Below are 112,260 nucleotides of genomic sequence, written 5' to 3' on the forward strand. Positions count from 1 at the left end.
CTGCGCGGCCGCGAAGACGTCGCCGCCGAGCTTGATCATGTCCGGCGCGAACACGACCGCGATCGTGATGCCGATCGACAGTCCGGTGATCACGACGCCCATGCCGAGGCTGCGCTTCTCCGGCGGCGTCTTCTCGGCGATCAGCGAGCGGTCGTTGGAGTAGAACGCGCCCTCACCAAGGCCGGTGATCACGCGCACCGCGATGAACGCCACGATGCCGGACACGACGCCGGAGAGCATGGTCGCGATGCCCGCCCACACGAGGCTGACGACGATCAATGTCCTGTGGCCGTACTTGTCGCCCAGATACCCGCCGGGGAACTGGGTGAGCATGTAGCCGGCGAAGAACAGGCCGCCGATGAGGCCGCCGAGGGCGTAGGGCTTGTCCGCGTCCGCGAGGAACGCGACGTTGTTGTCGATCATCCAGGTGACGACCGGGCCGGTGAGGGCGCGGTCGGCGGCGCTGACGGTCCATCCGAGCAGGAGGAACACCCACAGCGTCCGGTAGGCGGGCCAGGTGCGCATGCGGACCGGGCTACCCACAATGACCTGACAATTAGCGGAGTTCTACGCTGCACTGATGTCCGCCGCCGCTCCCACCCTTCCTGCCTTCGATCCACGCGATCCACTCTCGCTCGACGGCCTGCTCGACGACGAGGAACGCCTGATCCGCGACACCGTGCGCCAGTACGTGCGCGAGAAGTTCCTTCCGCACGTCGCGGGGTACTTCGAGAACGGCTCGCTGCCGGAGAGCACGGGGAAGGAGCTCGGCGACCTCGGCCTGCTCGGCATGCACCTGCAGGGCTACGGCTGCGCGGGTGCGTCGGGGACCGCCTACGGCCTGACGTGCCTGGAGCTCGAGGCGGGTGACTCCGGGCTGCGCTCCTACTGCTCCGTGCAGGGGTCGCTGGCGATGTTCGCGATCTACCGCTGGGGCTCGGAGGAGCAGAAGCAGCGGTGGCTGCCCGGGATGGCGGCGGGGACGACGATCGGCTGCTTCGGGCTGACCGAGCCCGACGCGGGCTCCAACCCCGCGGGCATGCGCACACGCGCGAAGAAGGTCGGGGACAAGTGGGTGCTCAACGGCACCAAGATGTGGATCACCAACGGCTCGCTGGCGGACGTGGCCGTGGTGTGGGCGCGCAACGAGGAGGGCAAGGTCAACGGCTTCCTCGTCGAGAAGGGCATGCCGGGCTTCACCGCGCCGGTCATGCACGGCAAGCTCTCGCTGCGGGCGAGCGTGACGTCCGAGCTCGTGCTCGACGGCGTCGAGGTGCCGGAGGCCAACCGGCTGCCGGAGGCGACCTCGCTGCGCGCGCCGCTCTCGTGCCTGAACGAGGCGCGCTACGGGATCGTCTGGGGCGCCGCCGGTGCCGCGCGCGCGTGCTACGAGGCCGCGCTGGACTACGCCAAGACCCGCGTGCAGTTCGACAAGCCGATCGCCGGCTTCCAGCTCACGCAGGCCAAGCTCGTCGACATGGCGGTCAAGGTCAACCAGTCGATCATGCTCGCGATGCACCTCGGCCGCCTGAAGGACGCGGGCACGCTGAAGACCGAGCAGGTGTCGTTCGGCAAGTACCACAACGTGCACACGGCGCTCGACGTCGCCCACACCGCCCGCTCAGTGCTCGGCGCCAACGGGATCACGCTCGAGTACCCGGTGCTGCGCCACGCCAACAACCTGGAGAGCGTGTACACGTACGAAGGCACGCACGAGATGCACACGCTGATCCTGGGTCAGGCGATCACGGGGCTTCCCGCTTTCACGTGATCGCGTTGTGGCCCGTGATCTCGCGGGCCACGATCAGCGACTGGATGGAGTCGGTGCCCTCGAAGGTGAAGATCGCCTCCATGTCGGCGTGCTGGCGGGCGACGTGGTTCTCCAGGAGGATCCCGTTCCCGCCGAGGATGTCGCGCGCCATGCCGACGATCTCGCGCGCCTTGGCGGCGTGGTTCATCTTCGCCAGCGACGCCATCCCGGCCGTGAGGCGGCCGTCGTCGGCGAGTTCGCTCAGCCTCAGACAGAGCAGCTGCATCGCGGTGATCTCGGCCAGCATGCGGCTGAGCTTGTCCTGAACGAGCTGGTAGCTCGCGATCGGCTTGCCGAACTGCTCGCGCCGCTGCGCGTAGCTCAACGCCGACTCGTAGGCGCCGATCGCCATCCCGAGCGCGCGCCAGGCGACGGTGTAGCGGGTCCTGGACAACACGCCGGCGACGTCGCGGAAGTTCCGGCACCCGGGGAGCTTGTTCGCGGCCGGCACGCGGACGTCGTCGAGCTCGATGTCGGCCTGCCACACGGCCCGCAGCGCGGTCTTGCCGGTCATGACCGTCGCGTTGTAGCCGGGGGTGCCCTTCTCGACGAGGTAGCCGCCGACGTGGCCGTCCTCGTCGCGCGCCCACACGATCACGACATCGGCGATCGTGCCGTTGCCGATCCACCGCTTGCGCCCGCGCAGGACCCATTCGTCGCCGTCGCGCCGCGCGCTGGACTCCAGCCGTACCGCGTCGGAGCCGTGGTCGGGCTCGGTCAGCGCGAACGCGCCGATCGCGTCCAGGTCCGCCATCGGCGGCAACCACCGCGCCTTCTGCTCCTCCGAGCCGAGTAGAGCGATCGACTGCATCGCGAGGTTGCTGTGCACGCCGAAGAACGTCCCGACGCTCCCGTCCGCGCGCGCCCACTCCATCGAGATCAGACCGGCCGCGGTCGCGCTCATCCCCGGGCAGCCGTAGCCCTCGACCGTCCCGCCCGCCATGTGCAGCGCGGCGATCTTCGGCACGAGCTCGAACGGGAACTCGGCCAGCTCCCAATAGCCGTTGATGATCGGCGTGACCTCCGCCGTACAGAACTCGCGCAGGCGATCCCGGATCGTCCGCTCTTCGTCGGTGAGCTTCTCGTCGAGCAGGTAGAAGTCGGTCACCGCCCGGAGTGTGCCACCGTTGACCCATGGACCTGCGCAGTGCCGTCGAGGCGGGGTGGGACCACCAGCTGGAGCTGCTGACCGCCCTGGTGCGGTCACCGAGCACGCTGGGGCGCGAGCGCGACGCGCAGGAGCTCGTCGCCGCCGAGCTCGCCGACATCGGGCTCTCGCCGCAGATGTGGGACGTGGCCGAGATCGGCCCGGCCGGGTCGCCGCCGCTGATCGACTACACCCGCCGGCCGAACGTGACCGCGCTGCGCCGCGGGACGGGTGGCGGCCGCTCGCTCACGTTCAACGGTCACATCGACGTCGTCCCGGTCGGCGTGGAGCGCAACTGGTCGTATGACCCGTGGGGCGCGACGGTCGACGGCGACCGCATGTACGGCCGCGGCGCGGCGGACATGAAGGCCGGCGTCGTCGCGATGCTGGGCGCGCTGCGGGCCCTGCGCGACGTCGAGCTGCGCGGCCGGATCTGCGTCGAGAGCGTGATCGAGGAGGAGTGCACGGGCAACGGGGCGGCCGCGTGCCGGGCGCGCGGCCCGCGCACCGACGCCGCGGTGATCCCCGAGCCGTTCAACCACCTCGCGCTGCGTGAGCAGGTCGGCGTGCTGTGGGCGACCGTCACGGTCACGGGCAAGGCCGCCCACGCCGAACGGGCGCACGAGGCGTCGAACGCGGTCGTGAACGCGCTGCCGGTGATCGAGCGCATCCGCGAGTTGGAGCGCATCGTCAACGTCAACGCCCCGCTGCGCCTCAACTACAACGTCGGCGTCGTCCGGGCGGGCGACTGGGCCTCCTCGGTGCCGGAGGAGTGCGTGCTCGAGGTGCGCCTCGCCGCCTCGCCCGGCGAGGACCTCGCGGCGGTGCGCGAACGGTTCGAGGCGGCGGTCGGCGCGCCGGTCCAGTGGCGCGGCTTCCAGGCCCGCGGCTTCTCCCTCGCCGGCACCGAGCCGATCTTCGACGTCCTCGGCCGCGCGCACACCGCCGTCCACGGCGAGCCGCTCGAGCTCCTGGCCTTCACCGGCACGACGGACGCCCGCGCGTTCGTCGTCCACGACGAGACGCCCGCGACGTGTTACGGCCCGATCGGCGGCAACCTCCACGCCCCCGACGAGTGGGTGGATCTCGAGAGCGTCAAAGCCACCACGCTCGTGCTGGCGCAGTTCGCCGCCGAATGGTGCGGCTGAGTATTGTCGCCGCCTTGGATCCGCTGAGCCTTCCGCCGGACGAGCTGCGCCGCCTCGGCCATCACGTGTGGGACCGGCTGGTCGACCGCTGGGAGCAGCTCGACGCGGAACCGCCGATCGCCAGGATCGATCCCGGTTTCGACGACCGCAGCATCGCGCCGTGCAACGACGGGCCGGGCGACCCGCGGGCGACGATCGACGAGCTCTTCGACGACATCCTCACGCGCGGGATGCGCGCCGAGCACCCGCGGATGTTCGCCCGCGTCTCCAGTCCCAGCAATCCGGTGTCGGTGCTCGGCGACCTGATCGGCACCGGCCACAACACGTTCGCGGGCAGCTGGACGGGCGGTGGCGGCGCGTCGGCGGTCGAGCTCGCCACGCTCGACTGGCTGCGCTCCTGGATGGGGATGCCCGAGAGCACCGAGGGCGTCCTGGTGTCCGGCGGCAGCGTCGGCACGCTCACCGCGCTCGCCGCGGCCGCGCATGACCGCGTCGACGACCGCGACCAGGCGACCGCCTACGTGCAGGAGCACACCCACGCCGCGATCACGAAGGCGTGGCGCATCCTCGGCTTCAACCCCGCCAACCTGCGCGTCCTGAAGGCCGATCCGGACCACCGGCTGCAGCCGGCGGCGATCGACGCCGCGGTCCGCCTCGATCGCGAAGCCGGCCTCGCGCCCTTCGCGCTCGTCGGAACGGCCGGCACCACGAGCACCGGCTCGGTCGACCCGCTCAACGACCTCGCCGACGTCGCCCAGCGCGAGGGACTGTGGTTCCACGTCGACGGCGCGTACGGCGCGCCCGCCCGGCTGACGCCGCAGGGCGAGGACCTGCTGGCGGGCATCGAGCGCGCCGACAGCCTCGTCATCGACCCGCACAAGTGGCTCTTCCAGCCGTACGAGATCGGCGCGGTGCTCGTCCGTCACACGGACCTCCTGCGCCACACGTTCACGCTCGACGGCGCCTACCTGCGCGACACCAAGACCGACTTCGTCGAGTTCCGCGAGCGCGGGCCGCAGCTCACCCGGGGCGCCCGGGCGCTGAAGCTCTACCTGTCGCTGCGGACCTTCGGCCTCGACGCGTTCCGCGACGCGATCGCCCGCTGCATCGCGCTGGCCGAGCACGCCGAGGCGACCTTGAGGGCCGATCCGGCGTGGGAGGTCGTCTCACCCGCCAGACTCGCGATCGTCTGCTTCCGTCGCACGGGCGCGACGGACGACCAGACCGACGAGATGGTCCGCCGCACGGTTGACGACGGCTACACGGCGCCGAGCACGACGCTGCTCGACGGGCGCAGCGTCGCTCGCCTGTGCACGATCAACCCGCGCACGACGAACGACGACATCGAGCGCACGCTCGTGCGCATGGCGACGTTCGCCTGAGGGGTCCGGGAGGGCCGGCGCACCGCCGGCCCTCCCTGCTCCAGGTGCCGCTCCTATCAGCCGAAGCTGGTCTGGTCAGGACAGAGCGGGAGGTCGGCAGGGGTCGCTCTTCGGGGGGTCCGTGAGGGATGCCGACCGCTTGGGCATCCCCATCGTAAACCGGTTGCAACCCGATGTGCAAGGTCCGTCGGACGGCATTTAAGAGCAACCCGCAAGCCTCACGTCAAAGTTCATAAGCGCTACCTCAGTTGGCGCGTTGACGCTCTTCTGTGAGGATGTCACGGCGCTGACGGGTACGCTTGGCTCCGACCATGCCCACCAGTTCATCAACCCCATCCGGTAATAGCCGGACCAGACCTCCAGGGGAGACCTCGGAGGCCCGGATCGCGAAAGCCCTCGCTCATCCGCTGCGGGCACGCATCCTGCAGCGGCTCGGCGAGCGTGTCGCGAGCCCGGGCGACCTCGCCGTGGAGCTGGGCGCTCCACTCGGCGTCGTCTCCTACCACGTACGCATGTTGCGCGATTACGACTGCGTCGAGCTCGTCCGCACCGAACCACGCCGCGGCGCGCTGCAGCACTTCTACAAAGCCACGGCCCGTCCGAACCTGGACGAGGACCAGTGGCGCACGCTGCCGTCAGGGCTGCGTCGCGAGCTGACCGGCGAGACGATCCAGGAGCTCGTCACCGATCTCGGGCAGGCGGCCGACGCCGGCACGCTCGAGGACCCGGACGTGGTGCTCTCGCGCACCCCGCTCGAACTCGACGCGCGCGGCTTCAAGAAGCTCAACAAGCTCCTCGCCAAGACGCACGAGCAGGCGCTGGCGATCGCCGCCGAGAGCGCCGAGCGCGGCTCCGAGACGGTCCTCGCGACCGAGCTCGGGCTTCTGCACTTCAAGCGCGGCTGAGAAGAGGGGCCCCGGACAACCCGGGGCCCCTCACTCAGATCAGCTGACCTTGACGGTCAGCTGCTTCGTCGTCTTGCCGCTCTTGAGCTTGAGCACGACCTTGGCGCCCTTCTTCAGGGCCTTGGTCGAGCGCAGCGTGAGCGTGACCTTCTTCTTGCCGGTCTTCGCCGCCGAGGCCGTCTTGTGGCCCTGGAGGCGGATCGTCCCGCTGATCTTCGCGGTCGTGTTTGAGGACACGGCGCAGGTGATCGACTTGCGGTTGGACGCCAGCTTGCACGCCGCCGCGAACGCGACGCCGGCCTTCGTGACGATGACCGGTGCGGCCGAGGTCGTGGTCGTCGTGGTCGTCGTCGTGGTCGTCGTCGCCGGAGTGCTGATGATCAGCGCGGCCGAGGTCGCGTCACCACTGCCGGCGTCGTTGGTCGCCGTGATCCGGCACGCGACGCCCTGGCCGATGTCGGCCGTGACGGGCGTGTACGTCGGCGACGTCGCGCCGGCGATGACGACGCCGTTGCGCAGCCACGCGTACTCGAGCTTCTTCGGCGAGTTCAGGAAGCCGCCGTTGATGCAGCTCAGCTGCGAGCCGACCGTCGGCGTGCCCACCAGCGACGGCGGGTTGACCGGGACCGGCGTCTGCGGACGGGCGTCGCCGTCGAGCACGTTGAGCAGCAGCGTGCGGGTCGACTTGTTGCCCGCCTTGTCCACGGCCTCCGCGGTCAGCGTCACCACGCTGCCGACGGCCGAAGCCGGCGGCGTGTAGCGGAACTGGAACGGATAGACCTCGGTGCGCTGGATCAGCGTGTCGCCGACCTTGAGGTCGACGTAGTCCATGTCGCCGCGCTCGTCGTACGCGGTCACCTCGACCTCGACCGGGTCCTGCGGGGTCGCGGTCGAGAGGGCGGCCGGGTACTTGAAGCCGACGATCGTCGGCGCCGTGGTGTCGGCGGTCGCGGGCAGCAGGTAGGCCATCGCCCGCTTGACCAGCTCGTTGCGCGACGTCTGGTCGGCCTGCTCGAGACCGAAGCCGAACGTCACCGCGTCACGCGTCGAGATGATCGCGCCACCGGACGTGGTGTAGGTCACCGGCGTCTGGAAGTCGGCCTGGACCGTCTCCGCGCGCAGCGGCTCGTTGGTCGGGCCCCAGTTGCGCAGACGCAGCGGGATGCGCGGCTGCGGGAACGCGGTGCCGTCGGCGTTCTGGTTCGGGTCGTTGGTCGAGCCCTCGTCCAGCGTGACCGGGGCCATGCCGGCGAAGAGCCCGCCGGCCGCGGCCGCGACCGGGTAGTTCTGGATGTTCGGGTTGTTCGAGTTGGCCGTCGTCTGCAGCGTGACGCCGACGCCGGACTGGCGGCCGATGACGCCCAGGTAGTTCTGCCAGGTGTCGTTGGAGATGCCGCGCGAACGCTGCCAGGCCGTGCCCGGCGTGTCGTCGTCGCCGGAGTTGTTCTCCGGGTAGTAGAAGCCGTACAGCTTGTCCGGCGTCCAGTTGTACGGGCCCGTCGCCGACAGGCTCGCGCTGTTGGAGGTGAAGATCTGGTGGACGTTGCGGCCGTCGACCAGGAGCTTGCCGCCGTTGTTGGCGTACTCGCGCAGCTCCAGCATCACCTTGTGCGCCCACGGGGCCATCTCCATCGAGCCCGTCTGGGTCGTGGCGGTGGCGATCCGGCGCGGGTTGGTGTCCGTCGCCTCCTGCGGGATGAAGTCGTCGCCGGTGTAGTAGTTGACGGCGTCGAAGTGCGACAGCACGCCCAGGTTCGTCGGGTACTTGAACCGCGTGTCGCTGGCGTAGACCTGGCCGCCCCACAGCGGCGGCGCGTCGACGTTGAACGTCTCGACCTCGTAGCCGGCGGCCTCGAGGGCGGCGACGTGCTGCGCCAGGTAGCGCGGCGCGGTGGCGTAGCCGGGCGTCACGTTCGGCGAGACGCCGGTGTAGTCCTCGGCGGCGACGACGAGCACGCGCTTCTTGGCGGTGCCGCCGGCGGGCACGGCGTCGGGCAGCGCCTCGACGCGGTAGCGGAACTCCTTCTGCAGGCCGCCCGCCTTGACGACCACGTCGACGATGTCGCCGGCCGCGATGTTGCGGGTGCCGATGACGCCGGGGAACGTCGCCTGACGGCGCTCGAAGTAGTAGCCCTTGACCTCGTTGTAGCGCTCGCCCGCGGGCGCGGCGGTCATCGGGATGGTCACGTTGCCGTTCTGGCCGACGACGCTGACGGTGATGTCGGCGTCACCGAGCTCCTTGCGGATCGTGGCCTCGATGACCTGCTTGCCGCCATAGGAGACGTCGAAGCGGTTGAGCTGGATGTCCTGGGTCGGCTTGACCTGGTAGTGGCTCGGGTCGTTGTCGAAGCTCTTCGGGCGACCCAGGTTCTTGATCGAGCCCGCCACGTTGAGAGCGAACGCGAGGTTCTTCTGGAAGACGGCCGCGATCTTGGACTCGTTGTCCGGCGAGGCGAACTGGTTGCAGCCCGACGGCTCGCCGAGCGTGGCGCACGTGTCCATCTCCGGCGTCCAGCCGATGATGCCGTAGTTCATGTACGCGTTGTCGATCGTGTCGCCGTTGGACTCGTAGAGGTCCGACGAGTGCTGCGAGCGGTACGGGAACACGGCCTCGTCGCCGTCGGTGCCGGTGATGGCGTCGAACAGCGTCGAGTCGGGCGGGTAGTAGTCGGTCGTGTAGGAGACCGGCGTCAGCAGCAGCTGGCCCGCGGAGTGGTAGTTGATGTTGGCCTCGAAGCCGATCCGGCGCTGGAGGCGGTCGATGCCGAGGTTCTCGGGCTCGGACAGCGCGTACGGGCCGCGGTAGGTCTCCGAGCTGAACGAGTTGGAGGCGCCCTCCTCGTCGATGCCGCGCTTGGCCGGGTAGTTGCGGTTCGGGTCGACGCCGTCCTGGCTGTTGCCGTAGATGCCGTTGGCGTCGTTGTCGCGCAGCGTCTTGCGCCAGAAGCGGTTGTCGTCGGCGGTGCGCACGCGGTAGTCGCACGGGACCTGCGCGGCGCCGAGGCCGCAGGTGAAGGTGAAGTCGTAGCCGTCCGGGTTCTGGATCGGGACGAACCACAGCTCACGATCGGAGATCAGGCGCTGGATCTCCGGGTCGTTCTTGTGCTCGGCGAACCAGATCGGCAGGCGGCGGCCCATCTCGGCCGCGATCCACTCACGAGCGTGGTTGACCGCGGAGAACAGGATCGCGGGACGCGAGCCGTCGGCGACGTTGCGCGCGTTCGCGGTCATCTTGATCGTGTAGAGCGGCTTGCCGAGCGTCGACGTGCCGTACTGCTCGAGCTTCATCACGTCGGGGTTGGCCGCCGCGAGCGCCTTCATCTCGTCGGCGATGCCGCCCGGCTCCATGTAGGAGCGATAGACGTTGAAGAACGGGTTCGGGCTGTCCCCGAGCGCGGCGCTCTTGGCGACCGGCTTGTCCACCGGGAGCGCGGCGAGGTCGATGCCGTCGGCCTCGAGCGCCTTCTTCTGGCTGTCGGAAGCGATCAGCTCGACGTCCTGGAGCCCCGCGTCGCCGTTGGCCCCCGCCTCCTGCACGTCGTAGCCCTGCGTCTTCATGTCCGCGACCTGGGCCGCGGATACCGTCGCCTTGTACGGCGACAGCGTGTCGGCAGCATGAGCAGCCGAAGGCGCCAGTGCCAGCGCGACCAGCGGCGCGAGCATCAGCGCGGATGCGCGTGAGCGCATTCACAACCCCCCTGTTGGATTAAATCCTCCCCGAGTCCCAGTAATGGGACCTTGCTCCCATTAATCACTCAGAGAGTTGCCAGGGGCAACACATGGACCGTGGAGGTCCCTAAACGACCGACTAGGTCTTTCGGCAGGCTTCGCAGCTGCCGTGCAGCGTGACGTCGTGGTCTGAGACGTCGAACGCGACGCGGTCGGCGAGCCCGCGGATCGCGCGTTCCAGCGCGTCGTCCTGGAAGGGCTCGAGGCGGCCGCAGCCGTCACACACCAGGTGGTGGTGGTGCTCGTTCTCGTGGTGCGGGCGCTGCGGCTCGTAGCGCGCGACGCCGTCCCCGACCTCGACGCGCGACAGCAATCCGAGCGTGACCAGCTCGTCGAGCACGCGGTAGATCGAGGCGCGTCCGACGCGCCGTCCCTCGCGCTCGCGCAGGCGGTCCTCGATGTCCAGCGCCGAGAGCGCGCACGGCTGCTCGTCCAGCAGCTCGATCACGACCTGGCGCGCGCCGCCGCGCCGGTAGCCGGCGTCGCTGAGCCGCTCGAGCGCGTGCTCGGACCACGCTTGCCGGGTGTGAGCCATCACCGCTGATTGTAGGCGCGTGCGAGGTCCGCCTCGATGCGCTGGGCGGTCTCGAGCAGCGGCGGCAGCAGCGTCTCCTGCACGTCCTGCGCGCTGACCCGGCTCGCGTGCGCGGAGACGTTGACGGCGGCGATCGTGCGACCGCTCGCGTCGTGCACCGGGGCCGCGATCGAGCGCAGGCCCTCCTCGAGCTCCTGGTCCACGAGCGCCCAGCCCTGCTCGCGCACCCTGTCGAGCTCGGTCGCGAGCGCGTCGGCGTTGTCGATCGCCCGCGGCGTCAACGGCACGATCTCCGCGCGGTCCAGGTAGGCCGCCAGGTCGGGCTCGGGGAGGCCCGCGAGCAGTACGCGGCCCATCGAGGTCGCGTAGGCGGGGAAGCGGGTGCCGACGTTGATCGCCACGCGCATGATCCGGCTCGTGGGCACGCGGCCGACGTAGACGATCTCGTCGCCGTCGAGCACCGAGATCGAGCTCGACTCGCGCAGCTCGGCCGCGAGGCGCTCGAGGTGCGGCTCGGCGACCTCGGGCAGCGTCAGGCTCGACAGGAACGCGTAGCCGAGGTCGAGCACGCGCGGCGTGAGCGCGAACTGCTTGCCGTCGGTGCGGACGTAGCCGAGGTCGACCAGCGTGAGCAGGAACCGGCGCGCCGCGGCGCGGGTCAGCCCGGTGCTGCGGGCGACGTCGGAGAGCGTGAGCTCGGGGTCGTCGGCGCCGAACGCGCGGATGACCGCGAGGCCGCGTTCGAGCGACTGGACGAAGTGCTCGGCGCGTTCACTCATCCAAGGTCTTCTGCGCGATCGCCATCGCGCTGTTGGCCGCGGGCACGCCCGCGTACACGGCGGTGTGCATGATCACCTCGCGGATCTCCTCCGGCGTCAGCCCGTTGGTGATCGCGGCGCGGACGTGCATCGGGAGCTCGTTCTCGGCGCGCAGGGCGGTCAGGATGGCGAGCGTGATGCAGGAGCGCGTCCTACGGTCCAGCCCGTCGCGCGTCCAGACCTCGCCCCAGGCGCTGCGGGTGATCATCTCCTGGAACGGGCGGCTGAAGTCGGTGGCGCTCGCGGTCGCGCGGTCGACGTGCGCGTCCCCGAGCACCTCGCGGCGCACCTTCATGCCGGCCTCGTAGCGGGGGTCCATCACGCCTCCAGGTGCTCGAGCATGAGCCGGGTCACCTCGTCCGGCCGCTCGATGTTGATCAGGTGGGCGCCGTCGAGGACCTCCAGGCGTGCGCCGACGATCGCGTTCGCGATCACGGCGGCGTGCTCGGCGGGCGGCGTCGCCGGGTCGTGCGCGCCCGCGATGACGAGCGTGGGCGCGCGGATCTGCCCGAGGTTGGTGGTCAGGTCCATCTGCTCGATGATCGAGCAGGCGCTGGCGTACCCGTCGTCGTCGATGTCGACGAACATGTCGCGGATCCACTCCACGTCGTGTTGCGCGCGGTAGTCCTCGGTCAGCCAGCGGCCGAGCGTGGCGTCGACGATCGCCTGCGTGCCCTCCGCGCGCACGGTCTTCGCCCGGTCGACCCACATCTGTCTCGGGCCCATCTTCGGCGACGTGCACATCAGGATCAGCCGGTCCACCCGCACCGGCGCGGCGATGCCGAGCCACATCCCGGTCATCCCGCCCAGGCTCAGCCCGGCGAAGTGCGTCTTCTCGATGCCGAGATGGTTGAGCAGGTCGATCACGTCGCCGCCGGCGTCGTCGATCGAGAACGGGCCGCGCGGCGTGTCCGAGCCGCCGTGGCCGCGGGTGTCGTAGCGGATCACGCGGAAGCGCTCGGACAGCGCGTCGATCTGCGGGTCCCACATCCGGTGGGTGGTGCCGAGCGAGTTCGAGAGGACGAGCGGCGGCGCGTCCTCGGATCCGGTGATGACGTGGTGGGGAATCAACGGTGCTCCAATGCCTTGTCGACGAGCTGTGCGGCGGCGCCGACGTCGAGGTCGTCGCCGAGGTTCGCGCGCATCCGGGCGGCGTCCACCTCGAGGCCGGCCAGCGACTCGCGCAGCCACGCGGCGCCGCTGCCGACGGCGCGCAGGAGGTCGACCAGCGGCCGCCACTCGCTGTGCCAGGCACCGGCCGCGCGCTCGTGCTCCTGCACCATCGCGGCCAGCAGCGTGGCGACGTACCCCGGCGCCTGCTGGACGCAGCCGAGGGCGCTGATCGCCGCGATCGGGTTGTGCTTGTGAGGCATGCTGCTCGAGCCGCCTCCGCGGGCCTCGCGGACTTCACCGACCTCGGTCTGGGCGAGCAGCGTGATGTCCCGCGCGGGCTTGCCGATCGCGCCTGCCCCGACCCCGAGCGCGCCTGCCAGCTCGCCGATATGGCCGCGGCGGGTGTGCCACGGGATGGTCGGCGCGTCGAGTCCGAGCTCGCGCGCCAGGCGCGCGGTGAGCGCGGGGTCGCCGGTCCCCACGGGTCCCCCGAGCTGCACGTTGAGTGGGACGCGGCCGATGTCGTCGGCGGCCTCGTCGAGGCCGAGCATCCAGCCGGCGGCCTTGAGGCCGAAGGTCGTGGCGCGCGCGGCCTGCAGGAGCGTGCGGCCCATGATCGGCGTGTCGCGGTGCTGCTCGGCCAGGTTGGCGGCGGCGTCGGCGGCGGCGTGCAGGTCGTGCCGCAACGGGCCGAGCGCGCGCTTGGTCACGAGCATCGCCGCGGTGTCGACCGCGTCCTGGCTCGTCGCGCCGAGGTGCACGGGGGCGTCGGTGAGCTCTTTGAGTCGCTTGACCACGGCGCCCGCCGGGTTGCCGATGTCCGCCGCTCCCGCCCCGATCGCCCCGATGTCGAAGCGGTCGAGTTGGCAGACGGTCTGGATCTCGTTCGCCGCCTCGGCCGTGATCACGCCCATGTGCGCCTGCGCGCGGGCGAGCGCGGCCTCGAACTCGAGCAGCGCGAGCAGCCAGGCGCGGCCGTCGACGAGCGGCGCGACGCCGCCTTTGGAGAGGACGCCGGAGAAGACGTCGTCAGAGCTTGAAGAAGACGGTCTCACCCTCGCCTTGGACGTGGACGTCGAAGCGGTAGCCGTCGGTGGTCGGGCGCGCGATCAGCGTGTCGCGGCGCTCCTCGGGGACGCTCTCGAGGACGGGATCGCCCGTGTTGTCCTCGTCGGCGAAGTAGATGCGGGTGACGCAGCGGTTGAGCATGCCGCGGGCGAACACGCTCACGTCGATGTGCCGCGCCTGGCCGTCGCCGAGCAGGCCCGGCTTGAGCGTGAAGATCTCGTAGGCGCCGTCGTCGTCGGTCGGGCAGCGGCCGAAGCCGCGGAAACCCGGGTCGCCGAACTCGCCCTGGGCGTTCGCCTGCCAGGTCTCGATCAGCGCGTCGGGGATCGGGACGCCGTCGCCGTCATTGACGGTGCCGAAGATGCGGATGCGGCCTTCGGTGCCGTCGGGCACCACGTGCGGGCCGTCCGGCCACGGCAGACCGATCGCGAGGTACGGGCCGACGGTCTGCGACGGCGTCGTCACGCGTGCGGCTCCTCCGTGGGCGTGGCCTGTTCCCCGCGCAGGACGATGTCCCAGCGGAAGGCGATCGCCCACTGCTCCTCGGTCGATTCGTAGTCGAACGCGCTGATCATCCGCTTGGCCGCCTCCGGATCGCGGTCGGCGACGGAGTTGTACATGGGATCCTGGAAGAACAGCGGGTCGTCGGGGAAGTACATCTGCGTGACGAGCCGCTGGGTGAACGCCCGCCCGAACAGGCTGAAGTGGATGTGGGCGGGTCGCCAGGCGTTCGCGTGGTTGCCCCACGGGTAGGCGCCGGGGCGGATCGTGACGAAGCGGAAATAGCCCTTGTCGTCCGTCAGGCAACGGCCGGCGCCCGTGAAGTTCGGGTCGATCGGAGACGGCCAGTTGTCCCAGCGGTGCCGGTAGCGGCCGCCGGCGTTGGCCTGCCAGATCTCCACCAGCGTGTTCGGGACGGCGCGTCCGTCGTCCTCCTTGACGTGACCGTGGACGATGATCCGCTGGCCGATCGGCTCGCCCTCGTGCTGGCGGGTGAGGTCGTGGTCGAGTTCGCCCAGACGATCCTCGCCGAGCACTGGCGCGGTCAGCTCCGTCATGCGCTCGGGCAGGATGATCAGCGGCTGCTTCGGGTGGCGCAGGCGCGTGGACTTGTAGGGCGGGTAGTCGAGCGGCGGAACGGTCACACGGCCTCCAGGACGATCGCGAGACCCTGACCGACGCCGATGCAGATGGCCGCGACCCCGTACTTCCAGTTGTTCGCTTGCAGCGTGTAAGCCAGCGTGCCCAGGATGCGGCCGCCGGATGCGCCGAGTGGGTGGCCGATGGCGATCGCGCCGCCGTTGACGTTCACGCGGTCGGGGTCGATCGGCCAGCTGTTCACGCACGCGAGCGACTGCGCGGCGAAGGCCTCGTTGAGCTCGACGGCGTCGACGTCGTCCCAGGTGATCCCGGCTCTCGCGATGGCCTTGTTCGCCGCCTCGACGGGGCCGATGCCGAAGATGTCCGGGTCGACGGCGAAGGTGCCGCGGCCGGCGATGCGGGCGATCGGATCCTTCTTCGCTTTGGCGGCACCGGCCTCGCTCGCGACCAGGAGCGCGGACGCGCCGTCGTTGAGCGGGGAGGCGTTGCCCGCCGTGACGGTCCCGTCCTTGACGAACGCGGGCTTGAGCTTGGCGAGCTTCTCGAGGCTCGTGTCGGCGCGGATGCCCTCGTCGCGGAACAGCTCCGTCTCCGCCACCGCGATCACGTGCTCGTCGTAGAAGCCGGCCTTCCAGGCGGCGTCGGCGCGCAGGTGGCTCTTGAGCGCGAACTCGTCCTGCGCCTCGCGGGAGACGTTGTGGATGCCGGCGAGCTTCTCGGTGCTCTCGCCGAGCGAGATCGTCCACTGCGGCGGCATGTCCGGGTTGACCATCCGCCAGCCGAGGGTGGTGCTGAACAGCTCGCTGTTGCCCGCGGGGAAGGCGCGCTCCGGCTTCTGCAGCACCCACGGGGCGCGGCTCATCGACTCGACGCCGCCGACGAGGACGACGTCGGCGTCCCCGGTTTCGATCTGCCGGGAGGCGAGCATCGCCGCGTCGAGGCTCGAGCCGCAGAGGCGGTTGACCGTGTTGGCGGGGATGCTGGTCGGCAGGCCGGCGAGCAGGACGGCCATCCGGCCGACGTTGCGGTTGTCCTCGCCCGCGCCGTTGGCGTTGCCGAAGGCGACGTCGTCGATCTGCTGCGGGTCGAGGTCGGGCGCTCGGGAGAGCAACGCCTCGATGACGTGTGCGCCGAGGTCGTCCGGACGGACCTTGGCCAGGCCGCCGCCGAAGCGGCCGAAGGGGGTGCGGACGGCATCAAGGATGTAGGCGCTCATGCGTTGACCAGCTCTCGAAGGGCGTGCAGTTCGTCTTGGGTGGGCGGCTCGGTCGTCTTCAGGTCCGCGGCGATCTTGAGGTCCCAGCCCGTGGCGTCCTGCGCTTGTTGGGCGGTGATGCCGCTGTGCAGGTGGGTGAGCGTCAATTCTCGCGTCTCGGGGTCGGGCTCGAGGATGCCGAGGTCGGTGATGACCTTGGTCGGCCCCTTGCCTCTGAGCCCGAGGCGCTCGCGCGCGCCGGGGCCGTCGCCGTAGCCGACGCTCGTGATGAAGTCGACCTTCTCGACGAAGGCTCGCTTGGATTGCCGGACGATGACGATCACCTCGCCGCACGATGCGGCGATCTCGGGCGCGCCGCCCGCGCCGGGGAGCCGGACCTTCGGGTTCTCGTAGGCGCCGATCGCGGTCGTGTTGATGTTCGCGAACCGGTCGATCTGCGCCGCCCCGAGGAAGCCGACGTCGATCCGGCCGGGTTGGACCCAGTAGTTGAAGATCTCGGGGACGCCGACGACGGCGTCGGCGGTCTCGCCCAGCATGCCGTCGCCGATCGAGAGCGGGAGGCGGGGCGGCTTGGCGCCGATCGCGCCCGCCTCATAGACGAGCACGAGGTCGGGGTTGCTCGTCCGTCGCGCGAGGTTCGCGCCGGTGCTCGGCAGACCGATCCCGACGAAGCACGCGTTGACGCCGTCGAGTGCGCGGGCCGCGGCGATGGACATCATCTCGTCGGCTTCGTACGTCATAGCTGCTCCAGCCAGGTGTCGAACTGCTGCCTGTCCCGCGAGATGGCGTCCCAGGCCTTGTAGGCCTCGTTGTCGCGGTCGTAGTAGTCCTGCGCGTAGGACGGTCTGGCGCCGCCGGGGACGTGGGCGACCCGCGTGACGACCCAGCGCGGGAGGACGACGCCGTTCGGCCTCGGTTGGAGCTCGTCGACGATCTCCTCCACCGTGACGAGCGAGCGCTTGGCGCCGAGCACGGTCTCCTTCTGCACGCCCACCTGGCCCCAGAGCTGGACGTTGCCCTGCTTGTCCGCCTGCTGCGCGTGGATGATGCCGACGTCGAGGTCGAGCGCGGGGACCGCGGTGAGCTGCTCGCCGGTGAAGGGGCAGGTGATCGGCTTGATCGTGTCCGTGTGCTCGGGGAGCGACGTGCCGTTGTAGCCGCGCATCACGGCGAACGGGAGGTTGCTGGCCGCCGCCACGTACCGGTTCGCCATCCCCGCGTGGCTGTGCTCCTCGATCTCGAGCTCGTGCGTTTGGACCGCCTCCCTGAAGCGGTGCAGCGAGCCCACGCCCGGGTTCCCGCCCCAGGAGAAGATCAGCTTGCGTGCGCACCCGGCGCCGATCAGCTGGTCGTAGACGATGTCCGGCGTCATGCGCACCAGCGTCAGCTCGCGCTTGCGCTGGCGGATGATCTCCTGCCCGGCGGCGACCGGGATCAGGTGGGTGAAGCCCTCCAGCGCCACGGTGTCCCCGTCGTTGACCAGGTCTCGGACGGCGTCGGCGAGGGACGTGATCTCAGCTTGTGTTCGCATAGTGAACGGAGGTTCGTAAAGCGAACGGTATCAGGTATTGTTCGGTTCGATGCGTACCCAGGTGGCGATCGTGGGAGGCGGCCCGGCCGGCCTGATGCTCGGCCGGCTGCTCGAGCTGCGCGGGATCGAGAGCGTCGTGATCGAGCGGCGCGACCGCGCGTACGTGGAGCAGCGGGTGCGGGCGGGCGTGCTCGAGCAGGCGACGATGGATCTGATGGACGAGGTCGGCCTCGGCGCGCGCATGCACGCTGAGGGGCTCGTCCACGAGGGCGTCGAGCTGCGCTTCGACGGCGTGGGGCACCGGATCGCGTTGAGCGAGTTGACCGGCGGGCGAGCGATCACGATCTACGGGCAGCAGGAGGTCGTCAAGGACCTGATCGGGGCGCGTCTGGAGTCCGGGCTCCCTTTGTTGTTCGAGGTCTCGGACGTGTCGGTCGATCCGGCGGGGACGGTTCGGTTCACGCACGACGACGTCGCGCACGTGTTGGAGGCCGACGTGATCGCCGGCTGCGACGGCTTCCACGGCGTCTGCCGGCCGACGATCGCTTCGGCCCTGACGGTGTACGAGCGCGAGTACCCGTTCGGCTGGCTCGGGATCCTCGCCCACTGCGAGCCGTCGTCGGAGGAGTTGATCTACGCGCACCACGAGCGCGGGTTCGCCTTGGCGTCGATGCGCTCCCACGAGGTCACGCGCATGTACCTGCAGTGCGCGCCGGACGAGGACGCTTCCGCTTGGTCTGACCAGGAGATCTGGAACGAGCTCGACCGCCGCTTCGGCATGTCGGTCAACCGCGGCGACGTCTTCGAGAAGGGCGTGACCCCGATGCGCTCGTTCGTCGTGGAGCCGATGCAGCACGACAAGCTGTACCTGGCCGGCGACGCCGCCCACATCGTCCCGCCGACCGGCGCCAAGGGCCTGAACACGGCGATGGCCGACGTCTACCTGCTCGCCCACGCGATCGAGGCGTTCTATGCCGGCTCCTCGGCCGGCCTCGACGCGTACTCGTCGCGCGCGTTGGAGCGTGTCTGGCGCGTCCAGCATTTCTCCTGGTGGATGACCTCGATGCTCCACCGCTTCACGGGCGACGACGACTTCCAGATGAAGCTCCAGCACTCCCAACTCCTCTACACCGCCCGCTCCCGCGCCCAGGCCACGGCGCTGGCCGAGAACTACGTGGGCATGCCGTTCATCAGCTCCTGAACCACCCACTCGGGCCGCTCCTCGACGTCCGTGTCCCAGAACCTGACGACGGTGTACCCGGCGGCCCGCAGCTGCTTGTCGCGCGCGGCATCGCGGCGCCTCGCGCGAGGCCGCCTGTGCCCGGGACCGTCGACCTCGGCGACGAACCTCCGCTCGGGCCAGAACGCGTCGACCTCGTGCCCGAGCACCTTCACGTTGGCGATCGGGTTCGGCAGACGCCCGCGGATGATGGCGTGGAACACGTCCTCCTTCTCGCTCTTCGTTCCCGCGCTCCCCTTGCGGTGCATGTCGAGCGCCTCCTCGAGCGTCGGGAATCCCCGCCTCCCGACGAGCCGCGCGGCGGTGGCCTCGACCGCGTCGAGATCGAGCCACCCTCTGTGCGCCGCCTCGTACATGACGTTCGCGAGCTGCAGCGCGGTCAGGATCTCGGCGAGGTCCACGATCGTGCGGGACACCGTGGTGACGGGGATGCCGTTGCGAACCGTGACGTCGCGCGGGTCCAACTGGTTGCAGCGATGCACGACGACGCCCTTCACCCGGACCTGACGCGGTGCGACGACGCTGATCGCGCCCTTCGCCCGACGCAACCCCCAGCACTCGGTCGCTGCCAGGCAATCGAGTGCCGCGCCGTCTCCGGCGGCGAAGACGGCCGCCAGCCAGCGTCCCTCACGTGATATCGCGGCGTGGCCGACGGCGTCGACCCCATGATGCACGCGGTGAAGAAGCCCGCGGGCCCGCCGCCGGCTCGCGGCGGCTGCGCTGATTCCGGCCGCCCGGAGATCCCGAGTCCGCACGACACCGTGCTGCCGAGCGGCGATCCCGGCGATCCGCGCGTCGGGTGCGTGCGATTGTTTGCCCCTCGCGAGATCTCGTGCACGCACCCGTCAAGCCTGCGGCCCCGCGGTGAACGGAACAAGACCGATTCGTGCCGAAACTGTTCCAGCTCTGTGCCAAATCAGCGGACAAGACACGAGTCTCTGACGCCTGAGCCTTGCCACCTGCTCAAGTCGAGTGTGTCCGGCGCGCGGTGACCGCCCGCCACGCTGCCGGCACCTGCGCGGCCGTCATGACCAGCAAGACGATGATCGGCCACGTCCACCCGCCGGTGCCGTCGCGCACCGCACCCACGATCGCCGGGCCGGTCGACGCGACCAGATAGCCGACGCCCATCGACATCGCGGTCATGCCCGCGACCTGGCCGGGGTCGTGGCCGCGCAGGACCGGGAGGATCAGTCCGAGTCCCAAGGCCCCGCCCTGCCCGATCCCCAGCACGACCATCCACAGCAGCGCGGCGTCCGGGAGCACGAGCACGCCGAACAGACCCAGGAAGGCGGTTCCGACGATCACCGCGAGCAGATGGACCTGGGTCGGGCGCCGGGCCGCCAGCACGGGGATCGCGAAGGCGGGCGCGATCTGCACCAGCTGCGTCACGCCCGACAGGAAGCCCGCGTAACCCTCGCTCGTGCCGTGGCTCTCGAGGATCTCCGGCAGCCACGTGATCGTCGAGAAGAACGCCATCGACTGCAGGCCCATGAAGAGCGCGATCGACCACGCGATCGGGTTCCTCCAGAGCGGATGGCCGACCGGGGCCGGGACCGGATCGTGGGCGCGCGCGGCCAGCGGCACCCACACCGCGGCGGCGACGAACGCGGGGAGCGCCCAGATCGCCAGCGCCGCCTCCCACCCACCGAACCACTCCTCGAAGGGGATCGCGAGGAACGTGGCGACGGTCGCGCCGGTCACCAAGGACATCGAGTACGCGCCCGTGAGGACGCCCGCCCGTTCCGGCGCCCGGGCGCGCACCAACGCCGGCACGACGACCTGCGATAGAGCGATCGCCGCGCCCGCGAGCAGCGTCCCGAGATACAAGGGCGCGACGCCGCCGAGCCCGCGCATCGCGGTCCCGAGGGCGGTCACGAGCGCCGCCGCCACGAGCAGGCGCTCGACCGGATAGCGGCGCGCGATCCGCGGCCCGAGTTGCGCCAAGGCGCCCAGGCACAGAAGCGGTCCCGTCGTCAACAGGCCCGCCGCCGCGGCGGACAATCCGAGGTCGGCTCGGACGTCGGACAGCAGCGGCGGCAGGCTCCCGAACAGCGGCCTCAGGTTGAGGCCGGTCAGGACGACGGCGACGGCTAGCTCAGCCGAAGAAGACTTCGGCGGTCTCGTAAAGCTCAGCGTCCACCAGCTTGGGCTCGGTAACGGCTTCGGCCAGTGGCACGCGCTCGATCCGGGTTCCGCGCAACGCGACCATCTTGCCGTAGTCGCCCTCGCTGATCGCATCGACGGCGCTCACGCCGAAGCGGCTGCCGAGCACACGGTCGAACGCGAGCGGCGTGCCGCCGCGCTGGATGTGGCCGAGGATCGTCGTGCGCGACTCGTAGCCCGTCTTCTCCTCGATCTCCTTCTCGAGGATGATCCCGATGCCGCCGAGGCGGACGTGACCGAAGGAGTCCGTCGTCTGGTGCTGGGTGAGCAGGCCGCCGTCCTTGGGCGTCGCGCCCTCGGCCACGACCACGATCGAGAACCGCGCGCCGTTCTGGTGACGGCGGACCAAGTGGCTGCAGACCTCGTCGATGTCGAACGGCCGCTCGGGGATCAGGATCACGTCGGCGCCGCCGGCCATGCCGGAGTACACGGCGAGCCAGCCGGCGTGCCGGCCCATGACCTCGCACACCAGGACGCGGTTGTGGGACTCCGCGGTGGTGTGGAGGCGGTCGATCGCGTCCGTCGCGATCTGCACCGCGGTCTGGAAGCCGAACGTGAAGTCCGTGGCGTTGAGGTCGTTGTCGATCGTCTTCGGCACGCCGACGACCGGGATGCCGTCCTCGTGCAACTTGCCGGCGACGCCGAGCGTGTCCTCGCCGCCGATCGGGATCAGGGCGTCCAGGCCCTGCTCCTTCATCGCCGCCTTGACCTTGTTCAGGCCGTCCTCAACCTTGTACACGTTGGTGCGGGACGACCCGAGGATCGTCCCGCCGCGGTGCAGGATGCCGCGCGTGGATTCGCGCGTGAGCGGCATCGTGTCCTGGTTGAGTACGCCGGCCCAGCCGTACTTGAACCCTACGAACTCATGTCCGTGGGTGTCGACCCCCTTGCGCACGATGGCCCGGATAACCGCATTGAGCCCGGGGCAATCTCCGCCACCGGTGAGCACGCCAATTCGCATAGGCGTCTGATGCTAGGCATGGATCGGCTCCGGTGCCTTGTCGTGTTCCCACTTCGGCAACCAGTGCAGCTGCCGCGGGAGGTACCAATTGCGCTCCCCGAGCAGCTTCATCGTGGCGGGGAGCAGCACCGCGCGGACCAGCGTCGCGTCCAGCAGGATGGCCACGGCGAGGCCGACGCCCATCTGCTTGAACTCGATCATGCTCAGCGAGGCGAAGATCGCGAAGACCGCGACCATCACGACCGCGGCGCTCGTGACGACGCCCGCCGTGGCCTTGATGCCGTGCGAGACGGCCTTGTCGGTGCTCATCCCGCCGTCGACCGCCTCGCGGATGCGGCTGATGATGAACACGTGGTAGTCCATGCTCAGGCCGAACAGGATCACGAACAGGAAGAGCGGGAGCCAGGACGTGATGCCGCCGACGCTGCGGAAGTTCAGCAGCGACTCGAAGTGCCCGTCCTGGAAGACGTAGGTGAGGATGCCGTAGGCCGCGCCCACGCTGAGGAGGTTCAGCACGATCGCCTTCAGCGGCACGACGATGCTGCGGAAGGTGACCAGGAGCAGGATGAACGCGAGGCCGAGCACGAACGCGAAGACGATCGGCAGACGGCTGTTCATCTTGTCGTTGAAGTCCTTCGAGCCGGCGGTCATGCCGGTCACGTTGGTCTCCGTGCCCTTCACCTTGCCGATCGTGGCGGGGATGGTCGTGTCGCGGAGCTTCACGAGCGCCGCATCGGAGGTCTCGTCGGTGCCGTTGCCCGGCAGCGGGATGCTGACGATCGCGACCTGCTTGTTCGGAGCGACGAGGACGGACGTGGGCCCGGTGGCCGTGGCCTTGAGCTCCTCGATGCCCTTCTGGACGTCCGGCTTGGTGACGTCCTTGGCCTGGACGACCGCCAGCGCGGGCAGCGGACCGCCCGGGAACGCGGACTGGATGCGCTCGTAGGTCTGCATGATCGGCAGGTCGTGCGGCAGGCCGGCGGTGCCGGGGTTGACCGTCTTCATGTTCAGCGCGGGGAGCGCGAGGACGACGAGGATGCCGCCCGCGGCGATGACGCTGACGACCGGGCGCGCGAGCGCCTTGTCGATGACGAAGCCCCAGACCCGCGACTCGCCGTGGTTGCGGTGGCGCAGCCGGCCGAAGTAGGGCACGCGGCCCTTCTCGACCTTGTCCCCGAGCTTCGAGAGCACTGCGGGCAGGACCGTCACGCTGCCGAGCATCGCCACGGCGACGACCAGCATCGTGCCGACGGCGAAGGAGGTGAAGACCGCGTTGCCGGCCAGGAACATGCCGCCCATGGCGATCATCACGGTCAGGCCGGAGATCAGGACCGCCTTGCCTGAGGTGGCGGCGGCGAACTCCAGCGCGGCCTCGCTCGATCTACCCGCATCCCGCTCCTCCATCTTGCGGCGGAGGTAGAACATCGAGTAGTCCACGCCCACGGCAAGACCGATCAGGAGGATCACGCTGTTCGCGGAGTCCTCCATCGGGACGATCTGGGAGATCGGGCCGACGAGGCCGAGCGTGCCGATGACCGCCGTGATCGCCAGCAGCAGCGGGACGCCCGCCGCGACGAGCGCGCCGAACGCGACGATCAGGATGATCAGCGTGATCGGGAGGCTGAGGAACTCGGCCCGCTTGAAGTCGTCGTCGAGGGAGGCGCCGAGTGCCTTGTCCGCGGAGGCGTCGCCGAACTGCTCGATCCGCAGGTCAGGATGTGCTCGCTGTGCCGCCGCGGTGGCGTTCAACGATGGAACGACCTTGGCGTCGAGATCCTCGTCCCCCGGGATGGAGAAGGTGACGAGCGCGGAGCGGCCGTCCTTGGAGACCTGGCCTTCGTTGCCCTTGGCGAGCGGCGACTGGACGTCGATCACGTCCTTTGCGCCCTTGAGCTCCTTGACGACGCCGGAGACCGCGGTCTGGAACTTCGGGTCTGAGACCTTCAGCTTGCCGTCGCGGCTTTGAACGAGGACCTGCTCGTCCGCCTTGTCCGGGAAGTCGGCGGCGGTGATCGCCTTGTCGGCGACGCGTGACGACCCGTTGCCGGAGTCATCGTCGGACAGGGTGTTGGTGCCGATCGCGCCACCCAGGACGAACGCGATGACGACGAAGGCCAACCAGCCTCCGATGGCGATCTTGCGGTGCTTGGCGCTCCAGTACCCGGCGCGCGCGGCGAGGTTTCTCTTCGGCACTGACATGCTGCCGAAGGCTGCCGTCGCGGCGGGCCCCTGTCATTGGCGTCGCCCGCCCGCTGCGGCTGAGGCGCCCCACCGAATATTCGGTGGGGCTACCCATAGATTCCCTGCTCAGAGAATGAAAATGAGCAGCAGGATGATGATGATGACCAGCAGAGTCCCTACACCGATGTACATGGCTCCAGGCCTACCCTGCTGCCTGCGCGACTACTCCCGGCTCGTCAAGTCCCGCTGACATTGCTCGGCGCGTTCGGGGTCGAGTCCTCCGTCTCGGCCTCGCCCTTCTTCGCCCGCTTCTGCCGGTTGACGACCTCGCAACTGCCGTTCGGGTTCTGCGCCGTCGCGTCGGCGATCACGTCCTTGAAATCGAGCAGCGCGGTGTCCACGCCCGGCCCGCAGTCGATCACGTCCGCCTCGCCGTCGCGCGTCTTGAACGTGTCGTTGCCCTCGCCGCCGTGCAGCACGTCGCCCTGGATGTCGTTGCGGCCGTGCACGTCCCCGCGCGCGAGCGCCCACAGCGTGTCGTCGCCCGCCTCGCCCCAGCTCTCGTCGCGGCCGCGGCCCGCGTAGATCGTGTCGTTGCCCGGCCCGCCGTACTGCTTGTCGTCGCCGTGCCCGCCGCCCATCAGGTCGTTGCCGTCCTCGCCGTAGTCGGTGTCGTTGCCGTCACCGCCCCAGATCCGGTCGTCGCCGATCCCGCCGTGCAGCTGATCGAACCCGCGCGCACCCCAGATCCGGTCGTTGCCCTCGTTGCCATTGACGACGTCCGCCCCGCGCCCGGCCCCGATCCGGTCGTCGCCGGCGAGCCCGTTGATCGTGTCGGCCTGCCTCGACCCGCGAATGCTGTCGTTCCCCGGCGTGCCGTCGATCTGCTTCGCCTGCGCCGTCCCTGTCAGGCCGATGGCGATCGCTGCCGCGAGCGGCAAAATGCGGCACTTTCCGACTACATTGGACATTGCCCTACCTCCGGGCTCAAATCGGTTGACGCCACCGTGAAACCGGCGCGAACCGCCAAGTTGCGGTACGCGCCGGAACCCCGCGGCTCGGGCCCGGCGGTAGGGCGCTACTATTTCCCGGCGCCCGGGGGGCGTAGCTCAGTTGGTTAGAGCGCCGGCCTGTCACGCCGGAGGTCGCGGGTTCGAGTCCCGTCGCTCCCGTAGGACCCAGAAGCTCCGCTTGATGCGGGGCTTTTGTCGTTCTAGGCGGTCACCGGGTCGTCGCGCTTTCGAGCCACGCAGTGAGCGCTGCAACCGTCTCGCGCACGACCGCGGGGTCGGCGGTGTAGAGCCGGAAGCGGCCGCGGGCCTCGAGCACGAGCAGGCCCGTCTTGCGCAGGACCTTGAGGTGCTCGGACACGCTGGCCGGAGCGAGGCCGGTGAGCTCGACGAGCGTGCCGGCGGGCTGCGCCTCGAAGCTGCACGCGGCGACCAGTTGACGGCGGACCGGGTGGGCGAGCGCGCGGAGGCGCTCGTCGAGCACCCGCTCGTCCACGCGTTCAGCCGCCGATCAGCGAGAGCAGGTTCCCGGCGGGATCGGTGACCTGGGCCTTGACGACCCAGCCGTTGTCGGTCGGTGGCATCACGACCTGGCCGCCGTTGGCTTGCGCGGCGGCGACGGCGGCGTCGAGATCGGAGACCACGATCCCCACGACGATGCCGGCCTGCTCGGCCTCCACGACGGCTCCGTTCGGGGAGCCGTCTGGCGTCTGCACGAGCGCGTAGCCGGGACCTTGGGGGTCGACCTTCCAGCCGAACACCTGCGAGTAGAACGCGTGCAGGGCCTCTTCTTCGGGCCCGAGCACGTCGAAGTGCGCGATGCCGCTGGGCGTGTGGGAGCTCATACAACGAACGATATTTCGGGAATGTCCGAAATGTCAACCGCGGACATTTTGCGGCTGGTCCGCCGATTCATCGGGTCTTTTCTGAGGTTGACGTGAGAGTGTCATGAGCGTAGTTTGGCGGCTCGCACAACAAACGTGGCGGAGGAGAGGATGATGGGGAGAAGACACGCCGGGATGGCGTTGCTGTGCCTTGCCCTGATGGCGCCGGCGACAGCGCAGGCGCGAGCCGTCGAGACACCGAAGGTGCTCGTGGTCACGAGTACGCAGGACGCGTTGACGACCGCGGGCCTGGCCGCGATCAACAGCGCGGCGTCATCAGGGGCGTTCACGGTCAACGCGCCCACACCCGCGAACGTGGGTGCGGAGTTCACGCCCACGAACCTGGAGACCTATCGGGCGGTCGTGTTCCTGAACACGGGGGTCGCGAGCCCGCTCAATGACACGCAACGCGCGAACTACGAGGCGTACTTCCGCAAGGGCGGAGGCTTCGTGGGGATCGGGTCGGCGATCGAGACCGATCCGTCCTGGCAGTTCCTGACCGACGTCATCGGCACGCGAGCGTCGAGCCGGACGGTGCAGCAGACCGGCACGGTGAAGGTGTTCGACCGGGTCCATGACGCGAGCAAGTCGCTCCCGCTCTACTGGGATCGCAACGACCACTGGTACAACCTCACGACCAACGTCCGCGGCGTGTCCCATGTCATGGCCACGGTCGTCGAGGACCCGTTCGGCCCGCAGCCGCAGGGCGCCACGCTCGACGGGATCGCGAACGGCACGATGGGCGCGCATCACCCCGTCTCCTTCTGCAAGGACTTCCGCGGCGGGCGCAGCTTCTACACCGCGCTCGGCAACACGGCAGAGGCCTTCGACGCCACGCTCACGACGCACCTGAAGGGCGCGATCACGTGGGCGGCGGGCGCGAGCGACCCGGTCTACAGCGACTGCGGCGCCACGGTCCTGCGCAACTACCAGCAGACGAAGATCGGCTCTCCGCCGAACCTGCAGGAGCCGATCGGCTTCGACCAGCTCCCGGACGGCCGCATCCTCCAGACCGACCGCCTCGGCTCGCTGCGCCTGCACGACGCGACCACCGGCACCACCAGCGTCATCGCCAACTTCGCCGACCCGTCGCTGCCGCTGACCCAACGCATCTACTCGGCGGGTGAGGACGGCCTCTACGGCCCGGCGGTCGACGCGAACTTCGCCACCAACAAGTGGGTCTACCTGTTCTACTCGCCGCAGCGGGTCACGGGGGTCAAGCTCTCCACGGGCGAGATCGTCGACCAGACCACGCCGACCACGAACCCGCCGAACGTCGCGGCATCCAAGACCGCGTGGGATCCCTACGTCGGCTACCACCAGCTCAGCCGCTTCAAGTTCGTCGAGGACGCGAGCGGTCCGCGGATCGACTTCAGCACCGAGCAGCAGATCCTCAAGGTTCCGATGAACCGGCAGGAGTGCTGCCACGTCGCGGGTGACATCGACTTCGACAAGCACGGCAACCTGTGGATGGTCACCGGCGACGACACGCCCGCGGGCGGCATCAACGCCGGCGGGTACGGCCCGTTCAACAGCCAGAAGACCGACGAGCAGCAGACCGTGCGCGTCACCGGCGCCACCGGCGGCACGTTCACGCTCACCTACGACGGCCAGACGACGGCTCCGCTGGCGTACAACAGCACCGCCGCTCAGGTCGACGCAGCGCTCGAGGCGCTCTCGAACATCGAGGCCGACGAGATCCAGACCAGCGGCGGCCCGGTGCAGACCGCGAACGTCAACGTGTTCTTCCGCCGCGGCAAGCAGCAGGCCGACCAGGCCCAGATCACGGCCGACGGCGCCGCCCTGACCGGCGGCACGGTCGCCACCACGACCGCGCAGGCCGGCGGCTGGTACCAGCGCCTGACCGGCGACTCCCGCCGCTCAGCGCTCAACACCAACGACCTGCGCGGCAAGGTGCTGCGCATCAAGGTCAAGGACACCATCACGGCGGCCGACGCCAACAAGGCCGACCTCGGCTCCGGCACGGGCGCGTACACGATCCCGTCGGGCAACCTCTACCCGCTCGTCGCCGGCGCGCCGCAGGCCAAGACCCGGCCCGAGGTCTACGCGATGGGCTTCCGCAACCCGTTCCGGATCCAGGTCGACTCCAACGACGTCGCCTACGTGAGCGACTACTCGCCGGACGCGGGCTCGCAGCAGCGCTCGCGCGGCCCGTCAGGTACCGGGCGCTACGAGATCGTCCGCAAGCCGTCCAACTATGGCTGGCCGACGTGTTACAAGCGCGACCTCGCGTACTACCAGTGGAACTTCCACGAGTTCGCGCCCAACACCACCTCGGCGGGCACGCCGCTGCACTCCCCGCCGCAGCTGCACGAGTGCAACGGGCCGACGCAGCGCAACGACTCGCTCTGGAACCTCGAGGGCGGCCCGTCGGTCGAGCCCGGCCTGACCGAGGTCCCGCCGGTCACGGATCCGGACATCTGGTACTCGTACAACGACAACCGCGCGACGAACCCGCTGGGTACGCCGTGCCAGGCCTACTACGCGCCCACGCCGGGGCCGATCGCGCCCGGCTCGTCGACCGAGTGCCCGCGGCTGTTCCCGGAGCTGTACACGGGCGGCGTCGGCCCGCACGGCATGACGAAGTACGAGTACAACCCGGCGAACCCGAACCCGAAGAAGTTCCCGCCGTACTACGACAACTCGGTCATCTTCGGCGAGTGGACGCAGGACACGCTGCGCGAGATGAAGCTCGACGGCGACAACAAGATCCAGAAGATCAACGGCTTCCTGGACTGCGGCAGCCGCGCGAACACCGCCTCGGGCACGTTCCTGTTCGAGTGCGACAACCCGATGGACATGCAGTGGGGCGCGGACGGCGCGTTCTACCTGCTGACCTACGGCAACGGGTTCAACGTCATCAGCCCGGACGCCGGCATGTACAAGTGGGAGTACGTCAAGGGCAAGCGCCCGCCGAAGGCCGTGCTGACCACGGACAAGACCGACGGCGCGTCGCCGCTGACGGTCAACTTCTCGAGCGTCGGCTCGCTGGACGAGGATCCGGGCGACTCGATCCGCTTCGAGTGGGACTTCGGCGACGGCTCGCCGATCTCAACCGAGCCCAACCCGACCCACGTCTACACGCTGCGCGGCCGGTTCACGGCCAAGCTGACCGTGCTCGACTCCTCGGGCGAGAAGACCTCGACGAGCACGCTCATCACGTCGGGCAACACGTCCCCGACCGTCACGGTCACCGGGCCGCCCGACGGCGGCGTGTTCTCGTTCGGCGACGAGGTCGAGTACAAGGTCTCGGTCACCGACCCGGAGGACCCGTCGATCGACTGCAACGACATCAAGGTCTCCTTCGTCCTCGGCCATGACACGCACGGTCACGAGCTGCAGTCGCGCAACGGCTGCACCGGTCACTTCACGACCGATGCCAACGACCAGTCGCACGGCGGCAACGTGTTCGGCGTGATCAGCGCCGTGTACACCGACAAGGGCTCCTCGGCTGGGGTCCCGCCGTTGACGACGACCGGCCAGATCCAGATCCGCCAGCGGCGCCAAGAGGTCGAGCACGTCGTCAACCAGTCGGGCACCGCCACGGCCAACAACACCGACGGCGGCGCCGGCATCCATCGCTCGAGCCTGGCCAACAACGACTGGATCCAGCTCAACGGTCCGTTCAACCTGCACCAGATCGACTCGGTGACGGTCCGCTACGCCGACAACACGGCAGGACGCACGGTCGGGTCGCCGCTGGGTGCGATCGAGGTCCGGACGGGGTCGCCCACCGGCCCGATCGCCGCGACGCTGGACTTGACGTCGACCGGTTCCAACACCACGTGGAACAGCCTCACGTTCCCGCTCTCGATCGCGGGCAAGAACGAGCTCTTCCTCGTGTTCCGCCAGGTCACCGGCGGCGCGACGCAGAGCATGTTCCTGCTCAACTGGATCGAGTTCGGCGGCAACGGCGTGACGCGGCAGAAGGTCGAGGCGCCGGGCAGCGCGGGCGGCTCCGTCGCTCCGACGCTGTCGCTGTCGCTCGGCGCGGCGGCCACGTTCGGCGCGTTCACGCCTGGTGTCGCGCGCACCTACACGGCGACCACGACGGCGAACGTGATCTCCTCCGCGGGTGACGCGTCGCTGACCGTGGCCCCGACCCCGGCGTATCTGATGAACGGCACGTTCGCGCTGCCGTCGCCGCTCGACGTGACGTTCTCCAAGTCGTCGTGGACCGCTCCGGCCTCCAACGACCCGGTGACGATCACGTTCAAGCAGCAGATCGGCGCGTCTGACGCGCTCCGGACGGGCAGCTACAGCAAGACGCTGACGTTCACGTTGTCGACCACGACCCCGTGAGCCATCGGGGGCCGCGGCACTAGCCGCGGCCCCCGAAGAGGTTCAGGAACGACAGGAACAGGTTCACGATCGAGACGAAGATCCCGGTCGCGAGCCAGACCACGTCATCGTCGTCCGCGCGGTTGCGCACGTAGTTGAAGTCGACGACGAGCAGGGCGGCGGAGACGGCGATCACGACGAGGCTGAACAGCGGGTTGCCGGCGGCGCCGAACAGCAGCAGGAGCAGGCTGACGACGAACAGGCCGAGCATCACGAAGCTGAGCGGGCGCATCCAGCGGCTCAGGTCGGCGGAGGTCGCGAGACCCCAGGCACCCATCGCGAGCGTCGTCAGCGCGGTTGCGCCCGCGGCCTGGATGACCGCGTCAGGGTCGGCGGTCACGTAGGTCTGCAGGATCGGCCCAAGGCTGACGCCGAGGATCAACGCGAGCGCGAACAGCCAGGTCAGACCGAGCCCGCCGCGACGCAGGCCGGCGACGAACGACTGCGCGAAGAGCATCGCGATGGCGACGAAGCCGAGTGCCTGCGCGGTGCCGAGCGCGAGGTCGCGGCCGATGACCGCGCCGGCGGCGAGGAACGCGATGGCGACGCCGACCAGCGACATCACGCGACCGAAGACGCCGGTGCGCGCTTGGGGGATTGCGTAGGTGCTCATGCCGACCACTCTCGTGGCTCGCGGAGCCCCGAGACAGACCGCTGAACCGGACAAGCGGGCCGGTCGCCCGGGCACCGGTGTCCGGCTATCCGGACATCGGCGTCAGTTCCACTCGTCGTCCTTGGAGGTGTCGCTCGGCGGTTCCGGAGGCTTGCGCAGCTTCATCTTGTCCAGCGCATCCGACATCCCCTTCATCAGCCGGGCGTCCGGGTTGTCGCGCCACTGCGTGGTCCATGCGTGGGGCTCATAGAGACCGTTGAGCTCCTGCACGAGCGATTGGGTCATGAACGCCTGCTCATTGGACACGGGCTGCTCGCGCAGGCCAGGGGTCGCGACCGCCGGACGTGGCTGCGGCCGCGACTGCGCGGTGCCCCGCGAGACCTTGTCGAGCACGGCCTTCAGGGTGTCGTGCATCGAGTCCTGCAGGACGCCGGGCGTGAACTGCCCCGGCTGGAGCGTCTGCTGGAGGCGGCGACCGCGCTCGGGCGAGCTCGTGGCGAAGATCGACGCGTACGCCGGCCCGCCGTCCTTGGTCAGGGGGATCGGCTTGCCCATGGCGCGGAACTGGTGGCGTTCCTCCTTCGTGCGCTCGGAGGACACCTCCCAGCGGTTGTCCAGGCTCTCGGTCGACAGCGGGAGCTGATGCACGTCGCGCGGATCGAGCGTGACGCCGTGCGGACCGTAGAAGTTGTCGCTGTCGGTCGAGATGTACGCGCCGCGGCCGCGGTCGGCGGGCGTGACGCGGATGTTCGCGCCGCCCGGATCGGCCGAGCCGAGGATGGCGTTCATGTTGCCGGCGGCGGTCCGCGCCGGATCCGCGGACTTCTGCTGCATCGGCCCGAAGCGGTGCGTGTAGACCGGCATCCGCACCTCCTTACCGCCGTGCAGGGCGATCAGCTTCGCGATCGCGTCGAACTGCACGGCACGAGCCGTCTCCGCCGTCATCACCGACCGCTCCTCGGTCCCGATCTGCTGGGCGTACTGGGGTTGGTTCGCCAGGCCCCGCGCGGTGCCCGTGCGGGCGAGGATGTGGTGCAGCTGGTCGTAGGTGCTGTGGATCTCCTGCTGCTTGGCGGCGATGTCCGGACTGAACTGCGCGACCTTGGCCCGATCCGGCTGCTTGACACGGTGATACAGCTTCGCGAACAGCGCGGGATCGGCCGCGACCCGCGCGTAGTTGCGCTCGTCGAGCATCAACCGGTTGAGGGCGACGGTGGACTCGTCGCGCTGCTCGGGGTTGTCGAGCCGGCGGATGTGCTCCTCAACCTCCGGGTTGATGTGAACCGCCCTGAGACCGGGGCGCGGCGCGGGCGTCGCGTGGTGGGTGACGACCGACCCGGGCAGGCTGGGCGGTGGCTTGCCGGTCTGATCCTGATCGGCGGACTGCCACTCCATTGGACAAGTGTCCCGCCGCGTGCGGGCGCGGTCAACGCCCACGGGGGTGCGGGTAGCCGCCGCGAGCGGGGCGGGATCCTCACTGTGTGCGACGGGGTGAGCCCCGGCGAGACACGGGCCAGCCGCCTGAGAAACAGCGTGCCGGAGTGACACATTGATCAGTGTCATGAACCCCTCGCTGATCCATCTGCACCACGCCACCGCATACCAGGCCGAGCGCACTGCTCGCCGCCGCTCCCGCAAGTCCAACTAGGACACAAGAAGAGAGCCGACCATGACCCTTCTCGCCACCTCCCTCCGCCGCCGTCCCGTCTCGCACGCGTTCACGACGCCCGTCGTCCGTGAGCTCGCGCCGCGGAACGCCCAGGCCGTGGCCGGCTCCGCCTGGTGACTAGGTCCGCGCCGCGCCGAGCGCGTCGGCGTGGGCCTTCAACGCGCGCAGGGTGCGCGCGTTCTCGCGTCTGAAGCCGAGCACCACGAGCGGCTGGACGAGCTTCACCGGCCACGGAACGACGAACGTGACGAGCCGGTGCACGTGGGTCGATTCACCCCGCGCCGTCAGGGTCAGGTGGACGACCACGTCGATCGTCCCGAGACCCAGCTTCAAGGTCATCGGGTGGTGGAAGGTGATCCGGGTGGGCCGCTCGCACACCGTGACCTCGCCGTGGCGGACGCCGAGCGGGCCCGGCTCGCGATAGGTCGTGCCGAGCACGGCCGGGTTCGACGAGACGGCGGTCGTGCCGCGAAACGCCGAGGACTTCCCGAGCCACCGCGCCTGGCCTTCGAAGTCCAGGATGGTGTCGAAGACGCGCTCGGTCGAGCAGTGGACGTCGGCTTCGGACACGAGCGAGCGACGCATCGCTCACGGCACGTTATCCCGCACGGAGTTATGGTGAGCCATGGCCACCGGCGCGACGCACACGGACGAGACCTTCCCCCTGCATACCGCCGACGGGGTCAAGTGCTTCATCACCCACGTGCGCGGGCCGAAGGAGCCGACCAAGGGCCCGGTGATGCTCGTCCACGGCGTCGGCGTGCGCAACGAGATCTGGCGCCCGCCGAACCCGTACACGCTCGTCGACGCGCTCCACGACGCCGGCTACGACGTGTGGATGGAGAACTGGCGCGCCAGCATGGACGTGCCCCACAACACGTGGACGCTCGACCAGGCCGCCGTGCTGGACCACCCGCTCGCCGTCCGGACGGTCCTCGAGAAGACCGGGGCGGACTCACTGCAGGCGATCACGCACTGCCAGGGCTCGACCAGCTTCATCATGTCCGCGTGCGCGGGGTTGATCCCCGAGGTGCGCACGGTCGTGGCCAGCGCGGTGACACTGCACCCCGTGGTGACGCGGGTGGCCGCGTTCAAGCTCTCCTACGTCGTGCCGCTCGTGGCGCGGCTGCTCGGCTACCTCGACCCGCAGTGGGGTCGCAGCGGGGCGCCGTGGGTCCTGCCGAAGCTGCTCACCGCCTACTGCGAACTGTCACGGCGCCACTGCGACAACGGCGTGTGCAAGGTCTCGAGCTTCATGTTCGGCTCCGGCGACCCGACGCTGTGGACGCACGAGCAGCTCACGGCCGAGACGCACGAATGGACCAAGGGCGAGTTCGGCCCGGCGCCGCTGACGTTCTTCCGCCAGATCTCGGAGTGCGTCGAACGCGGCCATCTCGTCAGCGTGGAGGGCCGGCCGGAGTTGCCGGAGAACTTCGTCGCGCAGCGGCCGCAGACCGACGCGCGCTTCTCCTTCATCACCGGCGGCTTGAACAACTGCTTCCTGCCGGTCAGCCAACAGCGCACGTTCGAGTTCTTCGAGGGGTTCGACCCCGGACGTCACTCGTTGCACGTCGTGCCCGGCTACGGCCACCTCGACGTGTTCCTCGGCAAGCGCGCCGACAAGGACTGGTTCCCGCTGATCGTCGGCGAGCTCAACCGGGGGTGATCCGCGGCCGTCGCTCGCTCGTGCGGCGGCGGTGGGACTCGCTGTAGGCGCTCGACCGGAAGTGCAGGAGCGGGTCGGCCGACGGCTCGATGCCCGGCGGCAGGTTGAGCGGGTCGAAGACGTAGCCGTCGACGAGGTCTTGGTCCGCATGCACACCATCGACGGTGAGCCGCCCCACCGTCACGAGCGTGCGCTCCTCCGGCCACAGCTTCGTGACGTCGTCGGTCGGATCGCCCGGCTCGGCGAGTTGGAAGACGAGATCCCATTCGACCGGCCCGCGCTCGACCCGCAGTCGCAGCTCTGACATGAGGTACTGCGGCGGGATCATCGCGTCGTTCTCACGCGCCATCGCGGCGACCCCGGCGACGGGCAGCCAGCGGAACCGGAAGGCCCGGCGAGCGCCGCCGGCGTCGACCGCGTAGAAGGCGTGCATGCCGTTGAAGCGGGTCGTCGCGAAGCTCAGCGTCGGCTTGAGCGTCGCCGCGTCGACGACGCCCTTGAACCCGTCGGGATGGCGAGCGACGAACGCCGCCACCCGCAGCGGGTTCGGCAGCCCGCCGGGCAGCGCGGGCGCGTTGGCCACGATCAGGTCGTGGAAGCCCTCCGGCGTGCCGGCGGCGAACACCTTCAGGCTCAGAGCAGCCGACGTCGTGACGCCGCCGGAGGGCAACGCGAAGCGGACGGCCATCCCGAGCGCGTTGCCGACCTTCGCGCTCTTGCGGTCCGGCGTATACGGGCTCACCGCGCCGTTGGAGAACCGGACGACGGTCTCGATCGGGCCGCCCTGCAGGTGCTCGGCCGTCGTCAGCCGCGCCGCCTCGGGCGTGGCGACGAACCGCCCACGGAACCCCAGGCCGCGCGCGTGGGCGCGGCGGAAGCCGGGCACGCCCCGGCCCCGGTCCTCCATCGCGTCGAGAACGTCGTTGACGTCAGTCACGGCGAACCGATCCTCCCGCGCAGCGCGGCGCGCCGTCAAGCGGTCGCGTGCGCGGGCTCGCGGGTGAAGCAGTCGATCAGGAGCGGAGCGAGCACATTGGCCTTGACCATGTGGGTCTGACCGGGGAGCACGAGGTGCTCGGCGTCCGGGAGCTGGTCGATGAGCATCTTGGTGCCGTTGTGGAGGAACGCCGGGCTCTTGCCGCCGACGATCACGAAGGTCTTGACCTCGGCGTCGAGCCAGCGCTCGGCGGGGAGCGGGCGGCCGGACTGGGTGTCGCCCATCACGGCGGCGTCGTAGGGCAGGGTGTGGGCGACGCGCTTGAGCTTGCCCCACGCCGGCGTGAACCGCATCAGCGAGGCGAACACGGCGGGCATGCCGACATTGCGCATGAAGAGGCGCACGGCGTCGCCGCGACGGCCGGAGCCCAGCAGTGTCTGCAGTTGGTCGGCATAGTCGCTGGGCATGGGCGGGCGGGTGTCGTCGACGATGAACGGCGGCTCGTAGAGCGCGAGCCCGGTGATCGGAAGACCGGCCGCGGCGGCGTCGAGGGCCAGGACCGCGCCCGAGGAGATGCCGCACACGAAAGCGGTTCCGCCGGCGACCTCGATCAGCCCGCCGAGGTCCTCGATCTCGCGCTCCACGGCATACGCGTCGCCGTCGCCGCTCTCGCCGCGTCCGCGCCGGTCGTAGGTGATCACGGTGAACTGCTCGGACAGCGCACGTGCGAGCTTGGGGCTCGGCCCCAACTCGCGCGAGCACAGCGCGCCGTCGACGAGGATGAGCGGCGGACCGTCGCCGCGGCTCTCGTATGCGATCCGGGTCCCATCGGTCTTCATGGCCACGAAGCTAAAGACGCGTCGTCAGCCTGTCTTCTCGAATCCTGCGGTCTCGTCGACGCCGAGGGCATTCAGGATCGCCGTGGCGGCGGTCTCGTCGATCGACCCACACCCGCCGGCGAGCAGGTCGTCGTGACCGCGAAGGTAGACGAGGACACCGGACTCGGCGGCCGCGACCTCGTCCAGCCCTCGCGCGAGTCGCGCCGCGCAGTCGCAGAGCAGCGACCCGAAGCGCTCGCCCAGCGGGCACGCCGCGTGCACGCGTACCGTCGGCGCGCCCGCCCGCACGTCGCCGTGCACCAGCGCCAGGTGGTGCACGTCCGGCCGCGCGAGCGTCGCGAACGCCTCCACCCGGAACGCGCCGTGGCGCGTGGGGAGCTCGGAGCCCGCGAGGTGCACCACTTCGACGTAGTCGAGTTCGTGCCGCGCGGCGAATCGGCGCGCCTCCGCCGCGGACGCGACCGCGATGACGACGGGCCGCGTCACGCCGGCACCGCGAAGCGCGCCGCGGCCAGCAGCAGCCGCGTGTACTCGTGCTCCGGCGCCGAGAACACGTCCGAAGCCGCACCCTGCTCGACGACCTCGCCCTGGTAGAGCACGACCACGCGGTCGACGATCCCCGCGAGCGAAGCGAGGTCGTGGGAGATGATCACGAGCGCCACGCCGAGCTCGTCCCGCAACTCGCCGAGCATCCGCAGCACCGCGCCGCGGTTGCCCGCGTCCAACGCGCTCACGGGCTCGTCCAGCAGGATCAGCCGCGGCCGGCCGACGATCGCGCGGGCGATCGCGACCCGCTGGCGCTGCCCGCCCGACAGGTCGCCCGGAACCCGCGCCAACAGCTCGTCACCGAGACCGACGAGCGCGAGCGCACGCGCGGCCTCCGCCCGCCGCACCGTCGCGCTCAACCGCCCGCGGATCGCGAGCCCCTCGGTCACCGTCTCCTCGACGCGCACCCCCGGGTCCAGCGAGCGCAGCGGGTCCTGGAAGACCAGCTGCACCGCGCCGGTCCGGCGGAACGCGCGACGCCGGCGCCCGTCGCCCAAGCCGGTGAGGTCGGTGTCTTCGAAGAGCACCCGCCCCGCCGACGGTCGCACCAGCCCGACGATCGACCGCGCGAGCGTGGTCTTGCCGGACCCGGTCTCGCCGATCACGGCGACGATCTCGCCGGCCCCGACGGTCAGGTCGACGCCGCGCAGGACCTCGGCGGCGCCGTACGAGACCCTCAGGCCCTGCACGTCAAGCAGCGACGGCATCGCGCTCGCCTCCCCTCGTCTCCACGATCTCGCCGGCGTGGAACACGGCCACGCGGTCGCACAGCTCGTCGACCACCGCGAGGTCGTGCGAGACGAACAGCAGCGAGAGTCCGAGCCGCCCGCGCAGGTCCTGCAGCAGCGCGACGATCTCCGCCTGGGTCTTGACGTCCAGCGAGGACGTCGGCTCGTCGGCGACCAAAAGGTCAGGCTCGCAGGCGAGGGCGATCGCGATCATCACCCGCTGCTGCATCCCGCCGGAGAGCTCCGACGGGATCTGGCGGCGCACCGCCGCCCGCAGGCCGACGGCCTCGAACCACGCGACCACCCGCTCCCGGGCCACCCGCCGCGACAGCTCGCCCTTGACCCGAAGCACCTCGCCGAGTTGACGCCCGACCGGCAGCGACGGGTTCAGATACGAAGCCGGATCCTGGAAGACCGCACCGATCCGGGTGGAGCGCAGCGCGCGCCAGCCACGCGCGTCGAGTCGCACGAGGTCGACGCCGTCGAACGCGATCGTCCCCGCCGACACCGCGCACGCCCCGGGCAGGACGCCGAGGATCGCCCGGCACGTCAGCGTCTTGCCGCTGCCGGACTCGCCGACGAGCCCGAGGGCCTCGCCGCGCGCGACGTGCAGGTCGACGCCATGCACGACCTCCCGCGCGGCAGCGGACACGCGCAGGCCTGAGACCTCAAGCAGCATCGCTCACCACCCTCAGCCGGTCGCGCAGACCGTCGGCCAGCGCGTTCAAAGACCACACCGTCAAGCCGATGAACAGCCCGGGCCACAGCGGCCCGACCGTGTCGTCGGCGAGGTACTCGACGTTGGAGGCGAGCATGCCGCCCCACGTCGGGTTCGGCGCCTGCACGCCGAGCCCCAGGAACCCGAGGCTCGCCGCCGCCAGCACGGCGAACCCGGCCGACGTGGCGATCGTGACCGCGATCGTCGGCAGCACCTTGCGCCAGATATGCCGGCGGATGATCCACCAGCGCGACGCGCCGAACAGCCGCGCCGCCTCCACGTACTGGGTCTGCGCGAACCCCAGCGTCTCGGCGCGCGAGACGCGGAAGAAGCGCGGCGCGAGCAGCACGCCGATGGCGATGATCGCGGCGGTCAGGCCGTCCGTGAAGAGCCCGGCGACGGCGATCGCAAAGACGATCGGCGGCAAGCTCATCAGCGAGTCGGTGAAGCGCTGCAACGCGAACTCCGTGCCGCGCCCGGAGAACGCCGAGACCACTCCGGGGACGGCGCCGAGCGCGAGCCCGACGCCGACCATCGCCAGCGCGCTGAGCACGGATGGCCCCGCGCCCGCGAGCAGCCGCGACAGGACGTCGCGGCCGTTGTAGTCGGTTCCCAGCAGGTGCCCGGCCGTCCCTGCGGAGGCGAACGTCGCGTCGGCGTTCTGGCCGAGCGGGTCGTCCGGCGCCAGCGCGCCACCGAACACCGCGACGACCAGCACCAGCACGAGCACGAGCAGCGCGATCCGTGAATACATTCAGAGCGCCCTCCGCGTCGCGGGCCGCAGCCAGCCGAGCAGCCCATCGACGACCAGGTTGGAGACGAGCACGATGGCGATCGTCACCACGAGCACGCCCTGGATGACCGGGATGTCGTGGTTGGTCGCGCCGTTCAGAGCAAGTTGCCCGAGCCCTGAGAGCCCGAAGATCGACTCGGCGATCACCGCGCCGCCCAGCAGCGTCGGCACCGCCAGCCCGAGCACCGCGACCGCCGGCGCCGACGCGTTGCGCAGCGCGTGGGCGAACAGCACCCGCCGGGGCGACAACCCCCGCACGCGAGCGCCCGTGATGAAGTCCTCGTCGAGCGTCGCGACGAGCGACGTGCGCAACTGGCGCGCGACGCTCGCGGCGACCGTCAGCCCGAGCGAGCCCGCGGGCAGGGCCATGTGCTGCAACCAGCCGACCGGGTCCTGCGTGAACGGCGTGTAGTCGCCCGACGGGAGCCAGCCGAGCGTGACCGAGAAGAGGACGATCGCCATGATCGCCAGCCAGAACTCGGGGATCGTCACCAGCACCGAGGAGACCGCGGTCACGCCGCGATCGACCCACCCATCGCGGCGCACCGCCGCGACGATCCCGAAGGCGAACCCCAGCACGAGCGCGACGACGATCGCCACGATCGTGATCGAGAGGTCGACCGGCAGCCGCTGGCCGATGCTCTCGGCGACCGGGATGTCGGAGAAGTACGACACCCCGAAGTCGCCGTGCACCGCGCCCGACAGCCACGACCAGTACTGCTCGAGGAAGCCGCGGTCGAGCCCCCACTCATGGTTGAGCCGGGCGATGTCGGCCGCGTTGGCGTTGTCGCCGAGCTTCTGCGCCGCCGGGTTGGCGGTCGCCGCGTAGGTCATCGCGAACACGATCAGGGTGCTGATCAGCGCGACCGGGACCGCGCCCAGCAGCAGCGTGCGGCCGAGACGTCTCATTTCGCGAGCCGCACCCCCTCCAACCGCGCCGCGACGATGTACGGCCGCAGGCCGCTGACCTGCTTGGTCGCCAGGAACACGGTCGGCTGCGTGTACAGGAACACGACCGCGCTCTCGCGCGCCGCCCGGGCCGTCGCCTTCTGCAGCGCCTTCGGATACTCGGCGCTGTCGAGCGGGTACTGCGCGGCGTCCTTGAGATCGTTCGTCAGCTCCGGGCTCGCCTTGCGGCCCGGGTTGAGCAGGCCCTCGGCGCCGTACTGCACGTTGAGCATCTGCAGCGGCGACTCGCGCCCGACGATCCCGTTCGGGTTGAACGCGACGTCGTGCTTGACGTACACGCGCTCGGCGGCCTGCGCGAGCGGCAGCGTCTTGAGCTTGGAGCGGATGCCGGCCTCCGCCAGCTGCGCCTGGATCTGCTCGGTCAGCGCCTTGTAGCCCTGCGCGTCGAAGTACGTGATCTCGATGTCGAGCCCGTTCGGGTACCCGGCCTCGGCGAGCAGCTGCTTGGCCTTGGCGACGTCGTGCGGGTAGAGGTTCGCGACCTCCTCGCTATAGCCCACGTAGCCCTTCGGGAACGCCTGGAAGGACGGCTCGCCGAGCCCGCCGTTCTGCAGCTTGATCAGTGCGGAGCGGTCGAGGGCGTAGTTGATCGCCTCGGCCACGCGGTGGTCGGTGTAGGGCTTGATCGCGTCGTTGACCTCGATCGACGTCGCCCCCAGGCTCGGGAACGTCACGACCTGAAGGCCTGCCCGCTTGGCCGCCGCGACCTGGTTGCCGACCGAGCTCGCGAGATCGATGCTGCCGCTGCGCAGCCCGGCGAGGATCGCCTGCGGGTCGTTGAGGTAGCGCAGCTCGACGCCGTCGAGGTGGATGTCCTTCGCGTCCCAGTAGCTCGGGTTCTTGACCAGCGTCGAGGACCCGTCGGGGATGAAGTTGGTCAGCTTGAACGGCCCCGCGCCCACGGGCTTGCGCGGGAGCTGCTTGATGTCGCCGTCGAGCGCCTTCGGGCTGACCTGCATCCCGGCCTTGCCGCCGAGCACGAGCGGGAGCCCGTAGTCCTTGTAGGCGAGGTTCAGCCGCACGGTCAACGGGTCGACGACGTCGACGGACTTGACCGAGTCCAGCAGCTGCGTGAGCACCGAGCCGGGCTGGTCCTTGGCCCGCTCGAGGTTGCGCTTGACCACCGTCGCGTCGAGCTTCGCCCCGTCGCTGAAGACGATGTCCGGCTTGAGCTTGAACACGAGCGCGAGGCCGTCGTCCTTGAACGTCCAGGACGCGGCCAGGCCCGGCGTCGCGTCGCCCTTCTCGTCGATCTGCACCAGCGCGGCGTAGACCAGGCCGAGGTGGCGGACCTCGTTGCCTGCGGCCGAGGTGACCGGGTCCCACGACGCGTTGGCGTTGATCGCCCAGCGCAGCGTGCCGCCCTCGGCGGGCGTGCCCTTGACCGCGGCGGTGTTCTCGCTCGAAGCCGACCCGCACGCGGCGACGGCCAGCGCGAGCGCGGCCAGTGCGACGAGCCGCCTCACGCCAGCGACCCTTCGCGCTCGAGCACCCCGGCGCGCACGCGCGGGATCAGCTCGCGGCCGTAGTCGACGGCGTCGTCGAACGGGTCATAGCCGCGAATCAGCAGCGTGCTGACGCCGAGGTCGACGTAGTCCAGCAGCGCCTCGGCGACGGTCTCGGCGGTGCCGACGAGCGCGGTCGAGTTGCCGAGCGCGCCGGTCGCGGCCGCGAGTGAGGTCCACAGCGCACGGTCGTGTCGCTCCCCGCGCGCGGCGGCGTCGAGCTGGCGCTGGGAGCCCGCGGTCGCCGGGCCGTCGCCGAAGCCGCGCCACCCCTTGATCGGCGCGCCGCCGTTGGCCTTCGTGTCGTCGAGGATGCGGTGCGCGCGCTCCCACGCCTCCTCCTCGGTCGCGCCGAGGATCGGGCGGAAGGAGACGCTGATGCGCGGCGGCTCGTCGCGCCCGGCGGCCGCCGCCTCGGCCTTGATCCGCTCGATCTCCTCGGCGATCGACGCGAGCGGCTGCGCGAACAGCGCGTAGACGTCCGCCTCGGCGGCGCCGACCGTGTACGCCTCGTCGGAGGAACCACCGAAGTAGAGCGGGATGCGCGGCTCCTGGAACGGCTTGACGTGGCTGACGTAGTCGGCGAACTGGTAGAAGCGGCCGTTGTGCGAGAAGGGCTCGTCCTCGGTCCACGCGCGCTTGAGGATCTGCAGGTACTCGCGGGTGCGGGCGTAGCGGTCCTCCTTTGAGAGGTAGTCGCCATCGCGGCGCTGCTCGGCGTCGAAGCCGCCGGTGATCGTGTGCAGCGCGATCCGGCCCTGAGCGAACTGGTCGAGCGTGGCGAAGGCGCGCGCCGCGACCGTCGGGAACGTCACGCCGGGCCGGTGCGCGACGAGATAGCCGAGCCGGTCGGTGTGCGCGGCGGCGTAGGCCGCGACCTGGAGGTTGTCCGGCGACGCGGAGGAGTAGCCGATCAGCACGCGGTCGAAGTCCGAGGCCTCGTGGGCGAGCGCGAAGCGCTTGACGTAGTCGCGGTCGATCAACGGGCCGTCGGAGCGGCGCGTCTCGGAGGCGTCCTGGGTGGCGATGAGGCCGATGAGCTCTACTGGCATGGGTTCAGGCTCCGGTTCGTGGTCGGGCGGCCAGCGGGGGCGGGCCCAGCTGGGTGGGAAGGGCGCCGGCCAGGGCGGACAACCCGGCAAGCAGTTCGTCGAGGGTGCGCTCCGCGCGCTCGGACGGCGCGCCGTCCTCGAAGTCGCGCGAGGTGAGGTAGACGCCGGTCGGCGCCACGACGGCACCGAACCAGGCGAGCACGTCGCGCAGGTGCCAGTCGGCACCCAGCGAGTGATGGTCGGTCGCGCCCATGGCGACCAGCGCGACCGCCTTGCCCTGCAGCGCCTCTACGGGCAACAGGTCGAGGAGGTTCTTGAGCGCGCCCGTGTAGGTGCCGCGGTAGATGGGGGTGGCGAGCAGGACGGCGTCGGCGTCCGCGATCGCGTGCAGTGCGGGTGCGTCAGGCGTGCCGGTGCCCGCGAACGGCAACGGGTGCTCGGCGAGGTCGACCAGCGTGGTCTCAGTGGCCGCGCGGTCGAGCGCCTCGGCGACCGCGCGCCGCAGGCGGCCGGGCGGCGTGACGCTGCCGATGACGGCGGCCAACCTAAAGGGGTCAGGCCCCTTTAGGTTTGTCGCGGCGGTCATGGCTGCAGCTCCGTGTAGGCGCCGCGGAAGAAGAGCAGCGGCGGCTCGTCCCGGTGTTCGACGGCCAGCACGCGGCCGACGACGATCTGGTGGTCGCCGCCGTCGGCGACGTCGTGCACCTCGCACTCCAGCGTCGCGAGCGCGCCGTCGAGCAGGCCGTCGCGGTGCGCGACGTCGTCCCAGGTCGCGCCGCGGCGGGCGAACCGCTGCGCGAGCTCACGCTGACGCTGGTGCAGGACGTTCACCGCGAAACGCCCGGAGTCCAGCAGCGCGGCCAGCGTCAGCGACTGCTCGCGCAGGCAGACCAGCACCAGCGGCGGCTCGAGCGAGACCGACGCGACGGCATTGGCCGTGCTCCCGTGGCGGCGCCCGTCGCTCCCCGCGGCGGTGACGATCGTGACGCCGGTGGCGAAGTGGCCCATCGCCCGGCGCAGGTCGACCTCGGTCACGGTCGTGCTCATGCCGTCACCGGGAGGGCCGCGACGTACTCGTCGTACGGCGTCCAGCCCGCAAGGACGCGGCCGTCGATGATCAGCGTCGGGAACGGGTAGCGGACGTCGCCGTGGTCGGGACGCGCGACGCCGCTCGCGATCAGGTCCAGCGGCGGGCGGCGCGCCTCGGCCTTGTCGGCCAGCACCGAGGCGACGATCGACGCCCCGTTCATGTCGCGCACCAGGCGGTCGAGGTCGAGGCCGTAGACGGTCGCCAGCGCTTCGCGGATGCGCGGGACGCTGTCGGCGGGCCGGCCTTCGAGGAACGTCGCCTCGCGGAGGCGCTGCAGGACGGGGTCGCCGAGGCCTTGGCGCTCGGCCGCGCGGGCGGCGAGCGACTCGGGCAGCGAGTTCGACGACACGTACTCGAGCCGGTCGGCCACCCGCGCGCCCGTCACCGCGCTCACCTCGAGCCAGTTCGCGTGCTGCTCCTCCGGGCCGCCCGGCCGGCGACCGGGCACGCCGAAGACGCGGCGCCAGCGCAGGCCGGGGAGCGCCCGCAGCTTCGCGATCTTCTCCACGCTGCCCCAGGACCAGATGCAGCCCGGGTCGGTGATCTCGACCACTTCGATCATGCGGGCACCAGCAGCCGCTCGCGGACCAGGGAGATCACTTCGCCGTAGGCGACCGCGTCGTCGTACGGCTCGTAGCCGCGGATCAGCAGCGTGCTCGCGCCGGCGTCGACGTACGCCAACAGCGCGTCGGCGACCTGTGACGGGGTGCCAACGAGCGCCGTCGAGTTGCCCGCGGCGCCGGTCGCCTTGGCCAGCGCGGTGAACAGGCGGTCGTCGTGGACGTCGCGGTCGGCGGCGAACCGCAGCAGCCGCTCGGAGCCCTCGTTGCGCTGGGTCGGGAAGCCCTTGGTGAACGCGCCCGCCCGCTCCTCGGTCACCCGCAGGATCTCCCGCGCGCGCTCCCACGCGGCCTCCTCGGTGGCGGCCACGATCGGGCGCAGGCTGACGCTGAAGCGCAGGCGGCGGCCGTGCTCGGCGGCGGCCGACTGCACCTGTTCGATCCGCTCGCGCACGCCCGCGAGCGGCTCGCCCCAGAGCGCGTAGACGTCGGCGTGCTCGGCCGCGACCCGCACGGCGTCAGCGGAAGCGCCGCCGAAGTAGACCGGGATGCGGTCGGTCCGCACCGCGGACCACCCGCCCTTGACGCGGTAGAACTCGCCCTCGTGGTCGAAGGGCGCCTCCGACGTCCACTCCCGCTTGACCACTGACAGGAACTCGCCGCTGCGGCGGTAGCGCGCGGGCTTGTCGAGCCAGTCGCCGTCGCGGGCCTGATCGACGTCGTCGCCGCCGGTGATCGTGTGCAGCGCGATCCGGCCGGGGTGGAACGCGTCGATCGTCGCGTACTTGCGGGCCGCGACCGTCGGCGCGACGAACCCCGGCCGGTGGGCGAGCAGGACGCCGAGGCGCTCCGTGGCGGCCAGCGTCTGGTCGGCGAGGATGAAGCCGTCGGCCATCGACGACGAGTGCGGGATCAGCACCTTGTCGAACCCGGACGCCTCGTGGGCCTTCGCCAGCGCCCGCAGGTAGTCGGGCTGGATGTACGGCCCGGTGGCGGCGATCGTCTCGGAGAACTCGTGCGGGAAGACGTGCCCGATGAACTCGACGCTCACGACGGTGCGTCCAGGCTCGGGAGGTTGACGACGATGCCCTCCTGGCGGTTGCGGGCGAGCACGACCACGGCCGGCTCGTCGTGCGGGTTCTCCTCGCGGTGCGGGACGTAGGGCGGGACGAACACGTAGTCGCCCGGGCCGGCCTCGATCCGGCGCTCCTCGCCGTCTTCGAGGAAGACGAACACCGGGTGGCCGGAGACGACGTAGATGCCGGTCTCGGCGGCGCCGTGGTGGTGGTCGCCCGAGTTCATGTTCGCGCCCACGTGGTTCTCGCCGAGCCACAGCTGCTCGGTGCCGCCGTGGCGCTGTGAAAGCGCCTCGAAGCGCTGCATGCCCTTGGTCTGGGCGGTGTCGGGGTCGAGTTCGCCCGCGCGCGTGTGGTGCAGCGGGCGATGCCAGGCACGGGTGCCCGGATCGTCGGCGATGCCGGTCAAGAGGGTCCTTTCAGCAGGAGATGGCTCGCCGCGGAGCGGCGAGAGGAAGATCAGGCGGCGCGGCTCAGGCGCGCGGACATCGGCGAGCCGTCATGCCGCGAGGCCCGCTTCGTCGCTCAGTTCCCAGGAAGCGGGCGCGATCCCGAACCGCGCCTCCAGCTCCCGTCGCCCGTTCGGCGTCACGGTCACCGCGCGGCTGGCCTCGCGGGTCTCGACCCACCCGCGCCGCACGAGCTCGGCGCTCAGCGCGGCGCCAAGGCTGCCGGCGAGGTGGTGTCGGCGCTCACTCCAATCCATGCACGCGCGGGTCAGCGGCCGCGGGCGGGCATAGAGCGCGGCGGTGTCGATCCCGAGCTCCGCGAACGCACGCTTGCCCGCGGGGCTGACCGCGAAGTCGCCGCCGCCGGGGACGAGCAGGCCGGCAGTGACCAGGTGCTCGGTCAGCGCGACCCCGGCACGGCCGGCGAGGTGGTCGTAGCAGAGCCGTCCCCGCCGCAGCTCATCCCGCGCGTGGGCGCCGCGCAGCGAGGAGACGGGGAGCGCGGGGGCGAGCAGGATCAGCACCTCGAGCGCGTCGGCGATCGACTGGCTCGCGAGCCGGTAGAGCCGCTGGCGCCCGCGCGGCTCGACGCGCACGAGGCCGCCGAGCTCGAGCTTGCGCAGGTGGCTGCTCGCCAGCGAGCGCGACACCTCCGCGCGCTCCGCCAGCGCGGACGCCGGCGTGAGCCCGCCGTTGAGCAGCGTCAGCAGGATCGTCGCGCGCGTCCGGTCCGCGAGCAGCGAGCCGATGCGAGCCAGGTCGACCTCACCCGTCATGCAAACAGCATAAACCCGATCTAGTTCAATATGTATTGAACTGTCGCGGGAGCACGCGATCTCGGGTGTGGGATGCTTCGGCGTGCCGCCGTGGGCTCCATTTCCGTCATCGCCTGGATGGACGAGGTCTCCGCGGTGATCGCGGCGGAGACCGATCGCCTCACGCAGCTCGACGCGGCGATCGGCGACGGGGACCACGGCGTGAACCTCACGCGCGGCTTCCTCGCCGTCCGGGAGGCGCTCGCGGGCAACGACGATCTGCCCCCGGGGCGCCAGCTGATCCTCGCGGGAAAGACGCTGGTCTCGACCGTCGGCGGTGCGAGCGGGCCGCTCTGGGGCACGGCGCTGCGGCGCGCGGGACGGGCGCTTGGGGACGCGCCGGAGCTGGACGGTGCCCGGCTCGCCGACGCGCTCGACGCGGCGCTCGCCGGTGTCGTGCAGCTCGGGGCGGCAGAACCCGGCGACAAGACGATGGTCGACGCTCTGCGACCGGCCGCGGCGGCGCTGCGCGCGGCCGTGGAGCAGGGCGCGTCGCTGGACGAGGCGCTCGAGGCCGCCGGCAACGCGGCCGCGGCGGGGGCCCAGGCGACGGTGCCGATGCAGGCACGCAAGGGCCGGGCGTCGTATCTCGGGGAGCGGTCGATCGGCCACGAGGATCCGGGCGCGGCCTCGACCGCGCTGATCGTGGCCGCGCTGGGTCGCGCGCTGCGCGCGTGATCGCGGCTTACACTCTCGAAGTGGATTCGATAATGCCGAACAGCGAAGAGCCGACGACGGGGCGCCGGCGAGGCACGATCCAGTCGGTGGACAGGGCGGCGCGCATCCTGAAGGCGCTCGCGGGCGGCCCGCGGCGTCTCGGCGTGTCGCAGCTCGCGGACCAGCTCACGCTTTCGCGTCCAACCGTTCACGCGCTGCTGCAGACGCTGCTGGCGCACGGCTTCGTGGAACAGGATCGCGACTCCGACAAGTACCAGCTCGGGCCCGGGCTGCTGCACCTCGGCTCCTCCTATCTCGACCTGAACGAGCTGCGGGCGCGCTCGCTCGTGCAGGCCGAGCGGCTCGCGCAGCAGACCGGTGAGGCGGTGCGGGTGGGCGTCCTGCACGGGCCGTCCGTGGTCGTCATCCACCACGTCTTCCGGCCCGACGCCGCCTTCCAGGTGCTCGAGGTCGGCGCGCAGCTGCCCGCGCACGCCAGCGCGCTCGGCAAGGCGATCCTCGCCTACCAGCCGGATGCCCTTGTGGCCGAGCTCACCGCGGAGGCGCTCCCGAGGCTCACGAGCCGTACGCTGACGGCCACGGCCGTCACCGCGGAGCTCGCCGACGTCCGTACGAAGGGCTTTGCGCGTGAGCGCGACGAGGCCGTGCTGGGCGAGTCGAGCCTCGCGGCACCGATCGTCGACCACGGGGAGCACGCCGTCGGCGCGATCGGGGTCGTCGGCGAGACGCGGCGGATCTTCCCGCGCGGGCCGGCGAAGGGATTGCCGGAGGCGGTCACCGATGCGGCGCGCAGCATCTCGCGGGAACTCGGCGCGCCGCGCTGGCCGACCGGCGCGCCTTAGTCGGGCTACTCGACCAGCCCGGCGACGCAGTCCGACAGCGCTGCGACCGCGCGGTCGGCATCCGGGCCATCGGCGCTCAGCCTGAGCGCGGTGCCGCGTCGCGCCCCGAGCGCGAGCACGGCCAAGAGGGACTTCGCGTCCGCGCGGCGATCGGCGGCGAACACCTGGACGTTCGCGTTGAAGCCGAGCGCGGTGCGCACGAACCGCGCGGCGGGGCGGGCGTGCAGATCGACGTCGGCCGGGAGCCAGACGACGGACTCAGAGCTTTCGGACATCGCGCGCCTCCTCAGCGGCCTTGACGACTTCAGCGAGCGGCAGGCCCATCGAAGCGACGACGGCCGCCGCCACGGCGCCCTCGACCACAGGCGCGTCCGCCAGTCGCACGCCGCCGTTGCCGCTCTCGAGGATGTGCCGGATCGTCAGGACGGCGCTTCCCAGGTCGGCCAGGATCGCCACGCCGTCGCCGTCGTCCGCCCGGTGGATCGCCTCGCGTACGCGGCGCTCGTCGGTGCCGAGCGTGCCGTGCGAGTCCCCGCCGACGCCCTCCAGACGCACTTCGCCACCGGCCATCTGGCCGGCCAGCTCCACGACGCCCCGCGCGATCTCGGCGCTATGGGACACGACGACGACACCCACCATCCGCTTCCTCCTCAGGGCTTGCTGAATTCGAATGCTATTCGACAATGCCGAATCGGTCAACAGTACGTGCGACTTGACACGAGCACCACGACGGGTTTACGGTTCGCAAATCGGATTCGGCATTACCGAATCGAAGTCCGCAGCAACCGAGGAGGAGGACGACGATGCAGGAGCATTCCCTGGGTCAGCGCGCAGTCGCGGAGACGATCGGTACGGCGCTGCTCGTGCTGGTGGGTCCGGGCTCGGTGGTCGCCACCCTTGTCCTCGCCGGCGACAGCAAGCCCGCCATCTCGGGAGCCGACCTGCTGGGCATCTCGTTCGCCTTCGGCCTGATCATCGCGGCGCTCGTGTACGCGATCGGCAAGGTCTCGGGCTGTCACATCAACCCGGCGGTGACGTGCGCGCTCGCCCTCACCAAGCGGTTCCCCTGGCGCGAGGTGCCGGTCTACGTCGCCGCCCAGGTCGTCGGCGCCGTCATCGGCGCATTCGCCATCTGGGCGGTGTTCGCGCACGACGCGATCGACCTCGGGATGGGGATGACGTCGTTCAACGAGGACGCCAGCACCTGGGCGCAGGCCATCTTCAGCGAGGGCATCGGAACGTTCATGCTGATGTTCGCGATCCTCGGGATCGTCGACTCGCGCTCGCCCAGCGACCTCGCCGGCCTGGTCATCGGCGGCGTCGTGATCGCGATCATCATGATCGTCGGCCCGATCACGGGCGCCTCGCTGAACCCGGCGCGCGCCTTCGGGCCCGAGCTGGTCTCGGCGATCGGCGGCGGCGCGACGCACTGGGGCCAGCTGATCCCGGTGTATGTGTTGCCCGGCCTCGTCGGCGCCGGCCTCGCCGCCGCCGTCTACGACCTGCTGGCCAAGCCGCGCCGCGTCGAGCGGCCGATCCACGAGGCCGTCACGACCCCCGACACCGTCCCGGCCGCCGCCGCGCGCTGACAGAGAGGATCATCATGGCCACCGAAATCTCCGCCGCCTCGATGCGCAAGCTGCTCAACGATCCCGCCGACGTCGTCAAGGAGTCCCTCGCCGGGCTCGCGGCCGCGCACGCGCGGATCCTCCGCTACGACGCCGAGGCGCAGATCCTCACCCGCGCCGACGCTCCCGTCTCCGGCAAGGTCGCGCTGATCTCGGGTGGCGGCTCAGGCCACGAGCCGCTGCACGGCGGCTTCGTTGGGAAGGGCATGCTCGATGCCGCGTGCCCCGGCGAGGTCTTCACCTCGCCCGTCCCCGATCAGATGCTGGCCGCGACCAAGGCGGTCGACGGCGGCGCCGGGGTGATCCACATCGTCAAGAACTACACCGGCGACGTGATGAACTTCAAGCTCGCGGCCGAGGACGCCGCCGACGAGGGCATCCACGTCGAGTCCGTGCTCGTCGACGACGACGTCGCCGTCCAGGACTCGCTGTACACGGCGGGCCGGCGTGGCGTCGGCGCGACCGTGCTGCTGGAGAAGATCGCGGGGGCGAGCGCCGAACGCGGCGACGACCTGGCGACGGTGGCGGCCATCGCGCGGCGCGTGAACGAGCGCGCGCGATCCTTCGGGATCGCCCTGTCCTCCTGCACGCCGCCGGCGGCCGGGAGGCCGATCTTCGACCTCCCAGTCGGCGAAGTGGAGCTGGGGATCGGCATCCACGGCGAGCCGGGCCGCCGGCGCGGACCGCTGGGCACCGCGCGCGAACTGGCCCACGAGATGGTGGAGCCGGTGCTCTCCGACCTCAAGCCCGCCGGCTCGCGCGTGCTGGCGTTCGTCAACGGCATGGGCGGCACCCCGGAGCTGGAGCTCTACCTGCTCTACAACGAGGTCGACAAGCTGCTGCGCGCCGCCGGCCTCGAGCCCGCCCGCAACCTCGTGGGCAGCTACATCACCTCGCTCGAGATGGCGGGAGCGTCGGTCACCGTGCTCGAACTCGACGACGAGTTCGAGACCCTCTGGGACGCGCCCGTCGACACGGCCGCCCTGCGCTGGGGAGCGTGACGAGGCGTGCTCACCGAAGCGACGGTGCGGTCGGCCACGATCGCCGCGTGGATGGCGGAGGCGGGCGCCACCGTGCGTGTGCACCGCGACCAGCTGACGCAGCTCGACGCCGCGATCGGCGACGGAGATCACGGCACCAACATGGTCCGCGGCTTCGACGCCGTGGAGCAGGCGCTCGCGGGCCGGGGGGAGGACACCCCCGGCCGGGTCCTCATCACCTGCGGCAAGACGCTGGTGGCGACGGTGGGCGGAGCGAGCGGCCCGCTGTGGGGATCGGCGTTGCGCCGTGCGGGCCGATCGCTCGGCGACGCGGCGGAGATCGACGGCGCCCAGCTCGCCGTGGCGCTCGATGCGGCGCTGACGGCGATCCAGGAGCTCGGCGCCGCCGAGGTCGGCGACAAGACGATCGTCGACGCCCTCGCGCCCGCGACCGCCGCGTTGCGGACCGCGCTCGGCGCCGGTGAGCCGCTGGCCATCGCCCTGGAGGCCGCCGCCTCGGCCGCCGACGAGGGCGCCCGCGCGACGGTGCCGCTGCAGGCGCGCAAGGGCCGCGCCTCGTATCTCGGTGAGCGGTCGATCGGCCACCAGGACCCCGGAGCGACCTCCACGGCACTGATCATGCGTGCGCTGGTGCGCGCCGTCTCGCGAGATGACTGACGTGCTCCAAGGTCTGCCCGCCTCCCCCGGCCTGGCCGCCGGCCGCGCGGTCATCCTGGATGTGCCGACCAGCGCCGAGGCGGACGTGCCGCTCGAGGAGCGGCCCGCCACGGCGTTGCTCGCCACCCGCGCGCTGCAGGCGGCCGCCGACGAGCTGGACGCACTCGCCCGCACGCTGGATGCCGCCGACGCCGAGATCCTGGAGGCCGGGGCACTGATGGCCCGCGACCCGGAGCTGCGGGCGGCGGTCGAGCGCGCCGTGCTCGAGGACGGCCGGCCGGCCGTCGCGGCGATCCTCGACGCCACGAACGCGACCGCCGCGGTGCTGGCCGCGCTGGCCGACGAGGTGCTCGCCGCCCGCGCCGACGACGTGCGCTCCGTCGGACGACGGGCCGCGCGCCTCGTGGGCGGCGCATCGGCGGCGGGCGGCGCCCAGGACGGCATCGCGATCGCGCAGGATCTCGGGCCCGCCGACGTGGCCGAGCTCCAAGGCTGGGCGCAGGGCATCGCGCTCGCCGGCGGCGCCCCCACGGCGCACGCCGCGATCCTGGCCCGATCGCTCGGATTGCCGATGGTCACCTGCGCGGGGCCGCAGCTGCTGACGATCCGGCCGGAGGCTGACGTCGTGCTCGACGGCGACGCGGGCGAGGTGCTGGTCGCTCCGCAGCAGGAGCGTCAGACCGCGGCCCGGCGCGCCACCGCGACCCGGGCCGCCGCGCGCCAGGCCGCGATCGACGCTCGCTCAGAGCCCGCCGTCACGACCGACGGGCACCACGTGACCGTCCTCGCCAACGTGGCCAGCGCCGCCGAGGTGCGCGCCGCCCTGGACGCCGGCGCCGAGGGCGTCGGCCTGGTGCGCACCGAGTTGCTCTGCCTGGATGCGGGGCGCTGGCCTACCGAGGCCGAGCACCGGCGCGCGCTGCGCCCGCTGCTCTTGCCCCTGGCCGGCCGCGTGAGCACGGTCCGGGTACTCGACTTCGGCGGCGACAAGCTGCCCCCGTTCCTCGCCGGCGAGGACGACGGCAGCCGCGGCATCGCGCTGCTGCTGCGCCATCCGGCGGCGCTCGAGGATCAGCTGGCGGCGATCCTCGCCGAAGGAGCGGGATGCCGCCTGCGCATCATGCTGCCGATGGTCGACGACGTCTCGCAACTGCTGGCGGCCGGCGAGCTGCTCGCGCGCGCCCGCAAGCGCACGGGTATCGAGACCGGCTCGCTCGGGGCGATGATCGAGACCCCAGCCGCGGTGGCGGGTGCGGCGGCCATCGCTGCGCACTCGGCCTTCCTCAGCATCGGCACGAACGACCTGACGGCATCGACGCTGGGCATCGATCGCTTCGCCGCCGGCACCGCGCCCGCCGATCACCCGCGGGTGCTGGCAGCGATCGCCCGCACCGTCGCTGCCGCCCACGACGCCGCCCTCACCGTCGAAGTCTGCGGCGAGGCCGCGGGCGAGGAGGCGATGCTTCCGCTGCTCCTCGGCCTGGGGGTCGACGAGCTCAGTACCGGTGCGGCCCGCGTCGGGGCCGCGCGGGCGCAGATTCGATCACTCGCTCTCGACGATTGCCGCAGGGCGGCACGCGCGGCGCTCGACGGCGCGCCTAGTGCGCGGACAGTTCTGCGCGGACCTCCGTCTTGAGGATCTTGCCGACCTTCGAGCGCGGGAGCTCCGCCCACACGTCGACCCGCTTCGGTGCCTTCACGCTGCCGATCCGCTCCTTGACGAACGCGATCAGCTCCGCTGGGTCGACCTCGACGCCCGGCTGGGGCTCGACCACCGCCGTCACCTGCTCGCCCCACTTCTCGTCCGGGAGGCCGATGACCGCGCAGTCACGCACCGCGGGGTGTTGCATCAGCGCCTGCTCGACCTCCGCCGAGTAGACGTTGAAGCCGCCGGTGATGATCATGTCCTTCAATCGGTCGACGATGAACAGGTAGCCGTCGTCGTCGAGGTAGCCGATGTCGCCGGTGTGGTGCCAGCCGAAGCGCGAAGCCGCCTCGGTCGCCGCCGGGTCCTTGTAGTACCCGGCCATCACGAGCGAGCTGCGGACGACGATCTCGCCGCGCTCGCCGTTGGGCATCAGCACGCCGGTCTCGGGGTCCATGATCCCCACGCGGACGAGCGGCGCCGGCCGTCCCGCGGAGGCGAGCCGCCCGAGCGCGACGTTGCCGTCCGCGTCGAAGTGGTCCGCGGGCGGGAGCATCGAGACCATCATCGGCGCCTCGCTCTGGCCGAACAGCTGCGCCATGACCGGCCCGATCACGGTCAGGGCCTCCTCGAGCCGGGCGGTCGACATCGGCGCCGCGCCGTACCAGAAGCACTGCAGCGAGGACAGATCCGTCTTCGCGATGTCCTCGTGCCCGAGCAGCATGTAGATCAGCGTCGGCGGGAGGAACGTGTGCGTGATCCGCTGCGACTGCACCAGGGAGAGGAACTGGGTCAGGTCGGGCGCGCGCATGATCACGATCCGCCCGCCGAGCGACATCACGGGGAAGCACAGCACGCCGGCGGCGTGGGTGAGCGGAGCGAGCGCGAGGTAGGCGGGCCGGCCGTTGAACGGGTAGCCCATCAGCGTCAGCGCGGTCATCGTCTCGAGGTTGCGGGCGGTCAACATCACGCCCTTCGGCAGCCCGGTCGTGCCGCCCGTGCCGACGAGCATCGCGAGGTCGTCCGGCGGGTCGCGCTGCTCGACCTCGACCGCGGTCGCGAGCCACGCGTCGAGGTCGTCCAGGCACACCGTCTTCGCCAGCCCGAGCTGGGCCACCATCGCCGCGTAGTTCGGGTGGTAGATCAGCAGCTCGCAGTCGAAGAGCTCGAGCAGCGCCCGGTTCTCGGCGGCTTCGTTGCGCGGGTTGATCGGGCACCACACGGCTCCCAGCCGCGCGATCCCGAAGACGCACGCGAACGCGGTCGCGTTGTTGCTCGAGAGGATCCCGACCTTGCCGCCGGGCGCGACGCCCGACGCCGCCAGCGCACCCGCCACCCGCCAGCTGAGGTCGACGACGTCCGCGTAGGTCAGCGTGCGGTCCCCCTCGACCAGGCACGGCGCCTCGCGGCCCAGCGACGCGCCCTTGTCGAGGTAGTCGACGAGCGAGGACATGCGCTACATGCCCATACCGCCGTCGACCGGCAGCCCGATGCCGGTGATGAACCGCGCCTGGTCGGACGCGAGGAAGACGACCGCGTCGGCCATGTCGGCGACCTCGCCGAGCCGCCCCAGCGGGGTCTGCTCGACGACCGCGCCGATCGCCGCCTCGACGCTCGGGAACATCCCGATCTCGGCCATGTCGACGGCGAGCTTGGTGCCCATCGCGGTCGGGACGAGGCCGGGGTAGACGCAGTTGACGCGCACGCCCATGCCGAGCTTGCCCGCCTCGAACGCGCTCACGCGGGTCAACCGATCCACCGCCGACTTGGTTGCCGAGTACCCGCTGATCCCCGGGAACGCGATCGTCGCCGCGACCGAGGCGATGTTGACGATCGAGCCGCCGTTCCCGGCCGCGCCGCCCGGCCGCATCGCCCGCAGGCCGTGCTTGATGCCGAGCGCCGTGCCGAGCACGTTGACCTCGAGCATCCGCCGGATGTCGGCGGCCTGGGCGTCGACGATCAGCCCGGTGATCTCGATCCCGGCGTTGTTGACGAGGATCTCGAGGCCGCCGAGCTGCTCGACCGCGGTCGCGATCGCCGCCTCCCAGCTCGCCTCGTCGGTGACGTCCAGCTGCGTGGCATGCCCGCCGATCTCCCCGGCGACCGCGGACGCGTCCTGGACGTCGCCGATCAGGACTTTGGCGCCGGCCGCGGCGAGCGCTCGCGCCATGCCCTCTCCGAGCCCCTGTGCGCCGCCGGTCACAAGAGCACGCCGGCCCTCGAGCACACCTTCAGCCATCTGTCTCTCCTCCTATAGCGTCGCGCCGATGCTCGAACTCTCGCACGCCGACGACATCCTCGGCCAGGTCATCCTCACGTTCGACGGGCGCGTGCTGGAGAAGTTCTCCGAGCGGTCCGCGGAGGCGGAGCGGATGATCGTCGGGCTGCTCCATCTGGAGGTCACCGAGCCGGATCGCAAAGGCCGCCGCGAGGTGTGGTTCACGTGCCGGCCCAAGCGCCGCGGCGGCGGCTTCCGGCTGACGGTGGCCGACGAGGAGTGGGCGGGCGTCGAGCCGTTCGTGCGCGACGTCGGCGCCGCGCTCTAAAAGAGCGCGGCGCCGAACGCGAGCCCTACGGGTTCGTCGTGGACAGGGTGAACGTCAGCGTCTTGCTGTACGTGCCCGTCCGCAGCGGATCGTTGGCCTTGACCAACTGGCTGAACTCCAGCGACACCGAGTCGTTGGAGATCGGGCCGTTCCACACCAGCAGGTTCAGCGGCGAGGCCGAGGAGCCCACGTTGTTGTAGGCCGTGCCGGTGTTGGTGGCGTTGCGAGCGCGAGCCTGGAGCGGCTCGGGCAGGATGAACGTGCCGTTGACGAGGTGGCCGGTCCCGAAGGAGCTCGGGTCCGCCACGCTCAGCAGCGCGTCACCCGCGGTCGAGATGACGTTCGCGGTCGTCGCCGCCGTGTATGTCTTCGCGACGCCGGGCGCGAACGGGCCGAAGCTCGCCGGCGTCCCGAGCGTCAGCGACAGCGTGGCGGGGACGGTACCCCCGACGCCACCGTCGACGCTGGTCCCGTACGTGGCGGGCGGCGGGCCCGGTGCCGGCGGGGTGGCCGGCCGCGGCCGCTGCAGGTAGGTCAGCGCGTCCTTGAGCACCGCCGACCGCTCGGCCCGGGTCGAGACGCCCTCGAGGCCGAAGCTCCACAGCAGCGTGTCGTCGGTCGCGATGCCCGGGCCCTCGGTGAAGCCGACGGCGCCGCGGGCGACCCACGTCGCCGCGTTCTCGGTCCCGGCCGGCTGCGGCCCGGCGACCCACGGGGCAAGGCCGTTCTCGAAGCCCTGCGACTCGCTCACCACGCCGTCCTTGACGACCTGCACGGCGTCGACGAACACGCCGAGGCCCGCGGACGCGAAGTCCTGCGCGTAGGTGATCGAGACCTCGACCTGCTTGCCCTTGTAGGCGGAGAGGTCGATCTCCCAGTCCTGGAACCCGCCCGAGTTGCCGGTCGCGCCGTTCCACTTGCCGGTCGAGCCGGTGTTGGTGCAGTCCGCGGCCGCGGTCGGGTTGGTCTGGTAGTGGTTCAGGAACGGGTGGATCGTGTTCCAGTCGATGTCGCACGAGGAGCCGACGTCGTCCGAGGTGTTCCCGTTCTTGTCGGGCAGCGTCGTCCAGTCGTCCTGGCCGACCGTGTGCGCCTCGACGAACACGTAGTCGTAGTCGAGCTCGGTGTCGTAGCTGACCTTGAACTTCAGCGCCCCGCTCGTGGCGCCGGTCAGGTCGACCGTGCGGCGCAGGCGCTGGTAGCTCTCGTCGCTCGACTCGGCGTAGGCGTACTTCGTGCCCTCCGGCGGGTCGAACGCGGGCGGGCGGTCGAACCCGACCGCGCGCTGCGACGCGAACTGCGGGAACTGGTTCGCCGGCAGGATGCTCGACGTCGTCACGAACGTCTGCGCGATGAACTGGTTGTCCGCCGAGCCGGGGCCGTTGAGCGTGAACGCGGTCGTGCCGAACGGGCCGCCTGTGCCCTTGAACGGCAGCGTCGCCACGTCGTCATCCTCCGCCGCCACGACGCTGATCCACGCGCCGAGGTAGTACTGGATGAAGTCGTTGGAGACGATGATGCAGTTCGTCGACTGGCCGACGGGGTCGTCCGCGTCGTCCTGGCCCTGCGTGTTGTTGGACTTGCAGAACGGGTTCGGCGGCGCGCCGAGCGGGTTGTAGAGCAGCTGCAGCCACGCGCCCTCGAGCGCCTGCTGGCCGGTGACCAGCATCGTGCCGCCGTCGTTGAGGTAGTCGCGGGTCGCGATCACCTCGTCGTCGGCGAGCTTGGAGTTGCCGGTGCCGCCGGGCTGCGTGGGCTCACGCACGTAGAGGTCGTTGCCCGTGTACCAGATGACGCTCTTGTAGTGCGAGAGCACGCCGAGCGGGTCCGGGGCGGTGCGGCTGTGCGCGTCGACGTCATAGACGTCGTAGGACACGTTCAGGTCCTGCAGCGCGGTGGTGTAGTAGCTGAGGAACTCCGGGCCCGGGTGCGGGCCCTGGCCGAGCAGGTTGGTGTTGCCGGAGTAGTCCTCGGCGGCCATCACGAGCACGTCGCCGGACTTGGACTTCTCGGCGTTGAACGTGAAGGACGACGAGGTCTTGGCGCCGGCGCTGAACCAGACCTCGACCTTGTCGCCGGCCGTGAAGCCGGTCACCGTGGCGCGCATCTTGTGGTAGTAGACGCCGGGCGCGCCGTAGCGCTCGCCGCCCTTGTACTCGGCGGTGGGGGCGCGGTGCACGACGCCGCCGTTGACGCGCCAGAGGACGTCGACCGGACCGAGGTCGCGGTTGGCGTTGACCTCGACGGTCTGCGGGTCGCCGTAGGAGTACTTGAACGCGTGCGGCTCGAAGTCGGGCGCGGTGTTGCCGAGGTGCGAGACCGGGCGGCCCGGCGTCTTGGCTGACTTCGCCATGTCGAGCGCGAACGGCAGGTTGCGCTGGAACTGGTCCTCGACCGCGGCCTCGGAGTCCTGGAAGACGAAGCCGCCGGGGAGGAACGCGTCCGCCCCGCCGTCGGTGCCGCCCACGGCGCCGCCGGTGCCCGGCATCAGCTCGACGGTGTAGGCCAGCGCGCCGTAGCGCTGGTACACGTGGTCGGTGACGTCGCCGTTGGTCGTGTAGAGCTCACCCGAGACGTCCGGGTCGAAGCCCGCGATCGCCGGGTGGTCGTCGTCCAGGCCCGCGAGCGCCATCGTCGCCGGCGTGTCGGTGCTGGGCGTCTCGACCTGCCAGCCCTCGGGATAGAGGATCAGCGGGCCGTAGGAGTGATAGTCGATCAGGAACTTCGGCTTCAGGCCGCGGATCAGCGCGTCGAGCGTCGACACCTCGGGCTCGGACTCCGCCGAGGCGCCGCGGTAGGTGTCGTCGGTGAAGTCGTCGGCCGCGCCCTCTTCGTCGTAGCGCCACTTCTCCGCCCAGTTGCGGTTCGGGTCGACGCCGTCGTTGCCGTCGAGCACGTTGTTGCCGTCGTTGTCGTTGAGGTTCTTGCGCCACAGGCGGGTGGCCTTGCGCTCGAACGTGTAGTCGTAGCCGTCGACGTTGACGACCGGGACGAACCACATCTCCGTGTTCTGGAGCAGCGTCGGAATGCCGGACGCGTTGTCGGTCGCATGCGAGAGGACGTAGCCGAACAGGCGCCGGCCGACCTCCGTCGCGATCCACTCACGCGCGTGCTGCGTGGTCTCGTACCAGACGACGGGCTTGGCGCCGTCGGCGAGCGTGTTCGCTCCGACGCTCACCTTGTAGGCGACGAGGTCCTGGCCGAACCGCGACTTGCCGTAGACGACCTTCTTGACGAGGTCGGGATGCGCGGCGCGCTGGTTCTCGTACCAGGTCTGCAGATTGATCGGCTTGCCCGCGCTGTCGACAGCGCCGGAGCAGGTGCCGGGGCACGCGGCGGGCTTGAGGTGCCACGGGCGGAACACGTCATAGCCGTGCGTCGGGTCCGAGAACGGATCCGGCGGCGCGGCCTGAGCGGCCTTGAGCTCGCCATAGGGCGCGGTGACCGTGAAGCCTTTCGCGCGCAACTCGGCGGCCTGTTTGGGCGTGGCGACGATCGCCTGCCCGTTCTTCGACCCGCCTTCGGTCGCGTCGTAGCCGAGCTCTCCCAGCTTGGACACGTCGCCACCGCGGACGAGGTACTGATTGAGCGGCTCGATCTTGCGTTGCGCGGCTTGCGCCGGCGCCACGAGCGCGCAGGAAACAACAAACGCCGCGGAGACGGCGCCCCAACCCTTCATCCTCATACAACTCCCTCCGTGTAGGCCGCGAGCGTACCTGAAGGGCAACTAAAGGACCAACTACCTTCGGTTAAAAAACCGTTAGCGGAGCCACGTTGGTGACACCGCGTCAGGCGTCAGCTGGATTCCGGCGCATCCAAGCGCAGTCACGCCTAGGACGATCTCGTCGACGCCGTCGCATCCGAGGTGGCGTTCGAGGACCTCGTCGCGGATCGCGGTCGCGAACGTACCGCCGAGCCCGCGCGCGCCGGCCGCCAGGAGGATCGTCTGGCTGACGTGGCCGAGGCCGAGCAGCACGTCGCGGTAGCCGCGTGGCGTGCGGTAGCGCCACTGGTTGCGGGCGACGACCGCGGTGTGCAGCAGCGTGACCGGGCTCAGCGCCGGCCACTCCTGGTCGCCGTACGCGCGCGGGTCGTCGATGTCGACGGCCTCGGCGCCGACGCGGACGAGGTGGCCGCCGGCGGCGTCGTAGTGGTAGGTGCCGGGTTGCAGGCCGGACACGCGCCGGGCGCGGACGTAGAGCTCGTTGGGGTGCAGCGCGCCCGCCGACGGGCTCGTCTTGTAGGCCTCGGGGCCGGTGCCGAGCTCGTCGAAGACGCCGAGGAACCCGCCCGCGACGTGCAGGATCGCCGCCAGGTCATCCAGCGCCACCGGCGCGTCGGTGAACGAGCGTGCCGAGCGGCGGTCGAGCAACGCGCTCACCACGTCCGGCCGCTGCCAGTCGCCGATGCGCGTCCCCGGCAGCGCGATCGGCTCGCCGTGTCGCCGCGCCGCGATCGCGGGCGGCGTCTCCTCCACGCCCTGGTGGCGCATCGTCGCGAACGACGAGGCGGGCGTGGCGAAGGTGGTCGAGGACGTCGTGCGCGAGGCGAAGTGGAAGCGCTCGGCCGCGCCGCCCCAGCGACCCCAGGAGCCCGTGACGTGCAGCTCGCGCGCGTGGGCGAGCGAGTCCTCGGCGACGAGCACGCCCGCTTCGAGCAGCCGGCGCGCGACCGCCTCGTGGCGCGGGCCGAGCTCGGCGGCGCTGGCGAGCTCCCGCCAGTCGGAGAAGTGGCGCAGCACGTCGAGGCTGAGCTCGGTGAGCGCGTGCTGGCGGTGGTCGAGGTGGTTGTCCCACACGGCCGCGCCTTCGCGGAACGCGAGCGAGCCTGAAGCGGCGACGCGGACGTTCACGCCGTCACCTCCGCGAAGCGATCGGCGACCCAGGCCGCGACGCTCTCCGAGACGACCGACGTATGGGTGCGGTGCTCGAACCAGCGCCAGGAGCCGCTCGCGTTGACCTCGAGGAAGACGAGCTCGTCGCCGGTGTCGAGCAGGTCGACGGCGGCGATCTGGAGCTTCAGATCGCCGACGAGGGCGAGCACGCGGGCCGCGACGTCGTCGGGCAGCCCGGCGGGCTCGACGGCGATCGTCTCGGGCGCGCGCGCCGCGGCGTCGAGCGTGGGCTTGCGCAGCGCGTAGGCGATGCACCGCTCGCCGACGACGAAGACGCGCAGCTCGCGCTCGTGCTCGATCGGCTCCTGGACCAGCAACGGCGCCGCCTGAGCCGGCAGGCTCGCGAGCCGCATTCGCCGCGGGATCAGGGTGAGCGCGCGGCCGGGCTCGGGCTCGTGGAAGTGTGGGCCGACGGCCTTGACGACGACGTCGCCGGTGTCGCGGGGGGTGTGGGTGATGAGCGAGCGCGGCGTGCGGAAGCCGTGCGCCGCGGCGTACGCGAGCTGGGCGAGGCGATTGGGCGCGTCGGCCAGGCGGGCGCCCGGGTTGATGGTCAGCGCGCCGGGCAGTGCGGCGAGGTTGGCGGCGCGCGCGGCGGTCTGCTCGCGCGCGTGCTCGTCCCCGCGGCGGGCGGCCGGCGCGTACAGGCGCGTCCAGAGGACGCGGGGAAGGTAGGTGCGCCGGTCACGGGTCAGGGTGAGCCGGTCGCCGTCCCAGGCGAGGTCGTCGTCGGCGTCGCGGTCGGCGTCGATGCGGACGACCGGGACCGAGCGGGCGGCGAGGCGCAGCGAGAGCTCGTCGGCGTCCGGGTCCGCGGCCCGCGTGCACAGGACGACGGCCGACGCGCCGGAGCGCACCGGGCCGAAGCGGACCTGGATGTCGAGGCTGTGGCGGGTCACGCGCTGGGCGGGGGCGCCGTCCAGCAGCAGGGCCGCCGCCCCGGGCGCCACGCGGGCGCCCGGGGCGATCGAGCGGGTGCTCACGCGGTGTGGCAGCTCGTGCACGGCGGATAGATCGCGACATAGTCCGAGGCGAACGCCGCGAAGGCGTCGGCCTCGATCTCGGTCGCGAGCTCGAGCAGGGCGACGTCGTCGTCGCGCAGGTCGAGCAGGCGCTGCGCCAGCGCTTCGATGGTGGTGTCCATCAGATGTACCTCCGGTTGGATGGGGACAACCGGTTCGACGCCTGTCGGACGGGGCTATTCGGCGGCGGGGGGTCGGCGCGGGGAGAGCAGGAGGCGGATCGCCCGCCACACGCCGACGTCGCGCGAGAGCGCGCGCCAGACGCGCAGGCGGGGGTGCGGCGGCTCGGTCGTACCGTCGGCGGCGAAGCGCGCCCGCTCCGCCTGGTCGGCCAGCTCCGCGGTCGCCGGCCCGATCGCCGCGAGCTGCGGGCGCAGGGCGCTCAGCGTCGTCGCCGGGCCGACCTGCGGCGTCAGCCGTACGAGCAGCTCGCCCAACGCGGGCGCCGTGCGGCGCCGGTTGAGTCGCCACGCGCCCACGGCGAGACCGAGCAGCGCGAGCACGCCGAGGGCGGCGGTCGGGGTGCCGGAGCTGATGCCGCCGACCGCCGAGTGCGTGGCGAGGACGTCGGTCTCGGGCGCGACGTCCGCCTCGGCGCTCGCCGGCGTCGGGTTGAACGGCACCCAGCCGAAGCCGGGGAAGTAGACCTCGATCCAGGCGTGCGCGTCCTCGTCGCGCACGTCGTAGGTGTTCTCGCCCGTGCGCTTGCCGGTCGCGAACCCGGTGACGACGCGCGTCGGGATGCCCGCCAGGCGCAGGAGCATCGCGGCCGCGCCGGCGAAGTGCTGGCAGTACCCGGCGCGGGTCTTGAAGAGGAAGTCGAGGATCGGGTCCGAGCCCGGGTCGCCGACGTCGGTCGTGTAGCGGAACCGCCCGCTCGTCAGGTAGTCCTCGACGCGGCGCACGACCTCGAGCTCTGAGTCGGTGCCGTCGGACAGGCGGCGGGCGAGCAGGATCGCGTCCCCCCACGGGCTCTGGCTGAGCCAGCCGTTGAGGTGGTCCGCGAGGCGGGTGACGGGGCGCTCACCCGGCCGCGACCGGCGCGGCCAGAAGCGCGTGTACGGGTCGTAGATGTCGCTGGTCGGGATCTTCACCGATTCCAGCTCCTTGGCCGTCGCGCGGACGACCTGGCTCTCGACCGTGTAGGTGTCGTCCGTCGCGGGCGGCTCCGTGAAGCGGTACGAGTCGCCGCGCGACTGCTCGCTCCCGCGACCCGAGTCGACCGCCGTGATCCGGCCGGGCGCGGCGAGCAGCCGGTTGGCGAGCCCGACGATCCGGACCTTCGTGGTCACCGTGACGGCGCGCGGCTCGGGCAGCGGGTCGCGGTTGCGGACGAACGCCCAGCCGCGCCCGTCCCAGTCCTCGAGCGCCTGCATCCGCCACAACGCCGGCTCCTCGGACGTGATCTCGAGCATCGTCGCGCCGGTGCGGCGGCTGGTCAGCGGCCCGTAGGTCTGCGTCGGGTCCAGGCGGCTGAAGTTCGGCTTGCGCGGTGAGCCGTCGAAGCGCAGCCAGCGGTCGTGCGGCCCGAAGGCCTGCGCGGCCGTCACCGCGACCAGCGAGACGATCGCGACCGCGGGCAGCGCGAGCGTGAGCCGCCCGCGGGTCGCCCACAGCAGCATCGCGGCGAGGAACACGACGCCGTGCCAGGCGGCGTTCGGCGGCGTGCTCTCGAGCAGCACGGCGGCGAGGACCGGGTGCGCGGCGATGACCAGCGCCGTGATCCGCGGCGCCGGGCCCGCGGTGGACAGCAGCGCCGCGACCGACCACGTGAGGCCGAACGCGATCAACGCGGCGGCCAGCGCCCACGGTTCGTCGAGCAGCCGCGCACCGTGCGCGCCGGCGATCGTGGTCAGGCCGTCCTGCAGCGAGTTCACCGACGCGCCGATCCCCCGCGGGCGCAGCACCCGCGGCGGCAGCCCGGCGAGCAGCAGCGCGGCCGGCAACCACGCGAGGAGGATCAGGAACCCGGTCCGCACTCCGATGACGTGGGCCGCGATCAGGCACGCGGCCACGGCGATCGGCACCGCCCACACCAGCGAGCTGCCGAACATCGGCCACCATCCGTAGATGCCGGCGGCCGCGAGCAGTGCGAGCCCGGCGGCGCGGTTCCACGCGCGAGGGGTGGCGAGCCGCGACGAGGGGCGGGCGGGCGTGGCGCCCGCGGTCGGTGAGGCCGCGCGGGGGTCCGCGCCGCCGGTGGTGCCACGGCGCGCGCCGTCTCGGGCGGGCGTCGCGCCGCGCGAGCCGGCGTCGTCGGGCACCCTCACGCCGCCGCCCTCTCCGGCCCGTGCCGGCGCTCCCAGTCCGCCAGCGCGATCACGCCCGGCGGCAGGTCGCCGCGGTCGTCGAGCGGCGTCGGGGCGTTCGCGGCGCGGACATGGAGGACGTCGCGATCGCCGAGCGCCGTCGGCGTGGCCGCGGTGCCCGGCTCGAGCGCGGCGAGGCGGCGATGCATCGCCGGCCAGCCGCCGCTGTCGTCGAGCGTCGTCGGCACGCGGTCGCCCGGCAGCAGCACGCGGCAGCCGCTCGAGCGGGCGAGCGCGAGGACGATCCCGGCGGCCGAGCGAGCGATCCAGTCCAGCGCCGCGCCGTCGGCGCCGAGGGTGTCGACGACCACGAGCGGAAGCCGGTCGCGGGCGCTCGTGAAGTGGCGCTCCTGCAGCTCGCCGCCGCGTGCGGCGCTCGCCCAGTGGACGCGGCTCATCGGGGTGCCCGGCGTGTACGGGCGCAGCCCGTCGGGCTCCGGGTCGGCGGCGACCAGCGCCCCGCCCGCCCGCAGCCGCGCCGGCGGCGGAGCGGGCTCCGGCAGGACGAGCAGCGAGTCGGGCCGGCCGCTCACGGTCAGGCGCGAGAAGAGCCCGAGGTCGTCGCGCAGCAGCAGCGGGGACGGGCCGAGCACGTGCGCGCCCGGGCGATCGATCACGAGCTCGAAGCTCCCGACGCCGCCTTCGAGCGGGTGCCAGCGACCGCCCGGACCGAGCACCTCGACCCGCACGGGCAGGGCCCGCAGCCCGCCGACCTCGAAGCGCACCGTGACCGGCAGGCCTTCCTGCACGTCGCCGCGCTCGATCGTCCGGACGAGGGTCACCCGCCGCGCGGCCAGCGACAACGAGACCGCGATCCCGACGTAGAGAACGATCAGCGCGAGCGCGAGACCGAAGAGCGCGAGCGAGCCGAGCGTCGCCGCCGCGAGCATCAGCAGCGCGGGCGCGACGGCGAGCGCTCCGCTGCGGATCACCGTGCCGGCACGTCCTTCAGCGCGTCCGCGACGATCTCCAGCGGGGCGTCGAGCGCGGCCGCGGCGACCGGCTCGATCCGGTGCGCGAGCACCGGCACCGCCAGTGCCTGGACGTCGTCGGGCAGCACGAAGTCGCGACCCTGCAGCGCCGCTCGCGCACGGGCGGCGCCGAGCAGCTGCAGCCCCGCGCGCGGGCTCGCGCCGGTCTCGCTCAGCGGGTGCTCGCGCGTCGCGGCGAGGACGGCGACGACGTACGCGAGCAGCGCGTCGCTCGCCCGCACCGCCTCGACCTGCGCCTGGGCGGCCAGCAGCTCGCGCAGGCCGCCCGCCCGCCGGCCGCCGCCGGACGGTGGCTCGCGCAACAGCGCGATCTCCTGATCGCTCGTCGGATAGCCGAGCGATACACGGGCCAGGAAACGGTCGAGCTGCGCGGGCGGCAGCCGGTAGGTGCCGTCATAGCCGACGTTCGGGTTCTGGGTGGCGATGACCATGAACGGCCGCTCGAGCGGGTGGGTGCGGCCGTCGACGGTCACCTGCAGCTCCTGCATCGCCTCGAGCAGGCCGGACTGCGTCTTCGGTGTGGCGCGATTGAGCTCATCGACCAGGACGACGTTCGCGAACACCGGGCCAGGATGGAACTCGAAGGTCTCGGTCCCGGCATGCCAGATCGTCGCGCCGAGGATGTCGGTCGGGAGCAGGTCGACGGTCGCCTGCACGCGGCCGAAGCGCCCGTCGACGCTTCCGGCGAGCGTGCGGGCGAGCTGCGTCTTGCCGACGCCCGGCCGGTCCTCGAGCAGCAGGTGCCCGCCCGCGAGCATCGTGCTCAGGACGACCTCGAGCGTGTCGTCGGCGATCTGCATCGCCTCGCGCACCGTGGCGCGTAGCCGTTCCCCGAACTCCGCGACCTCGACGACCTCGAGCGCGCGCTCGCTGGCGAGCGAGAGCGCCGGACGCTCGCGATCGGAGCGACGGTCTGGCGATGGGTCCGTGCTCATCGACATTGAGTGTGACCGTACCGACTCATAATCAACCCTCGGAAGTCCATTCTGGACCGTCGCGGGGTGAAAGGCGTAGGGTCGCGGCGTGGTGTCGCGGACCCTGCTTGCCCCCGGGGCGGTGGTCGCCGGCTACCGGATCGAATCCGTGCTCGGCCGCGGCGGGATGGGCGTGGTGTACCGCGCGAGCGATCTCGACCTCGGCCGGGTCATCGCCTTGAAGGTGATCGCGCCGGAGTTGCTCGAGGAGGAGAGCATCCGCGAGCGCTTCCTCAAGGAGGCGCGTTCGGCGGCGTCGATCGAGCACCCGAACGTGATCCCGGTGTACGCCGCCGGCGAGCGCGACGGCGTCGCGTTCCTGGCGATGCGGCTGATCGACGGCGTCGACCTCAAGGCGCTCGTGCGCGGCGACGGACCGCTCGCGCCCGCCCGCGCGGCCGACCTGGTCGCGGCCGCCGCGGCCGGGCTCGACGCGATCCATCGCGCCGGATACGTCCACCGCGACGTCAAGCCGGCCAACGTGCTCGTCGATCGCGACGGCCACGTCTACGTCACGGACTTCGGCCTGGCGAAGCAGATGCTCTCCACGGGCGCGGCGACCGGGACGGGGCGCTGGGTCGGCACGCTGGACTACGTCGCCCCCGAACAGATCCGGTCGGAGCGCATCGACGCGCGCGCCGACGTGTACGCGCTCGGCGGGGTGCTGGCCTTCCTGCTGACCGGGCGCGTGCCGTTCGAACGCGAAGGCGACGAGGCCAAGTTGTGGGCCCAGCTCTCGGACCCGCCGCCCGAGCCGTCGCGGCACCGGCCGGAGGTGCCGCGCGCGCTCGACGCGGTCGTCGCCCGGGCGATGGCCAAGGCTCCCGCGGACCGGTATCCCTCCGCCGGGGACCTCGGGCGCGCGGCCGTCGCCGCGGTGGCGGGGACCGCGCCGAGCCGTCCCGAGCGCGTGGTGGCCCGCGGAGCGGCGGCGCCGGAGGACGGCGTGGAGGACGCGACGGTGACGAGCAGGCCGCGCGGCACGCCCCGCCGCCGTCGCCGCGGTGTGGTCGGCGTGGCGGTCGGCGCGCTGCTCGCCTCGGTCGCGGTTGCGGTGGCGGTCGTGCTGAGCCGCGGCGACGACTCGCCGCGGCTCCCCCGCGTCGTGCAGACGATCCACGGTGTCAGCTTCCGGCCGAACGGCGTCGTGCTCGCCGGGGGCGACGCGTGGGTGTCGAGCTCGGACAAGGTCGACCTCGTGCGCGTCGACACCGCCAGCGGGCACGTGGCCGATGGTCCACGTGTCGGGTCGGGCGTGCAGGACATGGTCACGGACGGGACGAGCGTGTGGGTCGCCGCGAAGGCGTCGCACGTGGTGACCCAGATCGACGCGCGCACCGGGACGGTCGTGCGCACGCTGCCGTTCCGCGGCGAGCCGCTGCGGCTGGCGCTCGGGTTCGGCTCGTTGTGGGTCGGGACGTCCAGCACCCCGCCCGGGGCCAACCAGCTGACCCGGTTGGACCGCACCGGGCACGTGGTCCGGCGTTGGACGTTTCCGCACGGCATCGTCGCGCTCACGGCTGCATCGCACCGGCTCTGGATCGGCGAGCGCTCACCGCCGACCGTGCAGCGCTTCGACCCCGCGACCGGACACACCACGCTCTGGGGCAAGCTGGTCGCGCCCGCGGCCTCGCTCTCCCCCGGTGCCGGCTACGTGTGGGCGACGTTGCCGACCGCGGACGACATCGCCCGCGCCGATCCTCGTGGTGGCGTCGCGACGTCAGCCGCGTGTCATCAGCCGACGCGCGCCGTGGCGGCGGGCGGACGCATCTGGATCGCCTGCGACACCGATCACACCGTCACGCTCTTCGACCCGGGGAGCTCGAAGAAGGTCGGTGCGGTCGGCGTACCGCTCAACCCGTATGCGCTGACGGCCGACGCCCGCTCGGTCTGGGTCACCGGCGTCGGCGAGAACACGCTGACGCAGATCGCCTACCGCTGATCGAGGAAGGCGCGGGCGAGCGCCGCGCGCTTCTGGTTCTGCGGCAGGTGCTCGAGCCCGAAGCGTTCGAACAGCGCCTTCAGGGTGCCCTTGACGGTCTCGACCGCGAGGACGAGCTCGTCGGCGATCTGCTGATTGGAGGCGGGGGCGGCGTAGCCGCCGTCCTGCAGCGGCCGGCACAGCGCCTCGAGCACGCGTCGCTGTGCGGGCGTCACCGCCACCGCCGGAACCGGCTCGCGCGCGAGGGTCGTCGCGACCGTCGACCCGCCACCCGGGGCGCAGAAGGTCAGCTGCGTGTCGCCGACCGAGACGACGTCGCCGCCCCGCAGCCGCCGCCGGCCGCGCACGCGCTGCCCGTTGACGAACGTGCCGTTGTGCGAGACGCCCTCGTCGCACACGACCCAATCCCCGCCCATGTGGGCGAGCTCGGCGTGCACGCGTGAGACCTCGGCATCCCACGGCAGGGCGACGTCGTTGGCGGGGCGCCGCCCGATCGTCACCCGCTCGCGCTCGTCGTCGAGCTCGAAGACCCGCTGCTCGCCGATGTCGTCGCGATAGAGGAGGAACGACATAGGACGACCCTAACCCGGTCGCGGAGGGCGCGGGAGCCACAAAAGGTGGTGGGTTCAGCCACCCCCCGAGCGTGAGGTCGCCACCTTCGCGGCGTGGGGGCGCGCAGCCCTCGGCGGGACGCTGAACGAGCCACTCGCCCCGCTCGGCGGGGCGCCCTGTCCAGGAGGTTCCCGATGCGCGTCCCGACCGTGGGGCGACGCCGGCTCGCGGCCACGGCCGCGACGCTCGCGTGCGCCGTCGTCGTGTCCACCCAGCTGCGCGACCCCGCCGCGTCGCAACCGATCCCGCGGCACGCCGCGGGCCTCGACGACGCCGGCTATCTCGCCGTCGCCGACGAGCTGCAACGCCATCTCGACCCGCTCTGGAACGCACAGGAAGCCCGTTACGAGCCAGGTCCCGGCTCGACGGACACCGAGGTCAACGCGGACCTGCTGGTCGTGCACTCGCTCGCCGCCCTGAGTGGGCACCGCGGTCCGGCACGGTCTGACGCGCGGGCCCGCGCGATCGCCCGCTTCCTCGTCTCGCGCCAGGTCTGGACGGGCGGGGGCTGGTTGGCGGTCCCCGGCCGGCCGAACCGGCACCTCGTGTTCGACGTCGAGGCGATCGACGGCCTCGTGCACGCCTACCTCGCCCGTGACGCCATCGGCCTCGACGCCGCGACCGTCACGCGGATCAGGCAGGAGATCCACACCGCCGCGACCAGCCGCGAGTGGGCGTTCCCCGCCCTGCGGCTGAACCAGATCAACTGGTACTGCGCCGTGTATGCCGCCGACGCGATCGTCAACGGCGAGCGCCGGGCGCTGGCCGCCGGCATGGGCGGCCAACTCGCACGCTTCGCCGCGGGCGTCGCGCCGCACGGGACGAAGGCCGGCAACCTCGGCCCCGGGCTGCACTTCCACTATCTGCCGGATCGCGGTCCGCGCGCGGGCCAGAACGTCGACTCGGCCGAGTACGCGAACATCGTGCTCAGCTTCTCGCGCTTCTACGACCTCGCCCGCCGCTCGGGGATGCCGCAGCCACGGCAGAGCGCGCTGCTGCGCGACTGGGTCCGCCGCGTCCTCGCCGGGTACTGGACGCACAGCGGCTACCAGAACTGGGACACCGGGCTGGGCTTCGCGCGCTGGCATCAGCGCAAGAAGGCGGCGCTGACGCAGCTGGCGCTGATCGGCGTCGCGTCGGCGGACGAGCTTCAGCCGGGACCGGAGTGGGGCTCGTGGGCGAAGTGGATGCTCGACCGGGGCCTGCTCGGCTATGACGCGCTGGTCCGGCGCGAGCGGGCGATCCCCGCCGCGCTGGCGTACGGGGTCGACACCGTCCCCCAGAGCCGCGCGAACGCCTACCTCGCCGCCGCACGGTACGCCGCCAACGCGGTGCGCGCCGTCGAGGCCGGCCTCGGCCGCCGTTGCTCGACGGCGCCGCCGGCCCTGTACTCGTTCGACCCCGACACCGGCCGTCTCGCGGTGACCACGCCGACGTACAACACGGCGATCGTCCCGGTCAACCAGCGCTCGATCCCGTATGGCGGGGTCGAGCTGGCGCGGCTGTTCGACGCGCGGCAGGAGGTCGCCGCGAACATCGGCGGCTCCGGTCTCGACGCATTCGGGCTCACCGCACGGGCGCACGGGCGGGTCCTGCTCGCCACGCAGTACGGCGATCGCGGCTACGGGACCAACCCGCTGCGCCTCGACGGAGTGGACGCGAACGACATGTCCCGCCGCCCGCACGCGGGGCCGTTCAGGGCGTTGCGCGCTCACGCCGACGTTCGCGCCCACGGGCTGCGCGCGACGACGCGCTACCGGTTCACGCCAGGCGCGATCGAGGCGCGCTGGACGCTGCGGGCGTCGCGCGCGGTCGACGCGGCGGTCACGTTCCCGAGCTGGGGAGCGGGCGCGCACGTCGTCGCAACGCTGCGCGACGGCCGGACCGTCACGCTCGGCGCCGCCCCGATCGCGCTGGCCGAGGTGATGTCGCTGCGCGTGGTGAGCGAGCGCGGCGGCTACCGGATCACGCCGCTGCAACGGCCTGCCGGCGCCACGGTCGGACTCGTCGCCACCCGTCCCCAACCGTCGGACCCGCACCCGGGTCCGACGACGGAGGTGCGACACGTTCGCTCGTTCGCCGTGAGAATGGTCATTAGTAGTTGACAATCAATATGTGTTGACTTACTCTCCACGTCCATGACCGTGATCTCGCACGACGACGCGCCGGTGTTCGACATCCCCGGCGGGTCCTTCACCGGCTACGCCGCGCCCTCGCGCGGCTCCTCGCAGATCAGCCTCTGGGCGGTCGAGCTTGCCGCCGGCACGACCAGCGCCCCCCACCACATGGATTGCGAAGAGCTGTTCTTCGGCCAGACCGGCCGCGCCGTCGCGGTGGTCGACGGCGCCGAGCATCCGCTCGGTCCCGGCGACTGCCTCGTCATCGCCCCCGGCGCCGAGTTCTTCTTCCGCGTCGGCGCGGACGAGCCGTTCCGCGCGGTCGCGTGCATGCGGGCCGGCGGGCGGGCCGTGATGGCAGGCGAGACGATCACGCCACCATGGACGGTGTGAGCGAGCCCGACTTCTCGATCTTGATCGTCGCCGCGAACCGCTGCGTCGCGGACCGCCTCGGGGCGGCGGTGGCGACGGTCGGCGGCGAGGCGATGCGTCCGTCCTTCGGCTTCGTGATCCGCGCGGTCGCGGCCGAGCGGCCGACCGTCTCGCGGCTCGCCGAGCTGCTCGGCGTGACCAAGCAGGCGGCGAGCCGCCTGGCCGATGACATGGTCTCCCTCGGCTATCTCGAGCGGGCGGGCGATCCCACCGACCGGCGCCGGACGCAGCTGCTCCTCAGTTCGACCGGCGAGCGGATCATGGCGCGTGCGCGGGAGGAGAGCGCGGCGATGGAGGCCGAGCTGCGTGAGCGCTTCGGCGACGAGGCGGCCGGGCAGCTGCGCGAGCTGTTGACCGACTTCGTCTCACGCCACGGCGGCGCGGCCGAGCTCGCGGCCAACCGCGCCCGCGCTACAGAGCGAGCCTGAGCCGCTCGACCGCCGCCGACGGCCGCCCGGCGGGCCAGAGCAGGACGAGCGGGGCGGCGAAGTCCGTCACCGGCACGCTCGCGAGCCCGTCGTGCACGACCGTGCCGGCGGGCATCAGCGCGACGAGGTCGGGCGGGCCGAGCTCGGTCAGCAGCGCGGCGCCGCCCGTCACCCGCGCCTCGACGGTCTCGACCTGCGCGCCCGCGGCCTCGATCGCGCCCACGAGCAGGTCGGTGTAGGCGGTCCCGCGCGGGCTGGCGACCAGCAGGCGCAGGCCGTCGAGGTCGCGCAGCGTCACGGACCCGGCGACCGCCAGCGGGTGTGCGGCCGTCAGGCAGAGCACCATCGGCGAGGCGCGCAGCGGCGCGCTGTGCAGCGTGTCGTCGTCGACCCCGCTGACGCGGGTGAGGGCGATGTCGAGCTCGTTCGAGCGCAGCAGCGGTCGCAGGTCCGCGGGCCGTACCTCGTGCAGCGCGACCGACACGTCCGACCCCGGCGGGCGCAGCGCGCGGACGATCGCGTCGCGGTCCGCCGGCCCGATCGCGGGCGAGAGCCCGACCCGCACCCGCCCGAGCGCTCCCGTCCCGATCTCCCGTGCGCGCACGAACGCCGCGTCGGCCGCGCGCACGGCCTCGGCGCCGTCGCGCAGCAGCGACACGCCCGCGGGCGTGAGCCGCACCTCGCGGGTGGTGCGCTCCAGCAACGTCACGCCGAGCTCGCGTTCCAGCTCCGACACGGTGCGCGAGACGCTCTGCTGCGTGAGGTGCAGGCGCTCGGCCGCGCGGGTGAAGCTGAGCTGCTCGGCGACCGCCAAGAACGCCCGCAGATGGCGCAGCTCAGGCATTCACGCCCTCCGCGTGTGACTCGACCTGCGATCCGGGTTTCTCTGCGCCGCACGGGCGGGACATGCTGAACAGCATGACTTCGCAACGTGTCGCACTCGTCACCGGTGGTTCGCGCGGGATCGGCCGCGCGGTCGTACGACGACTCGCCGCCGACGGCTTCAAGGTCGTCGTCAACTACGCCCGCAACGCCGCGGAGGCCGACGCCGCCGTGGCCGAGGTGGGCGCCGGGAACGCGCTCGCCGTCCGGGCCGACGTCGCCGACGAGGCCGCGGTGGCGGCGCTGTTCGAGGCGGCGGTCGAGCGATTCGGCGGCGTCGACGTCGTCGTGCACGCCGCCGGCCGGATGGACCTCGCCCCGCTCGCCGAGTTCGACCTGGGCGTCCTCGACGAGCAGCTGCGCGTGAACGTGCGCGGCACGTTCGTCGTCTCGCAGCAGGCCGTGCGCAGGCTCCGCGAGGGCGGCGCGCTGATCAACTTCTCCTCGAGCGTCGTCGGGCTCGCGTTCCCCACCTACAGCGGCTACGCGGCGACCAAGGGCGCGGTCGAGGCGATGACGCTCGTGCTGGCCCGGGAGCTTCGCGGGCGTGACGTCACCGTCAACGTCGTCGCACCCGGCCCGACGGCGACCGACCTGTTCCTCGACGGCAAGGACCAGGAGACGATCGACCGCCTCGCCGCCCAGCCGCCGCTCCAGCGGCTGGGGCAGCCCGAGGACATCGCGAACGTCGTCTCCTTCCTCGCCGGCCCGGACGGCCGCTGGGTCAACGGCCAGGTGCTCCGGGCCAACGGCGGCGTCATCTAGAAGCGGGCGGAGCGCATCAGCAGCTCGAGCGTCGACTTCTTCGGGAAGTAGGCCACGACGACCTTGGTGCGCACGTGCTTGCGGCGGGCGAGCACGCGTGAGCCCGCGGGGGTCGAGGAGAGCGTGAGCCGCACGCGGCCGGGGCGCTTGACCCGCTTCTCGCCCGTCAGGATCGTGGTGAACGGGCCGGCCCCGGTCTTCTGGTTGCCCGGGAGCGTGACGCTGGCGCTGACCATGCCGGCCTTCGGCGCGGTGATCAGCAGCGAGGTGCGGGTGCCGCGGCGGTCGGACTGGAGCAGCCGCAGATCCTTGGGGACGCGGTGCGGCTTGCGGCGCGTGTCGCCCCGGGAGTCGCCGTCGCGCGAGCCGCCTGAGTCCGCGGTGTCCTCGCCGTCATCGTCGAGCTGGTCGCCCGCGTCGAAGTCCTTGAACCAGTCGTCCTGCCAGTCGGCGCCGAGGCCGCCGCCGTCCGGGTCCTGGGTCTCGTCGCCGAGGCCGTCGGTGTCGACGTCGGGCTCGAGCACCGCGTCCAGCAGCAGCTCGGTGCCCGTCCCGCCGTCCATCCCACACGGCGCGCACGGGAGCGTGAACGACTGGATCGCGCCGTCCGGCCGTGGGCGGTTGCGAACGCCGAGCGCGACCTCGCCGGTCCGGTACAGGAAGCCGAGCGAGTCGCCGCGGCGCATCGGCAGATGCAGGTCGTCGACGGCTGAGACGTCGCCGCTCAGCGGCAGCGGCGCCGACGCGACGACCGTCAGGCTGACGCCGTCGGCGGCAGGCCGTAGGACCGCCACCTGCGGCGCCGCCGTGCCCGCGATCCGGCGGGCGTTGACGCTCGCCGACGTGATCACGCCGTCCTCCGGCGCCTCGACCGTCGCCTGGCGCAGCGCGAACTGCCGGAAGCCGACGTCGACGCCCGCCGGACAGTCCCCGCACGCGTAGCCGTCGGGCGTGGCCGACGTGTCCTGGGAGCCAAGGAAGGAGGCGGCGTCGGCTCTTGAGGCACCGACGGTCAGGGCGGCGATGCACGCAGCCGCGAGGTGGAGGGGCCGGACGGTCATGCCCGGTCATGCGCACGACATCCGCGGTTGGGTCACTTGACTTTCCCGACGGGAAAGTCGACACTGACTTTCCCAGTAGGAAAGTGAGCCTGAAGATGGAACCGAATGTCTCCCCCTCCGAAGCCCGCAGCGCGCTCGACGCCGTTCGCCGCGAGCGCCGTCGCGTGCTGGACGAGGTCGGCCTTCCCGCCTGGTACTGGTGGGGCATCGCGCTCGGGTGGATCGTGCTCGGCGTCATCGCCGACCTGAACCACCCGTGGCTCACCTCGGCCGCGACGCTCGTCTTCGGCGCCGTGCACTCGACGGTCGCGCCGCGGGTCGTCTCGGGCCGCAACCGCACGTCGCGGTTGAGCGTGCGGCGCGAGGTCGCGGGCAAGCACACGGCTGCCCTCGTGCTCGGCGGCCTCGTCGCGCTCGCGGGTGTGACCGTCGTGGCGGCCGTGGTGCTCGACGCCGACGGCGCCCGCCATCCCACGACGATCGCGAGCGTGTTCGTGGCGGTCCTGATCCTGCTCGGCGGCCCGCAACTGGTGCATGACCGCGCGCTTCGATGAGCTGATCCACCCGAGCACGCGGCTGTCGATCACGGCGCTGCTGGCGGCCGCGGACTGGGTCGAGTTCGCCTACATCCGCGACGAGCTCGAGCTCTCGGACTCGGCGCTGTCCAAACAGCTCGCGACGCTCGAGGCCGCGGGTTACGCGTGCCTCGAGCGCCAGCTCAACGGGCGCCGTCACCGGCTGCGCGCGCGGCTGACGCCCGAAGGGCGCAGCGCCTTCGACGGTCACGTCGAGGCGCTGCGGCAGATCGTGGATCTAGGCGGATAGGAGCCGCTGGAAGAACCCGCGGTAGCGCTGCAGCGTGACGCGCAGGTCCTCGGTCGAGACGTCCTCGCCGCGGCCCCAGTGGCCCTCGAGGCGCTCGCGCTCGCCGGCGAAGCCCTCGGCGAGGCGCTTCATGACCTCGGCGACGAGCTCGTCGGCCTGCTCGACCGTGCGGCGCGGCTCGTCGACGAACCCGGTCTGGATCTTCTCCCAGCGCGACTGGAACTCGGCGTTGTCCTCGCGGGCGAGCAGCTCCGGCGTGTCGTCGGTCGTGTCGTCGCGGCGGTCGCGATCCGCGTTGGCGGCGAACGCCGCGGTGCTCGCGGTGCTGTCGTCACGGGCCTTGTCGGTCCCGGCCTCGTCGCGGTCGAAGCGGCGCGGCTCGCGGGTCTCCTCCGTGCGCTCGTCGCCGACCAGTTCGCGCGTGCTCGTGGGGGTTTCCATCAGCTGACCTCCTGGGTCTCGCGGGGGGATTCGAGGAGCTCGGCGAAGAGCGCGCGGTAGTGCAGCATCGCTTCGCGCAGGTCCTCCGTGCTCGCGCGCGACCGGGTGTGGATCGCGTGCGCCTTGCGGTAGTGCTCGACGACCGTGGGGTGATCGACGGAGACGTCGGCCGCCCGCTGTTCGAAGTCCTCGACCGGGTAGCCACGCTCTCGCATGACCTCGGCGACCAGCGTGTCGGCGTCCTCGAGCGCCGACGCGGGCTGGTCGACGAACTGCGACTGCGTGGTCCGCCAGCGCTCGGCGTAGCGGTCACGGGCGACGGCGTTCAACGGGCGGATGTCGAACCGGCGCCGGCGTTCGCGGCGCTCGCGCAGCTCTGACTCCGCTGCACGCTGGTCGCCGTGCTGCTCCACGGTACGGTCGTACTCGGGCCCGAAGCCCTGCTGGAGCTGCGCGGAACGCCGCCGCTGGTAGACCAGCGCGCCGACGATCGCGAGCAGCACGACGACGAGGACGATCAATACGTAGATCACGTCGCTCCTCCTGAGATCGCATATGGAGCCTCCGGCCGAGGCCGGAGGCGATGGGGTTGATCAAGCCCTACCCGTGCGCCGCGTCACACATCCGTATCGCGTCAGCGCGTGTTGACGTGGCTTACCGGTCGCGCCAGGCGGCGAGCTCCCGGACAGGCGTGAGGTCATAGCCGGACCCGTCGCCGCCGACGCCGACGATCAGGTGCGTGATGCCCGCCTCGACCAGCGCGTCCGCGTGACCGAGATTGTCGGCGGGGATGCCCCAGGTCCGCTCGATCTCGGTCTCGTCGCGGCCGACGTCCTGGCAGTGCTGCAGCAGGATCTCGTTCTTGGCCTTGTAGGTCTCGGCGTCGCCGAAGCCGTGCCACATGTCGCCGTAGGTCGCGACCAGCTTGAGCGTCACCTTTGGGCCGCTGCCGCCGATCAGGATCGGGAGCTTGCCGAGCGGCGGCGGGTTGAGCTTGCCGATGCGCTCCTTGATCCGCGGCAGCGCTTGGCGGAGGTCGCGGAGGCGGTCGGGAGCGGTGCCGAACTCGTAGCCGTACTCGTCGTAGTCGCGCTGGAACCAGCCGGCGCCGACGCCGAGGATCGCCCGGCCGCCGGAGATGTGGTCGATCGTCCGGTGCGCGTCGGCGAGCAGCTCGGGGTTGCGGTAGCCGTTGCAGATCACGAGCGCGCCGATCTGCGCGCGCTCGGTGACGCTCGCCATCGCGCCGAGGGTCGAGATCGCCTCGAAGTGCTTGCCGTCCGGCTCGCCGTAGAGGGGATAGAAGTGGTCCCAGCAGAAGATCGAGTCGACGCCGAGCTCCTCTGCCTCAAGCCACGCCCGGCGCATCCCGTCGAAGTCGGCGTGCTGCGGCTGCACCTGCACGCCAATGCGAATCGAAGCCATGTCTCCGCACCTTAGAAGATGCGGAGGGCCCCTCCGTTTACCGTTCGATCACGCGGACGCCCTTGTCCGCCGTCCACACCTCGATCACCAGCTTGGTCTTCTCGTCGTTGAGGTAGACGGCCGAGACCTCGGTCAGGTCGAGGCGGAAGAGGTGGCTCTCGCCGTCGTTGGCGGCTTCGCCGTTGCGCTGCAGCACCTCTTCGCGCTCGACGATCTCGTGCGCGACGCCGGCGATCTTGGCCTCCGACCAACCCGGCGCCTCGGGATCGATCGTGGCGCTGTGGATCGCGAAGCGCGGGTCGCGCTGGAGGTCGCGCGCCTTCAGCGCCTGCCACATCGACCCGATGAACAGCTCCCCGTCCTGGAACTGCGTCTCCGTGCCGGAGATCCGCGGTCCGCCGTCCCTGCGGATCGTGGCCATCGTCTTGTGCTTGTGCTCGTCGAAGCGGGTCTTGACGCGGTCGGCGAGGGCGGGCGCGGCGGCAGCGAATTCGGACCAGGAAGCCATGGGCTTGAGCGTGACGGCGGTCGCGGGCCGCGTCCATCGATGCGTCGAAAACGATCAACATGGAGGGATGGCCGACCGCCTGCGGGCATTGATCGACGTGGTTCTGGAGTCACTGGACGAGCCGGTGAACGGCTCGTCGCTGGCGGACCGTGTGAACTTCTCGCGCGACCACCTCGACCGGCTGCTGGCCGCCGCGACGGGCGAGTCGCCGGTGGCGCTGCGGCGGCGGCTGCTCTTGGAGCGGGCGGCGTGGCAGCTGCGCACGGGCGCGGCGACGGCGTCCGAGGCCGCGGGCGCGGCGGGGTACGGGTCGCTCGCGGCGTTCTCGCGCGCGTTCGCACGGGCCTACGGTTCGCCGCCGTCGTCGTACGCGGGCGAGGTCCCACTGCCGGCGCCGAACGGGATCCACTTCCATCCGCCGGCCGGATTGCTGATCCCGGGTGCACGGGTCGGGCCCGGCGCGGACCTCACCGACCGCATGGTCCGCCATCACCTCGACCGCGTGCGGGAGTTGCTCGCGGCGGCGGCGACGCTTCCGGCCTCGGAGCTGGAGCGACCGCTGCGGCCGGGCTTCGTGGCTTGCTGGTTCGAGGGCGAGGAGGCCAGCGCGGCACTGATGTGCGAGCGGCTCGTGTTCACGCTCGAGGTGTGGGCGGCGGCGATGGCGGGGGAGCCGGTCCCCGTCGCCGGCGGCGAGTGGGTGCCGAGATTCGAGCGCGTGGCGGTCGCGTTCGAGCGGCTGGCGAAGCGGATCCGCGATCGTGGAGCGTTCGACGACGCGTTCGTGGACGCGCTGTGCGAGCCGCCGCGATCGTTCACCTACGGCGGCGTGTTGTCACACGTGCTGAGCTACGGGGCGATCCGGCGCGAGGCGCTCGCGTCCGTCCTGGCCGAGTTGGGCGCCGAGGTGTCGATCGGGGACCCGATCCTCTGGGAGGACGCTCAGAGCGGGCGGACCCGGATCGCCCGGAACGCGACGACATCCTGAGGGCCGCCGTGGGCCTGGAGCCCGACGTACCCGGAGCGGCGGCGGTGGCCGCGGTAGTCGTTGATCCGCTTGCCGTCGCGATAGACGGTGTAGCGCTGGCCCTTGACCCGGATCCTCAGCTTGCTCCAGGTGTTCGCGGGCTTCGCGCGCGCCTGGGTGGCGTCGAGGTCCTTGAACGCGTAGATCGAGCCGGTCTTGCGTGGGTCCTGGGCGGTGTCGTTGATCTGCACCTCGTAGCCGCAGTCGATCCAATTGCACGTGGCCGCCGGCTTCGGGAAGCGCAGGTGGATACCGCTGTTCGCCCCCTCGGCCGCTCTGAACTGCAGGCAAAGCTCGAAGTCCTTGTAGGTGCGGCGCGCGTAGTACAGGAGGCCGAGCTGGCCGGCGCCCGGAACGCTGCGGATCGTCCGATTCTTGACCTCGAACGTCGCGGTTCCGGCGTGGCGCCAGCCCTTCAGGCTCTTGCCGTCGAACAGGTTCTCCGCGCCGGCGGGCGGCGCGTGGAGCGCCGCCAGCGCCGCGGCGAGCAGCAGGACACTAGGCCGCCAGAGGGGCATACCGCGCATGGTGCCCGCGGGCGCGGGCCAGCGCACGCAAAGGCGCCATCGTCGCCGCCACGACCCACGCGGGCGGGAACGGCGCGCGGACCTCGCGCTTGAACCGCTGGACGAACAGCGCCAGGTGCAGCGGCTTCGGCATGCCTGAGCGCAGCGTGTTGCCCTCGTGCGCGAGCTCCGCCGTCGTCTCCAGCAGCCGTTCCATGTCCAGCGCCGGCTCGACCTGCACCCGCACACGGGCCGTCGTATCGCCGCCGTTGGCGAACTTGTGCCGCGCACCCGCGGGCACGACCACGCTGTCACCCGGCCCGGCGACGACCGTCCTGAAGCCGAGCCTGAACTTCATCGTGCCCTCGAGCACGTGGAACCGCTCCTCCTGCACCGGATGCACGTGTGCCCCGGGCACCTTCCCGTCCGGCGTGAGCTGCAACTCGAACTCGAGCACCTCACCATTCGTGTCCTGCGCCGTGCGCAGGAACTGAATCCGCTCGCCGCTGATCGGGTTGTGAATGATCTGTCCGCTGAAGGCCATGCCGAGATGGTCCGGTTTCCAGAGCCGCGCGTCGTCGGCCGCAGCAACGATTCCGGCTCAGCGCGCGGGCTGATCTTTCCCCCTCCTTCCGGACGATCGCGCGGTCCGCCGCGCGAATGACCCGAGCGCCAACGCGCCACGAGCGTGGGGTCGAACGGGGTGTTCGACGTTCCGCCCCTGTGCGGGGGCGGAACGTAACCCACCCCCTCGTCGCTGCGGCGCGTTTCGGACGTCATGAGCGGCAACGCGCCACGAACTCGAAACGGGCTAAAGGTCCTCGCCCACGCTGCCGATAACTCGATCACGCGAAGCCGCCGGAAGGCGGTTTCGTCGTTTAAGGCAGGTCTTCCGGCGTGAGACACCAGCGGAGGCCGGTGTGGCGGCGGCGCAGGTCGGCGACGTCGGCGCGGACGTCGCGATCGTGCAGCAGGACTGCGGCGATGGCGGCCGCGATCGCGGGCATGTCGTCGGAGACGAAGCCCTGGCGGGTGATCGCCTGCGTGCCGAAACGGACGCCGCCGGCCGGGTCGACCGGGACGCCGATCTCGGAGCTGAGGATGTTGCTCTCGGCGAGCTTGAGCGCGGCGGCGGTGCCGCCGCCCGGGACGTCGATCGCGACGTGGTGGGACTCGGTGAAGCCGCGCGCGGCGGCGAGGACGTCCAGGCCCGCCTCGGACAAGGCCGCGGCGAGTGCCTGGGCGTTGGCGATGCACTGGTCGGCGTACCCGCCGCCCGACCGGTCCCGCTCCAGGGCGGCAGCCGCCAGCGGCACCAGCCGCGAGGCGTCGTAGTTGGCGACCAGCGCGGGGAAGACGGCGTTCGCGACCTGCTCCGCCAATTCCTCGTCGTTGGTGACGATGACGCCGCCGGGCGGCCCGCCGAAGGACTTGTAGGTGGAGAACGTCACGAGGTCGGCGCCCTCGCGCAGCGGGTCCTGGAAGCGGCCCTCCGCGATCAGCCCGGCGACGTGGGACGCGTCGTAGAGCAACGGGATGCCGTGCGCGCGGACGGTCTCGGAGATCGCGGTCAGCCGGTGCGGGAAGAGCATCAGGCTCGCACCCACGACGACCAGCCGCGGGACCTCCCAGCCGAGGAACTCGTCCAGCGCGTCGACGTCGACGTCCAGCTCCGCGGCGTCGTACGGCAGCGGCGCGACCCGCAGCCCGCGCACGCTCGGCACGCCCACGGCGTGGTGGGAGAGATGGCCGCCGGCCCAGTCGGGGAGCACGGCGATCGTGTCGCCCGGCTCGGTCAGTGCCGTGTACACGGCGAGGTTGGCGAGGGTCGCGCTCGTCGGCCGCACCTCGGCGAACGCCGCGCCCATGAGCCGCGCGATCGCGTTCGCGGCGGTGACCTCGACCACGTCGATCGGCTCGAGCCCCGCCTGGTACTTGGCGCCCGGGTACCCCATGCTCGGCTGCGCGGCGAGCGCGGCCTCGTGCAGCGCGGAGACCAGCGGGCTGGGGACGTTCGTGCCGGCGTAGAGCTGCAGGCAGTCCTCATCGAGCCGGCGCGCGTGCTCGCGGGCGGAACGGGCGGCGCGCTCGAGGGCGAAGGCGGCGTCGGTGGGCAGTGCGGCCTCGACGGCGGACAGGCGGGCGAGCGCGGGCGGAGTCGCCCAGGGTGCGATGTAGCTCTCCACGGCGGCGTAGGGTGACAAATCGATGCCGGATGAGCTGACAACGCTACGGGAGCTCGAACGCGTTCCGCTCGGGCTGCCCGCCGGCCTGGAGCTCGAGTGGCTCGGCGTCGCGGGCTATCAGCTCACCTACGAGGGCACGACCGTGCTCGTCGACCCGTACGTCTCCCGGGCACCCATCCGTGCGCTGCTCCTCCGCCGTCCCACGCTCCCCGACACGCGGCTGATCGATCGGCACGTGAGGCGCGCCGACGCGATCCTCGTCGGCCACACCCACTGGGACCACGCCGTCGACGCGCCCGCGATCGCCCGCCGCGATCGAGCGACCGTCTACGGCAGCGACTCGCTCGCCCGCCTGATGGCGCTGCACGGCCGGCAGAGCGTGATCGTCGAGCCGCACCGGCGCTACGAGATCGGCCCGTTCACGGTCAGCTTCACGCCGAGCCGCCACTCGAAGCTGATCTTCGGCCGCAAGGTCCCGTTCGACGGCCCGCTCACGTGCGAGGACCTGCATGCGTTGAGCCCCGGCGCCTACAAGTGCGGGGCCGTGTTCGGCATCCGGATCGAGGTCGCCGGGACGAGCTTCTACCACCAGGGCAGCGCGGACCTGCGCGACGACGAGCGGATCGACCCCGCCGACGTCTTCCTCGCCGGCATCACCGGCCGCCAGGTCACGCCGCACTACTGGCGCCGGATCCTCCCGAAGCTCGATCCGCGCGTGATCGTCCCGAGCCACTACGACAACTTCTTCGCGCCCCTCTCGAAACCGATGACGCTGGTGCGCAAGCTCGACCTGAACGGTCTGCCGGACGAGATCCGCGCGGTCAGCGCCGCTACGACGCTCGCCGCCGTGCCGCGAGATCGCGGGCGGCCGCCGGCCACTCCGGGAAGCTGAACGCGAAGCCCGCTCCGGTCAGCACCCCCGGGACGACGCGGCGCGACTTCAGCACCAGCTCGGTCTCGGTGCGCATGGCGAATGCCCCCAGCTCGAGCATCCACTTCGTCGCGGGGAGCCCGAACGGCACGCCCTCCGCGGCGCGCAGCGCGGCCATGAAGTCCTTGTACGGCAGCGGGTTCGGCGCCGCGAGGTTGACCGGGCCGGAGAGGTCCTCGCGCTCGATCAGCAGCCGGATCGCGGCCGCGAAGTCGACGTCGTGAATCCAGGAGACGAACTGCCGCCCGCCGGCCGCGGGCCCGCCCAGGCCGCGGCGAACCAACGTCCGCAGCGTGTCGAAGACGCCGCCGCGATCCGGGCTCATCACCATCGCGCTGCGCATCAGCACGGTCCGCACAGGCGTGTCCGCGGCGGCCTCTTCCCAGCGCCGGGCCACGTCATACGAGAAGCGCCACGTCTCCGGCGCCCCCTCGGCGCCGAGCACGCCGTCCTCGGCGTTCGGCGGGCCGTAGGTGTCGGCGTAGATCGTCGCCGTGCTGGACTGCAGCCACACCCGCGGCGGGACGTCGGCCTGGAGGATCGCCTCGCGCAGCACGGCGGTCGACTCCAGCCGCGAGTCCATGATCTCGCGCCGGTTGTCGGAGGTGTAGCGGCAGTCGACGCTGCGGCCCGCGAGGTTGATCAGTGCGTCGGCGCCGTCGAGCGCGCTCGCCCACGGTCCCAGCGTCCGCCCGTCCCAGCGCGTCCCGCTCGACCGCGCGAGCACGACCACCTCGTCGTCGGCGAAGGCGCGCGCGAGCACCCGCCCGATCTGTCCCGTTCCGCCCGCGAGCACGATCTTCATCTGACCGATGAGTTCACACGATCCGCCAGGTCTAAACGGCATGAGCCTTCCCATGGTGGTTTCGCGTGCCGAGTGGCTGACCGCTCGCAAGGAGCTCCTCCAGCAGGAGAAGGAGCTCACCCGACGCCGTGACGCGATCAGCTCGCAGCGGCGCGAGCTCCCGATGGTCGAGATCGAGAAGGAGTACGTCTTCACGGGCCCGGACGGCGAGCGCAAGACGCTGCTCGAGCTCTTCGACGGCCGCTCGCAGCTGATCCTCACCCACTTCATGTTCGACCCCGAGTGGGAGAACGGCTGCCCGAGCTGCACGGCGGGCACGGACGAGATGTCCGACGGGCTGATGCGCCACGTCGCCACCCGCGACACGACGATGGTCTGGGTCTCGCGCGCGCCGATCTCCAAGCTCGAGGCGTACAAGGCCGCGCACGGCTGGTCGATCCCCTGGTACTCCAGCTACGAGAGCGACTTCAACTACGACTTCGGGGTCACCCTCGACCCGGCGGTCGCTCCGCCCGCCTACAACTTCCGCGACACGCCGGAGCTGGCGGGCGAGTTCCCGGGCACGAGCGTCTTCCTGCGGATCGACGACAAGGTATTCCACACCTACTCGTCCTTCGCGCGCGGGGCCGAGTGGGCCGGCGGGTCCTACGCGTTCCTCGACCTCACGGCGCTCGGCCGCCAGGAGGACTGGGAGGAGCCGAAGGGCCGCGCGGAGAGCGTGCGCGCCGCGGTGCCCGACTTCGCTACGTGAGCGGCAGGAGGAGGGCGAGCTGGCGCGACTGGGCGACGAGCGTGCCGTCGCTCGTCCACAGCTCGCCGTCCTCCTCGAAGAAGCCGTCTCTCGCGAGCCGGCTCGTGAACCGCGCGAGCAGCGGACCGGTGACCGGGAGTGGCGCGCGGACGTGGACGGTCAGGTCGATGGTGGGCGCGGCGTAGGCCTCGGTCAGCCGCGGCCAGATCGCGGGGTAGTAGCCGTCGGCGAGCACGCACAGCGCGGGGCCGTCGAGCTCGTCACGCTCGGGCAGGTCGATCCATCCGCCCACCACGCTGGAGTCCGAGCCGGTGATCGGGGCGTCTCCGAAACGCGGCTGGAGCGCGAGCCGCTCCGTGAACGGAGGCGCGCCCGGGAGCGGGTCCGCGGTCGCTGCGGGCGGGGCGACGACCGGCATCGGCACCGCGCCGATCTCCGGCGCCTCGTACGCGCCCGAGAAGGCGGCGAGCGCGAGCGCGACCGGCTTGCCGTCCTGCTCCATCCGGGCCGAGACGGTCGACATCGAGCGACCGGCTCGCTCGGTCGTGGTGTGGACGCTGACCGGCCCAACCCGCGGCGGACGCAGGAAGTGGGCGGTGATCGAACGCAGTTGGCGGTCCGCGGCCCGCTGCATCGCGTTGGCGACGATCGCCATCACGTAGCCGCCGTGCGGGCCGCGCGGGGTCGCCCAGCCGTCGGCGATGGCGCCCTCACCGGTGGGCGAGAGCGCGATGTCCTCGTCGAAGGCCATGCCGTGTGAGGATGGCGTACGCTCGGGCGGATGATCGATGTCGAGCTCCCGATCACGACCGCGCAAGAGCTCCCCGGGCTCGAGATCCGCGAGAACCTGGGCATCACCTTCGGGCTGGTCGTGCGCAGCATGGGGTTCGCCAAGAGCTTCAGCGCCGGGTTCAAGTCGCTGCGCCAGGGCGAGGTGTCCGAGTACACCGACCTGCTCGAGGACGCCCGCCGCCACGCGATCGACCGCATGGTCGCCAACGCCAAGCTCCTCGGCGCGAACGGGATCGTCGCGATGCGCTTCGACTCCTCCGAGATGGGCAACCAGCTGACGGAGGTCGTCGCCTACGGCACCGCCGTCGTGGTCGGACCGTCGCGTGCCGCCGCCTGAGGCCGAGCGGATCGCCGCGCTGCTCGGGCGCCACTACGCCGAGGACCGGCTCGACGCCGCCGACCTCGACCGCCGCCTCGACCTCGCGTTCGCGGGCTCGCCCGAGGCGTTGGACGGGTTGCCGGTGCTCGGCCCCGCGGTCGCGCCGAAGCGCCGCTGGGGGCGCCGGCACGGCGAGGCCGGCGTGGCGTCGCCAGGCTGGATCCCCACCAAGGAGCGGTTCATCGACCCGTCGACCCAGCGCGTCATGCGCGTGTGGGTCGACCCGGGCGACCACTCCCGCCACTACGTGGCCGAGACGTCGTAGGTTGGTTCTCATGATCGGACGCCTTTGGAGCGGGCGCACGGAGCCCGCGAACGCCGACGCTTACGAGACCTTCCTGCGCGACGACCTCCTCCCCGGAGTCGACGCGCTCGGCGCCTATGTCCTGCGTCGCGAGACGCTCGACGGCGCGATCGAGTTCGTCACCTTGACCCTCTTCGAGTCGCTGGATGCGGTGCGCGCGTTCGCGGGCGACGAGGTCGAGCGGGCGGTCATCGAACCCCGCGCGGAGCAGTTGCTCGCCGAGTACGACCCGCAGGTGCGCCACTTCGAGGTCGTCGTCCGCCCCTGAAACGCGAAAACCGCCTCGGCGGGCGGTCTAGGCCGGTTATCGGCAGGTCGGGCGAGGACCTTTAGCCCGGTTTGCGTTCGTGGCGCGTTGCCGCTCATGCGGTGGGGGTGGGCAGGATTTCCTGACACAGAGGACGGAAATCCTTGCCACCCCCGCACAGGGGCGGAACGTCGAACACCCCGGCGGGCCAGAAACGACGAAACCGCCTCGGTGGGCGGTTTCGGGGAAGACGGTCAGTACTGCGGGCGCCAGCGATGTGGCGGGCGGTGGTGGTGGTGGCGTTTGGAGGCCGCGATGATCAGCAGCGCGACCAAGAGGACCGGGCCGAGCACCATGCTCAGCGCGAAGACGGCGGCGAGCAGCGCGACGCCGATCGCGACGACCGTGGCGATCAACGCCAGGCCGACGCCGCTGACGAGCAGGACCCCGACGCCGAGCGCGGCGATCGCCGGGGCGGGCGGGCGCTGGCGGCGGTGATGTGCGGTGTGCGCGTGGTGGTGGCGACGCGCGGGCGCGGCGGCCTGGCGGTTCGCGCGGGGGAGGTCGGAGATCAGCTTCTCGAGGTCACCCACGGTGACCGAGGCGTACGCGAGCCCGATGCGATCCTCGAGCTCGTCGTTCGTGAGCCGCCCGAGCAACGCGTGCTCGCGCAGGAAGGCCACTACCCGCTCACGTTCGGCGTCGGACGCACGGAGCTCGGAGTACGTCATGGCGTCCAGTGTGGGTGGTCGTGCGCGCGAATGCAAGGCGACTCGACAAGTCTCTGGCTAACCCCACCTCACGCTTGACGTTCCAGCGCTGACGTTCCTCAACGCATCCTTGACAGGCCTCCCCACGCCGGATTGAGTTGCGCCCGGAACGGTCCAGGGAGGGAGAGAGGTCGAGTGGTGCTGAGCGTCAAGACGGTCCGCGTAGCCTGCCTGCTGGCGGGGCTTGCGCTCGTCGGTCCCCAGACGGCGCGCGCCGCCGACCCGGCGCTCGACCTCGAGCGCCTGACGGTCCCCGAGCTGCAGCAGAAGCTTGCTTCGGGTGAGGTCACGAGCGTGCAGGTGACGCGCGCGTACATCAACCGGATCGCGGCCGTCAACGCGCGCGGGCCGGGGCTCAACGCGGTGCGCCTGATCAACCCGTCCGCGCTCCAGGACGCCGCCGTCGCGGACCTCGAGCGCGCGACCGGCCACAGCAAGGGCCCGCTCCAGGGCATCCCGGTCCTCGTCAAGGACAACCTCGACGTCGCCGGCCTGCCGACGACCGCCGGGTCCGTCGCGCTCGAGAACAGCGTCCCGGCCAAGGACTCGACGGTGGTCGCCAAGCTGCGGGCCTCCGGCGCGGTGATCCTCGGCAAGACCAACCTGACCGAGTTCGCCAACTTCATGACCAGCGGCATGCCGAGCGGCTATTCGAGCCTCGGCGGCCAGGTCCTGAACCCCTACGACATCGATGCGACGCCATCCGGCTCGAGCTCCGGCAGCGGCGCCTCGGCGGCGGCCGGCCTCGCGCCGATCACGATCGGCACCGAGACCTCCGGCTCGATCGTCAGCCCCGCCGCGGCGCAGGGTGACGTCGGCCTGCGGCCCACGGTCGGCCTGGTGTCCCGCACCGGCATCCTCCCGATCAGCGCCTCGCAGGACACGGCCGGCCCGATCACCAAGACGGTCGCCGACGCGGCGGCGGAGCTGCAGGCCATCGCCGGCAAGGACCCGGAGGACCCGGCCACCGACTCCGCGCCCGCGACCGTCCCGAACTACCTGGCCGGCCTCACGCCCACCGCGCTCAACGGCAAGCGGATCGGCGTGATCAACAACACGAACGCCCAGTACCAGGCGGCGATCGCCGCGATCCAGGCGCTCGGCGCCACGACGGTGCTGATCCCGACCCCGAGCCCCGCCCAGAACTTCCCCGACATCCTCGCGTCGGAGTTCAAGCGCGACCTCAACGCGTACCTGAGCCGCCTGCCCGCGAACGCCCCGCGCAAGACGCTGCAGGACATCATCGACTACAACACCGCGCACGCGGACGAGGCGCTGAAGTTCGGCCAGACGCAGCTGACGGCGTCGCAGGCGATCGACCTGAGCGACCCGGCGACCAACGCCGCCTACATCGCCAACCGTGACGGCGGCCGCGCCGCCACCCGCGCCGCGATCGACAACGCGCTGACCACCAACACCCTCGACGCGATCATGACGCCGTCGGGCACGCTGACCGGCACCGGCGCGCGAGCCGGCTACCCGCAGATCGTCGTCCCGGCCGGCTACAACGCCGCCAACCGCCTGCCGGTCGGCATCGCCTTCAACGGCACCGCCTACAGCGAGGCCAACCTGCTCGCCTTCGCCTACGCCTACGAGCAGGCGACCAAGCTGCGCAAGCCGGTGAGCGAGATCAACCCCGCCGTCTGGCGCTGCTGGTCCGGCAACCCGCGCTCCTGCCCGCCCGGCAAGGAGGTCGCGACCGGCGTGACGCTCGACTTCCCGCTCGAGACCGCGACGGTGCAGGACCTGCAGGCGCGGATGACGGCGGGCACGCTGACCGCGACGCAGCTGACGAAGGCCTACCTGCAGCGGATCGCGCTCACCAACACCGAGGGCCCGTCGCTGGACGCCGTTCGCGCCATCAACCCGAAGGCGCTCCAGGAAGCGGCGGCACTCGACCAAGAGCGCGCCGCCGGCCACGTCCGCGGCCCGCTCCACGGCATCCCGGTGATCGTCAAGGACAACCTCGACGCGGCCGGCATCCCGACGACCGCCGGGTCCGTGGCGCTCGAGAACAGCATCCCCGCGAAGGACTCGCCGGTCGTGGCCAAGCTGCGCGCCGCCGGCGCCGTCCTGCTCGGCAAGGCCAACCTGTCCGAGTTCGCCAACTTCCTCACCAACGGCATGCCGAGCGGCTACTCGAGCCTCGGCGGTCAGGTGCTGAACCCGTACAACGCCGACATCACGCCGAGCGGGTCGAGCTCCGGCTCCGGCGCGATCGCGGCCACCGGCCTGGCGGCGATCACGATCGGCACGGAGACCTCCGGCTCGATCGTCTCGCCCTCGGCGGCGCAGGGGATCGTCGGCCTGCGGCCCACGATCGGCCTCGTGAGCCGGACCGGCATCCTCCCGATCAGCGCCACGCAGGACACGGCCGGCCCGATGACCCGCACGGTCGCCGACGCCGCCGCCGAGCTCTCAGCGATCGCCGGCAAGGATCCGGAGGACCCGGCCACCGCGACCGCCCCCGACACGGTCCCGGACTACCTCGGCGGGCTCTCCACGACCGCGCTCGCCGGCAAGCGGATCGGCGTGATCAACAACACGAACGCCAACTACCAGGCGGCGATCGCGGCGATCCAGGCGCTCGGCGCGACCACCGTGGTCGTGGGCACGCCCAGCTCGAACGCGCCCTTCGACATCCTCACGCCGGAGTTCAAGCGCGACCTCAACGCGTACCTGTCGCGGCTGCCCGCCAACGCGCCCCGCAAGACGCTGCAGGACATCATCGACTACAACACCGCGAACGCCGCCGACGCCACGAAGTACGGCCAGTCGCAGCTGACCGCGAGCCAGGCCACGGACCTGACGGACCCGGCCCAGAACGCCGCGTACGTCACGGCCCGCGACACGCAGCGCCGGGCCGCGCAGCAGGCGATCGACAACGCCCTGACGACCAACACCGTCGAGGCGCTGATGACGCCGTCCGGCACGCTGACCGGCATCGGCGCGCGCGCCGGCTACCCGCAGCTGGTCGTGCCCGCCGGGTACGCGGCCGGCAGCCGCGACCCGGTCGGGATCGCCTTCAACGGCACCGCCTACAGCGAGGCGAAGCTGCTCGCGTTCGGCTACGCCTACGAGCAGGCGACGAAGCTGCGCAAGCCGCCGAGCGAGATCAACCCGAGCCTGTGGCGCTGCGTGCCCGGCAACGCGTACACGGTCGCCACGCGGGCGTGCGCGCCGAACTCGCCCGCCAACGCCGACGCGGCGGCGACGACCGTCTCGGGCAGCGTCCCGCCGACGCTCTCGCTCACGCTCGGCGCCCCGGCCACGTTCGGCGTCTTCACGCCGGGCGTCGCGAAGACCTACACGGCGAGCACCACCGCCACGGTCATCTCGACCGCCGGCGACGGCACGCTGACCGTCTCGGACCCGAGCACGAACAAGCCCGGGTACCTCGTCAACGGGACGTTCTCCCTGCCGCAACCGCTGCAGGGTCTCGGCGTGGTCAAGACCTACGCCGGCCCCGTCGCCAACGATGTGGTCCCGGTGACGTTCTCGCAGGCGATCGGGCTGACGGACCCTCTGCGGACCGGGGCGTACTCGAAGACGCTCACGTTCACGCTCTCGACGACGAACCCGTGATTTCTCACTGTTGATTCATCTCCACACCCCACGCGTTCGCCGTTCGTGAACGCGTGGGGTAGTTTTCTACCCCACCTTACGGGGAGGGAATAATGAGGGGATGGGGCGGAGCCGCGGTGGTCATGGCCGCGGCGCTGGCTTTCCCGTGCGTTGCGGACGCACAGCAGGTCACCGGTTTGACCGCGACCCAGGACGTCGGGTTCACCACTTTGAAGTGGAACCCGGTCGCGGGCGCGACGGACTACCAGATCGAGCGCACGCCGGTCGACGCCAACGACCAGCCGACCGGTGCGGCGACGGTCGTCGGCGTCTGGCAGCCGCAGCGCACGATCACGCCGGACAAGCCGGCCTTCGCGGAGTCCGGCTACACGCTCGGCGGTCGCTACACCTGGCGCGTGCGGGCGCGTCTGGGCACGACCCAGCAGCCGTTGTCGGACCCGGTCACGGCGACGACGTTGCCGATCCCGGCCGGCGGGCCGCTGACCGCGTGGGAGCAGCGCACGACCGCCACGTACACCTCCGACGTCGAGGAGGCGGCGTACACGGCCGCGCTGGACGCGTCCAGCGACCGCATCCGGGTCGTCGAGCTCGCGCGCACGATCGAGAACCGGCCGATGAACATGTTCATCATCGGCTACCCGAAGCCGCCGGACACGGCGGCTCAGATCTCCGCCAAGCCCGCGTACGCGCTCAACTGCAACGTGCACGGCAACGAGGCCTCGGGGCGTGAGTCGTGCTTCACGATGGCGCGCCAGCTGGTCGCCACGCAGGACCCGGCGCTGCTGGACATCCTGAGCCGGATCACCGTCCTGATCGTCCCGTCGACGAACCCGGACGGCCGCGCGCACAACACCCGCGGCAACACCACCGGGCAGGACCTCAACCGCGACCACGCGCTGATCGAGCAGAACGAGACCAAGGGCCTCGCGCGGATGATCCGCGACTACACGCCGGACGTCATGGTCGACAACCACGAGGGCGACTCGGAGGACCTGCCGATCCTCGGCGCCCGCCACCTCAACGTCGAGCAGAGCCTCTTCGAAGAGGGCAAGCTGATGGTCAACGAGTGGATGTACGGCGCCGCGTCGAACTCCGGTTGGTGGATGGGCCCGTACAGCACCGGCGGCGACAGCCACGAGGGCATCCTGCGCAACACGGGCGCGCTCAAGAACGGGCTGAGCATGCTCGGCGAGGCGCGCGCCGCGGGCGGGACGACACGGCCGGCCGAGGGCGGGACGAACTCGCGCGCGAACGAGAACCGCAAGGTCTACGCGCACCTGTGGGAGAACTGGGAGGGCCTGCGCTACATGAACGCGCGGCTCCCGCAGATCCAGGCGTCGATCGCGAACTCGATCGCCTACCAGACGTCCAACATCGTCGGCCGGCGCACGGTGCTGCGCGGGTCCTACGTGTGGCCGCTGGTCCCGTCGGTGGGCGCGAACCCGAACGACCAGCCGGACGTGGACACGCCGCTGGCGAGCCGGATCCTCGATCCCTCGCCGTGCGGCTACTACATCCCGCAGAACGAGTACACGATGGCGCGGGGCGCGTTCGGCTCGGTCGAGGAGCGCCTGGCGATCCACGGCATCAAGACCGAGCCGCAGGTGGGCGGCGTCCTCGTCCCCCTGCAGCAGCCGTACGGCGGGCTGGTCGCCCCGATCCTCGATTCGGACTCGGTGCTGCCGATGATCGAGACCGCTCAGCGGCGCTACTCGTGCCCGAAGGTCGAGCTGCCGGTCGGCGGCTCGGTGCCGGCGACGCTCGCGCTGTCGCTCGGCGCGCCGGCGAGCTTCGGCGCGTTCACGCCGGGCGTCGACAAGGACTACACCGCCTCGACGTCGGCCAACGTGGTCTCCACCGCCGGTGACGCGACGCTGAGCGTGGCCCCGGTCCCGGCGTATCTGATGAACGGCACGTTCTCGCTGCCGTCCGCGCTCGAGGTCACGTTCTCGAAGTCGACCTGGACCGCTCCGGTCTCCAATGACCCGGTCACGATCAACTTCAAGCAGCACATCGGCGCGACCGACCCGCTGCGCACCGGCAGCTACTCGAAGACGCTGACGTTCACGCTCTCGACGACGACCCCGTAAGGGTCACCTTCACGCTCGCGCGCTGGGGCTCGGCCCCGGCGCGCGAGGGGGTGAACGTCGCGCGCAGCGTGACCTTCGTGCCGCGCTTGAGGCGGTGCTTGAGCTTGAGCGTGACCTTCGTCGCGCCGGACGCGGTTCGGGCGCCGTGGGCGATCGTGCGGCTCTTGAGCACGAGGCGCAGGTCGATCCTGCCCGGCTCGGGGAGGGTGACGGGGACCTTCGCGGTCAGCTTGATCCGGGCCAGCGCGGCGCGCGCGGCGGCGAGCGAGAGCTTCCCCGCGGGCTTGTCGCCGGGCTGCGGGGAGCCGGGCCCGGGCGTCGGGGTGGGCGTGGCGCCGGGCTGGTGCGGCGTGCAGGTCTCCGCCGGCTGCATGCGGGTCGAGCTGTACGCCGGGTCGACGTCGTCGCGGCCGACGGAGACGAACACGATGTCATCGACCGACAGCGGGCCGGAGAGCGTCACCTGCGCCGTCTGGCCGCCGTCCCACGTCCCGGTCAGCGGCTCCAGCGCCGAGCCGGTGAACGCTCCCGCGTACTGGAACACGGCTGCGGCGCCGCGGGTGGCGGTGAACGTCGTGCCGCCCACGCAGGCGTTCGAGATCGCCGGCGTGCCGTCGTAGGTGACGCTGCCGGCCGGGGTGCCGTCGTCGTTGTAGGCGCGCGCGACGTCGCCCGCCTTGAGCTCGTCGACGAACACGGCGCCGTCCTCGGAGGAGGCGATCACGGTGCCGCCGCGGACGAGGTCGAGCCTGGACGCTTCCGCGTCGCCGTCGATCTCGACGCCGGAGAACCCGGGCATCACGAGAAAGCCGATGTCGGCTCGCGCCACCGACGCTCCCGCCGCGGTCAGGGCCGCGGCGGTCGTGAGGGTGAGTGCGAGCCGGCGGGCGAGCATCAGCGCTTCAGTGTCACGGTACTGCTCGCTCGTGAGGTTTCCGCTCCGTTGCGCGAAGGGGCAAATGTGCCCTTGACGGTCACCTTGAGCCGCTTGGAGCGCTTGAACAGCTTCCGGCCGGCCGGGGTGAGCTCGACGGCGACGATCGCCTTCCCGTTGACCGTGGAGGTCTTGACGCCGCTCCCGACGACCTGGTTCTTCGCCACGAGTTGCAGCTCGACGCGCCCCGGCTCGGGGAACGCGAACGGCAGCGCGACGGAGCGCAGGCGCGCGAGCCGGCGCGTGGTGCGCGTCCGCAGGCTCGCCCCGGTGGCCGACAGGGAGCCCTTGACCGCTTGGGTGAGCTGCGCGGTCGTGGGCGTGAGCTCGGACGGCGTGACCGGCGGCGCCGGCGGCGCGGGCGGGGCGGGCGGGGGCTTGGGCACGTCGATCTCGCATTGCCGCATCCGCTTGACCCGGGACGAGTAGACCTGGGTGTCGCCGTCGCTCGCGTAGGTCTGCGCGTAGGCGACGTCATAGGGGGCGAGCGGGCGCAGGAGCCGGACGGGCCCGGTCGGGACGTCGCTCCAGGTCGACTGCACGTCGTCCCCGTACTCGTCGCGGGCGCCCGCGGCGACGAGCTCGGCGTCGATGCCGCGCTTGACCAGGAAGGAGGTGTGGCCGATGCAGGCGTCGTTGCCGATCTCCGGCAGGCCGTCGTAGGTGATCGTCGCCAGGACGTCCGCTCCGTTGTGGAGGGTCACGACGTCGTCCTTGGCGAGGTCGGAGAGATCGAGCTTGCCGGCCTGCGAGGTGCCGATCACGACGCCGGAACGGGCGACGTCGAAGTGGGTGTACGGCAGCGAGGAGCCGAGCTCCACCCGGGCGCTCGAGCCCTGGGAGACGCTGAAGGAGACCGTGGTCCCCGCCTGCGCGGCGGGGGCGAAGGCCAGCGTGGCGGCAGCCGCCGGGAGGATCACTCGGCGAAGGTTCACTCAGACAATCCGTTCTGGTTCATGAGCGCCGCAAGGTACGCGCGTGATCCGCCGCTTCTTAGTCGGACATGCGTCGAGTCGCTCTGAGACGATGGCCCGCGATGCGAATCACCGGGGTGCACACCGCCGTCGTCGAGGCCAACTACGACTGGACGTTCGTGCGCGTCGACGCGGACGGGCTCTCCGGCCTGGGCGAGTGCTTCTGCGCGCCCGGGCTGACGGCGATCGTGCGCGACCTGGCGCCGCTGCTGATCGGGGAGGACGCGCGCGACGTCGACCGCCTGTGGGCGAAGCTGCGCTGGGGATGCTCGGGCGCGGGGTCGGCCGCGGGGATCGTCTACAACGCGATCTCGGGGATCGAGGCGGCGCTGTGGGACCTCGTCGGCCAGTCGTACGGCGTGCCGATCCATCGGCTGCTGGGCGGGCGCTTCCGCGACTCCGTCCGGATGTACGCGGACTGCCACGCGGGCGAGGCGCTGCACTCGATGAACGCGACGATGATCTCGCGGCCGGCGCGCTGGGGCGACGACGTCGCCGCGGTCCCGGCGGGCGGGATCGTCAATCCCGAGCACGGGCGCGCGTACGCGAAGGCCGCGCCGGACGAGGTGTTCACGCCCGAGCTCTACGCGGCGCGGGCGTCGCAGGTGGTCGCGGAGCTCGGGTTCTCGGCCTTGAAGTTCGACCTGGACGTGCCGACGCCGTACATGACCGACACCGCCTCGGGGACGCTGTCGCGGGCGGAGATCAAGTACATGGTCTCCCTCGCCGCGGCGGTGATCGACGCGGTGGGTGACGAGGTCGACGTCGCGTTCGACTGCCATTGGCGCTACCAGGTCTCGGATGCGGCTCGCCTGGCCCACGAGCTGGAGGATCTGGGGCTGCTGTGGCTCGAGGATCCGGTCCCGCCGGAGAACGTGGCGGCGCTGGCGCGGGTGACGAAGTCGACCTCGACGCCGATCTGCACCGGCGAGAACGGCTACATGCGGCACGGCTTCCGGGAGGCGTTCGAGGCGGGCGCGATCGACATCGCCGCGCCGGACCCGCAGAAGACCGGCGGGCTGCTGGAGACGCGGCGGATCGCCGACTACGCCGACACGCACTACATCTCGATGGCGCCGCATTGCATCGCGTCGCCGATCGGGACGGTCGCGAACGTGCACGTCGCCGCCGCGATCCCGAACTTCCTCGCGTTGGAGTGGCACGGGATGAGCGTGCCGTTCTGGAAGGACCTGGCGGTCGGGTTCGACGGAATCGTCGACGGGCGCATCGCCGTACCGGACAAACCTGGATTGGGGGTCACCTTGAATCTCGAGTTGGCGCGTTCGTACGCGAAGCCCGGCGAGCCCTTCTTCGACGAATGATCGCCGCGGTCTATCGGGCGACCGGCGGGTCGTCGGTGCTGTCGGTCGAGGAGGTGCCGACGCCGTCGCCGGGAGCCGGCGAGGTGCTCGTGCGGATGGTCGTGGCGGGCGTCAATCCCACCGACTGGAAGTCGCGGGCGGGCGCCACGGGTGACCTGGCGTTCGAGTTCCAGGTGCCCGGTCAGGACGGCGCGGGGGTGATCGAGGCGGTTGGGTCGGGTGTCGACGGGTCGCGGGTCGGCGAGCGGGTGTGGGTCTACTTCGCCGCCTGGCGGCGCCAGTGGGGGACCGCGGCGCAGTACTGCGTCGTGCCGGCCGAGCAGGCGGTGCGGCTTCCGGCGGACGCCTCGTTCGAGCTCGGTGCGTCGCTCGGGATTCCCGCCTTGACGGCGTACCACTGCCTGCGGGCGGACGGGCCGATCGCGGACATGGACGTGCTCGTCGCGGGCGGGGCGGGTGCGGTGGGGCACGCGGCGATCGAGCTGGGCGTGTGGTCGGGCGCTCGCGTGATCGCGACCGTGAGCGGGCCCGAGAAGGCGATGCTCGCCGACGAGGCGGGCGCGTCGCTGGTCGTCAACTACCGCGACGACGACGTCGCCGAGCACATCTGGTCCGCCGCGCCCTCGGGTGTCTCGCGGATCGTCGAGTTGGCGCTGGGGCCGAACCTCGCGCTCGATCTCGCCGTGATCGCGCCGCACGGCGTGATCTCCACCTACGCGGCGGATCAGCCGTCCGCGGAGGTGCCGATCCGGGCGCTGATGACGCCGAACCTGACGCTGCGCTTCGTGCTCGTCTACACGATCGCGCCCGCGGCCTTGCGCGCGGCGGTCGACGGCGTCAGCGAGGCCGTGGCGGTCGGTGCGCTGACCACGCTCCCGGTGCATCGGTTCGTGCTCGAACAGACCGCCGCCGCCCACGACGCCGTGCAGGCTGGCGCGGTCGGGAAAGTGTTGATCGATCTGCCCTGATGGGTTCCCCATCGGACGAGGGTTGACCGATACGGTTTTAGTCGTGCTCGATCGCAAGCGAGACCCTGAGGTCGAACGCGGCGAGGAGAAGGCGCGCCCCGCCGCGCCCGCGCCGCCCCTCCAGGTCGGGACGCTGAACTGGGCGTCCGCGGTGGGAAACCAAGCGGTGGCCCGCGCCGCCGCTTCGCGTGCGACGGTGGCGCGCGAGGAGGCCGAGGAAGAGGCCCCCGAGATGGAAGAGGCCGAAGGCGGAGGCGGCCCCGAGGCCGAGTCCGAGACCGAAGAGGCCTCGACGGAAGAGCTGCCTGAGGAGCTGCCCGAGTAGTGCAGTCCGGCCGGGAGCGGGAAGTCGACGAGGCGCCGATCGTCACCGACCAGGCGCCCGCGGTGGCCGTCGAACCGCCCTCGCTCTCGGGTCCGCTGACGGCGGCCCGCATCGCCGCGTTGCAGCGCGGCGCGGGCAACGCGGCCGTCGCCCGCCTCCTGAACGACCGCGGACGCCCACGCCCGCCGATCTCCCGCTTCCTCGACCCCTCGAACCTGGCCGGGTCGGCCGCGGAGCTCGTCGGCGAGGCGGCGAGTGGCGCGGCGGGCGCGGGCGCGTCGATGGCGGAGTCGGCCGGCGCGGCGGCAGGCGGCGCGGCGGGTGCGGGCGCGACGGCGGCGGAGTCAGCAGGCGGCGCGGCCGGCGCGGGTGCTGCGGCCGCGAGTGGCGTGCCGGGCGCGGCCGGGGCGGCGGCGAGTGGCGCGGCGGGCGCGGGCGCGTCGGTGGCGGAGTCGGCCGGCGCGGCGGCAGGCGGCGCGGCCGGCGCGGGCGCGACAGCGGCGGAGTCGGCTGGCGCGGCGGCGAGTGGCGCGGCGGGCGCGGGCGCGACGATGGCGGAGTCGGCCGGGGCGGCGGCGAGTGGCGCGGCGGGCGCGGGCGCGACGATGGCGGAGTCGGCCGGCGCGGCGGCGAGTGGCGCGGCGGGCGCGGGCGCGACGATGGCGGAGTCGGCCGGCGCGGCGGCAGGCGGCGCGGCCGGTGCGAGCGCGACCGCGGCGGAGTCGGCCGGCGCGGCCTCGGCGAGCGGCGCAGCCGGGGCCGGCGCGGCGGCGGAGAAACTGTTCGGCGGCGGTGCGGCGGGTGCCGCGGCCGCGGAGATGCTCGGCTCGGCGGGCGCCGGCGCGGCGGCGGGCGCGAGCGCGGCCGAGTTGCTGACCGGCGGCGCCTCCGCGATCTCCGAGGTCCTCGGCGGCGAGCACGGCGCCGCGACGGCGGGCGAGGCCAAGGGCGGCGCCGGCGCGGCCGCGGCGGGTGAAGCCAAGGGCGCGGCCGGGGCTGCGGGCGCGGGGCCGGCGACGGCCGGCGAGGCGAAGGCGGCGGAAGGTGGCGCGGCTGGTGCGGCGGCCTCGGGTGAGGTCAAGGGCGCGGCCGGTGGTGGCGCGGCCGGGGCTGCGGGCGCCGGGCCCGCGGCGGCGGGCGAAGCGAAGGCCGCGGAAGGTGGCGCGGCTGGTGCGGCGGCCTCGGGTGAAGCCAAGGGCGCGGCCGGCGGCGGCGCGGCGGGGGCGGGTCCCGCGGCGGCCGGCGAAGCGAAGGCCGCGGAGAGTGGCGCGGCCGGTGCTGCGGCGTCGGGTGAGGTCAAGGGCGCGGCGGGCGGCGGCGCGGCGGGGGCTGCGGGCGCGGGTCCCGCGGCGGCCGGCGAGGCGAAGGCCGCGGAGAGTGGCGCGGCGGGTGCTGCGGCGTCGGGTGAGGTCAAGGGCGCGGCGGGCGGCGGCGCGGCCGGGGCGGCGGCGTCGGGCGAGGCGAAGGCCGGGGCGGCCGGCGCGGGGCCGGCGGGCGGCGGTGAGGGCAAGGGTGCGGCCGGTGGGGCCAAGGGGGCCGCGGTCGGCGTCGAGGCGAAGAGTGCCGGCGCCGCGGGTGCGGTCGAGGAGGCCAAGGGCGGCGGGGGCGGCGCCGCGGCGGCGCACGCGGCCGCCGGTGGTGGGGCGGCCGGGCCGGCGGTCAACAAGGACCCGCACGCGGACCCGGCGTTCCAGGCCATGAAGGGGAAGTCCTCGGCGGCGGCGGGTGGGTCGAAGACGCACACGCCCGCGGCGGCGGGGGCGGCGAACGCGCAGGGTGCGGCGGTGCCGCCGGCGAACGACATGTCGAGCCAGGCGCAGGCCGCGCAGGTCGACGAGATGGCCACGAAGGAGCCTGGGGCGTTCGACCGGGCGGCGTTCATCGCGGCGGTCAAGGAGGCGGTCGACAGCTCGGCGCCCAAGAACCTCGAGGAGGCCGACGACTTCAAGGACGGCGGCGCGTCGGAGGTGAAGGGGAAGGTCTCGGGGATCGTCAAGACGGGCAAGGACGACTCGCAGAAGGACATCAAGGACGCGACCGTCGCCGCGCCGGACGCATCGAAGGCGAAGGCCAAGCAGGTCGAGCCGATGGCCAACGACCCGGTGGGGCAGGCGACGTCGACGGTCGGGGCGGCCAATGCGATGCCGGCGCCGGTTCCGCAGCAGACGACCGATCTGTCGGCCGGCCCGGACGCGGTCGACAAGCAGATGGCCGACGCGGACGTCACGGACGAGCAGATCGAGAAGTCCAACGAGCCGACCTTCAAGGACGCGCTGACCGCGCGCGACGAGGCCAAGCAACACTCGGACAAGGCGCCCGGCGAGTACCGCAAGACCGAGCAGGGCGTGCTCGGCAAGGCCAAGGGCGACGCGCAAGGCCTCGAGGCGCAGGGCCTCGGCCAGATGCACGGCGCGCGCGGCCAGGCGTTGCAGCAGGCGATCGGCCACAAGCAGGGCGCCAAGACCGAGGACGAGGCCAAGCGGGCGAAGGTCGCCACCGACATCCAGGGGATCTACGAGCGCACGAAGACCGACGTCACGAAGACGCTCGGCGACCTCGACGGCAAGGTCGACCAGGCCTTCACCGCGGGCGAGTCAGGCGCCCGCAAGAGCTTCGAGGACTACGTCGGCCAGCGGATGGACGCCTACAAGGACGACCGCTACTCGGGTCTCCTCGGAAAGGGCCGCTGGCTGAAGGACAAGTTGATGGGCATGCCGTCGGAGGTCAACGCCTTCTACGCCGAGGGCAAGACCCGCTATCTCGCCGCCATGGACGGCGTGATCGGCAAGGTCGCGGACGTGGTGGGCGCCGCGCTGACCGCCGCCCGCGCCCGCATCGCCCAGGGCAAGGCCGAGATCGCCAAGTACGTCGCGCAGCTCCCGCAGGACCTGCAGAAGGTCGGCAAGGAGGCGGAGTCCAAGCTCGACAGCCAGTTCGAGCAGCTGACCGCCGACGTCGACTCCAAGCAGTCCGAGATGGTCGACACGCTGGCGCGCAAGTACGTCGAGTCGCGCGATTCCCTCGACGCTCGCATCGACGAGATGAAGGCCGCCAACCGCGGCCTTGTCGACAAGGCGATCGACGCGGTCGCGGGCGTGGTCAAGACGATCATCCAGCTCAAGAACATGCTGCTGGGCGTCCTGGCCAAGGCCGCGGACGTGATCGGCGACATCATCTCGGACCCGATCGGCTTCCTGGGCCGCCTCGTGGACGGCATCAAGGCGGGCCTGAGCCGCTTCGTCGGCAACATCGCCAGCCACCTGCAAGAGGGCCTGATGGGCTGGCTGTTCGGGGCGATCGGCCGCGCCGGCATCCAACTGCCCAAGAACTTCGACATCGCCGGGATCTTCGACCTGGTGATGCAGGTCCTCGGCCTCACCTACCGCCAGATCCGCGCACGCGTCGTCAAGCTCGTCGGCGAGCGGGTCATGACCAAGCTCGAGCAGACCGTCGACGTCTTCAAGATCCTCGTCACCGAGGGGCCCGCCGGACTCTGGCACTGGATCCAGGACAAGGTCGGCGACCTCGAAGAGACCGTCATCGGCGGGATCAAGAACTTCATCATCGAGAAGGTCATCAAGGCGGGCATCACCTGGCTGATCGCCTTCCTGAACCCCGCTGCCGCCTTCATCAAGGCGTGCAAGGCGATCTACGACATCATCATGTTCATCATCGAGCGGGGCTCGGAGATCATGGACTTCGTCCGCTCGATCCTCGACTCGATCGGCGCGATCGCCAAGGGCAACATCGGGATCGTCGCCCAGAAGGTCGAGGACAGCCTCGCGCGCGCCCTCCCGCTGGCGATCTCGTTCCTGGCCAGCCTGCTCGGCCTCGGCGGCATCTCGGAGAAGATCCACTCGATCATCCAGAAGGTCCAGGCGCCGATCACCAAGGCCGTCGACTTCGTCGTGATGGGCGCGGTCAAGGGCGCGAAGAAGCTCTTCGGCTGGGCCAAGGGCAAGTACGACGCCGGCAAGAAGTGGGTCAAGGACAAGGCGACCGCGGTCAAGGACCGCTTCACCGGCAAGGACAAGAAGGGCGACGAGGAGACCGCCGACAGCAAGGACGTGCGCGCGAAGGTCACCCGCGACCTGCGGGGTTCGCTCGGCTCGACCTACGATGACGCCGACACGACCAAGGCCAAGATCGAGGCCGTCTACAACGCCAACGCCGCGTCGGGCCTCAAGCAGATCTCGGTCGAGCGCGTGGGCGAGGCGGACGAGATCGGCGTGTACGTGACCGCCTCGCCGCGCACGCTGGTCATGAAGCTCCTGCACAAGGACTTCAAGGTCGGAGTCCGGTTGGGCGAGGCGCGCCAGATGGCAGCCGCCCAGGCCGAGCCGGAGAAGGTCTCGATCGAGGACCAGGAGCGGCTCGCGGCGCTCAACGCGCGCCGTCTCGGCCCGCGCCGCGGCGTTCAGCACACCGCGGCCACCGCGACCTGGAACGGCGTCTCGCTCCCGCGCCAGGAGAGCAGCGGCCTGCACGCCGAGCAGAAGCTCGACATGCTCATCCGCCGCGGCGTCGCCGCCGGCACGCTCAAGTCCAACGAGCAGGGCAAGAACCAGCTCGCGATCCAGCTGACCAAGAGCCCGTGCCCGAACTGCTCGCAGATCCTGCAGACGCTCGCCGCCGACCTCAACGTCGACGTCCACCTCGAGTTGCTCGGCCTCTACCGCGGCAGCCAGGAGGACACAGACCCGGAGACGGGCAAGAAGACCCCGAAATCGGTCGAGCAGAAGCGCCAACAGAAGGAGCTCTCGGTCGACGTCCTGCGCGAGCTCCGGGCCAAGGGCTTCAAACTCTCGGTGCTGAGCGTCGAGAAGATGCTCGCCGAGCACTATGAGGGCGTCGAGCTCGACGACCAGGAGCTGAAGGTGATTCGCCGTCGCGCCAAGGAACTGGAGCCGATCATCAACAAGATCAACAGCGATGCGGAGAAGCTCGACGGGACCAAGGTGGGCTCGTGAGCGACCCCGAGGCGCACGTCCGCCTGATCACCGCCCGCCTGAAGGCCGCGGGCTGGGACCGCGATCCGTCCGCCGAGCAGCTCGACTGGCCGACCTTCACCCACGAGAGTGACCACGGCGAGCTGACCGTCGAATACCTCCCGGGCGAGGACTGGCTGCGCATCGGGCTCGCGACCGACGAGCTCGAGGGCAACCTCAAGGTGTTCTTCGGTACGCACCTCGAGCAGGTCCTCTCGGTCGTCACGGGCGCGCAGGACACGCTCGACCCGGACGGCTGGAGCGCCTTCATCGATGAGCTCCTCGCCGTCCCGGCGCGCGTGCTCGCCATCCAGGGCGAGGACGACGAGGTCGAGCTGCGCCTGTCCGACACCCGCTCGGAGTGAAGGCCTCTGAGCTCAGCGAGGCGGCCGCCGGCCGGCGCACGGCCGTCGTCGCCGCGTTGCGCTCCGCGGGCTGGCGCTGCGACTCCTGGGAGGAGCTGTTCGCCGCGGGCTTCTCGCTCTCCCCCGAGGCCTACTGCGAGCTGCCCGCCGAGGGGCGCGAGATCGGCATCGGCTACGTCGCCGAGGCGGACTACCTGACCCTCAAGTTCGAGAGCTCCGACGATGAGCAGATCGTGCTGCGGCTGTACCCCGAGCGCGACGCGGGCGAGTTGGCAGCCGCGCTCGCCCGCGAGGTCGAGGCCGCGCAGACGAGCGACGAGGGCCAGCAGCTCGCCGGGATCGTCGAGCGCCTGCGGCCGTTGTGCCGGCGGCAGGAGCTCGAGACCGCCGACGAGATCCTCGAGATCGAATAGCCCAGCGCGTCGACGTCGCCGGACGCGCCTGCTTCGTCAGACTCTTCACCGTGTTCTCACTGAAGACCTTCCGTGTCGTCGCTCTGACAGAGGCGACGAGTTTCCTGCTGCTGCTGGTCGCGTCCGTGCTCAAGCGCACCGCCGACGCCGAGGTTCTGGTCACGATCCTCGGCCCGATCCATGGAGCGCTGTTCGTCGCCTACGTGCTGATCGCGCTCAATCTCAAGGCCGACCAGGGCTGGAGCGCCAAAGAAACCGGTTACATCCTGCTCGGAGCCGTGATCCCGTTCGGCGGCTACGTCGTCGACCGTTGGTTGGCGCGCCGGGAGTATTCCCCAGTGGCGTAGCCCGATCGGCGAGGGTAGTTTGGGTCCTTGCCCACGGAGTGGCGAATCTCGTATCGCCGCGGGCTCTGGGTCACAGCTGCCATCGGAGTCCTCTGCTCGCTCGCCCTCCTCGCCGGCGGGAGGCGGATCGACGCCAGCCGGGACAGATTGCGCGACGACGCGGCGACCTTCGCCGCGTCGAGCGCCCTGCGCTCGCAGATCGACGTGCTCGAGGGCCAGGTCCGCGACCTGGGCGGCCTGTTCGTGGCCTCCAACGACGTCGAGCAGGACGAGTTCATGAAGTTCGTGACGCCGATGCTGCGGCGGTCGCAGGCCCGCTCGCTGGTCTACCTGGCCGACGTCCGCGACCCGCAGCGCGCCGCGTTCGAGCAGCGTCTCGGCGGCCCGATCCGCGAGATCACCCCGGACGGAAAGGTCCGGGTCGCCGGGCAGCGACCGCGCTACATCGTGGTCGTGCACGGGTCCTTCGTGGCCGCGGGCCGGCATCTCGAGGGCATCGACGTCGCCAACCAGCCCGGGCGGTTGGAGACGGTCGAACGCGCGGAGCGCCAGGGCACGCTCGCGGCCACCGGCTCGGTCGCGCTCGCCCGCAACGGCGAGCGCGGGACGATCATCTTCCAGCCGGTCACGACGGGCAAGGGCGAACGCGGGTTCGTGGCCGGGACCTTCAGCCATACCGTGATCTTCAACGCGGTCCGGCACGCGGTCGCGCCGGACGTCGCGCTGCGCCTCGCCAGCGGCGGCTCGCTCGTCGGCCAGACCGGGAAGCTGCCAGGCGACGCCGAGCACCAGCGGCTCACGTTCGGCGGCCAGACGCTCGACCTCGCGGTCTCCGCGCCGCAGGAGTCCGGGGTGCGGATCGGCCCGGTCGCGCTCGCCGTCGGGCTGTTGCTGACCCTACTGGTGATGATCCTCCAGGTCGTCCTGCGCACACGCCGGCGGCTGGCGATCCGCGACACCCGGTTGGCCGAGGCGTTCGAGGCGTCGCCGATCGGGCAGGCCGTCGGGTTCCGCGACGGGCACCTGGCGCGGGTCAATCCGGCGCTGTCGGAGATCACGGGGTTCTCGCGGGAGGAGCTGAGCGCGCGGACGTCGGTGGACCTCATCCACCCGGTGGACCGCGCCCGCGCCCAGGACCTCGTCGCCCGCGCGCTCGCCGCGCCCGGCACCGCGGTCGGCGGTGAGCTGCGGCTGCTGGTCGCCGACGGCGCCTCCCGCTTCGCGCAGGTGCACTTCACCCGCCTCGACGACGAGGAGCTGGGCAGCCCGCTGCTCACGCAGGTCATCGACGTGTCCGAGCGGCGCGGCCTGGAGGTCGAGCTGCGCCACCAGGCCGAGCACGACGCCCTGACCGAGCTGCTCAACCGGCGTGGCTTCCAGCGCCGGCTCGGCGCGCTCATCGACCATGGCGCGTCCGGCGCGGTGATGCTGATCGACCTCGACCACTTCAAGGCGATCAACGACACGCTCGGCCACCACGTCGGCGACGAGGTGATCCGCGCGGCGGGCGCGGCGCTGCGGCACTCGCTGCGCGCCGAGGACATCGTCGCCCGCATCGGCGGCGACGAGTTCGCCGTCCTCCTCCCCGGGGCGGACCGCGACCGCGCGCGGGCGACCGCGGCGCGGCTCGTCCACGCCGTCGACGGGATGCCGGAGGGCCGCGGCGTCAGCGCCAGCGTCGGGGTCGCGATGCTCGAGGGCCGCTTCGCCAAGGCCGACGACGCGCTGATGGCGGCCGATCTCGCGATGTATGACGCCAAGCACGCCGGTCGCCGGCGGACCGCGTTCTACGAGACCAGCGAGCAGTCCTCGACGCAGTCGCGGCTGCAGTGGGTGGACCGGATCCGCGGCGCGCTCGCCGAGGACCGGCTGACCCTGTTCGCGCAGCCCATCGTCGATCTCGAGACCGGCACGGTCCACCACGAGGTCCTGCTGCGGATGCTCGGGCCCGACGGCGAGCTGATCGCCCCGGGCGACTTCCTGCCGATCGCCGAGCAGTTCGGGTTGATGGGGGAGATCGACGGCTGGGTCGTGACCCGCGCGATCGGCGCGATCGCCGACCACCCCGACCGCGACCTCGTCTTCGAGATCAACCTCTCGGGCAGCTCGCTCGGGTCACCGGAGCTGCTCGTCGCGATCCGCTCGGCGCTGCTGTCCGGCCAGGTCGACCCGTCGCGGGTCATCTTCGAGATCACCGAGACCGCCGCGGTCACGAACTTCGAGGAGGCGGACATCTTCGCGCGCTCGCTGTCCAGCCTCGGATGCCGCTTCGCGCTCGACGACTTCGGCGTCGGCTTCGGCTCGTTCACCTACGTCAAGCACCTGCCGTTCGATTACTTGAAGATCGACGGCGAGTTCGTGCGCCACAGCGCCACCAGCCCGTCCGACCGCGTGATCCTCGAGTCGCTGATCCACGCCGCGCGCGGGCTCGGCAAGCGCACGATCGCCGAGTACGTGGAGGACGAGGAGACCATCACCCTCCTGCGCGAGCTCGGCGTGGACATGGTCCAGGGCTACTTCACCGGGCCGCCGGTCGAGCTCGGCGCGGTGATCGCCTCGGCGCCGCTCAGAGCGTCTTCCCGATCGCCTGCAACGCCGTAGGCAGGATCGTCAGCTCGGCCACGAACGCCCGGGGCGGGAGATCGACGGCGAACAGGCAGGCGGCGGCGACGTCGTCGGCGTGCAACATCTGGTCGCGGACCTCGCGCGTGGGCGGCTCAGGGCGGCTCTCGAGGATGTCGGTGTCGACCACGCCGGGGAGGATCACCGTGAAGCGGACCTCACCGCCCGACTCGAAGCCCGCGCCGTGGCTGAGCTTGATCGCGCCGCCCTTGGCCGCCTGGTAGGCGGGTCCGGAACGGTCGGTGTAGGCGCCGGACACCGAGCTGATGATCACGACCGTTCCGCGCGCTGCCTTGAGCTTGGGCAGGAACGAGTGGATCGCGTAGAACGGGCCGTTGAGGTTCGTGTCGACCATCCGGTCCCATGCGGCGGGCGTGAGCTCGTGCAGCCGGCGTTCCTTGATGTTCGTGCCTGCGCTGATGATCAAGGCGTCGACGCGCTCGAACGGAGCGGCGAAGTTCGCGACCGCGTGGTGGTCGGTGATGTCGAGCGTGTGCCCGGCGACGCCGGGCTCGGAGATGTCGCGGCGCGCGGCGGCGTGGACGCTGTCGCCGGCGTCGCGGAACGCGCGCGCGGTCGCCAGGCCGATGCCCGACGACGCGCCGATGACGACCACGGTGCGCTTCACGGCGCGAGGAAGACCTTGAACTCGGGCGGGGGCGGGCCGCCGGCCAACCGTGCGAACTGCTCCGGCCCGTCCTCGAGCGGACGCACCTCCGGGAGGTCCTTGCCGATCGTCGCCTGACCGCTGACGAGCCACTCGTGGGCTTGGTCGAAGTCGGCCATCGTGTACGCGTAGGAGCCCTGGATGCGGTGCTGGCTGCGGATCACGCCGTGGAAGCCGAGCGTCGTGTCATTGGCGGCGAGCCCGATGCAGACCAGCGTCCCGCCGGGCCGGAGCAGCTCGAGCGCCAATGCGCGGGTCGCCTGCGCGCCGACGGCGTCGAGCGCGAGATCCGGTTCGCCGGCGTCCCTGGCCTCCTCCGGCGTCGCGTAGACGGCGTGGGCGCCGAGCTCCTGGGCGCGGGCGCGGCGTTCGTCCTGCGGCTCGATCACGGCGACGTGGAGGATGCCGTCCAGCAGCGCGGCCTGCAACGTCACGAGGCCGATCGTGCCGGCGCCGAGCACGATCGCGCTCTCGACGCCCTCCGGAGCCAGGCGCACGGCGTGCACGCCGTTGGCCAGCGGCTCCATCAGCGCGCCGACGCGGGCGGAGACGCCGTCGGGCAGGACCCGCGCGTCGGCCGCCCGCACCTTGACGAAGCCCGCGAACGCGCCCGGGACGTGCACGCCGACCAGCACGCGGTCCTTGCAGAGATTGCTGAGGCCCGCCGTGCACAGGCGGCAGGCGCCGCAGCCGGAGAGCGGATTCACCGCGACGCGCGTCCCGTCGAACCGGCGAGCGTTGGCGCCCGCCGCGACGACCGTGCCGGCGAACTCGTGGCCCATCACCAGCGGCGGGATCCGGTTGCCCATGTGGCCGAGGTAGCCCTCGACCTCCGAGCCGCAGATCCCGACCGCCTCAGGCCGCAGGATCAGCTCGTCCGGGCCGGGCTCTCCCGGCTCGGCCGCGTCCTCGACGTGCATCGCGTTCGGCCCGTCCCACACGAGCGTCTTCATACGACCTCCACCGTGTTCACCAGCTCGCCCAGGCCGGTGATCGCGATCCGTACTTCATCACCGCCCCGCAAAGTGAACTCGACCGCGGGGATCACCGACGTCCCGGTCAGCAGGACGGCGCCGACCGGGAAGTCCATTGCCTTGAAGAGCCAGCTCACCAACTCCGTCAGGCTGCGCTTGAGCAGCGCGGTCTGGGTCGAGCCGGTGAAGACCTCGGAGCCGTCGCGGGCGATCGTCAGCGTGATCTCCAGCTCGTCGGCGGGCGGCGCCTCGTTCACCGGGACGATCGCCGGCCCGAGCGCGCAGGAGCCGCGGTAGACCTTCGCCTGCGGCAGGTAGAGCGGGTTCTCGCCCTCGATCGAGCGCGACGAGACGTCGTTGCCGATCGTGTAGCCGAGGATCTGCGCGTTGGCGCCGATCACCAGTGCCAGCTCCGGCTCCGGGACGTCCCAGCCGGAGTCCTCGCGGACGCCGATCAGGGCGCCGGGTCCCCGGACCCGGCCGGGCGCGGCCTTGAAGAACAGCTCCGGCCGGTCGGCGTCGTAGACGAGGTCGTAGAAGTCGTGCGCGCCCTTGGACTCGTCGTTGCGGGCGGTGCGCGAGGCGGCGTAGGTCACGCCCGCCGCCCACACCTCCTGGCCGGCGACGGGCGCCAGGATCACCGATCCGGCAGGGACAGGACCGGTGGCCGGAGCATCCAGCGTCCCCGCCGCGAGCAACTCGTCGAGCGTGCCCTCCAGCAGCTCGACCGGCCCGGCGTCGAGCGGCCCGCGCGCGAGCCGCTCGCCTTCCGCCGTCCGGACGCGCCAGATGGCCATCAGTGTCCACCCCCGCGAGTCCGACGGATTCTGGCGGGCCCCGCCCGCCGGTGATCTGGCCGGCGATCCGCCGGACTCACAGGGGCGAACACCTAGCTGCCCGCCGGGCCCACCGTGATCGTGTGCGTGCTCGTGTACAGCTCGCGCGCGGCCTTGCCCTGCTCGCGCGGGCCGAACGAGGACTGCTTCTCGCCCCCGAAGGGAGCGTGGAAGTCGACGCCGGAGGTCGGCATGTTGACGCGAATCATGCCCGTTTCGAGCCCGTCGACCACGGTCAGTGCCGAATCGAGGTCCTTCGTGAACACCGAGGTGACCAGGCCGAAGGCGACGGAGTTGGAGATCTCGACCGCCTGTTCGGCGCTGCTCGCCTTCAGGACGGTCACGATCGGGCCGAAGACCTCCTCCTGCGCGAGCTTGGCCGTCGGCTCCTGGCCGTCGATCACGGCGGGCGTGAAGAACAGGCCCGGGCCGTCGAGCGCCTCGCCGCCGGTGACGACGCGGCCGCCGTCGGCCGCGGCGCCCTTGGCCGCGCTGACGAGCTCGTCGCGGGCGGGCGGGTTGATGACCGGGCCGACGACGGTGCTCGCGTCGGCGGGGTCGCCGGTCGGCAGCGCCTCGACGGCGGCGGCGAGCGCGTCGGTGAACTGCGCGGCGTCGCCCAGGACGATCACGCGGCCCGTGGCGGTGCACTTCTGGCCCGCGTAGCCCATCGCCGCGCCCGCGATCACCTTCGCCGCGGACTCGACGTCCGCGTCCGGCAGGACGATCGAGGCGTTCAGGCCGCCCATCTCGGCCTGGCTGGCGATCCCGCGGGCCGTCGCCGAGGCGGCGACGCCGAGGCCGACCGCGGTCGAGCCGGTGAAGGAGACGACGTCGGCCATCTCGACGACGGCCTGGCCGGCGGCGCCCGGGCCGGTGATGACGTTGAAGACGCCGTCGGGCAGGTGCTTGCCGAGGATCTCCTGCAGCAGCAGCGCGCAGCCGATGGCGTCGCTCGCCGGCTTGAGCACGACCGTGTTGCCATACGCGAGCGCCGGCGCGGCCTTCCACAGCGGGATCGCGAACGGGAAGTTCCAGGGCGTGATCAGCCCGGCGACGCCGCGCGGGCGGCGGCGGCTCAGCAGCAGCGTGCGCAGGTCCGAGGGCGGCGCGGCGGGGTAGGTGTCGCCGTCCGGGTCCATCGCGGACTGCGCCTGGTAGCGCAGGATGCGCACGGAACGCCCATGCTCGCCGACGGCCTCGGTCAGTGGCTTGCCGACCTCACGGACCATGAGGTCGACCATCTCGTCCTTGGCGGCGTCCAGTGCGGCCGCGGCGGCGCTGAGCGCGTCGGCGCGGGCGAGCGCGTTGCGGCGCCACTCGCGCTGCGCGGCGCGGGCGCGGGAGAACGCGGCGGCGACCGTCTCGCGGTCGGCGGCCGGCGCGCTGACGACGACCTCCGACTGGTTCTGCGGTGAACGGCTCTCGATCGTCTGGGTGCTCATGACGCGCCGGACGCTAGCGCTTTGACCCTGCACGGACGGCTAGCGATTGTCGGAAAACTCACCGGCCCGTTGCTACCGTGCCGCCGCCGATGGACGCCTACCAAGCAATCGTCCTCGGCATCGTCCAGGGCCTCACCGAGTTCCTGCCCGTCTCGAGCACGGGGCACCTGCGGATCGTCCCCGCCTTTCTCGGCTGGGAGGACCCCGGCTCGGCGTTCACCGCCGTCACGCAGCTCGGGACGCTCGCCGCGGTGCTGATCTACTTCCGCGCCGACCTGTGGCGGATCCTGCGCGCGTGGGCGGGCAGCGTCGCCGACCGCACCTTCCTGCGCTCGCCCGACCATGACGCGCGCCTCGGCTGGTACATCGGCTTCGGCACGATTCCGATCGGGATCTTCGGGCTGATCTTCAACGACCAGATCGAGTCCGGCGCGCGCTCGCTGTACCTGATCGGCTCGACGCTGATCGTGCTCGGCCTGCTGCTGTTGCTGGCCGAGAAGGTCTCGACCCGCACCCGCTCGATCGAGGAGCTCAACGGGCGCGACGCCGCGGTCATGGGCCTCGCGCAGGCGGCCGCGCTCGTGCCGGGCGTGTCCCGGTCCGGCGCGACGATCACCGGCGGCCTGTTCATGGGCTTCGACCGCGAGTCGGCCGCCCGCTACTCGTTCCTGCTGTCGGTCCCGGCGGTCGTCCTCTCCGGCCTGTTCGAGGCGCGCAAGATCGGCGAGCCCGGCGGCGCGGACCTCGTCCCGACGCTGATCGCCACGCTGCTGGCCTTCATCGTCGGCTACGCGTCGATCGCGTGGATGCTGCGCTGGCTGACCTCCCACTCGACCGCGGTGTTCGTCGTCTACCGCGTCGTCCTGGGCACGCTCGTGCTCATCCTGACCGCGTCCGGTGCCATCTCGTAGAATTTTGGTCAGATGACCCTTCGCGAGACCGTACGTCTGCCTCCGTCGGTCTTCCGCCTGCCGGTCGAGAAGATCCGCGACGGTTACTACTCCGACGCCTACTTCAACCTGACCAAGCAGCTCCTGGAGGCCGACGATCACCACCCGCGGGTGCTGATGCAGGTCTTCCAGCGCAAGGAGTCGCTGCTCGGCGGCATCGACGAGGCGATCGCCGTGCTCAAGCAGGGCTCGGGTCACTACGAGGGCGACGTGTGGCTCAACGCCTGGGACAAGCTCGAGGTCAAGGCCCTGCACGAAGGCGACGAGATCTCCCCCTGGGAGACCGTGATGACGATCGAGGGCGACTACTCGGAGTTCGCCCACCTCGAGACCGTCTACCTCGGCGTCCTGGCGCGCCGCACGCTGATCATGCGCAACGTCCGCGAGGTCGTCGAGGCCGCCCGCGGCAAGCCGATCCTCTACTTCCCCGCCCGCCACGACCACTGGCTGGTGCAGACCGGCGACGGCTGGTCGGCCCACATCGGCGGGACCGTCGGCGTCTCCACGGACGCCCAATCCTCCTGGTGGGGCGGCCGCGGCGTCGGCACCGTCCCGCACGCGCTGATCGCCGCCTACGGTGGCGACACCGCCCTCGCCGCGCGCAAGTTCGCCGACCGCTTCAGCCGCGACATGAACGTCACCGTGCTCGTCGACTTCGTCAACGACTCCGTGCGGACGGCGTTGGAGGTCGCCGAGGCGCTGGGCGAGGACCTCTGGGGCGTGCGGCTGGACACCTCCAACACGCTGGCCGACGAGTCCCTGCGCCGCCTCCACGGCGACGCGGCACCGAAGGGCGTCGCCGCCGAGCTCGTCGAACTGGTCCGCACCGAGCTCGACAAGCACGGCTACCCGGACGTCCGCATCGTCGCCTCCGGCGGCTTCACCGCCGAGCGCATCACGAAGTTCGAGGAGGCGGGCGTGCCCGTCGACTCCTACGGCGTCGGCTCGTCGCTGATCCGCGGCTCCAACGACTTCACCGCCGACGTCGTGCTCAACGACGGCAGGCCGTGCGCGAAGGTGGGCCGCGAGTACAAGCCGAACGCGAGGCTCGAGCCGGTCAAGTAGCGAGCGCGGCGCGCGGAGGACCGCAGACGCGCCACGATCTCGACCCGAAGATCGCCCGTGGACGACGGCGACACGCTCGTCGCGCTGATCCGTCACCCGCAGGGGGTGACGGCGGGCGCTGCACTGTTCGAGCGCGGGGAGGTAATGTCCGTGTTCGGCATGGAGATGCGCGTTTTGGCGCTGGAGACCAAGCTCACGGCAGGCAGTGAGCATTCGCTGCGCTACGAGTCGTCGCCGGCGATCTCCCGAGCGCGGCGCGAGCAGATGGACTGGGCGGATGTTCGTGCGCGGACGTCCGGCTCTCCGTTCGCGAACGCCTTCTTCGTGATGCTGGAAGGCCTCGGCGCTCTCGCCGGGGCGAAGCCGACGACCGGCGGCCACGAACCACGGGTGCGCGTCCTCACGCCTCGCGGTTCGGCTGCCGCACACGTGGGGTAGGCGCGACCAATGGCCGAACCGATCACGCAGGCCCGACTCCGGGAGCTCGCAGCCGTCCGACCCGATGAGGGGCGAGTGCTGTCCGTGTTCCTGAACCTGGACCCGACCGAGTTCGCGACGCCGAGCGCGCGATCATCCGCGGTGACGTCCGTGATGACCGCCGCGGCACGCAAGGTCGAGGCCAAGGAGGGTCTCTCTCACGACGAACGGATGGCGCTGCGGGATGACGTGGAGCGCGTCCGCGACGTGCTCCTGTCCGACGTCGCCGCCAACGGGACGCGTGCCGTCGCGGTGTACGCCTGCGGGCCCGCGAATCTGCTCGAGATCGTGCGACTGCGGCGGCCCGTGGACAACAAGGTCGTGCTCGACAGGACCGCGTTCGTCGAGCCGCTCGTGCTGCACGGCACCGACGAGCAGTGGATGGTGATCCTCACCAACCGCCGCGCCGCGCGGCTGTTCGTCGGCCCCGGCGACGCGCTCGAGGAGACCGACCGCTTCGTCGACGACGTGCACAGCGAGTACGAGAAGCTCGGCTGGTCGCCGTCCAAGTACCAGCGCTCGGCCGAGAAGGAGGTCCGGGACCACCTGACCAACGCGGCCGAGCTCGCGTTCAACGTCTTCAAGCACCGCGGGCTGGACCGGGTGATCATCGGCGCCCCCGAGGATCTGATCGGGGAGTTCAAGAGCAAGCTGCACTCCTACCTGCGCGAGCGCTGCGTCGGCAAGGTCGTGCTCGACGTCGAGAACGCCTCGCTGGACGACGTCTGCGGGGCCGCCAGGCCCGTGATCGAGGCGCACGTGCAGAAATGCGAGCGCGAGGCGCTGGACCGGCTGGCGCAGGGCGTGGGCACGGGCGGGCGCGGCGCGGCCGGCATCGCGGAGGTGCTGGACGCGCTCAACCAGGCCCGGGTCGAGACGCTGCTGATCTCGGAGAACTTCAAGGCCGCCGGGCGCGTCGACTTCCAGGCGGGCCTGCTGCTGCCGGACTCCGCGGACCAGGGCGAGCCGGTGGAGGACATCGTCGAGCCCGCGATCGAGAAGGCGATCGAGCAGTCCGCGACGGCGATGGTCGTCCGCCACCACGACGACCTGGTCCCGCTCGGCGGGATCGGGGCGGTGCTGCGGTTTTGAGTCGCGTCGCGGTTCTGGGCACGGGGATCATGGGCGCGCCGATGGCGCGCCACCTCGCCTCACGGCACGACGTCACGGTCTGGAACCGCACGCGCGACAAGGCTGAGGGGCTCGGCGCGACCGTCGCCGGGTCCCCCGCCGAGGCGGTCGACGGCGCCGACGTGA

At 71.5% G+C, this 112,260-nt stretch carries 110 protein-coding genes and 1 tRNA gene (2 of these 111 only partly in view); 43 read left to right on the forward strand and 68 right to left on the reverse strand.

Annotation, left to right across the window (positions count from 1 at the left end; all coding sequences use genetic code 11):
• A protein-coding gene (locus tag G569_RS46380) for an MFS transporter (protein ID WP_064750288.1) crosses the window boundary here: on the reverse strand, window positions 1-525 show its 5' portion. The gene continues 933 nt to the left of window position 1, outside the view; only the first 525 of its 1,458 coding nucleotides appear in the window; it begins with the start codon at window positions 523-525; its stop codon lies beyond the left edge, outside the window.
• 55 nt (window positions 526-580) lie between these two features.
• On the opposite strand from G569_RS46380, the gene G569_RS0107565 reads away from it, so the two are divergent.
• On the forward strand, window positions 581-1,771 hold the full coding sequence (locus G569_RS0107565) for an acyl-CoA dehydrogenase family protein (RefSeq protein ID WP_028062972.1): 1,191 nt from the start codon (window positions 581-583) through the stop codon (window positions 1,769-1,771).
• Here G569_RS0107565 and G569_RS0107570 read toward each other — a convergent pair.
• A complete protein-coding gene (locus tag G569_RS0107570; RefSeq protein WP_028062973.1) occupies window positions 1,764-2,918 on the reverse strand; it encodes an acyl-CoA dehydrogenase family protein in 1,155 nt (384 codons plus the stop codon). The genes G569_RS0107565 and G569_RS0107570 overlap by 8 nt on opposite strands.
• A gap of 26 nt (window positions 2,919-2,944) precedes the next feature.
• On the opposite strand from G569_RS0107570, the gene G569_RS0107575 reads away from it, so the two are divergent.
• The 3 genes from G569_RS0107575 to G569_RS0107590 all read left to right on the forward strand — a co-directional run bounded on the left by G569_RS0107575 (window position 2,945) and on the right by G569_RS0107590 (window position 6,392).
• A complete protein-coding gene (locus tag G569_RS0107575; RefSeq protein ID WP_028062974.1) occupies window positions 2,945-4,105 on the forward strand; it encodes an ArgE/DapE family deacylase in 1,161 nt (386 codons plus the stop codon).
• 14 nt (window positions 4,106-4,119) lie between these two features.
• Window positions 4,120-5,487: a pyridoxal phosphate-dependent decarboxylase family protein gene (locus G569_RS0107580; RefSeq protein ID WP_028062975.1), complete on the forward strand. Its 1,368-nt coding sequence runs from the start codon at window positions 4,120-4,122 to the stop codon at window positions 5,485-5,487.
• Between the two features lie 311 nt (window positions 5,488-5,798).
• Entirely contained in the window at window positions 5,799-6,392 is a 594-nt protein-coding gene (locus tag G569_RS0107590; RefSeq protein ID WP_084284440.1) for an ArsR/SmtB family transcription factor, read from the forward strand.
• A 39-nt stretch (window positions 6,393-6,431) separates the two neighbouring features.
• Here G569_RS0107590 and G569_RS46385 read toward each other — a convergent pair whose 3' ends face one another.
• From G569_RS46385 to G569_RS0107645, 11 genes are all read right to left on the reverse strand, one after another.
• A complete protein-coding gene (locus G569_RS46385) occupies window positions 6,432-10,079 on the reverse strand; it encodes a M14 family metallopeptidase (protein WP_037495251.1) in 3,648 nt (1,215 codons plus the stop codon).
• Between the two features lie 121 nt (window positions 10,080-10,200).
• Window positions 10,201-10,656, reverse strand: a complete 456-nt coding sequence (locus G569_RS0107600; RefSeq protein ID WP_037495253.1) for a Fur family transcriptional regulator — start codon at window positions 10,654-10,656, stop codon at window positions 10,201-10,203.
• Window positions 10,656-11,435, reverse strand: coding sequence for an IclR family transcriptional regulator (locus G569_RS0107605; RefSeq protein WP_028062978.1), 780 nt, complete (start codon window positions 11,433-11,435; stop codon window positions 10,656-10,658). The genes G569_RS0107600 and G569_RS0107605 overlap by 1 nt, the downstream gene beginning before the upstream one ends.
• Window positions 11,428-11,793, reverse strand: coding sequence for a 4-carboxymuconolactone decarboxylase (gene pcaC / locus G569_RS0107610; RefSeq protein ID WP_028062979.1), 366 nt, complete (start codon window positions 11,791-11,793; stop codon window positions 11,428-11,430). The genes G569_RS0107605 and pcaC overlap by 8 nt, the downstream gene beginning before the upstream one ends.
• Window positions 11,793-12,545, reverse strand: coding sequence for a 3-oxoadipate enol-lactonase (gene pcaD / locus G569_RS0107615; protein WP_028062980.1), 753 nt, complete (start codon window positions 12,543-12,545; stop codon window positions 11,793-11,795). The genes pcaC and pcaD overlap by 1 nt, the downstream gene beginning before the upstream one ends.
• Window positions 12,542-13,642, reverse strand: a complete 1,101-nt coding sequence (locus tag G569_RS46390) for a lyase family protein (protein ID WP_053226007.1) — start codon at window positions 13,640-13,642, stop codon at window positions 12,542-12,544. The genes pcaD and G569_RS46390 overlap by 4 nt, the downstream gene beginning before the upstream one ends.
• Entirely contained in the window at window positions 13,617-14,120 is a 504-nt protein-coding gene (pcaG, locus tag G569_RS0107625) for a protocatechuate 3,4-dioxygenase subunit alpha (protein ID WP_028062981.1), read from the reverse strand. Before pcaG ends, G569_RS46390 begins: the two co-directional genes overlap by 26 nt.
• Entirely contained in the window at window positions 14,117-14,800 is a 684-nt protein-coding gene (gene pcaH, locus G569_RS46395) for a protocatechuate 3,4-dioxygenase subunit beta (protein WP_037495256.1), read from the reverse strand. Before pcaH ends, pcaG begins: the two co-directional genes overlap by 4 nt.
• A complete protein-coding gene (locus tag G569_RS0107635; protein WP_028062982.1) occupies window positions 14,797-15,972 on the reverse strand; it encodes a thiolase family protein in 1,176 nt (391 codons plus the stop codon). Before G569_RS0107635 ends, pcaH begins: the two co-directional genes overlap by 4 nt.
• Window positions 15,969-16,712: a CoA-transferase subunit beta gene (locus tag G569_RS0107640; RefSeq protein ID WP_037495258.1), complete on the reverse strand. Its 744-nt coding sequence runs from the start codon at window positions 16,710-16,712 to the stop codon at window positions 15,969-15,971. Before G569_RS0107640 ends, G569_RS0107635 begins: the two co-directional genes overlap by 4 nt.
• Window positions 16,709-17,503, reverse strand: coding sequence for a CoA transferase subunit A (locus G569_RS0107645; RefSeq protein ID WP_037495260.1), 795 nt, complete (start codon window positions 17,501-17,503; stop codon window positions 16,709-16,711). The genes G569_RS0107640 and G569_RS0107645 overlap by 4 nt, the downstream gene beginning before the upstream one ends.
• Window positions 17,504-17,552: 49 nt before the next feature.
• Between G569_RS0107645 and G569_RS0107650 the strand changes: the two genes are divergently transcribed.
• Window positions 17,553-18,704 carry a 4-hydroxybenzoate 3-monooxygenase gene (locus G569_RS0107650; protein ID WP_028062984.1) on the forward strand — a complete coding sequence of 384 codons (1,152 nt, stop codon included), beginning with the start codon at window positions 17,553-17,555 and terminating at the stop codon, window positions 18,702-18,704.
• On the opposite strand, the gene G569_RS0107655 is transcribed toward G569_RS0107650, so the two are convergent.
• The 5 genes from G569_RS0107655 to G569_RS46405 all read right to left on the reverse strand — a co-directional run bounded on the left by G569_RS0107655 (window position 18,674) and on the right by G569_RS46405 (window position 24,992).
• On the reverse strand, window positions 18,674-19,585 hold the full coding sequence (locus G569_RS0107655) for a DUF559 domain-containing protein (RefSeq protein WP_084284442.1): 912 nt from the start codon (window positions 19,583-19,585) through the stop codon (window positions 18,674-18,676). The two genes, G569_RS0107650 and G569_RS0107655, sit on opposite strands and share 31 nt — an antisense overlap.
• Before the next feature lie 121 nt (window positions 19,586-19,706).
• On the reverse strand, window positions 19,707-20,879 hold the full coding sequence (locus G569_RS46400; RefSeq protein WP_064750302.1) for an MFS transporter: 1,173 nt from the start codon (window positions 20,877-20,879) through the stop codon (window positions 19,707-19,709).
• Complete coding sequence (locus G569_RS0107665; protein WP_028062986.1) at window positions 20,842-21,870, reverse strand: 6-phosphofructokinase; 1,029 nt, start codon at window positions 21,868-21,870, stop codon at window positions 20,842-20,844. Before G569_RS0107665 ends, G569_RS46400 begins: the two co-directional genes overlap by 38 nt.
• 12 nt (window positions 21,871-21,882) lie before the next feature.
• Window positions 21,883-24,069 (reverse strand): MMPL family transporter, encoded by a 2,187-nt coding sequence (locus tag G569_RS0107670; protein ID WP_028062987.1) that lies wholly within the window; start codon window positions 24,067-24,069, stop codon window positions 21,883-21,885.
• Window positions 24,070-24,287: 218 nt separating this feature from the next.
• The gene (locus G569_RS46405; RefSeq protein WP_053226009.1) at window positions 24,288-24,992 is read right to left on the reverse strand and encodes a calcium-binding protein; all 705 of its coding nucleotides are present in this window, start codon (window positions 24,990-24,992) and stop codon (window positions 24,288-24,290) included.
• A gap of 157 nt (window positions 24,993-25,149) precedes the next feature.
• Between G569_RS46405 and G569_RS0107680 the strand changes: the two genes are divergently transcribed.
• A tRNA-Asp gene (locus G569_RS0107680) sits at window positions 25,150-25,223 on the forward strand.
• A 49-nt stretch (window positions 25,224-25,272) separates the two neighbouring features.
• Here the strand turns inward: G569_RS0107680 and G569_RS46410 are convergent.
• Complete coding sequence (locus G569_RS46410) at window positions 25,273-25,557, reverse strand: ArsR/SmtB family transcription factor (protein ID WP_053226010.1); 285 nt, start codon at window positions 25,555-25,557, stop codon at window positions 25,273-25,275.
• Window positions 25,558-25,561: 4 nt separating this feature from the next.
• A complete protein-coding gene (locus G569_RS0107690) occupies window positions 25,562-25,906 on the reverse strand; it encodes a VOC family protein (protein ID WP_028062988.1) in 345 nt (114 codons plus the stop codon).
• A 153-nt stretch (window positions 25,907-26,059) separates the two neighbouring features.
• Here G569_RS0107690 and G569_RS0107695 point away from each other — a divergent pair, with 153 nt between their 5' ends.
• Window positions 26,060-30,268, forward strand: a complete 4,209-nt coding sequence (locus G569_RS0107695) for a ThuA domain-containing protein (RefSeq protein ID WP_169542094.1) — start codon at window positions 26,060-26,062, stop codon at window positions 30,266-30,268.
• Window positions 30,269-30,287: 19 nt separating this feature from the next.
• Here G569_RS0107695 and G569_RS0107700 read toward each other — a convergent pair whose 3' ends face one another.
• From G569_RS0107700 to G569_RS0107715, 3 genes are all read right to left on the reverse strand, one after another.
• Window positions 30,288-30,920: a Bax inhibitor-1/YccA family protein gene (locus G569_RS0107700; RefSeq protein WP_157591887.1), complete on the reverse strand. Its 633-nt coding sequence runs from the start codon at window positions 30,918-30,920 to the stop codon at window positions 30,288-30,290.
• Between the two features lie 102 nt (window positions 30,921-31,022).
• Window positions 31,023-32,315 (reverse strand): hypothetical protein, encoded by a 1,293-nt coding sequence (locus G569_RS0107705; protein WP_028062991.1) that lies wholly within the window; start codon window positions 32,313-32,315, stop codon window positions 31,023-31,025.
• Between the two features lie 391 nt (window positions 32,316-32,706).
• Entirely contained in the window at window positions 32,707-33,174 is a 468-nt protein-coding gene (locus G569_RS0107715; RefSeq protein WP_028062992.1) for an SRPBCC family protein, read from the reverse strand.
• 40 nt (window positions 33,175-33,214) lie between these two features.
• Here G569_RS0107715 and G569_RS0107720 point away from each other — a divergent pair, with 40 nt between their 5' ends.
• Window positions 33,215-34,255, forward strand: coding sequence for an esterase/lipase family protein (locus tag G569_RS0107720; RefSeq protein ID WP_028062993.1), 1,041 nt, complete (start codon window positions 33,215-33,217; stop codon window positions 34,253-34,255).
• On the opposite strand, the gene G569_RS0107725 is transcribed toward G569_RS0107720, so the two are convergent.
• From G569_RS0107725 to G569_RS46450, 15 genes are all read right to left on the reverse strand, one after another.
• Entirely contained in the window at window positions 34,242-35,192 is a 951-nt protein-coding gene (locus G569_RS0107725) for a catalase family peroxidase (protein ID WP_028062994.1), read from the reverse strand. The genes G569_RS0107720 and G569_RS0107725 overlap by 14 nt on opposite strands.
• 35 nt (window positions 35,193-35,227) lie before the next feature.
• A complete protein-coding gene (locus tag G569_RS0107730; RefSeq protein WP_028062995.1) occupies window positions 35,228-36,031 on the reverse strand; it encodes an alpha/beta fold hydrolase in 804 nt (267 codons plus the stop codon).
• A gap of 24 nt (window positions 36,032-36,055) precedes the next feature.
• Window positions 36,056-36,517, reverse strand: a complete 462-nt coding sequence (locus tag G569_RS0107735) for a GTP cyclohydrolase II (protein WP_028062996.1) — start codon at window positions 36,515-36,517, stop codon at window positions 36,056-36,058.
• Window positions 36,514-37,284 (reverse strand): ABC transporter ATP-binding protein, encoded by a 771-nt coding sequence (locus G569_RS46415; RefSeq protein WP_037495472.1) that lies wholly within the window; start codon window positions 37,282-37,284, stop codon window positions 36,514-36,516. The genes G569_RS0107735 and G569_RS46415 overlap by 4 nt, the downstream gene beginning before the upstream one ends.
• Window positions 37,268-37,984: an ABC transporter ATP-binding protein gene (locus G569_RS46420; RefSeq protein ID WP_037495480.1), complete on the reverse strand. Its 717-nt coding sequence runs from the start codon at window positions 37,982-37,984 to the stop codon at window positions 37,268-37,270. The genes G569_RS46415 and G569_RS46420 overlap by 17 nt, the downstream gene beginning before the upstream one ends.
• On the reverse strand, window positions 37,974-38,777 hold the full coding sequence (locus G569_RS46425) for an ABC transporter permease (protein ID WP_037495267.1): 804 nt from the start codon (window positions 38,775-38,777) through the stop codon (window positions 37,974-37,976). The genes G569_RS46420 and G569_RS46425 overlap by 11 nt, the downstream gene beginning before the upstream one ends.
• Window positions 38,778-39,725 (reverse strand): ABC transporter permease, encoded by a 948-nt coding sequence (locus G569_RS46430; RefSeq protein WP_053226011.1) that lies wholly within the window; start codon window positions 39,723-39,725, stop codon window positions 38,778-38,780.
• On the reverse strand, window positions 39,722-41,251 hold the full coding sequence (locus G569_RS46435; RefSeq protein ID WP_037495269.1) for an ABC transporter substrate-binding protein: 1,530 nt from the start codon (window positions 41,249-41,251) through the stop codon (window positions 39,722-39,724). The genes G569_RS46430 and G569_RS46435 overlap by 4 nt, the downstream gene beginning before the upstream one ends.
• Window positions 41,248-42,342, reverse strand: a complete 1,095-nt coding sequence (locus tag G569_RS0107765; RefSeq protein ID WP_028062997.1) for an LLM class flavin-dependent oxidoreductase — start codon at window positions 42,340-42,342, stop codon at window positions 41,248-41,250. The genes G569_RS46435 and G569_RS0107765 overlap by 4 nt, the downstream gene beginning before the upstream one ends.
• Window positions 42,343-42,346: 4 nt before the next feature.
• Complete coding sequence (locus G569_RS46440; protein WP_064750289.1) at window positions 42,347-42,928, reverse strand: NADPH-dependent FMN reductase; 582 nt, start codon at window positions 42,926-42,928, stop codon at window positions 42,347-42,349.
• Entirely contained in the window at window positions 42,925-43,389 is a 465-nt protein-coding gene (locus tag G569_RS0107775) for a flavin reductase family protein (protein WP_028062998.1), read from the reverse strand. The genes G569_RS46440 and G569_RS0107775 overlap by 4 nt, the downstream gene beginning before the upstream one ends.
• Window positions 43,386-43,994, reverse strand: coding sequence for a DsbA family oxidoreductase (locus G569_RS57465; RefSeq protein WP_053226013.1), 609 nt, complete (start codon window positions 43,992-43,994; stop codon window positions 43,386-43,388). The genes G569_RS0107775 and G569_RS57465 overlap by 4 nt, the downstream gene beginning before the upstream one ends.
• A complete protein-coding gene (locus G569_RS0107785; RefSeq protein WP_028062999.1) occupies window positions 43,991-45,043 on the reverse strand; it encodes an LLM class flavin-dependent oxidoreductase in 1,053 nt (350 codons plus the stop codon). The genes G569_RS57465 and G569_RS0107785 overlap by 4 nt, the downstream gene beginning before the upstream one ends.
• The gene (locus G569_RS0107790) at window positions 45,040-45,468 is read right to left on the reverse strand and encodes a cupin domain-containing protein (RefSeq protein WP_028063000.1); all 429 of its coding nucleotides are present in this window, start codon (window positions 45,466-45,468) and stop codon (window positions 45,040-45,042) included. Before G569_RS0107790 ends, G569_RS0107785 begins: the two co-directional genes overlap by 4 nt.
• Window positions 45,469-45,567: 99 nt before the next feature.
• Entirely contained in the window at window positions 45,568-46,293 is a 726-nt protein-coding gene (locus tag G569_RS46450) for an ArsR/SmtB family transcription factor (RefSeq protein WP_064750290.1), read from the reverse strand.
• A gap of 72 nt (window positions 46,294-46,365) precedes the next feature.
• On the opposite strand from G569_RS46450, the gene dhaL (G569_RS0107800) reads away from it, so the two are divergent.
• Entirely contained in the window at window positions 46,366-47,010 is a 645-nt protein-coding gene (gene dhaL / locus G569_RS0107800; protein WP_053226014.1) for a dihydroxyacetone kinase subunit DhaL, read from the forward strand.
• Between the two features lie 32 nt (window positions 47,011-47,042).
• Entirely contained in the window at window positions 47,043-47,852 is an 810-nt protein-coding gene (locus tag G569_RS0107805) for an IclR family transcriptional regulator (protein WP_053226015.1), read from the forward strand.
• Between the two features lie 5 nt (window positions 47,853-47,857).
• Here the strand turns inward: G569_RS0107805 and G569_RS0107810 are convergent, their stop codons facing one another.
• Together G569_RS0107810 and dhaM are read right to left on the reverse strand one after the other, a co-directional pair.
• Window positions 47,858-48,127: an HPr family phosphocarrier protein gene (locus G569_RS0107810; protein WP_037495271.1), complete on the reverse strand. Its 270-nt coding sequence runs from the start codon at window positions 48,125-48,127 to the stop codon at window positions 47,858-47,860.
• On the reverse strand, window positions 48,111-48,491 hold the full coding sequence (gene dhaM / locus G569_RS0107815) for a dihydroxyacetone kinase phosphoryl donor subunit DhaM (protein ID WP_028063004.1): 381 nt from the start codon (window positions 48,489-48,491) through the stop codon (window positions 48,111-48,113). The genes G569_RS0107810 and dhaM overlap by 17 nt, the downstream gene beginning before the upstream one ends.
• A gap of 164 nt (window positions 48,492-48,655) precedes the next feature.
• On the opposite strand from dhaM, the gene G569_RS46455 reads away from it, so the two are divergent.
• From G569_RS46455 to G569_RS46460, 4 genes are read left to right on the forward strand one after another with little or no spacing between them, the layout of a single operon-like run.
• Complete coding sequence (locus tag G569_RS46455; protein WP_053226016.1) at window positions 48,656-49,441, forward strand: MIP/aquaporin family protein; 786 nt, start codon at window positions 48,656-48,658, stop codon at window positions 49,439-49,441.
• Between the two features lie 41 nt (window positions 49,442-49,482).
• Window positions 49,483-50,481 carry a dihydroxyacetone kinase subunit DhaK gene (gene dhaK / locus G569_RS0107825; protein WP_028063005.1) on the forward strand — a complete coding sequence of 333 codons (999 nt, stop codon included), beginning with the start codon at window positions 49,483-49,485 and terminating at the stop codon, window positions 50,479-50,481.
• Window positions 50,482-50,532: 51 nt separating this feature from the next.
• Complete coding sequence (gene dhaL / locus G569_RS0107830) at window positions 50,533-51,138, forward strand: dihydroxyacetone kinase subunit DhaL (protein WP_053226119.1); 606 nt, start codon at window positions 50,533-50,535, stop codon at window positions 51,136-51,138.
• Window positions 51,131-52,774, forward strand: a complete 1,644-nt coding sequence (locus G569_RS46460) for a putative PEP-binding protein (RefSeq protein WP_053226017.1) — start codon at window positions 51,131-51,133, stop codon at window positions 52,772-52,774. The genes dhaL (G569_RS0107830) and G569_RS46460 overlap by 8 nt, the downstream gene beginning before the upstream one ends.
• On the opposite strand, the gene G569_RS0107840 is transcribed toward G569_RS46460, so the two are convergent.
• Window positions 52,737-54,236, reverse strand: coding sequence for an acyl-CoA synthetase (locus tag G569_RS0107840; RefSeq protein ID WP_028063007.1), 1,500 nt, complete (start codon window positions 54,234-54,236; stop codon window positions 52,737-52,739). The genes G569_RS46460 and G569_RS0107840 overlap by 38 nt on opposite strands.
• A gap of 3 nt (window positions 54,237-54,239) precedes the next feature.
• The gene (locus tag G569_RS0107845) at window positions 54,240-55,022 is read right to left on the reverse strand and encodes an SDR family NAD(P)-dependent oxidoreductase (protein WP_028063008.1); all 783 of its coding nucleotides are present in this window, start codon (window positions 55,020-55,022) and stop codon (window positions 54,240-54,242) included.
• A gap of 28 nt (window positions 55,023-55,050) precedes the next feature.
• Between G569_RS0107845 and G569_RS0107850 the strand changes: the two genes are divergently transcribed.
• On the forward strand, window positions 55,051-55,329 hold the full coding sequence (locus G569_RS0107850; protein WP_028063009.1) for a hypothetical protein: 279 nt from the start codon (window positions 55,051-55,053) through the stop codon (window positions 55,327-55,329).
• 25 nt (window positions 55,330-55,354) lie between these two features.
• On the opposite strand, the gene G569_RS46465 is transcribed toward G569_RS0107850, so the two are convergent.
• The 7 genes from G569_RS46465 to G569_RS0107885 all read right to left on the reverse strand — a co-directional run bounded on the left by G569_RS46465 (window position 55,355) and on the right by G569_RS0107885 (window position 65,481).
• Window positions 55,355-58,957, reverse strand: a complete 3,603-nt coding sequence (locus G569_RS46465; protein ID WP_053226018.1) for a M14 family metallopeptidase — start codon at window positions 58,955-58,957, stop codon at window positions 55,355-55,357.
• Window positions 58,958-59,089: 132 nt separating this feature from the next.
• The gene (locus G569_RS46470; RefSeq protein ID WP_053226019.1) at window positions 59,090-60,181 is read right to left on the reverse strand and encodes a SagB family peptide dehydrogenase; all 1,092 of its coding nucleotides are present in this window, start codon (window positions 60,179-60,181) and stop codon (window positions 59,090-59,092) included.
• Entirely contained in the window at window positions 60,178-61,206 is a 1,029-nt protein-coding gene (locus tag G569_RS46475; protein ID WP_157591888.1) for an ATP-grasp domain-containing protein, read from the reverse strand. The genes G569_RS46470 and G569_RS46475 overlap by 4 nt, the downstream gene beginning before the upstream one ends.
• Window positions 61,203-61,367, reverse strand: coding sequence for a hypothetical protein (locus tag G569_RS62325; protein ID WP_157591889.1), 165 nt, complete (start codon window positions 61,365-61,367; stop codon window positions 61,203-61,205). Before G569_RS62325 ends, G569_RS46475 begins: the two co-directional genes overlap by 4 nt.
• 54 nt (window positions 61,368-61,421) lie before the next feature.
• Window positions 61,422-63,515, reverse strand: coding sequence for a transglutaminase TgpA family protein (locus G569_RS0107875; protein ID WP_157591890.1), 2,094 nt, complete (start codon window positions 63,513-63,515; stop codon window positions 61,422-61,424).
• Window positions 63,512-64,486 (reverse strand): DUF58 domain-containing protein, encoded by a 975-nt coding sequence (locus G569_RS0107880; protein WP_028063011.1) that lies wholly within the window; start codon window positions 64,484-64,486, stop codon window positions 63,512-63,514. The genes G569_RS0107875 and G569_RS0107880 overlap by 4 nt, the downstream gene beginning before the upstream one ends.
• The gene (locus G569_RS0107885) at window positions 64,483-65,481 is read right to left on the reverse strand and encodes an AAA family ATPase (protein WP_169542095.1); all 999 of its coding nucleotides are present in this window, start codon (window positions 65,479-65,481) and stop codon (window positions 64,483-64,485) included. Before G569_RS0107885 ends, G569_RS0107880 begins: the two co-directional genes overlap by 4 nt.
• 88 nt (window positions 65,482-65,569) lie before the next feature.
• Here G569_RS0107885 and G569_RS57470 point away from each other — a divergent pair, with 88 nt between their 5' ends.
• Complete coding sequence (locus G569_RS57470; RefSeq protein WP_157591891.1) at window positions 65,570-67,462, forward strand: protein kinase domain-containing protein; 1,893 nt, start codon at window positions 65,570-65,572, stop codon at window positions 67,460-67,462.
• Here the strand turns inward: G569_RS57470 and G569_RS0107895 are convergent.
• Complete coding sequence (locus G569_RS0107895) at window positions 67,453-68,034, reverse strand: FHA domain-containing protein (protein ID WP_028063013.1); 582 nt, start codon at window positions 68,032-68,034, stop codon at window positions 67,453-67,455. The genes G569_RS57470 and G569_RS0107895 overlap by 10 nt on opposite strands.
• 174 nt (window positions 68,035-68,208) lie before the next feature.
• On the opposite strand from G569_RS0107895, the gene G569_RS0107900 reads away from it, so the two are divergent.
• From G569_RS0107900 to G569_RS46485, 3 genes are read left to right on the forward strand one after another with little or no spacing between them, the layout of a single operon-like run.
• Complete coding sequence (locus G569_RS0107900) at window positions 68,209-70,179, forward strand: hypothetical protein (RefSeq protein ID WP_028063014.1); 1,971 nt, start codon at window positions 68,209-68,211, stop codon at window positions 70,177-70,179.
• Window positions 70,180-70,212: 33 nt separating this feature from the next.
• Entirely contained in the window at window positions 70,213-70,584 is a 372-nt protein-coding gene (locus G569_RS0107905; RefSeq protein ID WP_028063015.1) for a cupin domain-containing protein, read from the forward strand.
• The gene (locus G569_RS46485; protein ID WP_169542096.1) at window positions 70,581-71,051 is read left to right on the forward strand and encodes a MarR family winged helix-turn-helix transcriptional regulator; all 471 of its coding nucleotides are present in this window, start codon (window positions 70,581-70,583) and stop codon (window positions 71,049-71,051) included. Before G569_RS0107905 ends, G569_RS46485 begins: the two co-directional genes overlap by 4 nt.
• On the opposite strand, the gene G569_RS46490 is transcribed toward G569_RS46485, so the two are convergent.
• Window positions 71,035-71,895, reverse strand: a complete 861-nt coding sequence (locus tag G569_RS46490) for a LysR family transcriptional regulator (RefSeq protein ID WP_053226023.1) — start codon at window positions 71,893-71,895, stop codon at window positions 71,035-71,037. The two genes, G569_RS46485 and G569_RS46490, sit on opposite strands and share 17 nt — an antisense overlap.
• 74 nt (window positions 71,896-71,969) lie before the next feature.
• On the opposite strand from G569_RS46490, the gene G569_RS0107920 reads away from it, so the two are divergent.
• Window positions 71,970-72,698 carry an SDR family oxidoreductase gene (locus G569_RS0107920; RefSeq protein WP_053226120.1) on the forward strand — a complete coding sequence of 243 codons (729 nt, stop codon included), beginning with the start codon at window positions 71,970-71,972 and terminating at the stop codon, window positions 72,696-72,698.
• Here the strand turns inward: G569_RS0107920 and G569_RS0107925 are convergent.
• Complete coding sequence (locus G569_RS0107925) at window positions 72,695-73,759, reverse strand: hypothetical protein (protein ID WP_028063017.1); 1,065 nt, start codon at window positions 73,757-73,759, stop codon at window positions 72,695-72,697. The two genes, G569_RS0107920 and G569_RS0107925, sit on opposite strands and share 4 nt — an antisense overlap.
• Window positions 73,760-73,854: 95 nt before the next feature.
• On the opposite strand from G569_RS0107925, the gene G569_RS0107930 reads away from it, so the two are divergent.
• Both G569_RS0107930 and G569_RS0107935 read left to right on the forward strand, forming a co-directional pair.
• On the forward strand, window positions 73,855-74,313 hold the full coding sequence (locus tag G569_RS0107930; RefSeq protein WP_028063018.1) for a hypothetical protein: 459 nt from the start codon (window positions 73,855-73,857) through the stop codon (window positions 74,311-74,313).
• A complete protein-coding gene (locus tag G569_RS0107935) occupies window positions 74,294-74,584 on the forward strand; it encodes a winged helix-turn-helix domain-containing protein (RefSeq protein WP_028063019.1) in 291 nt (96 codons plus the stop codon). Before G569_RS0107930 ends, G569_RS0107935 begins: the two co-directional genes overlap by 20 nt.
• On the opposite strand, the gene G569_RS46495 is transcribed toward G569_RS0107935, so the two are convergent.
• The 4 genes from G569_RS46495 to G569_RS0107955 form a co-directional block, all read right to left on the reverse strand.
• The gene (locus tag G569_RS46495) at window positions 74,573-75,025 is read right to left on the reverse strand and encodes a hypothetical protein (protein ID WP_211232927.1); all 453 of its coding nucleotides are present in this window, start codon (window positions 75,023-75,025) and stop codon (window positions 74,573-74,575) included. The genes G569_RS0107935 and G569_RS46495 overlap by 12 nt on opposite strands.
• Window positions 75,025-75,558, reverse strand: a complete 534-nt coding sequence (locus G569_RS0107945) for a hypothetical protein (RefSeq protein WP_028063020.1) — start codon at window positions 75,556-75,558, stop codon at window positions 75,025-75,027. The genes G569_RS46495 and G569_RS0107945 overlap by 1 nt, the downstream gene beginning before the upstream one ends.
• Window positions 75,559-75,679: 121 nt before the next feature.
• Window positions 75,680-76,450, reverse strand: coding sequence for an LLM class F420-dependent oxidoreductase (locus G569_RS0107950; protein ID WP_028063021.1), 771 nt, complete (start codon window positions 76,448-76,450; stop codon window positions 75,680-75,682).
• A gap of 37 nt (window positions 76,451-76,487) precedes the next feature.
• Window positions 76,488-76,958 (reverse strand): pyridoxamine 5'-phosphate oxidase family protein, encoded by a 471-nt coding sequence (locus G569_RS0107955; RefSeq protein ID WP_028063022.1) that lies wholly within the window; start codon window positions 76,956-76,958, stop codon window positions 76,488-76,490.
• A gap of 67 nt (window positions 76,959-77,025) precedes the next feature.
• On the opposite strand from G569_RS0107955, the gene G569_RS46500 reads away from it, so the two are divergent.
• Window positions 77,026-77,946: a helix-turn-helix domain-containing protein gene (locus tag G569_RS46500; RefSeq protein WP_053226024.1), complete on the forward strand. Its 921-nt coding sequence runs from the start codon at window positions 77,026-77,028 to the stop codon at window positions 77,944-77,946.
• Here the strand turns inward: G569_RS46500 and G569_RS0107965 are convergent.
• The 3 genes from G569_RS0107965 to G569_RS46510 all read right to left on the reverse strand — a co-directional run bounded on the left by G569_RS0107965 (window position 77,901) and on the right by G569_RS46510 (window position 80,677).
• Window positions 77,901-78,503 carry a 3-keto-disaccharide hydrolase gene (locus G569_RS0107965; protein WP_064750303.1) on the reverse strand — a complete coding sequence of 201 codons (603 nt, stop codon included), beginning with the start codon at window positions 78,501-78,503 and terminating at the stop codon, window positions 77,901-77,903. The genes G569_RS46500 and G569_RS0107965 overlap by 46 nt on opposite strands.
• Complete coding sequence (locus tag G569_RS46505) at window positions 78,484-79,035, reverse strand: cupin domain-containing protein (protein WP_053226026.1); 552 nt, start codon at window positions 79,033-79,035, stop codon at window positions 78,484-78,486. The genes G569_RS0107965 and G569_RS46505 overlap by 20 nt, the downstream gene beginning before the upstream one ends.
• A 334-nt stretch (window positions 79,036-79,369) precedes the next feature.
• On the reverse strand, window positions 79,370-80,677 hold the full coding sequence (locus G569_RS46510; protein WP_053226027.1) for an aminotransferase class I/II-fold pyridoxal phosphate-dependent enzyme: 1,308 nt from the start codon (window positions 80,675-80,677) through the stop codon (window positions 79,370-79,372).
• 22 nt (window positions 80,678-80,699) lie between these two features.
• Here G569_RS46510 and G569_RS46515 point away from each other — a divergent pair, with 22 nt between their 5' ends.
• Window positions 80,700-81,569: an MBL fold metallo-hydrolase gene (locus G569_RS46515; protein WP_028063024.1), complete on the forward strand. Its 870-nt coding sequence runs from the start codon at window positions 80,700-80,702 to the stop codon at window positions 81,567-81,569.
• Here G569_RS46515 and G569_RS0107985 read toward each other — a convergent pair.
• Window positions 81,508-82,413, reverse strand: coding sequence for an epimerase (locus tag G569_RS0107985; protein WP_028063025.1), 906 nt, complete (start codon window positions 82,411-82,413; stop codon window positions 81,508-81,510). The two genes, G569_RS46515 and G569_RS0107985, sit on opposite strands and share 62 nt — an antisense overlap.
• Before the next feature lie 52 nt (window positions 82,414-82,465).
• On the opposite strand from G569_RS0107985, the gene G569_RS0107990 reads away from it, so the two are divergent.
• A complete protein-coding gene (locus G569_RS0107990) occupies window positions 82,466-83,164 on the forward strand; it encodes a DUF899 domain-containing protein (RefSeq protein WP_245602447.1) in 699 nt (232 codons plus the stop codon).
• Here G569_RS0107990 and G569_RS57475 read toward each other — a convergent pair.
• Window positions 83,157-83,915 carry a thioesterase family protein gene (locus tag G569_RS57475; RefSeq protein WP_053226028.1) on the reverse strand — a complete coding sequence of 253 codons (759 nt, stop codon included), beginning with the start codon at window positions 83,913-83,915 and terminating at the stop codon, window positions 83,157-83,159. The two genes, G569_RS0107990 and G569_RS57475, sit on opposite strands and share 8 nt — an antisense overlap.
• 30 nt (window positions 83,916-83,945) lie before the next feature.
• Here G569_RS57475 and G569_RS0108000 point away from each other — a divergent pair, with 30 nt between their 5' ends.
• Genes G569_RS0108000 through G569_RS0108010 form a run of 3 tightly spaced genes read left to right on the forward strand, consistent with a single transcriptional unit; the run spans window position 83,946 to window position 84,907 of the window.
• A complete protein-coding gene (locus G569_RS0108000; RefSeq protein ID WP_028063027.1) occupies window positions 83,946-84,293 on the forward strand; it encodes a YbjQ family protein in 348 nt (115 codons plus the stop codon).
• A complete protein-coding gene (locus G569_RS0108005) occupies window positions 84,280-84,600 on the forward strand; it encodes a DUF1707 domain-containing protein (protein ID WP_028063028.1) in 321 nt (106 codons plus the stop codon). The genes G569_RS0108000 and G569_RS0108005 overlap by 14 nt, the downstream gene beginning before the upstream one ends.
• 10 nt (window positions 84,601-84,610) lie before the next feature.
• A complete protein-coding gene (locus tag G569_RS0108010) occupies window positions 84,611-84,907 on the forward strand; it encodes a hypothetical protein (RefSeq protein WP_028063029.1) in 297 nt (98 codons plus the stop codon).
• 233 nt (window positions 84,908-85,140) lie between these two features.
• Here the strand turns inward: G569_RS0108010 and G569_RS64495 are convergent, their stop codons facing one another.
• Complete coding sequence (locus G569_RS64495) at window positions 85,141-85,617, reverse strand: DUF1707 SHOCT-like domain-containing protein (protein ID WP_037495278.1); 477 nt, start codon at window positions 85,615-85,617, stop codon at window positions 85,141-85,143.
• A 177-nt stretch (window positions 85,618-85,794) separates the two neighbouring features.
• Here G569_RS64495 and G569_RS64500 point away from each other — a divergent pair, with 177 nt between their 5' ends.
• Window positions 85,795-89,241 carry an amidase family protein gene (locus G569_RS64500; RefSeq protein ID WP_211232928.1) on the forward strand — a complete coding sequence of 1,149 codons (3,447 nt, stop codon included), beginning with the start codon at window positions 85,795-85,797 and terminating at the stop codon, window positions 89,239-89,241.
• A gap of 92 nt (window positions 89,242-89,333) precedes the next feature.
• Window positions 89,334-91,331, forward strand: a complete 1,998-nt coding sequence (locus G569_RS46540) for a M14 family zinc carboxypeptidase (protein WP_084284456.1) — start codon at window positions 89,334-89,336, stop codon at window positions 91,329-91,331.
• Here G569_RS46540 and G569_RS0108035 read toward each other — a convergent pair.
• Both G569_RS0108035 and G569_RS0108040 read right to left on the reverse strand, forming a co-directional pair.
• A complete protein-coding gene (locus tag G569_RS0108035; RefSeq protein ID WP_028063030.1) occupies window positions 91,306-92,226 on the reverse strand; it encodes a hypothetical protein in 921 nt (306 codons plus the stop codon). The two genes, G569_RS46540 and G569_RS0108035, sit on opposite strands and share 26 nt — an antisense overlap.
• Window positions 92,226-93,200: a hypothetical protein gene (locus tag G569_RS0108040; protein ID WP_157591893.1), complete on the reverse strand. Its 975-nt coding sequence runs from the start codon at window positions 93,198-93,200 to the stop codon at window positions 92,226-92,228. The genes G569_RS0108035 and G569_RS0108040 overlap by 1 nt, the downstream gene beginning before the upstream one ends.
• 101 nt (window positions 93,201-93,301) lie before the next feature.
• Here G569_RS0108040 and G569_RS0108045 point away from each other — a divergent pair, with 101 nt between their 5' ends.
• The 8 genes from G569_RS0108045 to G569_RS57490 are packed head-to-tail and all read left to right on the forward strand — an operon-like array spanning window position 93,302 to window position 104,568.
• On the forward strand, window positions 93,302-94,561 hold the full coding sequence (locus G569_RS0108045) for a mandelate racemase/muconate lactonizing enzyme family protein (RefSeq protein WP_053226031.1): 1,260 nt from the start codon (window positions 93,302-93,304) through the stop codon (window positions 94,559-94,561).
• Window positions 94,558-95,529 (forward strand): NADPH:quinone reductase, encoded by a 972-nt coding sequence (locus tag G569_RS0108050; RefSeq protein WP_028063033.1) that lies wholly within the window; start codon window positions 94,558-94,560, stop codon window positions 95,527-95,529. The genes G569_RS0108045 and G569_RS0108050 overlap by 4 nt, the downstream gene beginning before the upstream one ends.
• A 43-nt stretch (window positions 95,530-95,572) precedes the next feature.
• Window positions 95,573-95,854 (forward strand): hypothetical protein, encoded by a 282-nt coding sequence (locus G569_RS0108055; RefSeq protein ID WP_028063034.1) that lies wholly within the window; start codon window positions 95,573-95,575, stop codon window positions 95,852-95,854.
• A complete protein-coding gene (locus G569_RS62335) occupies window positions 95,854-100,824 on the forward strand; it encodes a phage tail protein (RefSeq protein ID WP_053226032.1) in 4,971 nt (1,656 codons plus the stop codon). The genes G569_RS0108055 and G569_RS62335 overlap by 1 nt, the downstream gene beginning before the upstream one ends.
• Window positions 100,821-101,207, forward strand: coding sequence for a hypothetical protein (locus G569_RS0108065; protein WP_028063035.1), 387 nt, complete (start codon window positions 100,821-100,823; stop codon window positions 101,205-101,207). The genes G569_RS62335 and G569_RS0108065 overlap by 4 nt, the downstream gene beginning before the upstream one ends.
• Window positions 101,204-101,620, forward strand: a complete 417-nt coding sequence (locus tag G569_RS0108070; RefSeq protein WP_028063036.1) for a hypothetical protein — start codon at window positions 101,204-101,206, stop codon at window positions 101,618-101,620. The genes G569_RS0108065 and G569_RS0108070 overlap by 4 nt, the downstream gene beginning before the upstream one ends.
• A 50-nt stretch (window positions 101,621-101,670) precedes the next feature.
• Window positions 101,671-101,967: a DUF3817 domain-containing protein gene (locus tag G569_RS46555; protein WP_037495281.1), complete on the forward strand. Its 297-nt coding sequence runs from the start codon at window positions 101,671-101,673 to the stop codon at window positions 101,965-101,967.
• Window positions 101,968-101,994: 27 nt separating this feature from the next.
• Window positions 101,995-104,568, forward strand: a complete 2,574-nt coding sequence (locus G569_RS57490) for a bifunctional diguanylate cyclase/phosphodiesterase (protein WP_157591894.1) — start codon at window positions 101,995-101,997, stop codon at window positions 104,566-104,568.
• On the opposite strand, the gene G569_RS0108085 is transcribed toward G569_RS57490, so the two are convergent.
• From G569_RS0108085 to G569_RS0108100, 4 genes are all read right to left on the reverse strand, one after another.
• Window positions 104,534-105,217: an SDR family oxidoreductase gene (locus G569_RS0108085; RefSeq protein WP_028063037.1), complete on the reverse strand. Its 684-nt coding sequence runs from the start codon at window positions 105,215-105,217 to the stop codon at window positions 104,534-104,536. The two genes, G569_RS57490 and G569_RS0108085, sit on opposite strands and share 35 nt — an antisense overlap.
• A complete protein-coding gene (locus G569_RS0108090; protein WP_028063038.1) occupies window positions 105,214-106,209 on the reverse strand; it encodes an alcohol dehydrogenase catalytic domain-containing protein in 996 nt (331 codons plus the stop codon). Before G569_RS0108090 ends, G569_RS0108085 begins: the two co-directional genes overlap by 4 nt.
• Complete coding sequence (locus G569_RS46565) at window positions 106,206-107,027, reverse strand: fumarylacetoacetate hydrolase family protein (protein ID WP_037495283.1); 822 nt, start codon at window positions 107,025-107,027, stop codon at window positions 106,206-106,208. Before G569_RS46565 ends, G569_RS0108090 begins: the two co-directional genes overlap by 4 nt.
• A gap of 92 nt (window positions 107,028-107,119) precedes the next feature.
• A complete protein-coding gene (locus G569_RS0108100) occupies window positions 107,120-108,511 on the reverse strand; it encodes an aldehyde dehydrogenase family protein (RefSeq protein ID WP_028063039.1) in 1,392 nt (463 codons plus the stop codon).
• A gap of 89 nt (window positions 108,512-108,600) precedes the next feature.
• On the opposite strand from G569_RS0108100, the gene G569_RS0108105 reads away from it, so the two are divergent.
• The 5 genes from G569_RS0108105 to G569_RS0108125 all read left to right on the forward strand — a co-directional run.
• A complete protein-coding gene (locus tag G569_RS0108105) occupies window positions 108,601-109,422 on the forward strand; it encodes an undecaprenyl-diphosphate phosphatase (RefSeq protein WP_028063040.1) in 822 nt (273 codons plus the stop codon).
• Between the two features lie 12 nt (window positions 109,423-109,434).
• A complete protein-coding gene (locus G569_RS0108110) occupies window positions 109,435-110,526 on the forward strand; it encodes a nicotinate phosphoribosyltransferase (RefSeq protein ID WP_037495286.1) in 1,092 nt (363 codons plus the stop codon).
• Between the two features lie 57 nt (window positions 110,527-110,583).
• Window positions 110,584-110,964: a hypothetical protein gene (locus G569_RS57495; RefSeq protein ID WP_053226034.1), complete on the forward strand. Its 381-nt coding sequence runs from the start codon at window positions 110,584-110,586 to the stop codon at window positions 110,962-110,964.
• Between the two features lie 75 nt (window positions 110,965-111,039).
• The gene (locus tag G569_RS62340; protein ID WP_028063042.1) at window positions 111,040-112,095 is read left to right on the forward strand and encodes a baeRF10 domain-containing protein; all 1,056 of its coding nucleotides are present in this window, start codon (window positions 111,040-111,042) and stop codon (window positions 112,093-112,095) included.
• Window positions 112,092-112,260, forward strand: partial view of an NAD(P)-dependent oxidoreductase gene (locus G569_RS0108125; protein WP_028063043.1) — the 5' end (the start) only. 656 nt of this gene lie beyond the right edge of the window; 169 of the gene's 825 nt are visible here — the first part of the coding sequence; its start codon is at window positions 112,092-112,094; its stop codon lies beyond the right edge, outside the window. The genes G569_RS62340 and G569_RS0108125 overlap by 4 nt, the downstream gene beginning before the upstream one ends.

It is taken from the genome of Solirubrobacter soli DSM 22325 (genome assembly GCF_000423665.1).
Taxonomy (GTDB): domain Bacteria; phylum Actinomycetota; class Thermoleophilia; order Solirubrobacterales; family Solirubrobacteraceae; genus Solirubrobacter; species Solirubrobacter soli.

Coding starts and splice junctions, on each gene's coding strand:
- G569_RS0107565 (WP_028062972.1), top strand. CDS start 581: ATGTCCGCCGCCGCTCCCACCCTTCCTGCCTTCGATCCACGCGATCCA.
- G569_RS0107575 (WP_028062974.1), top strand. CDS start 2,945: ATGGACCTGCGCAGTGCCGTCGAGGCGGGGTGGGACCACCAGCTGGAG.
- G569_RS0107590 (WP_084284440.1), top strand. CDS start 5,799: ATGCCCACCAGTTCATCAACCCCATCCGGTAATAGCCGGACCAGACCT.
- G569_RS46385 (WP_037495251.1), bottom strand. CDS start 10,079: ATGCGCTCACGCGCATCCGCGCTGATGCTCGCGCCGCTGGTCGCGCTG.
- G569_RS0107600 (WP_037495253.1), bottom strand. CDS start 10,656: ATGGCTCACACCCGGCAAGCGTGGTCCGAGCACGCGCTCGAGCGGCTC.
- G569_RS0107605 (WP_028062978.1), bottom strand. CDS start 11,435: ATGAGTGAACGCGCCGAGCACTTCGTCCAGTCGCTCGAACGCGGCCTC.
- pcaC (WP_028062979.1), bottom strand. CDS start 11,793: ATGGACCCCCGCTACGAGGCCGGCATGAAGGTGCGCCGCGAGGTGCTC.
- G569_RS0107635 (WP_028062982.1), bottom strand. CDS start 15,972: ATGAGCGCCTACATCCTTGATGCCGTCCGCACCCCCTTCGGCCGCTTC.
- G569_RS0107640 (WP_037495258.1), bottom strand. CDS start 16,712: ATGACGTACGAAGCCGACGAGATGATGTCCATCGCCGCGGCCCGCGCA.
- G569_RS0107645 (WP_037495260.1), bottom strand. CDS start 17,503: ATGCGAACACAAGCTGAGATCACGTCCCTCGCCGACGCCGTCCGAGAC.
- G569_RS0107650 (WP_028062984.1), top strand. CDS start 17,553: ATGCGTACCCAGGTGGCGATCGTGGGAGGCGGCCCGGCCGGCCTGATG.
- G569_RS0107665 (WP_028062986.1), bottom strand. CDS start 21,870: ATGCGAATTGGCGTGCTCACCGGTGGCGGAGATTGCCCCGGGCTCAAT.
- G569_RS0107670 (WP_028062987.1), bottom strand. CDS start 24,069: ATGTCAGTGCCGAAGAGAAACCTCGCCGCGCGCGCCGGGTACTGGAGC.
- G569_RS0107690 (WP_028062988.1), bottom strand. CDS start 25,906: ATGAGCTCCCACACGCCCAGCGGCATCGCGCACTTCGACGTGCTCGGG.
- G569_RS0107695 (WP_169542094.1), top strand. CDS start 26,060: ATGGGGAGAAGACACGCCGGGATGGCGTTGCTGTGCCTTGCCCTGATG.
- G569_RS0107700 (WP_157591887.1), bottom strand. CDS start 30,920: ATGAGCACCTACGCAATCCCCCAAGCGCGCACCGGCGTCTTCGGTCGC.
- G569_RS0107705 (WP_028062991.1), bottom strand. CDS start 32,315: ATGGAGTGGCAGTCCGCCGATCAGGATCAGACCGGCAAGCCACCGCCC.
- G569_RS0107715 (WP_028062992.1), bottom strand. CDS start 33,174: ATGCGTCGCTCGCTCGTGTCCGAAGCCGACGTCCACTGCTCGACCGAG.
- G569_RS0107720 (WP_028062993.1), top strand. CDS start 33,215: ATGGCCACCGGCGCGACGCACACGGACGAGACCTTCCCCCTGCATACC.
- G569_RS0107730 (WP_028062995.1), bottom strand. CDS start 36,031: ATGAAGACCGATGGGACCCGGATCGCATACGAGAGCCGCGGCGACGGT.
- G569_RS46415 (WP_037495472.1), bottom strand. CDS start 37,284: ATGCCGTCGCTGCTTGACGTGCAGGGCCTGAGGGTCTCGTACGGCGCC.
- G569_RS46420 (WP_037495480.1), bottom strand. CDS start 37,984: ATGCTGCTTGAGGTCTCAGGCCTGCGCGTGTCCGCTGCCGCGCGGGAG.
- G569_RS46425 (WP_037495267.1), bottom strand. CDS start 38,777: ATGTATTCACGGATCGCGCTGCTCGTGCTCGTGCTGGTGCTGGTCGTC.
- G569_RS46430 (WP_053226011.1), bottom strand. CDS start 39,725: ATGAGACGTCTCGGCCGCACGCTGCTGCTGGGCGCGGTCCCGGTCGCG.
- G569_RS0107765 (WP_028062997.1), bottom strand. CDS start 42,342: ATGCCAGTAGAGCTCATCGGCCTCATCGCCACCCAGGACGCCTCCGAG.
- G569_RS46440 (WP_064750289.1), bottom strand. CDS start 42,928: ATGACCGCCGCGACAAACCTAAAGGGGCCTGACCCCTTTAGGTTGGCC.
- G569_RS0107775 (WP_028062998.1), bottom strand. CDS start 43,389: ATGAGCACGACCGTGACCGAGGTCGACCTGCGCCGGGCGATGGGCCAC.
- G569_RS57465 (WP_053226013.1), bottom strand. CDS start 43,994: ATGATCGAAGTGGTCGAGATCACCGACCCGGGCTGCATCTGGTCCTGG.
- G569_RS46450 (WP_064750290.1), bottom strand. CDS start 46,293: ATGACGGGTGAGGTCGACCTGGCTCGCATCGGCTCGCTGCTCGCGGAC.
- dhaL (WP_053226014.1), top strand. CDS start 46,366: ATGCTTCGGCGTGCCGCCGTGGGCTCCATTTCCGTCATCGCCTGGATG.
- G569_RS0107805 (WP_053226015.1), top strand. CDS start 47,043: ATGCCGAACAGCGAAGAGCCGACGACGGGGCGCCGGCGAGGCACGATC.
- G569_RS0107810 (WP_037495271.1), bottom strand. CDS start 48,127: ATGTCCGAAAGCTCTGAGTCCGTCGTCTGGCTCCCGGCCGACGTCGAT.
- dhaM (WP_028063004.1), bottom strand. CDS start 48,491: ATGGTGGGTGTCGTCGTCGTGTCCCATAGCGCCGAGATCGCGCGGGGC.
- G569_RS46455 (WP_053226016.1), top strand. CDS start 48,656: ATGCAGGAGCATTCCCTGGGTCAGCGCGCAGTCGCGGAGACGATCGGT.
- dhaK (WP_028063005.1), top strand. CDS start 49,483: ATGCGCAAGCTGCTCAACGATCCCGCCGACGTCGTCAAGGAGTCCCTC.
- dhaL (WP_053226119.1), top strand. CDS start 50,533: ATGGCGGAGGCGGGCGCCACCGTGCGTGTGCACCGCGACCAGCTGACG.
- G569_RS46460 (WP_053226017.1), top strand. CDS start 51,131: ATGACTGACGTGCTCCAAGGTCTGCCCGCCTCCCCCGGCCTGGCCGCC.
- G569_RS0107840 (WP_028063007.1), bottom strand. CDS start 54,236: ATGTCCTCGCTCGTCGACTACCTCGACAAGGGCGCGTCGCTGGGCCGC.
- G569_RS0107845 (WP_028063008.1), bottom strand. CDS start 55,022: ATGGCTGAAGGTGTGCTCGAGGGCCGGCGTGCTCTTGTGACCGGCGGC.
- G569_RS0107850 (WP_028063009.1), top strand. CDS start 55,051: ATGCTCGAACTCTCGCACGCCGACGACATCCTCGGCCAGGTCATCCTC.
- G569_RS62325 (WP_157591889.1), bottom strand. CDS start 61,367: ATGGACACCACCATCGAAGCGCTGGCGCAGCGCCTGCTCGACCTGCGC.
- G569_RS0107885 (WP_169542095.1), bottom strand. CDS start 65,481: ATGAGCACGGACCCATCGCCAGACCGTCGCTCCGATCGCGAGCGTCCG.
- G569_RS0107895 (WP_028063013.1), bottom strand. CDS start 68,034: ATGTCGTTCCTCCTCTATCGCGACGACATCGGCGAGCAGCGGGTCTTC.
- G569_RS0107900 (WP_028063014.1), top strand. CDS start 68,209: ATGCGCGTCCCGACCGTGGGGCGACGCCGGCTCGCGGCCACGGCCGCG.
- G569_RS0107905 (WP_028063015.1), top strand. CDS start 70,213: ATGACCGTGATCTCGCACGACGACGCGCCGGTGTTCGACATCCCCGGC.
- G569_RS46490 (WP_053226023.1), bottom strand. CDS start 71,895: ATGCCTGAGCTGCGCCATCTGCGGGCGTTCTTGGCGGTCGCCGAGCAG.
- G569_RS0107920 (WP_053226120.1), top strand. CDS start 71,970: ATGACTTCGCAACGTGTCGCACTCGTCACCGGTGGTTCGCGCGGGATC.
- G569_RS0107925 (WP_028063017.1), bottom strand. CDS start 73,759: ATGACCGTCCGGCCCCTCCACCTCGCGGCTGCGTGCATCGCCGCCCTG.
- G569_RS0107930 (WP_028063018.1), top strand. CDS start 73,855: ATGGAACCGAATGTCTCCCCCTCCGAAGCCCGCAGCGCGCTCGACGCC.
- G569_RS0107935 (WP_028063019.1), top strand. CDS start 74,294: ATGACCGCGCGCTTCGATGAGCTGATCCACCCGAGCACGCGGCTGTCG.
- G569_RS46495 (WP_211232927.1), bottom strand. CDS start 75,025: ATGGAAACCCCCACGAGCACGCGCGAACTGGTCGGCGACGAGCGCACG.
- G569_RS0107950 (WP_028063021.1), bottom strand. CDS start 76,450: ATGGCTTCGATTCGCATTGGCGTGCAGGTGCAGCCGCAGCACGCCGAC.
- G569_RS0107955 (WP_028063022.1), bottom strand. CDS start 76,958: ATGGCTTCCTGGTCCGAATTCGCTGCCGCCGCGCCCGCCCTCGCCGAC.
- G569_RS46500 (WP_053226024.1), top strand. CDS start 77,026: ATGGCCGACCGCCTGCGGGCATTGATCGACGTGGTTCTGGAGTCACTG.
- G569_RS0107965 (WP_064750303.1), bottom strand. CDS start 78,503: ATGCCCCTCTGGCGGCCTAGTGTCCTGCTGCTCGCCGCGGCGCTGGCG.
- G569_RS46505 (WP_053226026.1), bottom strand. CDS start 79,035: ATGGCCTTCAGCGGACAGATCATTCACAACCCGATCAGCGGCGAGCGG.
- G569_RS46515 (WP_028063024.1), top strand. CDS start 80,700: ATGCCGGATGAGCTGACAACGCTACGGGAGCTCGAACGCGTTCCGCTC.
- G569_RS0107985 (WP_028063025.1), bottom strand. CDS start 82,413: ATGAAGATCGTGCTCGCGGGCGGAACGGGACAGATCGGGCGGGTGCTC.
- G569_RS0107990 (WP_245602447.1), top strand. CDS start 82,466: ATGGTGGTTTCGCGTGCCGAGTGGCTGACCGCTCGCAAGGAGCTCCTC.
- G569_RS57475 (WP_053226028.1), bottom strand. CDS start 83,915: ATGGCCTTCGACGAGGACATCGCGCTCTCGCCCACCGGTGAGGGCGCC.
- G569_RS0108000 (WP_028063027.1), top strand. CDS start 83,946: ATGATCGATGTCGAGCTCCCGATCACGACCGCGCAAGAGCTCCCCGGG.
- G569_RS0108010 (WP_028063029.1), top strand. CDS start 84,611: ATGATCGGACGCCTTTGGAGCGGGCGCACGGAGCCCGCGAACGCCGAC.
- G569_RS64495 (WP_037495278.1), bottom strand. CDS start 85,617: ATGACGTACTCCGAGCTCCGTGCGTCCGACGCCGAACGTGAGCGGGTA.
- G569_RS46540 (WP_084284456.1), top strand. CDS start 89,334: ATGAGGGGATGGGGCGGAGCCGCGGTGGTCATGGCCGCGGCGCTGGCT.
- G569_RS0108035 (WP_028063030.1), bottom strand. CDS start 92,226: ATGCTCGCCCGCCGGCTCGCACTCACCCTCACGACCGCCGCGGCCCTG.
- G569_RS0108045 (WP_053226031.1), top strand. CDS start 93,302: ATGCGAATCACCGGGGTGCACACCGCCGTCGTCGAGGCCAACTACGAC.
- G569_RS0108050 (WP_028063033.1), top strand. CDS start 94,558: ATGATCGCCGCGGTCTATCGGGCGACCGGCGGGTCGTCGGTGCTGTCG.
- G569_RS0108090 (WP_028063038.1), bottom strand. CDS start 106,209: ATGAAGACGCTCGTGTGGGACGGGCCGAACGCGATGCACGTCGAGGAC.
- G569_RS46565 (WP_037495283.1), bottom strand. CDS start 107,027: ATGGCCATCTGGCGCGTCCGGACGGCGGAAGGCGAGCGGCTCGCGCGC.
- G569_RS0108100 (WP_028063039.1), bottom strand. CDS start 108,511: ATGAGCACCCAGACGATCGAGAGCCGTTCACCGCAGAACCAGTCGGAG.
- G569_RS0108105 (WP_028063040.1), top strand. CDS start 108,601: ATGGACGCCTACCAAGCAATCGTCCTCGGCATCGTCCAGGGCCTCACC.
- G569_RS0108110 (WP_037495286.1), top strand. CDS start 109,435: ATGACCCTTCGCGAGACCGTACGTCTGCCTCCGTCGGTCTTCCGCCTG.